The 114578-nt window shown below is 70.9% G+C and carries 99 protein-coding genes and 4 pseudogenes (2 of these 103 running past the window's edge); 41 read left to right on the top strand and 62 right to left on the bottom strand.

What is annotated here, in order from left to right:
* The 6 genes and pseudogenes from CP976_RS41620 to CP976_RS44755 all read left to right on the top strand — a co-directional run.
* On the top strand, positions 1-183 hold the 3' end of the coding sequence (locus CP976_RS41620) for an oxidoreductase (protein ID WP_150485011.1). 633 nt of this gene lie to the left of the window's left edge; 183 of the gene's 816 nt are visible here — the last part of the coding sequence; its start codon lies beyond the left edge, outside the window; the stop codon is at positions 181-183.
* A gap of 58 nt (positions 184-241) precedes the next feature.
* Positions 242-436 carry a Rossmann-fold NAD(P)-binding domain-containing protein gene (locus CP976_RS41615; RefSeq protein ID WP_229875971.1) on the top strand — a complete coding sequence of 65 codons (195 nt, stop codon included), beginning with the start codon at positions 242-244 and terminating at the stop codon, positions 434-436.
* Positions 437-587: 151 nt separating this feature from the next.
* Positions 588-1670 (top strand): SMP-30/gluconolactonase/LRE family protein, encoded by a 1083-nt coding sequence (locus CP976_RS41610; protein WP_150485010.1) that lies wholly within the window; start codon positions 588-590, stop codon positions 1668-1670.
* A 52-nt stretch (positions 1671-1722) separates the two neighbouring features.
* Positions 1723-2313, top strand: coding sequence for a TetR/AcrR family transcriptional regulator (locus tag CP976_RS41605; RefSeq protein ID WP_150485734.1), 591 nt, complete (start codon positions 1723-1725; stop codon positions 2311-2313).
* Between the two features lie 634 nt (positions 2314-2947).
* Positions 2948-3730 (top strand): annotated as a pseudogene (locus CP976_RS41600) (alpha/beta hydrolase fold domain-containing protein); the annotation flags it as partial.
* 17 nt (positions 3731-3747) lie between these two features.
* Positions 3748-3992 (top strand): annotated as a pseudogene (locus CP976_RS44755) (IS5/IS1182 family transposase); the annotation flags it as partial.
* A gap of 11 nt (positions 3993-4003) precedes the next feature.
* On the opposite strand, the gene CP976_RS41590 reads toward CP976_RS44755, so the two are convergent.
* Both CP976_RS41590 and CP976_RS41585 read right to left on the bottom strand, forming a co-directional pair.
* On the bottom strand, positions 4004-4531 hold the full coding sequence (locus CP976_RS41590) for a hypothetical protein (RefSeq protein WP_190146965.1): 528 nt from the start codon (positions 4529-4531) through the stop codon (positions 4004-4006).
* Between the two features lie 540 nt (positions 4532-5071).
* Positions 5072-5917, bottom strand: coding sequence for an NmrA family NAD(P)-binding protein (locus CP976_RS41585; RefSeq protein WP_150485007.1), 846 nt, complete (start codon positions 5915-5917; stop codon positions 5072-5074).
* Positions 5918-5982: 65 nt separating this feature from the next.
* On the opposite strand from CP976_RS41585, the gene CP976_RS41580 reads away from it, so the two are divergent.
* A complete protein-coding gene (locus tag CP976_RS41580; protein ID WP_150485006.1) occupies positions 5983-6318 on the top strand; it encodes a winged helix-turn-helix transcriptional regulator in 336 nt (111 codons plus the stop codon).
* Positions 6319-6349: 31 nt separating this feature from the next.
* Here the strand turns inward: CP976_RS41580 and CP976_RS41575 are convergent, their stop codons facing one another.
* Positions 6350-7231 (bottom strand): SPL family radical SAM protein, encoded by an 882-nt coding sequence (locus CP976_RS41575; RefSeq protein WP_150485005.1) that lies wholly within the window; start codon positions 7229-7231, stop codon positions 6350-6352.
* A 290-nt stretch (positions 7232-7521) separates the two neighbouring features.
* On the opposite strand from CP976_RS41575, the gene CP976_RS41570 reads away from it, so the two are divergent.
* The 4 genes from CP976_RS41570 (at position 7522) to CP976_RS41555 (ending at position 9661) form a co-directional block, all read left to right on the top strand.
* Positions 7522-7902, top strand: coding sequence for a VOC family protein (locus CP976_RS41570; protein WP_150485004.1), 381 nt, complete (start codon positions 7522-7524; stop codon positions 7900-7902).
* Positions 7903-7950: 48 nt separating this feature from the next.
* Complete coding sequence (locus tag CP976_RS41565; RefSeq protein ID WP_150485003.1) at positions 7951-8733, top strand: MBL fold metallo-hydrolase; 783 nt, start codon at positions 7951-7953, stop codon at positions 8731-8733.
* Between the two features lie 35 nt (positions 8734-8768).
* Positions 8769-9161 (top strand): nuclear transport factor 2 family protein, encoded by a 393-nt coding sequence (locus CP976_RS41560; RefSeq protein WP_150485002.1) that lies wholly within the window; start codon positions 8769-8771, stop codon positions 9159-9161.
* 74 nt (positions 9162-9235) lie between these two features.
* The gene (locus tag CP976_RS41555) at positions 9236-9661 is read left to right on the top strand and encodes a PPOX class F420-dependent oxidoreductase (RefSeq protein ID WP_150485001.1); all 426 of its coding nucleotides are present in this window, start codon (positions 9236-9238) and stop codon (positions 9659-9661) included.
* A gap of 94 nt (positions 9662-9755) precedes the next feature.
* Here the strand turns inward: CP976_RS41555 and CP976_RS41550 are convergent, their stop codons facing one another.
* Positions 9756-10265, bottom strand: a complete 510-nt coding sequence (locus CP976_RS41550; protein ID WP_150485000.1) for a MarR family winged helix-turn-helix transcriptional regulator — start codon at positions 10263-10265, stop codon at positions 9756-9758.
* Between the two features lie 225 nt (positions 10266-10490).
* Here CP976_RS41550 and CP976_RS41545 point away from each other — a divergent pair, with 225 nt between their 5' ends.
* Both CP976_RS41545 and CP976_RS43335 read left to right on the top strand, forming a co-directional pair.
* Positions 10491-10865: a hypothetical protein gene (locus tag CP976_RS41545; RefSeq protein WP_150484999.1), complete on the top strand. Its 375-nt coding sequence runs from the start codon at positions 10491-10493 to the stop codon at positions 10863-10865.
* A 405-nt stretch (positions 10866-11270) separates the two neighbouring features.
* Complete coding sequence (locus CP976_RS43335; protein WP_229875969.1) at positions 11271-12068, top strand: ATP-binding protein; 798 nt, start codon at positions 11271-11273, stop codon at positions 12066-12068.
* A 308-nt stretch (positions 12069-12376) separates the two neighbouring features.
* On the opposite strand, the gene CP976_RS41535 is transcribed toward CP976_RS43335, so the two are convergent.
* Positions 12377-12817 carry a VOC family protein gene (locus CP976_RS41535; RefSeq protein ID WP_150484997.1) on the bottom strand — a complete coding sequence of 147 codons (441 nt, stop codon included), beginning with the start codon at positions 12815-12817 and terminating at the stop codon, positions 12377-12379.
* 245 nt (positions 12818-13062) lie between these two features.
* Between CP976_RS41535 and CP976_RS44750 the strand changes: the two genes are divergently transcribed.
* On the top strand, positions 13063-14013 hold the full coding sequence (locus CP976_RS44750; RefSeq protein ID WP_150484996.1) for an ATP-dependent DNA ligase: 951 nt from the start codon (positions 13063-13065) through the stop codon (positions 14011-14013).
* Positions 14014-14402: 389 nt separating this feature from the next.
* Here CP976_RS44750 and CP976_RS41525 read toward each other — a convergent pair whose 3' ends face one another.
* The 4 genes from CP976_RS41525 to CP976_RS41510 all read right to left on the bottom strand — a co-directional run bounded on the left by CP976_RS41525 (position 14403) and on the right by CP976_RS41510 (position 17862).
* On the bottom strand, positions 14403-14900 hold the full coding sequence (locus CP976_RS41525; RefSeq protein ID WP_150484995.1) for a VOC family protein: 498 nt from the start codon (positions 14898-14900) through the stop codon (positions 14403-14405).
* Between the two features lie 577 nt (positions 14901-15477).
* Positions 15478-16212: an alpha/beta hydrolase gene (locus tag CP976_RS41520; protein ID WP_150484994.1), complete on the bottom strand. Its 735-nt coding sequence runs from the start codon at positions 16210-16212 to the stop codon at positions 15478-15480.
* Positions 16213-16388: 176 nt separating this feature from the next.
* Positions 16389-17009: a LysE family transporter gene (locus tag CP976_RS41515; RefSeq protein ID WP_150484993.1), complete on the bottom strand. Its 621-nt coding sequence runs from the start codon at positions 17007-17009 to the stop codon at positions 16389-16391.
* 37 nt (positions 17010-17046) lie between these two features.
* Positions 17047-17862 carry an AraC family transcriptional regulator gene (locus tag CP976_RS41510; RefSeq protein ID WP_150484992.1) on the bottom strand — a complete coding sequence of 272 codons (816 nt, stop codon included), beginning with the start codon at positions 17860-17862 and terminating at the stop codon, positions 17047-17049.
* Positions 17863-18602: 740 nt separating this feature from the next.
* Here CP976_RS41510 and CP976_RS41505 point away from each other — a divergent pair.
* The 3 genes and pseudogenes from CP976_RS41505 to CP976_RS41495 all read left to right on the top strand — a co-directional run.
* The gene (locus CP976_RS41505; RefSeq protein ID WP_150484991.1) at positions 18603-19403 is read left to right on the top strand and encodes an inositol monophosphatase family protein; all 801 of its coding nucleotides are present in this window, start codon (positions 18603-18605) and stop codon (positions 19401-19403) included.
* A 292-nt stretch (positions 19404-19695) separates the two neighbouring features.
* The gene (locus tag CP976_RS41500; RefSeq protein ID WP_150484990.1) at positions 19696-21300 is read left to right on the top strand and encodes an SDR family oxidoreductase; all 1605 of its coding nucleotides are present in this window, start codon (positions 19696-19698) and stop codon (positions 21298-21300) included.
* A pseudogene (locus tag CP976_RS41495) lies at positions 21278-21508 on the top strand (deoxyribodipyrimidine photo-lyase); the annotation flags it as partial. The gene CP976_RS41500 and the pseudogene CP976_RS41495, both read left to right, overlap by 23 nt.
* Positions 21509-21686: 178 nt before the next feature.
* Here the strand turns inward: CP976_RS41495 and CP976_RS41490 are convergent.
* Positions 21687-22709, bottom strand: a complete 1023-nt coding sequence (locus tag CP976_RS41490; RefSeq protein ID WP_150484989.1) for a MerR family transcriptional regulator — start codon at positions 22707-22709, stop codon at positions 21687-21689.
* Between the two features lie 160 nt (positions 22710-22869).
* Here CP976_RS41490 and CP976_RS41485 point away from each other — a divergent pair, with 160 nt between their 5' ends.
* The 4 genes from CP976_RS41485 (at position 22870) to CP976_RS41470 (ending at position 25427) form a co-directional block, all read left to right on the top strand.
* A complete protein-coding gene (locus CP976_RS41485) occupies positions 22870-23478 on the top strand; it encodes an RNA polymerase sigma factor (protein ID WP_150484988.1) in 609 nt (202 codons plus the stop codon).
* 107 nt (positions 23479-23585) lie between these two features.
* Positions 23586-24413: a DUF4397 domain-containing protein gene (locus CP976_RS41480; protein ID WP_150484987.1), complete on the top strand. Its 828-nt coding sequence runs from the start codon at positions 23586-23588 to the stop codon at positions 24411-24413.
* On the top strand, positions 24406-25056 hold the full coding sequence (locus CP976_RS44140) for a class F sortase (protein ID WP_229875967.1): 651 nt from the start codon (positions 24406-24408) through the stop codon (positions 25054-25056). The genes CP976_RS41480 and CP976_RS44140 overlap by 8 nt, the downstream gene beginning before the upstream one ends.
* Positions 25056-25427: a hypothetical protein gene (locus tag CP976_RS41470; RefSeq protein ID WP_150484986.1), complete on the top strand. Its 372-nt coding sequence runs from the start codon at positions 25056-25058 to the stop codon at positions 25425-25427. Before CP976_RS44140 ends, CP976_RS41470 begins: the two co-directional genes overlap by 1 nt.
* Before the next feature lie 204 nt (positions 25428-25631).
* Here CP976_RS41470 and CP976_RS41465 read toward each other — a convergent pair whose 3' ends face one another.
* The 4 genes from CP976_RS41465 to CP976_RS41450 all read right to left on the bottom strand — a co-directional run bounded on the left by CP976_RS41465 (position 25632) and on the right by CP976_RS41450 (position 30435).
* Positions 25632-26975 (bottom strand): MFS transporter, encoded by a 1344-nt coding sequence (locus tag CP976_RS41465; RefSeq protein WP_150484985.1) that lies wholly within the window; start codon positions 26973-26975, stop codon positions 25632-25634.
* A 637-nt stretch (positions 26976-27612) separates the two neighbouring features.
* Entirely contained in the window at positions 27613-28413 is an 801-nt protein-coding gene (locus CP976_RS41460; RefSeq protein WP_150484984.1) for a GntR family transcriptional regulator, read from the bottom strand.
* A 114-nt stretch (positions 28414-28527) separates the two neighbouring features.
* Complete coding sequence (locus CP976_RS41455; protein WP_150484983.1) at positions 28528-29412, bottom strand: ABC transporter substrate-binding protein; 885 nt, start codon at positions 29410-29412, stop codon at positions 28528-28530.
* Positions 29413-29514: 102 nt separating this feature from the next.
* A complete protein-coding gene (locus CP976_RS41450) occupies positions 29515-30435 on the bottom strand; it encodes a VOC family protein (protein WP_150484982.1) in 921 nt (306 codons plus the stop codon).
* A gap of 205 nt (positions 30436-30640) precedes the next feature.
* Between CP976_RS41450 and CP976_RS41445 the strand changes: the two genes are divergently transcribed.
* A complete protein-coding gene (locus tag CP976_RS41445) occupies positions 30641-31537 on the top strand; it encodes a fumarylacetoacetate hydrolase family protein (protein ID WP_150484981.1) in 897 nt (298 codons plus the stop codon).
* Entirely contained in the window at positions 31534-32211 is a 678-nt protein-coding gene (locus tag CP976_RS41440; RefSeq protein WP_208838957.1) for an alcohol dehydrogenase catalytic domain-containing protein, read from the top strand. Before CP976_RS41445 ends, CP976_RS41440 begins: the two co-directional genes overlap by 4 nt.
* A 184-nt stretch (positions 32212-32395) precedes the next feature.
* Here CP976_RS41440 and CP976_RS41435 read toward each other — a convergent pair whose 3' ends face one another.
* Positions 32396-33175, bottom strand: coding sequence for an FAD-dependent monooxygenase (locus CP976_RS41435; protein WP_229875964.1), 780 nt, complete (start codon positions 33173-33175; stop codon positions 32396-32398).
* Positions 33176-33550: 375 nt separating this feature from the next.
* Between CP976_RS41435 and CP976_RS41430 the strand changes: the two genes are divergently transcribed.
* Positions 33551-34936, top strand: coding sequence for an MFS transporter (locus CP976_RS41430; RefSeq protein ID WP_150484979.1), 1386 nt, complete (start codon positions 33551-33553; stop codon positions 34934-34936).
* 345 nt (positions 34937-35281) lie between these two features.
* Here CP976_RS41430 and CP976_RS41425 read toward each other — a convergent pair whose 3' ends face one another.
* Positions 35282-35485 carry a cold-shock protein gene (locus CP976_RS41425; protein WP_007379522.1) on the bottom strand — a complete coding sequence of 68 codons (204 nt, stop codon included), beginning with the start codon at positions 35483-35485 and terminating at the stop codon, positions 35282-35284.
* A 441-nt stretch (positions 35486-35926) separates the two neighbouring features.
* On the opposite strand from CP976_RS41425, the gene CP976_RS41420 reads away from it, so the two are divergent.
* Both CP976_RS41420 and CP976_RS44135 read left to right on the top strand, forming a co-directional pair.
* A complete protein-coding gene (locus tag CP976_RS41420) occupies positions 35927-36370 on the top strand; it encodes an MFS transporter (protein WP_244403675.1) in 444 nt (147 codons plus the stop codon).
* Positions 36361-36504 (top strand): hypothetical protein, encoded by a 144-nt coding sequence (locus tag CP976_RS44135; RefSeq protein WP_190146970.1) that lies wholly within the window; start codon positions 36361-36363, stop codon positions 36502-36504. The genes CP976_RS41420 and CP976_RS44135 overlap by 10 nt, the downstream gene beginning before the upstream one ends.
* Before the next feature lie 174 nt (positions 36505-36678).
* Here the strand turns inward: CP976_RS44135 and CP976_RS41410 are convergent, their stop codons facing one another.
* Complete coding sequence (locus CP976_RS41410; RefSeq protein WP_150484977.1) at positions 36679-37554, bottom strand: PaaX family transcriptional regulator C-terminal domain-containing protein; 876 nt, start codon at positions 37552-37554, stop codon at positions 36679-36681.
* Positions 37551-38195, bottom strand: a complete 645-nt coding sequence (locus CP976_RS41405; RefSeq protein ID WP_150484976.1) for a GNAT family N-acetyltransferase — start codon at positions 38193-38195, stop codon at positions 37551-37553. Before CP976_RS41405 ends, CP976_RS41410 begins: the two co-directional genes overlap by 4 nt.
* A 125-nt stretch (positions 38196-38320) precedes the next feature.
* Between CP976_RS41405 and CP976_RS41400 the strand changes: the two genes are divergently transcribed.
* Positions 38321-39364 (top strand): alpha/beta hydrolase family protein, encoded by a 1044-nt coding sequence (locus tag CP976_RS41400; RefSeq protein ID WP_150484975.1) that lies wholly within the window; start codon positions 38321-38323, stop codon positions 39362-39364.
* Positions 39365-39381: 17 nt separating this feature from the next.
* On the opposite strand, the gene CP976_RS41395 is transcribed toward CP976_RS41400, so the two are convergent.
* Positions 39382-40242, bottom strand: a complete 861-nt coding sequence (locus CP976_RS41395; RefSeq protein ID WP_150484974.1) for a helix-turn-helix transcriptional regulator — start codon at positions 40240-40242, stop codon at positions 39382-39384.
* 126 nt (positions 40243-40368) lie between these two features.
* Here CP976_RS41395 and CP976_RS41390 point away from each other — a divergent pair, with 126 nt between their 5' ends.
* Positions 40369-41364 carry an aldo/keto reductase gene (locus CP976_RS41390; protein ID WP_150484973.1) on the top strand — a complete coding sequence of 332 codons (996 nt, stop codon included), beginning with the start codon at positions 40369-40371 and terminating at the stop codon, positions 41362-41364.
* Positions 41365-41391: 27 nt separating this feature from the next.
* Here CP976_RS41390 and CP976_RS41385 read toward each other — a convergent pair whose 3' ends face one another.
* From CP976_RS41385 to CP976_RS41365, 5 genes are all read right to left on the bottom strand, one after another.
* Positions 41392-42297: an immunity 49 family protein gene (locus CP976_RS41385; protein ID WP_229875959.1), complete on the bottom strand. Its 906-nt coding sequence runs from the start codon at positions 42295-42297 to the stop codon at positions 41392-41394.
* Positions 42298-42343: 46 nt separating this feature from the next.
* On the bottom strand, positions 42344-43198 hold the full coding sequence (locus tag CP976_RS41380) for a carbohydrate ABC transporter permease (protein WP_229875957.1): 855 nt from the start codon (positions 43196-43198) through the stop codon (positions 42344-42346).
* A 2-nt stretch (positions 43199-43200) separates the two neighbouring features.
* Positions 43201-44199 (bottom strand): carbohydrate ABC transporter permease, encoded by a 999-nt coding sequence (locus CP976_RS41375; protein WP_150484972.1) that lies wholly within the window; start codon positions 44197-44199, stop codon positions 43201-43203.
* 62 nt (positions 44200-44261) lie between these two features.
* On the bottom strand, positions 44262-45605 hold the full coding sequence (locus CP976_RS41370) for an ABC transporter substrate-binding protein (protein ID WP_150484971.1): 1344 nt from the start codon (positions 45603-45605) through the stop codon (positions 44262-44264).
* 85 nt (positions 45606-45690) lie between these two features.
* Positions 45691-46713 (bottom strand): LacI family DNA-binding transcriptional regulator, encoded by a 1023-nt coding sequence (locus CP976_RS41365; RefSeq protein ID WP_150484970.1) that lies wholly within the window; start codon positions 46711-46713, stop codon positions 45691-45693.
* Positions 46714-46892: 179 nt separating this feature from the next.
* Between CP976_RS41365 and CP976_RS41360 the strand changes: the two genes are divergently transcribed.
* Both CP976_RS41360 and CP976_RS41355 read left to right on the top strand, forming a co-directional pair.
* A complete protein-coding gene (locus CP976_RS41360) occupies positions 46893-48302 on the top strand; it encodes a glycoside hydrolase family protein (RefSeq protein WP_150484969.1) in 1410 nt (469 codons plus the stop codon).
* Positions 48299-49501: a glycoside hydrolase family 1 protein gene (locus CP976_RS41355; RefSeq protein ID WP_150484968.1), complete on the top strand. Its 1203-nt coding sequence runs from the start codon at positions 48299-48301 to the stop codon at positions 49499-49501. Before CP976_RS41360 ends, CP976_RS41355 begins: the two co-directional genes overlap by 4 nt.
* Positions 49502-49529: 28 nt before the next feature.
* Here CP976_RS41355 and CP976_RS44410 read toward each other — a convergent pair whose 3' ends face one another.
* On the bottom strand, positions 49530-49661 hold the full coding sequence (locus CP976_RS44410; protein ID WP_268250149.1) for a hypothetical protein: 132 nt from the start codon (positions 49659-49661) through the stop codon (positions 49530-49532).
* Between the two features lie 301 nt (positions 49662-49962).
* Between CP976_RS44410 and CP976_RS41345 the strand changes: the two genes are divergently transcribed.
* Positions 49963-51150: a serine hydrolase domain-containing protein gene (locus tag CP976_RS41345; RefSeq protein ID WP_150484967.1), complete on the top strand. Its 1188-nt coding sequence runs from the start codon at positions 49963-49965 to the stop codon at positions 51148-51150.
* Between the two features lie 77 nt (positions 51151-51227).
* Here the strand turns inward: CP976_RS41345 and CP976_RS41340 are convergent, their stop codons facing one another.
* Positions 51228-52874 carry an alpha/beta hydrolase gene (locus CP976_RS41340; RefSeq protein WP_150484966.1) on the bottom strand — a complete coding sequence of 549 codons (1647 nt, stop codon included), beginning with the start codon at positions 52872-52874 and terminating at the stop codon, positions 51228-51230.
* A 181-nt stretch (positions 52875-53055) separates the two neighbouring features.
* Entirely contained in the window at positions 53056-53418 is a 363-nt protein-coding gene (locus CP976_RS41335; RefSeq protein WP_150485729.1) for a MerR family transcriptional regulator, read from the bottom strand.
* A gap of 73 nt (positions 53419-53491) precedes the next feature.
* On the opposite strand from CP976_RS41335, the gene CP976_RS41330 reads away from it, so the two are divergent.
* Positions 53492-54352, top strand: a complete 861-nt coding sequence (locus CP976_RS41330; RefSeq protein ID WP_359037973.1) for an NAD(P)-dependent oxidoreductase — start codon at positions 53492-53494, stop codon at positions 54350-54352.
* Positions 54353-54445: 93 nt separating this feature from the next.
* On the opposite strand, the gene CP976_RS41325 is transcribed toward CP976_RS41330, so the two are convergent.
* The 3 genes from CP976_RS41325 to CP976_RS41315 all read right to left on the bottom strand — a co-directional run bounded on the left by CP976_RS41325 (position 54446) and on the right by CP976_RS41315 (position 57510).
* Positions 54446-55759: a phytase gene (locus CP976_RS41325; RefSeq protein ID WP_150484964.1), complete on the bottom strand. Its 1314-nt coding sequence runs from the start codon at positions 55757-55759 to the stop codon at positions 54446-54448.
* Positions 55760-55905: 146 nt separating this feature from the next.
* Complete coding sequence (locus CP976_RS41320; protein WP_150484963.1) at positions 55906-56415, bottom strand: gluconokinase; 510 nt, start codon at positions 56413-56415, stop codon at positions 55906-55908.
* Between the two features lie 48 nt (positions 56416-56463).
* Positions 56464-57510, bottom strand: a complete 1047-nt coding sequence (locus tag CP976_RS41315) for a glucose 1-dehydrogenase (RefSeq protein ID WP_150484962.1) — start codon at positions 57508-57510, stop codon at positions 56464-56466.
* 146 nt (positions 57511-57656) lie between these two features.
* On the opposite strand from CP976_RS41315, the gene CP976_RS41310 reads away from it, so the two are divergent.
* Positions 57657-58556 (top strand): NAD-dependent protein deacetylase, encoded by a 900-nt coding sequence (locus CP976_RS41310; RefSeq protein ID WP_150484961.1) that lies wholly within the window; start codon positions 57657-57659, stop codon positions 58554-58556.
* 63 nt (positions 58557-58619) lie between these two features.
* On the opposite strand, the gene CP976_RS41305 is transcribed toward CP976_RS41310, so the two are convergent.
* From CP976_RS41305 to CP976_RS41275, 8 genes are all read right to left on the bottom strand, one after another.
* Entirely contained in the window at positions 58620-60572 is a 1953-nt protein-coding gene (locus tag CP976_RS41305) for a spermine/spermidine synthase domain-containing protein (RefSeq protein WP_229875955.1), read from the bottom strand.
* A gap of 47 nt (positions 60573-60619) precedes the next feature.
* On the bottom strand, positions 60620-61705 hold the full coding sequence (locus tag CP976_RS41300) for an NAD(P)/FAD-dependent oxidoreductase (protein WP_150484959.1): 1086 nt from the start codon (positions 61703-61705) through the stop codon (positions 60620-60622).
* 10 nt (positions 61706-61715) lie between these two features.
* Positions 61716-62234 carry an isoprenylcysteine carboxyl methyltransferase family protein gene (locus tag CP976_RS41295; protein ID WP_150484958.1) on the bottom strand — a complete coding sequence of 173 codons (519 nt, stop codon included), beginning with the start codon at positions 62232-62234 and terminating at the stop codon, positions 61716-61718.
* Complete coding sequence (locus CP976_RS41290; protein WP_150484957.1) at positions 62231-63322, bottom strand: type III polyketide synthase; 1092 nt, start codon at positions 63320-63322, stop codon at positions 62231-62233. Before CP976_RS41290 ends, CP976_RS41295 begins: the two co-directional genes overlap by 4 nt.
* A gap of 169 nt (positions 63323-63491) precedes the next feature.
* Positions 63492-64331: a UbiA family prenyltransferase gene (locus CP976_RS41285; protein ID WP_150484956.1), complete on the bottom strand. Its 840-nt coding sequence runs from the start codon at positions 64329-64331 to the stop codon at positions 63492-63494.
* The gene (locus CP976_RS43155) at positions 64322-64483 is read right to left on the bottom strand and encodes a hypothetical protein (protein WP_167537515.1); all 162 of its coding nucleotides are present in this window, start codon (positions 64481-64483) and stop codon (positions 64322-64324) included. Before CP976_RS43155 ends, CP976_RS41285 begins: the two co-directional genes overlap by 10 nt.
* A 401-nt stretch (positions 64484-64884) precedes the next feature.
* Complete coding sequence (locus tag CP976_RS41280) at positions 64885-65727, bottom strand: phosphotransferase (protein WP_150484955.1); 843 nt, start codon at positions 65725-65727, stop codon at positions 64885-64887.
* Between the two features lie 58 nt (positions 65728-65785).
* On the bottom strand, positions 65786-66304 hold the full coding sequence (locus CP976_RS41275) for a hypothetical protein (protein WP_150484954.1): 519 nt from the start codon (positions 66302-66304) through the stop codon (positions 65786-65788).
* 324 nt (positions 66305-66628) lie between these two features.
* On the opposite strand from CP976_RS41275, the gene CP976_RS41270 reads away from it, so the two are divergent.
* The 4 genes from CP976_RS41270 (at position 66629) to CP976_RS41255 (ending at position 69943) form a co-directional block, all read left to right on the top strand.
* Entirely contained in the window at positions 66629-67147 is a 519-nt protein-coding gene (locus CP976_RS41270; RefSeq protein WP_150484953.1) for a GNAT family N-acetyltransferase, read from the top strand.
* A gap of 215 nt (positions 67148-67362) precedes the next feature.
* Entirely contained in the window at positions 67363-67641 is a 279-nt protein-coding gene (locus CP976_RS41265; RefSeq protein WP_150484952.1) for a polyprenyl synthetase, read from the top strand.
* The gene (locus tag CP976_RS41260; RefSeq protein WP_150484951.1) at positions 67631-68686 is read left to right on the top strand and encodes a polyprenyl synthetase family protein; all 1056 of its coding nucleotides are present in this window, start codon (positions 67631-67633) and stop codon (positions 68684-68686) included. Before CP976_RS41265 ends, CP976_RS41260 begins: the two co-directional genes overlap by 11 nt.
* Before the next feature lie 96 nt (positions 68687-68782).
* Complete coding sequence (locus tag CP976_RS41255; protein WP_150484950.1) at positions 68783-69943, top strand: oxygenase MpaB family protein; 1161 nt, start codon at positions 68783-68785, stop codon at positions 69941-69943.
* A gap of 27 nt (positions 69944-69970) precedes the next feature.
* Here CP976_RS41255 and CP976_RS41250 read toward each other — a convergent pair whose 3' ends face one another.
* Complete coding sequence (locus CP976_RS41250) at positions 69971-71383, bottom strand: 3-hydroxybutyrate oligomer hydrolase family protein (RefSeq protein ID WP_150484949.1); 1413 nt, start codon at positions 71381-71383, stop codon at positions 69971-69973.
* A 344-nt stretch (positions 71384-71727) separates the two neighbouring features.
* On the opposite strand from CP976_RS41250, the gene CP976_RS41245 reads away from it, so the two are divergent.
* Positions 71728-73209 (top strand): extracellular catalytic domain type 1 short-chain-length polyhydroxyalkanoate depolymerase, encoded by a 1482-nt coding sequence (locus CP976_RS41245; protein WP_150484948.1) that lies wholly within the window; start codon positions 71728-71730, stop codon positions 73207-73209.
* Between the two features lie 25 nt (positions 73210-73234).
* Here the strand turns inward: CP976_RS41245 and CP976_RS41240 are convergent, their stop codons facing one another.
* The 3 genes from CP976_RS41240 to CP976_RS41230 all read right to left on the bottom strand — a co-directional run bounded on the left by CP976_RS41240 (position 73235) and on the right by CP976_RS41230 (position 75249).
* Entirely contained in the window at positions 73235-74158 is a 924-nt protein-coding gene (locus CP976_RS41240) for a spermidine synthase family protein (RefSeq protein ID WP_150484947.1), read from the bottom strand.
* Between the two features lie 121 nt (positions 74159-74279).
* Positions 74280-74843: a snapalysin family zinc-dependent metalloprotease gene (locus tag CP976_RS41235; RefSeq protein ID WP_150484946.1), complete on the bottom strand. Its 564-nt coding sequence runs from the start codon at positions 74841-74843 to the stop codon at positions 74280-74282.
* Positions 74844-75012: 169 nt separating this feature from the next.
* The gene (locus tag CP976_RS41230) at positions 75013-75249 is read right to left on the bottom strand and encodes a hypothetical protein (protein ID WP_230528750.1); all 237 of its coding nucleotides are present in this window, start codon (positions 75247-75249) and stop codon (positions 75013-75015) included.
* A 171-nt stretch (positions 75250-75420) separates the two neighbouring features.
* Here CP976_RS41230 and CP976_RS41225 point away from each other — a divergent pair, with 171 nt between their 5' ends.
* Together CP976_RS41225 and CP976_RS41220 are read left to right on the top strand one after the other, a co-directional pair.
* On the top strand, positions 75421-76056 hold the full coding sequence (locus tag CP976_RS41225; protein ID WP_150484944.1) for a DUF6461 domain-containing protein: 636 nt from the start codon (positions 75421-75423) through the stop codon (positions 76054-76056).
* A 257-nt stretch (positions 76057-76313) separates the two neighbouring features.
* Complete coding sequence (locus CP976_RS41220; protein ID WP_167537514.1) at positions 76314-76835, top strand: DUF4232 domain-containing protein; 522 nt, start codon at positions 76314-76316, stop codon at positions 76833-76835.
* A 201-nt stretch (positions 76836-77036) separates the two neighbouring features.
* On the opposite strand, the gene CP976_RS41215 is transcribed toward CP976_RS41220, so the two are convergent.
* The 9 genes and pseudogenes from CP976_RS41215 to CP976_RS41175 form a co-directional block, all read right to left on the bottom strand.
* On the bottom strand, positions 77037-78296 hold the full coding sequence (locus CP976_RS41215; RefSeq protein ID WP_150485728.1) for an ABC transporter substrate-binding protein: 1260 nt from the start codon (positions 78294-78296) through the stop codon (positions 77037-77039).
* Between the two features lie 35 nt (positions 78297-78331).
* Entirely contained in the window at positions 78332-79471 is a 1140-nt protein-coding gene (locus CP976_RS41210; RefSeq protein WP_150484942.1) for a branched-chain amino acid ABC transporter permease, read from the bottom strand.
* Positions 79464-80360, bottom strand: coding sequence for a branched-chain amino acid ABC transporter permease (locus CP976_RS41205; RefSeq protein ID WP_150484941.1), 897 nt, complete (start codon positions 80358-80360; stop codon positions 79464-79466). Before CP976_RS41205 ends, CP976_RS41210 begins: the two co-directional genes overlap by 8 nt.
* On the bottom strand, positions 80357-81157 hold the full coding sequence (locus tag CP976_RS41200; protein WP_150484940.1) for an ABC transporter ATP-binding protein: 801 nt from the start codon (positions 81155-81157) through the stop codon (positions 80357-80359). The genes CP976_RS41205 and CP976_RS41200 overlap by 4 nt, the downstream gene beginning before the upstream one ends.
* On the bottom strand, positions 81154-82056 hold the full coding sequence (locus CP976_RS41195) for an ABC transporter ATP-binding protein (RefSeq protein WP_229875953.1): 903 nt from the start codon (positions 82054-82056) through the stop codon (positions 81154-81156). Before CP976_RS41195 ends, CP976_RS41200 begins: the two co-directional genes overlap by 4 nt.
* 445 nt (positions 82057-82501) lie before the next feature.
* Complete coding sequence (locus tag CP976_RS41190; protein WP_150484939.1) at positions 82502-83782, bottom strand: PucR family transcriptional regulator; 1281 nt, start codon at positions 83780-83782, stop codon at positions 82502-82504.
* Between the two features lie 783 nt (positions 83783-84565).
* Positions 84566-86200 (bottom strand): annotated as a pseudogene (locus CP976_RS41185) (LuxR C-terminal-related transcriptional regulator); the annotation flags it as partial.
* Between the two features lie 327 nt (positions 86201-86527).
* On the bottom strand, positions 86528-87457 hold the full coding sequence (gene bdeA / locus CP976_RS41180; RefSeq protein ID WP_150484937.1) for a bis(hydroxyethyl) terephthalate hydrolase: 930 nt from the start codon (positions 87455-87457) through the stop codon (positions 86528-86530).
* A gap of 152 nt (positions 87458-87609) precedes the next feature.
* The gene (locus CP976_RS41175; protein WP_150484936.1) at positions 87610-88512 is read right to left on the bottom strand and encodes an endonuclease/exonuclease/phosphatase family protein; all 903 of its coding nucleotides are present in this window, start codon (positions 88510-88512) and stop codon (positions 87610-87612) included.
* Positions 88513-88846: 334 nt separating this feature from the next.
* Here CP976_RS41175 and CP976_RS41170 point away from each other — a divergent pair, with 334 nt between their 5' ends.
* The gene (locus tag CP976_RS41170; RefSeq protein WP_150484935.1) at positions 88847-89527 is read left to right on the top strand and encodes a BlaI/MecI/CopY family transcriptional regulator; all 681 of its coding nucleotides are present in this window, start codon (positions 88847-88849) and stop codon (positions 89525-89527) included.
* Positions 89528-89738: 211 nt separating this feature from the next.
* Here the strand turns inward: CP976_RS41170 and CP976_RS41165 are convergent, their stop codons facing one another.
* The 11 genes from CP976_RS41165 to CP976_RS41115 all read right to left on the bottom strand — a co-directional run.
* Complete coding sequence (locus tag CP976_RS41165) at positions 89739-90410, bottom strand: hypothetical protein (protein ID WP_150484934.1); 672 nt, start codon at positions 90408-90410, stop codon at positions 89739-89741.
* A 207-nt stretch (positions 90411-90617) separates the two neighbouring features.
* A complete protein-coding gene (locus CP976_RS41160) occupies positions 90618-91823 on the bottom strand; it encodes a glycoside hydrolase family 64 protein (RefSeq protein WP_150484933.1) in 1206 nt (401 codons plus the stop codon).
* A gap of 177 nt (positions 91824-92000) precedes the next feature.
* Complete coding sequence (locus tag CP976_RS41155; RefSeq protein ID WP_229875952.1) at positions 92001-99344, bottom strand: non-ribosomal peptide synthetase; 7344 nt, start codon at positions 99342-99344, stop codon at positions 92001-92003.
* The gene (locus CP976_RS41150; protein WP_150484932.1) at positions 99341-102685 is read right to left on the bottom strand and encodes a type I polyketide synthase; all 3345 of its coding nucleotides are present in this window, start codon (positions 102683-102685) and stop codon (positions 99341-99343) included. The genes CP976_RS41155 and CP976_RS41150 overlap by 4 nt, the downstream gene beginning before the upstream one ends.
* Positions 102685-103947 carry an MFS transporter gene (locus CP976_RS41145; RefSeq protein WP_150484931.1) on the bottom strand — a complete coding sequence of 421 codons (1263 nt, stop codon included), beginning with the start codon at positions 103945-103947 and terminating at the stop codon, positions 102685-102687. Before CP976_RS41145 ends, CP976_RS41150 begins: the two co-directional genes overlap by 1 nt.
* Positions 103948-104266: 319 nt before the next feature.
* The gene (locus CP976_RS41140) at positions 104267-106420 is read right to left on the bottom strand and encodes a glycoside hydrolase family 127 protein (protein ID WP_190146963.1); all 2154 of its coding nucleotides are present in this window, start codon (positions 106418-106420) and stop codon (positions 104267-104269) included.
* Between the two features lie 25 nt (positions 106421-106445).
* On the bottom strand, positions 106446-110684 hold the full coding sequence (locus tag CP976_RS41135) for an Ig-like domain-containing protein (protein ID WP_150484930.1): 4239 nt from the start codon (positions 110682-110684) through the stop codon (positions 106446-106448).
* Positions 110621-112615 (bottom strand): glycoside hydrolase family 127 protein, encoded by a 1995-nt coding sequence (locus CP976_RS41130; protein ID WP_150484929.1) that lies wholly within the window; start codon positions 112613-112615, stop codon positions 110621-110623. The genes CP976_RS41135 and CP976_RS41130 overlap by 64 nt, the downstream gene beginning before the upstream one ends.
* A gap of 18 nt (positions 112616-112633) precedes the next feature.
* Positions 112634-113455, bottom strand: a complete 822-nt coding sequence (locus CP976_RS41125; RefSeq protein WP_150485725.1) for a carbohydrate ABC transporter permease — start codon at positions 113453-113455, stop codon at positions 112634-112636.
* A gap of 29 nt (positions 113456-113484) precedes the next feature.
* Positions 113485-114441, bottom strand: a complete 957-nt coding sequence (locus tag CP976_RS41120; RefSeq protein WP_150484928.1) for a carbohydrate ABC transporter permease — start codon at positions 114439-114441, stop codon at positions 113485-113487.
* A gap of 45 nt (positions 114442-114486) precedes the next feature.
* Positions 114487-114578 carry the 3' portion of an ABC transporter substrate-binding protein gene (locus tag CP976_RS41115; protein ID WP_150484927.1) on the bottom strand. It continues 1225 nt past the right edge of the window, so only the last 92 of its 1317 coding nucleotides appear in the window; its start codon lies off the right edge, out of view; its stop codon occupies positions 114487-114489.

Raw genomic sequence — 114578 nt, 5'->3', positions numbered from 1 at the left:
ACCAGCGGCGGCGACGATCCCGCCGTCGTGGCCAAGGTGATCGTCGCGGCGGCCACCGACCGGAACCCGAAACTGCGGCGCACCGCCGGCTCGACGGCCGCAAGCATCAGCGTGCTCCACCGCGTCCTTCCGGCCCGGATCTTCGACCGCATCGTCCGCAGATTCAACCGGATGCCGAGCTGACGCTCACCTTTCGCGTACCCGAACCCGTCCGAAACCGACCCGCGTCTTCGACGAGGTGATGGCGGATGTGATGAAGGACGGCGACGACCCCGCCGTCGTTGCCAAGGCGATCGTCACCGCGGCCACCGACAAGAAGCCGAAGCTGCGCTGCGCCGCCGGCCCGCTGGCCTCACGCCTCACCATGGCGCGCCACCTCGTCCCCACCGGAACGTTCGACAAGCGGATCCGCAAGAACAACCGCCTGCCCGTCTGACCCCCCGGCCCGCCTCACGGGCGACGCCGATGACATCCAGGTCCGGGCCTCACGGGCGCCGATTCCAACCGCATGTCTCCCATACACCCGGCATCGCTGATGCCGCCGAAGGTCCATTGATCAGTCACTCGTTGGTTTACCGAGGAGAGTCATGCAGCAGCAACGCCAGCAATCCGCCCGGCGCAGTGCATTGAGCGCACGGCGTTTTCTGAAGAAGAACGCCGGAATCGCCGTGGCGGTCACCGCGACGGCGGCCGTCCTGGGGTCGGCGCCGTCCGCGTCGGCAGGGACGGGACATCCGTACAGCAGATCCATTGTCACCGACGTAACGACCGCGGCGACGTTCGACTACGCGGCGGGCGAGATCCCCGAGAACATCACCGTCAACCCCGACGGCTCAGTGATCCTGTCGATGCTCGGCAGTTGCGCGGTGTGCGAGCGCACTCATGGGCCGCAGCTGATGCGTATCTCCCCGTCCGGAGAACGCACGGTGCTGGTCACCGGGCATGTGGGTGAGGCGATCAGCGGCAACACCCGTGCCAGTGACGGCACCATCTACTACAGCGTGTGGGCCCCGGGCAACGCGGCCAGGAACGGCGTGTACACGCTGCTTCCGGACGGTACCCCGCAGCGCATCGCCGCTCTGCCCGCCGACTCGGGCCCCAACGGGCTGGCCATCGACCCGGCCGGACGCACCCTCTACATCGCGGACAGCCTGAAGGGCACCATCTGGTCCGTTCCCGTCTCGGGCGGATCGGCGACCCCGTGGCTGACCGACGCAGCTCTCGCCCCGGTTCCGACCGAAGCCCTGCCCATCGGCGCCAACGGCCTCAGGTTCCACAACGGCGCCCTGTGGGTCAGCAACTTCAACAAGGGAACACTGCTGCGGGTACCGGTCACCACCACCGGCACGGCCGGCCCCATCCGCCTGGTCGCGGGCGGCCTGCCCAACATCGACGACCTCAGCTTCCTGACCCCCCGCTCCGATGTGGTGTTCGCGGCGCAGAACGGCTCCTCCTCGCAGAACGGTCCGGACAGGGTTGTGGTGATCTACCCGAACGGCACCTACAAGCCCGTCCTGACCAGCGCGGACGGCCTCGCCTCACCCTCCGCCACCGCGGTCCGCGGCGACCGGCTGTACATCACCGACGGCGGGGTCCCCGAGCCCCACGACCCCAAACTGCAGACCGCCAGGATCAACTTCCCCGCTCTCCTCGCAGGCGCGGCACGCTGACCTGACCAAGGCGGCAGCCGGGGCGCAAGCCCCGGCTCCCATGGAGGAACACATCGTGCGGTACACGAAGGAACACAAGCAGGAGACGCGACAGCGGATCATCACGACGGCCGGCCGGCGGCTCAAGCGCAACGGCATCGACGGCTCCGGAATCGCCACGCTCATGAAGGACGCGGGCCTGACCAACGGCACCTTCTACGCCTACTTCCCCTCCAAGGACCAACTCGTCGCCACCGCGGTCGCCGACCAGATGTGCGCACAGCACGCGAACATCGTCGCGCAGGCGGCGCCCGGCCGTGCCGGACTCGAGCAGATCGTGCGCTGGTACTTCTCCCCCCAGCAGCGCGACAACTTCGAGGACGGCTGCCCCAACGCCGCCCTGCTCGACGAGATCGCACGCTCCACGGATCCCACCAGGCAGGCATACACCGACGGCGCGCTGGTCCTCATCGACGACTTCGCCGCCCGCCTGGCACCTCACGATCCTCTGTCGGCGCGTCTGCAAGCACTCGGCCTCCTCGGCATGCTGGCCGGGACATTGCAACTCTCCCGCGCCCTGACCGACCGGCAGCTCGCCGACCAACTCCTCGAACAGGGCATCCGCAACGCCCTCGCACTGCTGGATGCCGAGCAGCACACCTGAGACGCCAGACGAGATCGGCCGCACCGACCACCCCACTCACACCGCCTGACAGACCCTGGCGATACCGGCCCTGGCGGGCCGGTATTCCAAATGGCCCCATGGAGGTACCACATGTCTGAGCACGCTGCTGTTGAACTGAGTGGTCCCCGGCGGCCGGCACTCGTACGTCTACGGTGCCGGCCGGATTCCGGAGACCGACGCCGCCATCGCCCAGATCGGCGCCTGGGTCCGGGAGAAGACGAAGATCTGACCGAGCGGTACGGAAGCGGCAGTCGCAAGGTGCGCGCGTTTGCCGGAACGGGACGATGGACGGACGCCGGCATGGCCTGCGGTGGCGCGCAGGTCCGCGACGCCCGCGATCTCGTCCCGGTCCGGCAGGCGACAGCCGGGACGGCTGACCACGTCTGCGACTTTATCCGCCGCGCTACGGACGCCCATCGAGAAGTGGGCAACGGCTGATACCGACGTCTCACTGCCCAATCCGGTCCCCGAAAGTCTCACGCAGCTGCGCGCCGGCCGTCCCATCGTCGGAGTCGCACCGGCTTCCCAACCGTCCCCATTCTCGACGCCGGCCACCCGCCGGGTGGCCAGACGATTCCATACACCCTCGCTGAGGGGAAAGAACGAGGACCCGATGAGTACCTTCCACCCCGATCTCAAACGAGGTCGCTTCATCCCCAATGTGTCCTACGGACGTCTGTCGTCGCGCCTCGTGCGGAGCGTGAAGTGGCGCTCGACTGATCCAGGGCCGGACGTCACGGTCCAGGAGATCGTCGTCCCCGGGCCGAAAGACGCACCGCCCGTCTCGCTTCGCGTTTTCCAGCCGACCGGCTTGAAGGCAGCGGCTCCGGCGCTGCTCTGGATACACGGAGGCGGGCTGATCTTCGGCGCACCCGAGCAGGACGACCGTACGAACATCGCCTTCGCCCGCGAGCTCGGCATCACCGTCGCCGCAGTTCGTTATCGACTGGGGCCGGACCACCCCGCGCCCGCCGCGGTCGAGGACGCCTACGCCGCGCTGCGCGGACTGGCCGAGCGCGCGGACGACCTGCACATCGACATCGACCGCATCGCGATCGGCGGTGCCAGCGCAGGCGGCGGAATCGCCGCGGCCCTCGCGCTGCTCGCCCATGACCGGGCCGAGATCCGCCCGGCGTTCCAACTGCTCCTCTACCCCATGCTGGACGACCGCACGACGACGAGAACCGACCTGGACACCCTCAAGGTGCGCGTCTGGACGCCGAAGAGCAACCGGTACGGCTGGTCGTCCTACCTCGGCGACGCCGTCGCAGGACCCAACGTCTCCCCGTACGCGGCCGCCGCCCGCCGCGAGGATCTCACCGGTCTTCCCCCGGCCTGGACCGGCGTCGGCACCCTCGACCTCTTCCACGACGAGGACGTCGAGTACGCGCGCCGGCTCGGTGACAGCGGCGTCCCCTGCGACCTCGACGTCGTCCCCGGCGCTTTCCACGGCTTCGACCTCGTGTTTCCCAAGGCCGAGGTCTCGCGGGAGTTCTGGCGCAGGCAGGCACGGGCGCTGAAGGGCGCACTGTGAGACCGACATGTCCTGGCTGCCCGGTTGTCGACGCCTCCACCGCCGCTACGAGCGCGAGCCGGAACACTTCCTCGCCTTCGCCGCTATCGCAGCGACCCTCATATGCCACCGCCGGCTCACCAACCGAATGACGGCTTACAGCTGGTCCCCCATGCCAGCTGGTTCCGGAGGATGCGGCCCGCCACCGTCCTTGATGTCCTGCTCGCAGGTCCGTCCGTCGTAGGACTGGTCGTTGGGGAGCAATAGCACTCCGGCAACCTGCTCAGGGAACTCGACGGCGAGCCAGTCGTCGCCCGTGAGATCACCGTCCGGCCCGAACGCCTCGGACGAATAGACCGTCTGACACCCCAACGCCACACGCTCCTTATCGACCGCGCAGGCGTCCACTGCGGGGCCGGACATCTCGTCGGCGCCGTCGAAGCGGTAGTGGACGTGGACCTGGTCACCTTCGGAGGGCACCTGCGGGTGGGGCTCAAGGCGCCAGTCGACGACCTCGGCAGTGACGCCGAGAGGCCGCCCAGACGTGTCCTCGACCTGCACCCTGACACCCGCCTCACCGCGCTCCGCAGTCGTGTCGGTGCAGCCCCAGTGGGAAGAGCAGCCGGACAGGGCGAGAATCACCAGTGCCAACGGAGCACCGGCAACTACCCGTGCGGGGAACACTCAGGTGACCTCCGGTCAGGGTGGAGTGGAGCCGGGACCTCTACGAGGGTAAGGCACACCTGACTGCCGTAGAGATGCGCAGAGTCGAAGAGGGTCTGCACGGCGGCCCGATCGGCCCGGCGCCGACCGGCGGGTGCGCTGGGCACGCCGGAGGAGACGAGCGCCGCTCGACGGTGGCGACCGCGGCGATCCCGACCATCCAGACCAAGCCGCCCAACACACTGACGTTGCTGCCAAGGCGGGGTCGTTCCTACCTCGATCTCGGGAATCGACCGCGCGGACCCCGTCGATGGCTTCCACACCAGGGCGTGGGCGCCTCGGCCGGCCGACGGCTCGGGCCGCGCCCACTCCGGGCTCGCGTGCCCAGGGGCGATCTCGACGGTGCCCCACCGCGCGGGCCGTGTTTCAGCGCGTTGGAGCCGGGGCGGGTCCTGGCGCGGCCGGGCGGCGCTACTTGAGGGCTTGGCAGACCGCCCATCGAGTACGGCGGCTTGCCAAGCCCTGTCTGAAGAACTCGGCCGCAGCCGACGGTGGTTCGGGTCAGAGGCCGATGTCGGTCAGCCACTGACCGGTGGTGCGGGGGGTGATGCCGAGCAGTTTCTGGGCGGAGTTCTCGGGTGTGATCGAGCGGTCCGGAAGCGTGCTCATGGCCGCGTAGGCTCCGGCGACGTCGGCGGCGGGCCCCTCGCCGATCAGGGGTGCGACGGAGCGGCGGAACTGCTCGGGGGTGATCTGCTCGAAGACCACGTCCTGGACGAAGTGGGCGCCGAACGCCTCGGCCAGGTCCGGTCCGGTGATCGCCGGGAACTGTCCGACAGAGACCATGCCGGTGATGTCCGGGCGGTCGAAGAGAGCGACGACGGCGTCGGCGACGTCCAGGTGCGAGGCCCAGGAAGCGGGGAAGTCGACGCGGATCGGGTAGGGCAGCACGCCTCGCTCCCGGACCGTGTCGATGACGTAGGGCATGAGCAGGTTCTCCAGGTAGAACGTGGGCGCGATCACCGCATGGGAGACCCCGATGTCCGCCAAGGCGCTGACCAGTGCCGCGGCCGCGCCGCCGGTTTCGGGGTCGGTCGGGGCACCGCTGGTGGAGAACACCACTCGGGCCGGGCGGGCTGCGCGGACGGCGGCGACGATGTTGCGCGCGTAGGTCTGGCGGTCTTCTTCCGAGACCACCGGCAGGTGGACGAACACCCCGTCAGCGCCCCGGTATGCCTCGGTCAGTTCCGCTGTGGAGCCGTACCCGACGGCTACAACGCTCTGCGCGCCGTCCACGACGGCATCGGCGTTTCGGGTCAGAGCGGTCACGGCCTTGCCCGCGGCGGCGAGGGCAACGACGACGGGGGCACCCTGGGCGCCCGTGGCGCCATGAATCACGTAGGTCATGGCGCCATTAGTGCATGCGACGCACCAGTTACATCAACTGCACTAATGGGGGTACGGTCAAAAACGTGACTGATCCTTGTCTCCCCGAATGCGGCGTCGCCCGGTTCCTCACTCTGCTCAACGGGCCGTGGGCCACCCTGATCGTGCGCGAACTACTGCACGCCCCCCACCGCTTCAACCAACTGCGCGATGCCCTGCCCGGCATCAGCCCGCACACGCTGACCAGCCGGCTGCGGCAGTTCGAGCGGCACGGCATCGTCACCCGCACGACCTACGCGGAAATCCCGCCGCGCGTCGAGTACGCGCTGACCCCTCTCGGCGAGGGGCTGCGCGATGTCCTGGAGGCCATGGGAACCTGGGCCATGGCGGTACCGGATCCCGAGGCCGACGTCACCGCCTGATGAAGGCCCCCGCCCGGCGGCGCGGACGCGGTCACCCCGAGGACATGAGCCTCTGCCGCAGGGAGTCGTTGTCGTCGTGGTGAACGACCTCCTCGAAGCGCAGCCGCAGACCGTGTTTGTCCAGCAGTTCCGCGACGATCACGTCGAGCTGTTCGCGATGTTCCTTCGTCCGCGCCTGGAGGTACGCCTCGCGGACGTCTTCGGGCTCGCCGACGAGGACTTGGTCCATGCGCTCGCGGATGTACCGCTTGAGGTTGATGTGCTCCATGAACACCTCACTCACCCCCGCGTCGACGAGCTGGCCGAAGAGGTCGTCCAGGAGCTCGGGCTGGGTGGCGAAGTGAGGCAGGAGCGGGCCCACGAAGGCGTAGGTGGGGATGCCTGCCTCTTTGAGTTCGGCCAGGGTCCGCAGGCGGCGGGAGGCGAGTGGGGCGCGTACCTCCAGCCAGCGGCTGACCTTGTCGTCGGTGGTGGTCACGCTCATGCCGACCTCGGCGCGGGGCAGGCTGGTGAGCAGGTCGATGTCGCGGGTGACGACCGGTGACTTGGTGAGGATGCGGACCAGGCCCGGGTACTCGACCCTCTCCAGTTCGCGCAGGATGCCGCGGGTGAGCCGGTACTTCGTCTCGTGGCCCTGGTAGGGGTCGGTGACCGAGCTGAGCAGCATCGTGCCGCGGCGCTTGCCCTCCGGCATCTTCGACAGCTCCTTGCGGGCGAGCTCGACCGCGTTCTTCTTCACGTACAGGTAGTCGCCCCACTCCTTCGCCGATCGGCCGAACTGCCGTCCGGCGAAGCTGGCGAAGCAGTAGGCACAGCCCAGCACGCAGCCGGTGTAGGGGTTGATGACGTAGTCGTTCGACGGGGTCTTCGACTTCTGGATCAGGGTCTTCGCCTCGATCTCGACCGGCTCCATGACCACTTCCTTTTCTGCTGACCCGACCGTCCGTGTGGGAGACGCCGGGTTCCTCTGCTGTCCAAGGGCCGGCCGGCTGAAGATCACCGAACCCCCACCCATGGAACAATAATCTACGGAAGTTGCTTCCATGGAATGTAAATGGTTTGCTGGACTCCGGACCGGCTCAGGGGCCCTCACCCCCGCCGGTTCCTGCAAGGCGCCCCGCCGGGCGCGGTGGTCACCGCTTGGATTCCATCTGCCTCAGAGAGTCACATTCCGCCCACAGGGGGCGTAAAGGAGTGAGTGTCATGACCATTCCGGCCTTCAACTCGGTCGCCTGGTTCGAGTTCGGCACCGGCCAGCCGGAGAAGGTCAAGGAGTTCTACGGTGAGCTCTTCGACTGGAAGTACGTCCCCAACACCAACACCCCCGGCGTGACCTACCACTCGGTGATGACGCCGGGCGCCCCGCAGCCGACCGGCGGCGTGTGGGAGTCGGAGGGCGCCTTCCCCGACTACGCGGTCTTCTACGTCCTCGTCCAAGACGTCGCCGAGACCGTCGAGCGCGGGCGAGGGCTCGGCGCCAAGGTCCTCATGGAGCCGGCCTCCGACTCTGCGGGCTTCACCTTCGCCCGGCTGCGGGACACCGCCGGCAACCACTTCGGCGTGTTCTCCGTACCCGACGCCTGACGGTTTCCGCAGGTCCGCGCCTTCACTGTTCCCACCTGGAGGTTCCCGATGTCCGGCGCCAGCGCCGCCAGCGAAAAGATCCCCGTACGTGTCCACGGCGGTCCGACGACCGTGATCGAGTACGGCGGGCTGAGGTTCGTCACCGACCCGACCTTCGACCCGCCGGGCGAGTACCTCATGCCTCTCCCCGGCGACCACAAGCTCGTCAAGACCGAGCCGTCACCTGTCACCGCCGCCGACCTGGGGCGCGTCGACGCCGTCCTGCTCTCCCATGACGAGCACGACGACAACCTCGACAACGCCGGCCGCGCCTTCCTGCCGGAGGTGCCGGTCGTCTTCGCCACGGTCAGCGGTGCGGACCGTCTGGGCGGCAACGCGCAGGGGCTGGCCTTCTGGCGGAGCGCTGAGCTCAAGCGGCCCGACGGCGGCACCGTCACCGTCACCGGCCTGCCCGCCCGGCACGGCCCCGTCGGCTGCGAGCCGGTCTCCGGCGACGTCATCGGCTTCATGCTCACCTCCGACGACCTGCCCTCGGTCTACGTCAGCGGCGACAACGCCGCCCTGGAGCACGTCGAGGAGATCGCCGAGAAGTTCGCCCCGGTGGACACCGCGGTCCTCTTCCTCGGCGGTGCCCGTATGGCCTTCGCCTTCGACGGCGCCCTGCTCACCCTCGACAGCGCGCAGGGTGCCGAGGCCGCGAAGCTGCTCGGCGCCCGCCGGATCGTCCCCGCCCACTTCGACAGCTGGGCCCACTTCAAGGAAGGCCGCCACGAGATCGAGGCCGCGTTCACCGACGCCGGCCTGGCCGACCGCCTCGACTTCGCCCGATGACCACCACCCGCACCAACACCCGTGGAGCAAGCATCATGAGCAGCCCGAACATCGACATCGCCCGCACCTACTTCCAGGCCGTACAGACGGGAGACATGGCCACCCTCGGCGAACTCCTCGACGAGGCGATCGTCTGGCACCAGCCCGGCGCCAACCAGTTCTCCGGCGAGCACAAGGGCCGCGACGCCGTCTTCCAGATGCTCGGCAGCATGATGGAGACAAGCCGGGGCACCTTCGCCATCGACAAGATCCACACGCTCATGGCCAACGACGACCTGGTCGCCGCGACCATCCACTTCAGCGGCCGCCGCGACGGCGCGTCGATGAGCATGGACGGCGTCGATCTCCTGCGCATCACAGGCGGCAAGATCACCGAGATGTGGCTCTTCTCCGGCGACCCTGCCGCCGAAGACGCCTTCTGGGGCTGAGCCTCCGGGTGTCCGGGGCCGAGTCGGCCTCGGACACCCGCGAGCCGATCCGTACGAACGCGAAAGGCACCCACATGCGGAAGATGACCGAGCAGCAGTGGCGCGCGTTCGTCACGCACGGCACTCGCACCGGCAAGCTGTCGACCGTCCGCGCCGACGGCAGTCCCCACGTGACACCGGTCTGGTTCCTCCTCGACGGCGACGCCATCGTGCTCACCACCGAGAAGGACGGGGTCAAGGGCCGCAACCTCGCCCGTGACGGACGGTTCGCCCTCTGCGTCGACGAGGACCGGCCACCGTACGCGTTCGTCCTGCTCCAAGGACGCGCCGAGATCTCCGAGGCTCCCGACGACATGGTGCGCTGGGGAGGCCTCCTCGGCGCCCGTTACATGGGCGACGAACGCGCCGAGGAGTACGCCGCACGCAACGGCGGCCCCGGCAACATCCTCGTCCACGGCCACATCGACAAAGTCATCGCCTTCGGCGGCATCGCCGACTGACCTGTGGGCGGAGCGGATGGGGCGGGGCCGGGTGAAGACAGTCTCCCGGCAGCAGCGGCCCATCAGGCCACGGGCACCGCGCAGCCTTCGTGGCTCATGACGCCGGCCGGCCAGGCTGCTTCGGCGCCCGCGCGCCCGGCGCCGGCGTCTGCCCGGCGGCCTTCCGCTCCGCGTCCAGGGCCCGCCCGGCTGCCCGCAGTGTGCTGAGGACCGCCGTCACCTCGCGCACGGACCGCTCGGGAATCACCGATCCGATCCGCAGCTCCAACTCCTCCTCGAAGACCTTCAGCGCCCCGCCCACCAGCTTGCGCCCCTCAGGCGTCAACTCGACGACCGAGGAACGACGGTCGTTCGGATTGGCACGCCGCTCACACAAGCCCGCCGACTCCAGACGGTCGACCACCTTGCTCGTGCCGCCCACCGTGATCGAGAACTCCTCAGCGATGTCCTGGATCCGCGGCCCGGGCCGACGCAACAGCAGGTGCAGCACCTCGAACGAGGTCAGCGGCAGATCGTACTCGGCCCGCAACCGCCCCTCGATGCCGCTCCACAGCTCGATCTCCAGCGAGACCAGCTCCCGATACAGCCGCTTCAGGTCAGCCATCACTCATCTTCCGAAGAACTATCTTCCATAGATGATTAATTGTAGGTCATCGGCGTCGCCTGGGCTGCGCTCGGCATGAGGGCGTGGTCCACAAGGGGTGAAGCCCAACGTGAAGAGCGCGCTGAGGCCCGGCTCCATGTTGGTCGTGGTGACTGCTGGTCACAGTCGGGTCGCTATACGGTCCCGGACGATGCCGAACACGCCATTCCGTGGTGCAGTCTGGTCATGGCCTCACCGCCCGCGGACGACCAGGACACCCAGACGCCCCCTCAATCCCGCGAACGCCCCTCCCGGCTGATCGACATCGCGGTAGCTCTGCTGTTCCTGGTCGCGGACGCGGTCATCGTCGTAGTCGCCGCGATGCTGTTCGTCATGGTCGGCATGGGCAGCGCGAAGTCGTCGAACCCCTCCGCAACCGTGCACTCCCGCGACGTCCCCGTCCTGATGTGGCTCGTCGTCTGGGGCGTTCCGGCCCTGGCGGTGACCGGCGCCGTGGTGCACGCCCGCCTGAGAATGCCGGTCACCGCCGTCGTGCAGAGCCTGTTCGCGCTCGCCTGCACCTTCCTGGCCGTCATATGGACGCGAATGCTGCTGTCGTGAGGCCTGTCGTCCCGGCGCCGGAACTCCGGTCCGCACGCGGTAAGAGCTCGACTCCGGATGCCGATCCGGGCGTGCCAGCGCGGGTGCGCGGCCAGCCACGCCTTGGTGTGCTTGGCGGTGTGGGAGGCCGTGACGCCCGTACGAACTCCCGCCGGGCTGGTTCACCGGGGCGTGCGGGACGACCGGAATGGCGGCGTGAACGGGCGGCGACCGCGGTCTTCTCGTCGATGGAGAGCACCACCGCCACCGCTGGCCCTGCCCGTCGCCCACTCTCCACTGCCAACGATCATGGCGGGCCGCCGCCGCACCCGGCAGGATGGGCCCGTGCCGAAGAACCCACCGGAATCGATGCAGCACCACTTGCGCCAGCGTCTTAACCGCCACGCCCGCGAATGCTGGCCCCAAGTGGAAGCCATCACCGTCCGCTTCCGCACAGGATTCGCCTACGTGGCAGCGGAGTTGCCCGGCGAGGAGAGCCTGCCGCTGTGCCGACTGCGCTTCACAGGCGTGCCGCACACCTGGGGCTTCGCCCTCTACCTGGCCGGCAACGACAGCTACCGGGACAACGTCCTGCCCAGCGGACTGCCCGCCGGTTCCCCGGAGGAAGCCCTCGACTGCGCGGGCGGCCTCTACCTCAACGCTCTCGCGCCCGTCATCCGAGTGCCGACGGGACTCGTCGTCCTCGTCGGCCCACCGGCCTCGGGCAAGACCAGCTTCGTTCGGGCGCTGGTCGCGCGCCGGCAGATCGACCCGGAGGCCGTCGTGTCCAGCGACGAGATCCGCGCGGAACTTTTCGGCACCTCAACCGCGGAAGCGGAATCCGACGCGGCGGACGCACGGATCTTCGAGGAACGTGACCGCAGGATCGTCGCCAGGCTCGCAACCGGACAGAGCGCAGTCGCCGAGTCGACGAACGTCACGCCGCAGGCACGCGCACGGCTCATCGCCATCGCCAGGCGCTTCGACGCCCCCGTGACCATGCTGCGATTCAACCCGGACGTCACCGACCTCCTCCAGCAGTACACCCAGAGAGGCCGCACGGACCTCGCCGCCGCGGACGTCCGTGCCTACGCCGCCACCATGACCCGGGACGCCGGTGCCGATCAGCTCCGCTCCGAGGGCGCGACCACCGTCCACGATGTCCCCGGACGCCGCCAAGCAACCACGCCCGCCGAAGCCGCCGCGCACTTCTCCTTCTCCTGACAGAACCGACCCTTCTGGCCGCCGGCGTCCTCGCCACGGGCGCCGCTCACAGCCGCCCACCGCACACGACGTGGACGCTGTCGGAGCCGATGCTGAGCTCCCCCGTATCCGATCCCGATCTGCGACCCGGTGAGCAGCGGAGCCGAAGTGGGACGGTTCTCCAGACACTCAGATGTTTTTCACCTACTGGTGCCGTGGTTTCAGGAGGCTGTACGCGGCGGGTCACGTCACGGCCCGCGGCTCCTGGCAGATCGGGCGCTTCAGAGCCTCGATGATCTCGTTCGGCTGCACTGTTCGGTTCCTCCTTCTCAGCGCAGTTGCTCGGCCAGTCCGACGATGATGCCCTCCGGGCCGCGGAGGTAGCAGAGCAGATAGCTGTCCTCGAACCGGGCGATCTCGCCGACGAGTTCGGCGCCGTGAGGGCGCAGGCGGGCAACCGTGTCCTCTAGGTCATCAACGGCGAACATGACGCGGTGCGTGCCCAGGATGTTGTGCGGCCGGTTGCGCGGCCCGGCGCTGATCGCCGCGGGGCTGCGGTACTTCGCCAGCTCGAGCCGGCTGTGGCCGTCCGGGGTCCTCACCATCGCGATGTCACAGCGGACGCCGTCCAGTCCGGTGCACTGGTCGGCGACGAGGCCCTCGACCTCCGCCCTGCCCTCCAGCTCCATACCGAGTTCCACGAAGAACGCGATGGCGGCATCCATGTCCTCGACGACGATGCCGACGTTGTCCATCCTCTGAATCGCCATGCTGGATTCTCCTTCTTCCTCGTGCGGCCGGTGGTGGCCGCTGATGTCCCTGGGACGGAGCCGGTGGCACGTTCTCGACATCCTCAGACCGCCGAACTCCAAAAAATCTGGATCGCGCCTGAGCACCGCTACAGCAGACCCGCGAGCCAGGCGCCGCCACCGAGGGTGAGTGCGGCGCGGATGGCCGCTCCCATGAAGACGATCAGCCGCAGCGTGCCGTCCCCGCCCGACATCCGTGGACGGAAATGCAGATCAGCGCTGATGGGACTCGGGGATCAAGCTCCAGTACGTCACCGTCCGGCCGAACCTCGTCGACGAGGTACGCGCTGACACGGCCGGTCCACTTCGTCGCCTTCGACCTGCTCCGGCTGTCCGAGACGGACACGACCCTCTGGCGGTACCGGCGGCGCCGGGCCGCACTGGAGTCGCTGTTCGCCGCGCGAAGGTTGTCGGCGCCGTGGGCGCTGTGTCCATCGACCGCCGACCCGGACACCTTGCGCGACTGGCTGACATGGGCGGCGGTCGGCATGGAAGGCGTGGTCTGCAAGCGGCTGGACAGCCGTTACGAGCCGTCCGTGCGCGGGTGGCGGAATACAACTCCCTGGCCTCGCCGCGCAGTCTGCTGCTTGGCAGATACGACGGCCGTGGGCGACTTCGGTACACCGGCCGCACCACAAGCCTCACCAGACGGCCAGCAGCACACTCACCGGTCTTCTCGCTCGGGCTCGTCCCGGGCGCCCGAGGACGGGGCTGATCATATGCTGCCCGATGGGCGCACCAGGGAGACGCTGAACGTCACGCTCGTGCGTCTCGAGCTCGTGGTCGAGGTCGGCGTCGCGCCCGCGATGCCGCCAGCCGGTGGCGACACCGGCACGCCTGCACCGCCCCCGCACCGACCTCTCCCCCACCGACGTCCCCCTCCTGGCACCGCTGTCGCCGTGACGGCGGCGCAGCGGCGGCGGCCCCGGTCGGCGCGCAACACCGGCGAGCGCCCCGATCCCGGCCGCGCCTTCGCCCCCCCATCCCGCCCCTCTTTCTCCCCTCAACTCCAGCCAGGAACATGGAAGGCGGCCGCCAGGGGGATGTCAGCATCCCGACCACGCCCGTGCCCGGGATGCGCGGACGGGTCACGGCGCGACTTCTATCGCGGTGTATGCCAACGCTGCATCGGCGCCCGTCTGGTCAGCATCGAATAGCACGTCTTCGGAGCGCGCTCTGCGAATGGAGGCCGGCTGTCCCGCACCCCACCGTCGCTCGATCACTGTCGGGGAATCGTCGTCCTGTCGTCCTGCGCGCCACGAACCCGGGCGAGCAGCCGGTCGAGGGCGGGGCGAAGGGGCGCCGGTTGCGCGGTGGACGCCCAGGTCTCGATGCCGACAGGCTGGCCGCCGTCCCGCTGGATACCGTCGGCCAGGCTTCAAGATCCTCCTGGTGAAGCTGTCCATTGACAGGCCGGCGTCGGGGTGGTGTTCTACCTGCTCACCGTCGGACCGTGCGGCCTCGACGGCATCGCGGACTGGTTATCAAAGATCGTGAGCTCCACGGCGCGCTCCCTGCTTGCAGTCGTCACACCGGTGCGGGTGAGTCATCCCCCGAAGCCGGAGGTCCCCGGGAAGAAGTCGGCACCCTGGACGTATTCCATCGCCTCGGTCCACTTCGGGTCGCCCAGACGGCGTTCCATCTCCTCCGGGCTGACGTCCTCCACCCGCGTCTGGAGCCACCACAGATTGCCCAGCGGATCGCGTACCCGTCCGATCCGGTCACCGAAGAAGAGGTGTGTCACTTCGGTCACGGACGTACCGCCCGCCGCGACGGCCCTGCGGTGCGCGGCGTCGGCGTCCTCGACGTACAGGCGCAGGAAGGCGGGCGTCGGCGGCCAGTGTGGTGGCGCGTCGAACGGCATGACGATCGAGTCGCCGATCCGTACCTCCGCATGCCCGATCCGGCCGTCGTCCCCGACGACCCGGGCGATCTCCTCTGCGTCGAACGCCTCCTTCAGGTAGTCGATGAGGCCAGCTGTGTCGCGCGAGATGATCCACGGCGTGACGGTGTGGTAGCCGCTCGGGATCGGTTTTACGGTCATTCGCTGCCCTCCTGAGTGCGTGCTGCTCGTTCTGACGCTACGTGGCCTCTAGGCCAGATTCCGACCTAGAAGCCACTGAATGGAGACGATGCTCAGCCCCAAGAGGGCACCACCCACACGCTTGCACCCCATGACACAAGGAATACGGCTGATGATTACGTGGGACAGCGGTGACGTGGTACGTCCCACGCGACCTGACCCGCGCGACGCGATCGAGGCGCGACGGACGAGACAGAGTCAGCACTCGACCGGCGGGTCAGGCAAATATGGGACTTGGCCGTCCAGGAGAATCCCGACGTCTCGGGACCAGCACTCCCCCGCCTCCGCACACCCTGCTGGCGGATGACGGCGAAGTGGGTTCTGGTCTTCAGGGCCCTGTACCTGCTGGACGGCGGATTGCTTCGGTCGTGGGGCGACGCTCTGGTCTGGCCGGTGATCGGGATCCTGCACTGCGGGTTGGGCGCAAGCGGCTGCCGATGGAGAAGGTGAGCCTGCTGCACGTGCGCGGCTGTGGCTGGAGGTGCGGCATGCCGACCGACACTCAGCTCCCGTCTGCTGCCGGTCTGGCGGCCCGGCCTCACTTCAGATGTCGGGTGAAGAACTGGGCCGCGGCGTCTCCCGCGAACTCCGGGACGCCGGTGTGCCCGCCCATATTGGCGTACAGGGACTTCTCCTTGGAGCCGAAGGCGTCGAACAGGTCCAGGGCCGCCTGCCGGTCGTTCCCTTCGTCGTCCCACTGCAGCAGGACGTGCAGTGGAATAGTGACCTGGCGGGCCTCCTCGAACATGGCGCGAGGCACGAAACTGCCGGCGAAGAAACCGGCGGCCACGATGCGCGGCTCGACCACCGCAAGCCGGATGCCGATGGAGATCACTCCCCCCGAGTACCCGACCGGGCCGCCTATCTCGGGCAGCGGAAGGAGGGCGTCCAGGGTGGCCTGCCATTCCGGGACTGCCTTTTCGACCAACGGGAGGATGAGGGCGTCGACGATCTCGTCGCTGACCGGCTCGCCGGCCTCCATCGCCCGGCGCAGGTCGGCGCGGGCCTGCTCGGCGGCAGGCCAACGGGGCCGGTCTCCGCTTCCCGGGAGCTCGATCGTGGCCGATGCGAAACCCTGCGCCGCGGAGTGCTGGGCCCGTGCCACCAGTCGGGGGTACATCTTGCGCAGCCCGAGGGGAGGGTGGCCGAGCAGGATCAGCGGTACCGGTGCGGATGCGGATGCGGGTGTCCACAAGATGCCGGGGATCTCACCGAGGGTGAATTCGCGTTCGAGGACGCCGTCGTCGAGGTGCTGCTCTGAAGTGAAATGCATGGTCGTGCCTTTCGGGAGTGCATTGGAACGGCGCTCCCGGACGACCTGTCTATCGCCCGACCGTGACCCCGGAGGGAAGCACCCATGTCGATACTGCGTTCACGGGTACCACCTCCTCGATCTCTCGCACGGCCTCCCGGAATGTAGCAGTGGTCCCCCCTCGTCCGCCAAACGGTTTATATGAGCCGGCTCAGCTGGAGAAACGCGAAGGCCAGGAGCGAGACTCCGCAGCAGGCTTCAAGTGCGCGTACGGCCAGTGGTGGCAGCGCCCTGCGCAGTACCACGATCAGTCCCGCCGCGATCAGGCACCACAGCATCGAGGAGGCCATGAACCCGGCAAAGAAGACGCCCAGCTCCGCCGCCCCGCCCGGGCCCAGCACGGCGCCCACCCCGCCGGCCGCGCCCGACCAATAGACAACGTTCCATGGGTTCGCCAGGGACATGCCCGCCCCCACAGCCATGGCCTTGCGGTCCTTTTTGGCGTACGGCTCTGCGGTCCGATCGGACACCTTCCGCGCGAGCGCGTCGCGCAGGCCCGCCACCCCCAACCAGGCCAGCAACAAGCACCCGGCCACGGTGAGCGGCACGCGCAAGGCCGGCACCGCGAACAGCGCCCCTGCCCCCGCCAGGCCGAGCACCGCCCAAACGGCGTCGCCCACCAGCGAGCCGACCTGGACCGCGAAGGCAGGGCCGAACCCGCCCCGGATTCCGCGCCGAAGGGACTCGCTGAACACCGCGCCCGGCGCCGCGTTGAACACCAGCCCCAACCACAGAGCCACCATGAAGATCTCAGTCATGCCGGCCACTGTGGCGGGGCGGGGCCGTGCGGTCTTGTCAGATGTTGATCTGAGACAGCCGACGGTACCGGCCCGGTGTGATGGCGTAGGCCGCGGCGAAGTGGCGGTGGAAATGCGCCTGGTCGGCGAAACCGAGCACGTGCGCGACATCGGCGACGGGCTCACCCTTTCGCAGCCGTCGCCGTGCCTCGGCCAACCGGGCCGACAGGTGCCAGGCGTAGGGCGGGGTGCCGGTGGCGCGGGTGAACGTCCGGATCAGATGCTCCCGGGACATCCCTGCCTCGTCGGCCAGCTCGGCCAGCCGCGGCGCGCCGGACAAGTCGCTGCGGAGCCGGTCGAGCAGCGTGGCGATCCGGGCGTCAGCGGGTTCCGGAGCACGCATCCGCCGCCCTGCGGCCAGGTCAAGCAGCTGCGACAGCACGAGCACGAGCCGCTCCTGGATCAGAACAGCGGATCCAGCAGGCCGAGGGTGTCCCTCCGGTGCCAGCTCGCGGAATGCCCTGGCCACAGCGAGGAACTCGTCGCGTAGGTGTGGGGAGCGGACGACGGGCCGTTCGAAGTCGACGGGAGCGTCGCCCGTCAGTGATTCCACCACCGTTGGCGGGACATACCAGCTCACGGCAGCGAAGGACGCGTCGGGTGGGACCTGGGTGGTGCACGACTGGACCTGGCCGGGGTTGTAGACGGTGAACTCGTCCGGGTTCACGTCGAACGAGGCGCTATCCAGCCGGACTCGCTCCAGGCCGCAGAGGTTGACGCTGATCACGTACTCGTCGTGGCTGTGCCGCGGGAAGCCGCCCGACCGGGGACGCACTACCGTCAGCTGACCTCCGCCCCAGTCCGTGACATGCATGCGCAGAGAGTACGGCAGGCGACCTGCGCGTCATCGGCGCCTACGCCGTCACCTCCGCCTGCGCCTCCCGCCGCAAGATCCTCACCCGCAAACTCGCCCTGGTCGCCCCCGGACACGGAGACCCCTTCCTCCTCGACGAGAACACCCCCACCTGACCCGCAGAGGTCAACCCCGAGACCGGCTTCGGCAGGCCGTCGCCGTCCGGTGCTTGCTCGCGGTGCGCCTGCTGGACCTGACCCCCGTAACGGACGATCACCCCAGCCCCGGCGGCGCCGGATGTGCGCTGTCGACGGTCCTCGACTGCGTCGGCAGGACCCGGACGACACCAGCACGTCGGCCAGTTCAACATCGGCCTTCAACTGGGCAATCTCCTCGGCCTCGGCGCCCCGCGCCTCTTTCAGTCAACGGAGCTGCCGGCGCAGCCGTTCGAGCGACCGGGCATGCCGCCCAGGATGCGCTCCATCGCCGCGCGGACGCGACCGCGCTCATCGACGCCGTCGCGCTCCTGGCCGCCGAAGGAGATTGAGTTCGGCCAGGGTGGGAGGCGGCGGGAGGCGAGTGGGTCGCGGCCGGAGTCCGGAGTGCGGTCCCACCTGCTCGGTCCAGCCGAGCAGCACTTCGGCTTCGTCCTGGTCGTGCCCCAACCGGTTCACGCACGTGATCTCCGGCTCCGCCTTGGCTGGTGTTCTGACCGGGAAATTTCGCTGGGGCGGTAGCTGCGCCTCAGTAGTCTGCACGACGTGATCAACTCATACACGGGTTCCGACGATGCTGACGTCGCGATAGCCGGGGCGCGCGCCGGCGCGGACGTGGTCCGCAGCATGTACGGCCAGTGGCTCCCACGCATCGACAAAGCTGCCGGGGACTTCGCCACCGCCGCCGATGTGGCGGCCGAGGAGTCGATCCTCGACGTCATCCGTGCCGCCCGGCCCCATGACGCGGTGCTCGGCGAGGAAGGCGGGCAACAGGGCGCCGCCGACGCTGTGCGCCAGTGGCTGGTGGACCCCTTGTGCGGCACGCTGAACTACGCCGTCGGCAACATGCTGGTGGCCGTCAACGTGGCGCTGCGCGACGGGGCAGCAGCCGTGGCCGATCCGTTCAACGGCGAGGTTTTCTTCACCGACGGGGAGACCGCCTGGGTACGGCATGACGGGGCGGACGACGCACTCCTGACGCCCACGCCGGCCAGCCGATTGGTGGACGTCAACCTGGATCCGCCGTTCCCGAGTGCGCCGGGATTCCGGGCCGTGGATCTACTGGCCCACCTCGAGTTCGTCGAGCGTTTCCGGCCGCGGGTCGTGTCGACGACCCTGGCGCTGGCCTGGGTCGCTGCCGGCAAGCGCGCCGCGTATGTCACCGATGGCGGTGACCTCTCCAGGAGCGTGCACTTCGCCGCCGGCATCGCCTTGTGCCGGGCTGCCGGATGCGTTGTCACCGGGATCGACGGCGCGCCGATCGGTGAGACAGGCCGCGGGCTCGTGGTCGCCGCCGACGACGATACCCACGGGCTGCTCATGTCGATGATCCGCAGCCGAAGTTAGTGCTGTGACCGCACGAGTATCGCCGGGTTGGGTCGGGCTGCGCCATGCAAGGGCCTGCCGACCCAGCGGATGCCCTTCTCGCTGCTGTTCGGGCACCTGGGTACCCGGCATGACCCGCCGCGTGCCTGGCGCCTCCTCGGAGAGCCGGTGCCGATGCTCCACCCGGCTGAACGGCCGGCGGTGCCCGGTGTCGTGCATCCGCCGGGGCGGTCGAGGGGGAAGTCTTCGTGCCGGGGCCGGCCGCGACCCCGCGGCATGACGACGACGGCGGCGGACGACGGGAGGCACGACCATGGCGGCGGACGGACAGCCGGCCGGGCAGCAGCTGCACTGCCTGGTCACCGGGGCGTCCGGGTACATCGGCGGGCGCCTGGTGCCTGAGCTGCTGGAGGCCGGTCATCGCGTCCGGTGCCTCGCCCGCTCCCCCGGCAAACTCCGCGACCACCCCTGGGCGGCGGAGGCCGAGACCGTCCGGGGCGACGTCACGGATCCGGAGTCGCTCGCCGCCGCGATGTGCGGGATCGACGTCGCCTACTACCTGGTGCACGCCCTCGGAACCGGCTCCCGGTTCGAGGACACCGACCGTGCCGCCGCGCGGATCTTCGCCGAACAGGCGCGTGCCGCCGGCGTACGGCGGATCGTCTACCTCGGCGGGCTCACACCACGCGGCGTCCCGGAGGACTCGCTCTCCCCGCATCTGCGTTCCCGGGCCGAGGTGGGAGAGATCTTCCTCGCCTCCCCCGTGCCCGCCACGGTGCTGCGGGCCGCCGTCGTGATCGGCTCGGGGTCGGCGTCCTTCGAGATGCTGCGCTACCTCACCGAACGCCTGCCCGTCATGGTCACGCCCAGCTGGGTGCACACCCGCACCCAGCCGATCGGGGTCCGGGACGTGCTGCGCTACCTCGTCGGGTCGGCCACCATGCCGGACCACGTCGACCGGGCCTTCGACATCGGCGGGCCGGACGTCCTCACCTACCGGGACATGATGGCCCGGTACGCCTCCGTCGCCGGGCTGCCCCGGCGGTTCATCGTGCCGGTCCCGGTCCTCACGCCCCGGCTGTCCAGCCACTGGGTGGGCCTCGTCACCCCGGTCCCCGCTTCCCTCGCCCGGCCGCTGACCGAGTCGCTGCGGCACGAGGTCGTCTGCCACGAGCACGACATCGCCCAGTACGTGCCGGACGCTCCGGGCCGGCCGCTGCCGTTCGACGAGGCCCTGTCCCTGGCGCTGCGCAGGGTGCGGGAGGCGCAGGTCTCCACGCGCTGGTCCTCCGCCTCGGTGCCCGGAGCCCCCAGCGATCCGCTGCCCACGGACCCGGACTGGGCCGGCGGCAGCCTCTACGAGGACGAGCGGCACAGGCCGGTCGACGCGTCGCGGGAGGCACTGTGGAAGGTGGTGGAGGGCATCGGGGGCGAGAACGGGTGGTACTCCTCTCCCCTGGCCTGGGCGGTCCGGGGCTGGCTGGACCGGTTCGCCGGCGGGGTCGGACTGCGCCGGGGACGGCGTGACACCGAGCGCCTGAGGGTGGGCGACTCGCTGGACTTCTGGCGGGTCGAGGAGATCGAGCCGGGTCATCTGCTGCGGCTGCGCGCCGAGATGCGGCTGCCCGGCCTCGCCTGGCTGGAGATGTACGCCGAGACCGACGACGAGGGCCGCACCCGGTACCGGCAGCGCGCCCTGTTCCATCCGCGCGGCCTGCTGGGGCACGCCTACTGGTGGAGCGTCGCCCCGTTCCACGCCGTCGTGTTCGGTGGCATGGCGCGCAACATCGCCCGGGCGGCGGCGGGCGGCCCGGGCGGGCGCCGGAGCGCCGCGCGCGCCACCCGCATCCGACGGGTCCGCGCCGGGCGAAGGAAGAGGCAGCATCCCGCGTCCCCTGCCTCACCGCACCAGGAGTGACGCCACGACCGTCGCGGTCGTCCTGTTCACCTCGGACCTGCGTCTGTACGACCATCCGCCTTCGCACGCCGCGCTGAACGCGGCCGACCAGGTGGTTCCCCTGTTCGTCCGCGACCCCGCCGTCCGTGCGAACGGCTTCGACGTGCCCAACCGCAATGCCTTCCTCACCGATTGCCTGGCCGACCTCGGCTCCTCACTGCGTCGGCGCCGGATCGACGGTGAGCGCGCCGCCGTCGGGGGTCGTGCACCCGCAGCAGGTGCCAGGTGGCGGCGACCGCTTCGTCGAAGTCGCCGCACCAGCCGGCGGCACCGGTCCGTTCCCTCACCGCCTCGGGCCGTCGGCCGTGTCCGAATACAGCCGATCAGGGCCTGTGTACGCAAGCCGATCAGGACTTGTGCGACACGACCGACTCCAGGAGCGTGACGGCCTCTGCCAGCCCGGCCGGGCGCGGCAGGCCGGCCGAGGTCCGGCCGGCCCAGCCGGGACCGATCGTCAGGACGACCGGTTTGCGGCGGGCCCCGCGCACCCCCCACTCCATCGCGGCGACGTGCTGCGCCAGCGGCCGGCTGGCGGTGGTACGGGACTGCGCCCACAGCCCGACCGCGGCCGGACCGGTCCGGCGTACGGCCGTGACGAGCGACTCCACGGGCAGGGCACCGCCGAACATCCGTACCGGCAGGCCGCGTTCGGCCAGCGCGGCGGCCAGCGCCTCCAACGGCAGCGTGTGGTTTTCTCCCGGTACGCAGGCGAGCACCGTGGTGGCGCCCGGGCGGTCGGCGACGGCGGAGGGGGTGCTGCGCCGCAGCGCGCCGGAGACGTGCCAGGACAGGAAGTGCTCGACCTCGACGTACTTCTCGCCCGAGCTCTCCCACTTGCGGCCGACCGCCTGGAGCGTCGGCATGATCACCTCGGTCCAGGCGGTGACCAGCCCGTGCTCGTCGATCGTGGCTTCGAGCAGCTCGTCCAGCGCGGCGGCGTCGAGGCGCAGGGCAGCACGGGCGATGCCCTTGCATTCCTGACGCACGTCCCCCAGGCGCAGCCCGCTGCCCGCCCGGCTGCGAGCCCGCACGGCGGGGCGTGGCGCCGCGTAGGCGGCGGGGCGCGGTGCCGCCTCGGGTGCCGGCCGGGCCGGGACCGCTTCGGGCGGGGCATCGCCCCGCACCATGCGCGCCGCCTCGGCGGGCGCTATGCCGGTCGCGGTCAGTGCGCACATCCGCTCCAGCCGTGCCATGTCCCCGGCCGTCCAGCGCCGGTGCCGGCCGCCGGTGTGCGCGGCGGGACCGAGGCCGTAGCGGCGGTCCCAGGTGCGGACCGTGGTGGGTGCCACTCCCAGCCGCCGGGCCACCTCGCCGGTGGTCAGCCCGGCGCCCACCGGCACGCCTTCGTCATCCCGTTCGTGTACGGCCATGTCTCCACTGTACGACGCACAACCGACGCATGTTGTGCTGCGTCGTTTGTGCGCCGAACACTGGTTCTCGAGCGCATGGTCGCCGCCCGCACAGCGCGACCGGTGTGGTTCGGCAGACGGTCTTCCGTCCCGCACGGCGCCCGGCAGGAGGAACCAGGCCATGATCACGAACACGCTGTCCACGACCCTCTCCCCGCCCGTGGAGGAGACGCGCTACGAGGAGGAGCTGGCCCGTGGCCTTGCGGCGGCCGATGAGGAGGCGTTCGCCGCGATCTACCGGCGCTGGAGCTCACTCGTCCACACCATGGCCACCCGGCTGCTCGGTGACGCCCACGAGGCGGAGGACGTGACCCAGCAGGTCTTTCTCGGCGCCTGGCACGGGCGGTCCGGCTTCCGCCCGGAACGGGGACCGCTCGGCGCCTGGCTGGTCGGCATCACCCGCCGGAAGACCGTCGACGCGCTGGCGGCCAGGACGAGACGACTGACGCTCATCGACTCGGCCGCCCACGACACCGCCGCCGGCGCGGAGCAGGTTGAGGCGGCGCCGGACCGCGTCCTGGACCGGGTACTGCTCGTGGACGCCCTGTCCCGGCTGCCGCAGCAGCAGCGCGAAGTGCTCTGCATGGCCTTCTACGAGGACCTGACCCAGGCGCAGATCGCGGAACGCACCGGCATGCCCCTGGGAACCGTCAAGAGCCACGCCCGTCGCGGCCTGCACCGTTTGCGCCTGGTGATCGAACAGTCCGCCGCTCCCGGCACGGGCATGTGACCGCGTCGGAGAAGCACCGCCGGCCGCGCATCCGAGGCGGCCCCCACACCTGAAACGGGACTGAGACTCCGCACCGTACGGAGACTCCTTCTGAAGGGAAGATCCCCATGAGCTCCCGAATCCACCTCGCCGTCGCAGCCTCGGCCGGCGCCTGCGCCCTGGCTCTCGGCATGGCCGCACCCGCCATGGCCCAAGAACAGGACAAGGCCATGGTGTCCGTCTTCCACGGCATCCCGGGGATGACCGTGGACGTGTACGCCAACGGCGACGAACTGCTCAGCGACTTCAAGCCCGGCACGGTGACGGCCCCGCAGTCCCTCGACGCCGGGACCTACGACATCCAGATCTTCGAAGCGGGCATGGGACCCCAGGGCACTCCCGCCCTGGAGAAGAAGGTCGAGGTGCCCGAGGGCGCGAACGCCACGGTCGCCGCCCATCTCTCCGCCGACGGCAAGCCCCAGCTGACGGCCTTCGTCAACGACGTCTCGCAGGTCGGCGCCGGCAAGGCGCGTCTGACGGTCCGCCATGTCGCGGCCGCTCCCGCCGTCGACGTCCGGGCCGGCGGACAGCCCGTCTTCAGCAACCTCAGCCACCCGAAGGAGGACACCGCCGAGGTCGACGCGGGCACGGTCAACGCCGACGTGGTGCTCGCCGGTACGGACACCGTGGCCATAGGCCCGGCCGACCTGAGCCTCGAGGAAGGCACCAGCAACGTCGTCTACGCATGGGGCAGCGCCGGCGACAAGAACCTGGCCCTGAAGACCCAGTCCTTCAGCGGCATGGCATCGGCGCCCAAGGGCGTCGACGCGGGCGGCAGCGGTGCCGCCGTCACCACGAACTCCTCCGACACGTGGCCGGCCTGGGCCGCCGCGGCCGGAGTGGTCACGGTGACGGGCGTCCTGACGGCCCGCAGGGTCGCCGGCCGGCGTGGCTGACAGCGCGCGACGGCTGACCGGACTGACCGTGGCGGCTGCCGCTCTGGCAGCCGTCCTCGGTTTTCCGGACGGGCCGACGCACCCGGCCGCGCCCCCGCCCGCAGTCGTGGCCGCGACCTCCGGACGTACGGACGGGGCGGCCGCTGAGGCGGACCCCGGCACGGCCCAGGATCCGCCGCCCCGGCGCGTCCTGGTGCGCGGCGTGGGCCTCGACGCCCGGGTGGGCCCGGTGGGCGTGACGAACCGGGGAGACATGACCGTCCCCGACGAGCCCTCCGTGGCCGGCTGGTACCGCTACGGTCCGGCACCGGGCAGTGAGCGGGGGTCGGCCGTGCTCGTCGGGCACGTCGACAGCGAGACCGGTGAGATCGGTGAATTCGCCGCGCTGTACGACGTGCGGCGCGGGGATCGTGTCGAGGTGCGGCGGGCGGGGGCGGAATCGGTGCACTACCGCGTCGTCTCGCGCGTCACCGTGCCGAAGGACGAACTGCCCTCCTCGGTGTTCCGCCGGTCCGGTGCCCCCGTCCTGACGCTCATCACCTGCGCGCCGCCGTTCGTCCCCGAGAGGGGCGGCTATCTGTCCAACCTCGTCGTCACGGCGGAGCCCGCCGAGTCGCGGGGTCCGGCGAACGGGAGGGCGTAATGGCCCACGTAGAGCCCGCGCACCTGGTGGAACTGGCGCTGCGGAACACCCCGCCGACCGACGACGACGTTGAGGCCCTGCGGCACGTCGAGCGGTGCGACCGCTGCCGCGACGAGCTGCGGATGATGACCCGCGTGGTGACCGCCGCCCGCAGCGCGGAGCTGGTGGACCTGCCGACCGCACCCCCGGAGCGGGTCTGGCAGCGCATCACACAGGGCCTGTCACGCGAGTCCGCCCCACCCCGACCGCCCCCGAGGCCCCTCGGCCGCAGCGCAAAACGGAAGCTCCTCGTAGCACTCGCCCTCGCCGTGGTCGCCGGCTCCGTGGTCGCCGGCGGCGTCGCCCGCCACATGGTGAAGCGGAATGTCTGATGCAGTCCGCCAAGTGCGGAAAAGCATCCGGCAGATGAGCCCGTCCAGGGGCACTGCTGGCGACAGCGGGAGTCGTGGAAGGGCGGCCAGGAGTTGGCGCGGCTGGCCACGTTTCCCGCGCGTACCGTGGGCTCGTTCGCGTGGACCTGTTGCTTCCAGGGCCGCGCCCGGCCGGACCGCCGGACGGGCGCAGCCCTGCCCAGATCACCTGCGGGTCTCCTCCTTCGCCGCGGCGGGCAGGGAGATGCGCCAGGCGACGAACCCGGCCGCGGCGAGCCCGGCGATGGCCAGGAAGCTGCTGGCGAGGAACGGGTCGGTACCGTCCAGGGCGGGAGCGAACCCGATGCCGACGTAGATCGTGATGCCGATGGAACCTCCCAGCTGGTCGGCGGCTCGCTGGACGCCGGAGGCGATGCCGGCGTCGTCTTCGGTCACCCCGGTCACCGCGACGTACTGCAGTCCGACGAGCCCGAACCCCATCCCGGCAGCGATGAGCATCATCGCCGGAACCATCGCCAGACCGGTGGCCCCGAGGGAGGAGACCAGGGCGATGGCTGCCATCGCCAGCATGGTGAAGCCGATGCCGGCCAGGACACAGGCCCGGGCGCCCCACCGTCCGAGCAGCCGGGGAACCAGTACCGAGGCCACAATCAGGGACACCGCCAGGGGCAGCATCGTCAAACCGGCCTGGAGCGGGCCGGCGCCCAGCCGGTCCTGCAGGTAGTAGGTGAACAGCAGGAACGAGGTGGACAGCGCCGCGCTCAGCAGCGCGGTGGCAAGGTTGGCCAGGACGCGTGGCCGATTGCGGAAGAACCTCAGCGGCACGAGCGGCTTGCGCGAACGGCGCTCGGCCCCGACGAACAGGGCCCCGGCCACTACCGCGCCGACCAGCGCCACTGGCGGCAGCCAGGGCAGCGTGCCGTCCGCCTCTCCTGCCTCGACGACGCCGAGGGTGAACAGCAGCGGAGCCGCGATCAGCAAGAGCGAACCGGGAAGGTCCAGCGGTGCGGGCTCGGCAGGCCGTTCGTTCGGCACGAGGAAGATCACTGCGGCGAGCACGACCAGGATGAACGGCACGGACACCAGGAAGGTCCAGCGCCAGCCGAGCAGTTCGGTGATGATCCCGGAGCCCACGAATCCCAGGACGAGGCCACAGCTCGCGACGGCCGCCCACACGCTCAGCGCCCGGGACCTGCGCGGCCCCTCGGGAAACATGAGCACGATCACCGCCATCGCCGCCGGAAGCGCGATCGCCTCCCCGGCACCCTGCAACAGCCGGGCTGCCACCAGCACGGCGAAGGATGGCGCGAGCCCGGCCAGCAAAGACGCGGCACCGAAGAGCATGGTGCCGAACAGGAGGATGCGGCGCCTGCCGAGCACGTCGCCCAGCCTGCCGCCGAGCATCAGCAGCCCGCCGCCGGTGATCGTGTACCCGACCACGACCCAGGTCAGGGCGTGACCGTCGACTCCGAAGTCGGCGCCGATCGAAGGCAGGGCGACATTGACCACGGTCACGTCGACCGCGATGAAGAACTGCAGCATGGCCATGCAGCACAGCACCAGCCACGCACGCACCGGGGACGATCCGTCCCGGAGCGAAAAGGAAATGCCTGAGAACACCGAGTACTCCGTTGCCCAGAAGAAGTTCCGAGCAGCACGAACGTGCCGCTCCGGTCCCACCACGGAGCGACGACACGTTCAACAGAAGTGAGAGGAACGCCCCGCCGCTAGCGGAGCGTCCTCGTCACCGCGGCGCAAGCCGCGCACGAAGCACCAGACATGGCACCGATGCTACCGGAGCCGACGGCACGTGATCCCTAGGGATCACTCCGCCACAATTCTGTGAACTGCCCCGACGCCGCGCCCAGTTCCTGGCCGGCCCCGGCCGACCGGCGCCGTCGGACCAGATGCTGCCTCCTTACTTCCTCCCCTTCGCCCGACCTCTTACCGAGGGGCGACGGCCCGGGCTTGGGTGATGGCGAGGCGGCAGGATTCGGTGCCGGTCTGGATGAGGTTGCCTCCGAGGGGGTGAGCCGGTCGACGATGGCCACGTAGAGCCGGGAGTCGGTGAAGGTCGTGGTCAGCGGCCTTCTCGTCCGCCGACTCGACCGGCTTGACCCACTCGCAGGTCGCTCAGGCCGGGGTGAGGCGGCCGTGCAGGGAGCCCGTCAGAACTCCCCCGGCGTCAGGACTGACCGTTGCCCGCGATCCCCAGGGCCGTCCGGGTGGCCGTGGGTTCGTACTCGGGGGCGATGTCCGCCAGCACGCTCAGCGCGGTGCGCGCCAGATGACGGGCGACCACTCGGGCGGCTTCGGCCGGGTCGTTCAGGCGCAGTGCCTCCAGGAGCGCTTCGTGCTCGGCGTATGCCTTGCCCCATGAAGCGGGGGCGCCCAGTTGAGCCAGGCGGATGTAGCGCTCGCTGTGTTCGCCGAGCGACGCGAGCATGCGCTGCAGGTGGGGCCCGACCGCCTGGGTGGCGATGCCGTGGAACTCGTGGTGCGCCGCGTGCCATTCGTCCGGATGTTCGTCGACAGCCACCCTCTGCATCCGCTCCAGGGCGTCGCTCATGCGCTCGATGTCCTCGGCCGTGAACGACTTGGCCGTCATGCTGACGGCGAGCGTTTCGAGCATGATGCGGGCCCCGTAGACACCGTCCAGGTCCTCGGGGTCCACCGCCCGCACCCGGGCTCGCTGGTCGGGTCGCGCGTCGATGAGCCCCTCCTCCTGGAGCAGCCGGAACGCCTCGCGCATGGGTGTGCGGCTGACGCCCAGCTTCCGGGCCATTTCGGCCTGGAGCAGCACGGAACCCGGCGGCAGCTCGCCACTGAGGATCATGGTTCGCAGCCGCCCGTGGACGTCGAGAGCCAGGCGGCGCCCGCCCGCGGCGGCTGTGGGGCTTTCGTCCGGCGGGACGGACCGGGCAGCCTGCCCCTCGTCGTCGGCCGGCCACTGTTCCACGGGGGACTCGCTCCTCTTCCTGCTCACGCCGGGAGTCTACCCAGTGTGTATGCAGCCGACAGGCGAGCCCCTCTCAACTCCGGGACAACCGCTCACCCACCTCTCCTCAGCTGGATCCGGGCAGCCTGTAACTGTATTCACCTACGGGCCGATCAGGGACGTCAGCGGGCAGGCGGGCTGCCAGTCCGGCGTGAAGCGGCGGCGCAGGCCGGCCACCGCTTCCATGCCGCGCAGGGTCACCTCGGGGGGAGTCGACAGGCCGGCCGGCCCGAGGAGACCGGGGACAGCGGCCCGGACGGCGGCCTCGGGCAGACCGTGCCGTAGCAGGGCCGCCTCGATGCCCGGTGCGCCAGCGGCCAGCAGGTCCTCGGTGCTCACACGGCAGACCTCGGCATAGGCCCGGGTGTGCCACGCGGTGGCGGTCTCACGAGGGGTGACCACCACGTTGGTGATGAGGTCGGGTGCGACCTGGAGGTGGCCGCCAACGCGTGGGAATCCCTGCTCGGCGGCGAGGACGTCGAACGGCGGGTGGAGTGTGGTCCCGTCCACCGCCTCCGTCGGCAGGGCCTGGAACCGCTGCAAGGTGCCCCCCACCGGGACGAGCTGGTCGTCGGTCACCGGCGAGCCGGCGACGTCGGCGAGTACGGCGCGCAGCACGAACGCGAAGGCGCTCCGCGCGTTGTCGACCGCCCACCGGTCCGTCGGCACAGGCGCTCCGGAGCGCCTGTGCACGGCCAGCTCGCCCATGCCCTCGGCCCGGACGGCCACCGGATCCCGCTTCAGCAGCCCGCGCAGCAGGTGGTCGGGAGAGGTGTGCATGATGTCGTACTCGTCATCGTTCCAGCCGGCCATCTGCTGGTCGGAGGAGACGACCTGCACGAGGTTCACCTCCAGCCCGGCCTGCTGGAAGTACCCGGAGTCGATGGCGTGGTGGAGATGCACGGTGCCGGCGCCGGGGAAGATGCCCGCCGTCAGCCGTCGGGTGGGCTCGCCGGGCGGGCGGAGCGCGTTCAGCGCGTCGAGCATGACGAAGTTCCTTGCATCGGATGGTTCCTTCGAGTGCGGAAGGCGGGGCTGGGACGTCGCAGGCCGTCGGCTGCGAGTGTCCGGGCGGTCGCGTGACGCCGGTCAGGCGGGCTTCGCTTCCTGGTTGGTGATGAAGTCGGCCGGCGGTTCCCCGGGGCTCCAGATGGCCGCCGGGAGGTCCTCCCAGTCGGTCGGCTGCCAGTTCTCGGTGATGCAGTCCATGTCGCTGGAGTACTCGATCCAGCTGCCCCAGGGGTCCTGGAGGTAGTGGAAGAGGTTCGAGCCGAGGGTGTGGCGGCCCAGGCCCCAGCCCTTCGTATAGCCCACGGAGGCCATGTTCTGCGCGCCCCTGGCGATCTGGTCGATGTCGGACACCATCCAGCTGGAGTGGTGCAGGCCGGGGTGCTCCGCCGGGACGAAGCCGAAGACGTGATGGTCGCCGGGCCCCGAGTTCATGAACACGGGCCCGCCCACGATGCGGTCCGACAAGCGCAGTCCGAGCGTGCGGGTGTAGAACGCCTCCGAGGCGCTCACATCGGAGCTGAAGATCAGCATGTGGCCGAGACGCTGGGGGCGAGTCTGCTCGGTCGTGGTCAGCCAGCGCGCCCGGTCGATCCGGCGGACACGGTCGCCGACGTTGGCGTCCTGCCCGTCCGTGGTCCCGAATTCGCGCCAGGGAGCGATCCGCTCGTCACGGAGGTTGACCAGGTTGCCCTCATGATCGCGGAACCACAGCCCGCCGGGCACCTCCTTCGGCTCGTCCAGCAGTTTCAGGCCCAGGCCCTCCAGATGGCGTTGCCACTCGGGCAGCGAGTCCGGGTCCACCGCGAACGCCACGTGGTGCAGCCGCTTGACCGGCCCCTCCGTCAGCACGGTCTGGTCCTGCTCCCGGCCGTCACAGCGGATCACGACCGCGTTGCCGCGCTCCGCCGTCTCCAGTCCGAACGCGCTGTAGAAATCCGCACCCTTGTCGAGCGACGGCACCTGGAGTCCGTAGTGCAGGAGACCTTTGACACGCAACATGTGCACTCCTCACGGTTCTGGTGAATCCGCATTCCGCACGGGCACCGAGCTAAGTGTGTACACCTTCAAGGCTTGACGTCCAGGTTCCTGGTGCAGTCTTTTCCATGTCAGCGCGCCTGGGGTGCACCTCGAAGCAACCCCTTCCTCCGCCAATGTGTATGCACTATGGTTCTGCTGCTTCAGAGAGCCGCTTGCCGGAGGAAACATGACACCGCCTGAATGGTCGCTGGTGCAGTACCGGGTCGATGACTCGGAGAACGTCGTCGTCGGTGCGTACACCGACGACACTGTGGTCCAGGGGCCGCCCGGGACCGAGGGCCTCACACTGATGGAGGTCCTGGCCCGGTGGCAGTCGCTCGCGCCGCTCTTCCGCGACTGGACGCCGGCAGCGTCCGACGCCGTCGCGGGCGCCCGCCTCGCTCCGCCGCTGACGTATCCCAGCAAGGTGCTCTGCGCGGGCGCCAACTACTGGGACCACATCGCGGAGATGGGCTGCGAACGCCCTGGTGAGCTGGGCGACCCGTTCTTCTTCCTCAAACCGCCGACGACGACCGTGACCGGACCGGGCGACCCGGTGCCGCTGCCCGCCTACCCGGGCGCACGCGTCGACTGGGAGGCCGAACTGGCCGTCGTCATCGGCCGTGGCGGCCGCGACCTCGCGCCCGAGCAGGCCATGGACCATGTGGCCGGTTACCTGGCGGCGAACGACATCTCGGCCCGGGACCGGATCAAGTCCGACAAGCCGGTCGCCGAGCCGTTCACCTTCGACTGGGTGAGCCACAAGGGCCAGGACGGCTTCTGCCCACTCGGCCCGGGCCTGGTGCCAGCCTGGCAGATCACCGACCCCCAGAACCTGCGGATCCAGCTCAGCGTCAACGGAGTGGTGAAGCAGGACTCCTCCACCGCACAGATGATGGTGAAGATCCCCGAGGTGATCGCGGCGGCCAGCCGCATCACCCGGCTGGAACCCGGCGACGTCATCCTCACCGGCACACCGGCCGGCTGCGGAGTACCGCGCGGGGAGTTCCTGGCCGCCGGGGATGAGATAGTCATCGAGATAGAGCGGATCGGCCGCCTGGAGAACACGGTGGTGGCGTCATGAGCGACACTTTCACCGTCTCTGAGCTCGGCTGGTCGGGAGCGCTGCCGGTTCCCGCAACCATGAAGGCCATGCTGTTCCGCCGGTTCGGACCGCCCGACGTCCTGGAGCAAGCCACCGTCGGCACACCGCGCCCCGGTCCCGGAGAGGTCCTCGTCCGGGTCGCCGCGGTCGGCATCGGCCGACTGCTCGATCTCACGGCCCGCGCGGGCAACCACCCCTACGCCACGATCGAACCGCCCCACATCCTGGGCGCCGACCACGCCGGCACCGTCGCCGCACTGGGCGAGGGCGTGGACTCCGTACAGGTCGGCGACCGGGTGGCCGTCCTGCCCGGTGTCGCCTGCGGCACCTGCACCTACTGTGCGGAAGGCCGCGAGGAAGTCTGCGACAGCCTGACCGTGATAGGCACCCACCACCCCGGCGCCTACGCCCAGTACTGTGCGGTGCCGGCGCGCAACGTCCACAAGGTTCCGGACGGCATCCCGGCCGCGATGGCCGCCTCACTCGCACTCCTCGGCGCGGTCGCCGCCAACCAGATGACCCAGGCAGGGCTCCGCTCCGGACACTGGGTACTCGTCCAGGGCGCCTCCTCCGCGCTCGGCTCCACCACGGCCGCCTACGCCCCCGGCCGACTCCCGGTGGCTCAACCGATCACACACGACCAGGGCACCTGAACCGGACTCATGCCAGGCAGGTGCCCTGAGGCAGGTCAGTGAGGATCGCCCGGAGTGCTCGAGCCGTCCAGCTCGTAGATCGGCTGCCGGCGCACGATCTTCCACACGCCTTCGTGGCGCGCGCCGATGCTGACGCCGTTGTCGAAGCCGCCCGAGCGGGTAGGCCGCCGACGTCTCCATCGGCTCAGCCGGCCGCGCGTGCTTCCCGCACGGACAGTTCGGCGTCGTGCCAGTAGATCCACCCGTTGTGGGCGAAGGGGTCCACGCTCGAGAACGAGACGTCCCTGGCCTGCTGGGCGGCGCCGTCGGGCAAGTGGTTGCTCTGTGCCCTGCCCCGGCTCATCTGCTGCACGCGGGTGGCGCGCGGGCGGCGTATGTCCTCGTAGCGGCGGAGCGCGGCCGAGGGTGCTTGCCACTGGTCGGCCAGGCAGCCCGCCAGGACGGCGGCGTCCTCCATCGCTTGAGCCGCTCCCTGGGCGAAGAACGGGAACATCGGGTGCGCCGCATCACCCAGCAACGCGACGGGCCCGTTCGTCCAGCGGGGCAGCGGGTCCCGGTCGAGCAAAGCCCACCGCCCGGTACACTCCGCCGCCGCCAGCAGCACCCGCAGATCGTCGGCCCAGTCGGCGAACTCGGCGCGCAGGTCCTCGATCCGTCCCTCGGCCGACCACGATTCCGTCGTCCAGTCGTACGCGGGCCCGAACGCGACGATGTTGATCTGCGTGCCCGCGGAGATCGGATAATGGACAAGGTGACGGTCGGGGCCGAGCCACAACGTCTGCACCGGGCGGCGCGCGAACTCCGGCGCGCTGTCGGCCGGTACGAGGCATCGCCAGGCGCAGATCCCCGAGAACCGCGGTGAGCCCGCCTCGGTCACATGCTGTCCCACGGTGGTGTGGACGCCGTCGGCGCCGATGACCACGTCGGCGACCTCCCGTGTTCCGTCGGTGAACGTGAGCTCCACTCCCCCTCGCCCGGTCGGCGAAGGCCGGCGAGACGCTCCCCGAGCCGCAGCGATGGCTCGGGGCCCCTGCTGTCGTGCTGGCAGGCCGCGGCATCTCCCGGGGCCTCGGCGCCGACGCCGTTCTTTGAGCTGTCCACCTTCAAGGTGCATACACATTGAGCCTTCGAGTCGCGCTTTCCTGTACGCCACTCTTTACAGCCCCGTCATAGTGTGCACACTTAGCGGTGCAAGGTGAGCCACCGGCGAGCAGTCAGGCCATCGCCTCAACGAGCCTCGCCGATCAAGCTGCGTGCCCGCAGCCCTCCCGCATCCATGCCCTGACATGGCGCCGGTCGGCCTGCACACCACCGACAAAGCCCAGTGAGAGGAATTGTCATGCACGAAGAGAGCCGCGGAGGAAGTGGCGGCAAAGTCACCTGGCCTCCGGTGACCCTGCTGGTGCTCGCGATCTGTGGAGTCGCCATCGTTGCCGACGGGTACGACGTGGTCATCTACGGCGCTGTCATCCCGTCCCTGCTGCACGACCACGGGTGGGGTCTGACTCCGGCCGGTGCCGGTCTGATCGGTTCCTTCGCTCTGATCGGGATGCTCATAGGAGCCACGACCGTCGGCACACTCACCGACATACTGGGCCGACGCAAGATGCTGATCTGCTGTCTGACCTGGTTCTCGGTGATGACGGGACTGTGCGCGATCGCGACCTCCCCGGAGGTGTTCGGCATCTTCCGGTTCCTCGCCGGCCTCGGCCTCGGCGGCGTACTGCCGACCGCCTCCGCTCTCAGCGGTGAATACTCACACCCCAAGGCACGCAACCTGGTCTTCGCGATCATCTTCAGCGGCTTTCCCGTGGGTGGCATCCTCGCCGCCTTCACCGGGATGTTCGTGATTCCCCGGTTCGGCTGGCAGGCGATGTTCCTCCTCGGTCTCCTCCCGCTAGCCCTGATCGTGCCTGTGGCCCTGAAGTTCCTGCCGGAGTCGATCGCTTTCCTCCGGGCGAAGGGCAGGCACGCCGAGGCGGAGCGGACAGCTCGGCGCTGGAACATCACCCTCGAAGACACACACGAAGAAGCACCCACGACGACGCGGCCGTCGGCCGAAACCGACCCGAACAGCATGTCGCCGGTGAAAGCGCTGCTCTCGCGCGACTACATCGTGGCGACTCTGTGCTTCCTGGTCATGTCGTGCCTGTGCCTGTTCATGATCTACGGGTACAACACCTGGCTCCCGGAGATCATGCGCCAGGCCGGCTACTCATCCGGTTCCGCGCTCGGCTTCCTCCTGATGTTCAACCTCGGGGCTGTCGTCGGCCAACTCCTCATCTCCCTGGCCGCCGACCGGCTCGGCTCGAAGCCGATCATCGTCACGACGTACCTCCTGGCCGCCGTGGCCGTGATCCTCCTCAGCCTGCGGCTGCCCACGGCAGTGCTGTACGCGGCCGTCGCCCTGGGAGGTGTCGGAGCGATGGGAACGCAGACGTTCGTCCTCGCCTACGTCTCCAAGTACTACCCGGTGCGGATGGGCGCCACAGCGATGGGCTGGGCGCTGGGCTTCGGTCGCCTCGGCTCGATGCTCGCCCCGCCACTGCTCGGACTCATCATCGGGGCGGGGCTGGCGTTCCAGTGGAACTTCTACGCCCTCGCGGTGCCCGGCGTCATCGGTGCCGCACTGATCGGACTGGTTCCCCGTGCTCCTGGACAGGAAGCCCCGGTAGGACACGCGAGGGCGGACGGGCCCGTGCGCTCCCTGCCGGAGCCGACCTGATCATGCTCCTCCGGGACTCCCCCGCTCTGAACGCGCCACATTCCGCGATAAAGAGAACACGGCGCCGTGCGCCGGGATCACGCCGCAGCCGCCGACGTCACGACGGTGGACGTGGGGGGGTGGCCGGTGGTCAGCCTGTCGCGCGGCGGCCTGCTCGCGGGTGCGGGGTTGGGGGCGGGGCGGGCAGGCGACGGGGGAACGCCTGCCCGCCCCGGAAGCAACGACCCGCACAACGGGGGACGCGGGCCTTGCGGAGCCGCATGCACGGCTCACCGGTGACAGCGCACCGGTGACCGGGAGTGTGTCACACCCCCAGCGGCGATGGGTCCGTGCGCGGCACTGTGGTCACGCCGGCCGGATGTTCTCCGCCTGCGGTCCCTTCTGGCCCTGCGTGACGTCGAACTCGACCTTCTGCCCCTCCTGCAGCTCACGGAAGCCCTGAGCGGCAATGTTGGAGTAGTGGGCGAAGACGTCAGGTCCGCCGCCCTCCTGCTCGATGAAGCCGAATCCCTTTTCGCTGTTGAACCACTTCACGGTGCCCTTGGCCATGACTGCTCCTTCGAGGAAACCCAGGCTCGCACCCTGCGGGCCCGGGAGGTGATCGCCCTGGTCCGGAGAGGCGCTGAACAGCAAGAACGCCCATGATCGTGATCACGGGCGAACGGGACTTCGGAACCACGACTGCTGAATATCGACGCTACACCGCCCGGTCGCCAGCCGCTAACGACGCGGCCGGGCTGCCTCGCAGACCGCCAGCCGTCCCCCGTGCCTGCGCCCTTGACGGTCGGGGGTCGATTTTCGGCTCCGTGCGCGGCCCGGCCGGACGACGACGTCCCGCGTCCCAGGGCGATCCGCACATCCGGTGCCCCACCCATGTCACGGTTCCGCGCCCGGCTGCGTCGGTCCTGTGGAAGCGCCCCAACGACCACGACCGAAAGGCGACGGGATGGGCACGGACGCACCGGAAGCGCGGCTGCGAAACCCTGGCTGGTGCTGGCGGTACTCTGCGCGAGCTTCTTCATGACGCTGCTGGACACGACGATCGTCACGATCGCCATCCCCGAGATGGCTGCGGCGCTCGACGCGTCGCTGGACGACATCCTCTGGTTCGCCAACGCGTACATGCTGGTCTTCGCGGCGCTGCTGCTGCTCTCCGGACGGCTCGGCGACCGGTTCGGCGCACAGCGCACGTTCACCGCCGGGCTCGCGGTCTTCACGGTGGCCTCGGCGGTGTGCGGGTTCGTGGACACCCCGGGGCAGATGATCGCGGCCCGGGCGGTCCAGGGACTCGGCGCCGCAGTGATGATGCCGCAGACCCTGGCTCTGATCAGCGCCGTCTTCCCGGCGGAGCGCCGCGGGGCGGCCTTCGGGGTGTGGTCCGCAGTCGCGGGCCTCGCCACCGTCGCGGGGCCTCGCTGCTTGGCGTGTCGCTGAGCATGGCGGTCCTGGTGATGATGGAGACGCTGTCGCCTCTGGAGCGCGCAGTGTTCGTGCTGCACGAAGGCGCCGTGCGCAACCCCGAGAAACTGGGGCGGGTGCCGGCGGGGCCCGCTGAGCGGGTGAGGTGAGGACGCCGGTGAAGGAGCTGTCCTCCCAGGGCAGTGCGACCGCCCAGCGTTCGTCCTGGCGCCCGGGGCGTTCCATCGTGAGTCGGTAAGCCGGCACAGCGGCGCCGCCGACACGGTGCTCCACAGACAGACCTCTTCACCCAACCGGCATGACCTGCGCCGACCGTTGCGTCTTCAGCGAGTGGCGCGGTCTGCTGCTTCTCGGGTGATGTCGGCGTAGAGGCGGAAGAGGGTCGGCCGGGCTTCGCCGTGGTCGTGTTCGGGCAGGGCCGCCCAGCACCGGGCGATGAGTTCCCGGGCCTGGGTGCCGGGCCAGGGCTGGGGCAGGAGCTGAGGCGGCAGCAGGGGGTCGGGCTCCATGGCACGGGTGAGTTCGGCCGCCAGCTCGACAGCGATGGTGAGCAGTTCGGACGGGGAGAGTCCGGCAGAGCCGGTGAGCCGGTCGAGGCGGGGCTGGGCGATGCGGCTCAGGTGGTGGTAGCGGTTGGCGATTTCCTGCAAAGGCCATAGGTGGCGGGCGAGTTCGGCAGGCTCTCGGGTGTCGCCCCTGCGCAGGTCCGTCGTGCTGAGGAGGGTGAGCGCACTGTGGGCGCCGAGGCGGTGTGCCGCGTCTTCGACGTACGGTTCCCAGGCGTTGGCGCAGACGTACAGTCCGCCCTGGAGCGGGGCGCCGCCGAGGTGGACGAGTGTCTCGCGCAGGGCGTCCCGGGCCGTGCGCGCCGATTCGGGCACGGCGAAGGCGGCCAGGTGCCAGACGTCGTCCCAGGGGGCGAGCCCGGCGTCCTGGCGGAATGCGTGCCGCAGGAAGTCCGCGTTGGGGGCCAGGGATCGTATGGTGGCTTCCGTGGCGTGCAGCACTGCTTTGCGACCGCGGCCTTCGTGGGTGAACCGGCTCTCGGCCACGAGGCGTTTGACGCACAGCCGCACCTGCTGGTCGCTCATGCCGAGGGTCGCGGCGACGGTGTAGAGCTCGTCCGCGCTGACCGTGCCGTCCTCCCGGATCAGCGCGTGGACGAGCATGCGGGTGGGGATCTCGACGTGGTCGGTCACGGTGTGCGCGGTCCTCTCGGCCCGGCCGCCTCGACTGGGCGGTGCATGGTGGTCACCGCGCCGAACCCCAGCAACCTGCGGAGGTAGGGCGTGCGTTCGGTGCGGACGGCCGTGAAGCCGCGCCGCTCGTACAGGGCCCGGGCGCGCGGATTGGTGTCGATCACGTCCAGCCTGATCTCCCGGCAGTCCTGCTCCGCCGCGACGGCGGCCACTTCCTCGATGAGCAGGCTTCCGACGCCGCGGCCGCGCACGTCCGGGGCGACGGCGATGCCGTCCATGACGAGCTGTCCGTGCGCCGGCCGGCGTTCGAACAGGGCGAGGATCGGGAGTCGGCGCAGTCCTCCCAGGCGTCCGTACGCGCGCAGCACGGCGGAGGCCGATCCCCCGGTGAGGGCCCGCCCGCCGAGCTGGTAGCCGGCGAGGCCGACGAGCTGCCCGTCGAGGAGCGCGCAGACAGCGCGATCGGCGTTCAGGTGGGCGGCGATGAAGGGCACCGCCTTGCCCGGCGGGTTCAGTGCGGGACCGAGTTTGCGGCCGAAGGCGTCCCAGTAGAGCTCGGCCGCCCGCCGCTCGGCTCCCACCGGAACGCCTCGCTGGACCGTCACCGGTCCGGTTCCGGGGCTTGTCGCGTCGATGGCCATGCCGTACCCCCCATCTCGCTGCAACTCCTCGCTGCAACCTGGACTCAAATCTATCAGAATCCCAACGACCGTTCTTGCACTGATAGTTTGGGTGTCTGTCCAACCCGAACAGAGGCGGTCATCCCATGTGTGCAAAGACCCAGCCCCGACGGCGCGGGCTCCGCACCGTCGTGTGGTCACTCGTCATGGTCCTGGTCGTGGCCGCCGGTCTCGTCGGTGTGGTGCTGTGGCAGCACTCCTACGACATGGACGAGCAGCGGGTCTCGATCCGCCACGGCGGCCACACCCTCAACGGCGTACTGGCCACTCCCAAGGAAGGCCGCAAGCAGCACGGTCTGGTCGTGTACGTCCACGGCGACGGTCCCGTCGACGCCACCCACGACGACGGTTACAAGCCCATGTGGGAAGCGAACGCCAGGGCCGGGTACGCCTCGCTGTCCTGGGACAAGCCCGGCGTCGCAGGCGCACCCGGCAACTGGCTGGACCAGTCCATGGACGACCGGGCCGAGGAGGCAGCCGCCGCCATCGCCTGGGCGCGCGCCCGCCCGGACATCGACGGCGACCGGATCGGGCTCTGGGGCGCCAGCCAGGCGGGCTGGGTCCTGCCGAAGATCGCAGCGAAGACCCCGGTGAAGTTCGTCATCGCCGTCTCGCCCGCGATCAACTGGCTCCGGCAGGGCCGCTACAACCTCCTCGCCGAGCTGCGCGCCGACGGCGCATCGGCAGCCCGTACCAAGGCCGCGATCGCGAAGAGCGACACCACCCGCCGTCTGCTGGAACGCCATGCGACCTTCGAGGAGTACGTCAAGGCCACGCGTGGTGACACGGGCGGCATGACCGCCGACCGCTGGAGCTTCATCTCCAAGAACTACGCCGCGGACGCCACGCAGGACCTGCGCGCCCTGCGCGGCATACCGGTGCTGCTGGCCCTCGCAGGCCATGACATCAACGTGGACACCGCCGACACGGAGCGCGTCTACCGCGAAGTGCTGGACGCAGGCGGTGCGTTGACGGTCGAACGCTACCCGCACGCGACCCATTCACTGCTCAGGCAGTCCATCGAGCAGTCGGACGTCAAGACCACGCTCACCGCGCTCTTCTCCCCCCGCTCGCTCTTCGCGAACGGGTTCCTGGACGACCAGCGACAGTTCCTGAAGGATCCCGGCTGAGGCACGTTCGCGCCGCTTCACTGTGTCGTCGGGTCCGTTGCCCCCGTGGGGAATTCCTCGACACCGATGACCCGCAGCAGCTCCAGCCGCTCACGGGTCTCGGCATCCGCAGGGGTGAGCACCAGCAGTTGCTGGCCCTGGTCGGGAGTGACCAGGGTCTCGCAGTCCAGCAGCAGGTGGCCGACACGCGGATGCAGCAGGGTCTTGCGGTCGGCACGCCGGACCGCCACCTGGTGCTCGGCCCAGATCCGGCGGAAGTCGGCGCTCGCGGCCTGCAACCGGTCGACGAGTCCGGCGACCATGGAGTCGCCGGTCCGGCGGCCGGCGGCCGCACGCAGGTCGGCCACGAGCTGGCGGGCGTAGCGTTCTTGTTCCTCGGGCGGGGTGACGGCGCGGGCCGTGGGGTCGGTGAACCAGCGGTATACGGCGTAGCGGCGGTCGCCGGAGAAGCCCGTGTGATCACCCGCGAGCAGGAGGGCGGCCCGGTTCTGGGCGAGGACCTCGCCCAGGTCGGACAGGACCAGGGCCGGGGTGTCGCCGAGCAGGTCGAGCATGCGGATCAGGCCGGCGCGGGCCAGGCGGGCCACTCCGTCGGCGGGTGGGGGCTGGTGGCCGGCCAGGTGGAAGAGGTGGTCGCGCTCGTCGTCGGAGAGGCGCAGCGCCCGGGCCAGCGCGCCGAGCAACTGGACCGAGGGCCGGCTGCTGCGGCCCTGCTCGAGGCGTACGACGTAGTCCACCGACATGCCGGCGAGCGTGGCCACCTCTTCCCGGCGCAGGCCGGAGGTGCGGCGCCGCGGTCCGTCGGCGATGCCGACCTCGGCCGGACGCATCGCCTCGCGGCGGCGGCGCAGAAAGTCGGCGAGCTGGTCACGTTGCATGTCCCCATGGTCCTCGCAGCGGGCGAGCGGATCCAGGGAGCGTCTCTCCCAGGACGAACGCTCCGCTCCCGTACGTCGCGGCGCGGGCGCAGGGTGGGTGGCAGATCGACGACGAAGGAGAACGCGATGCAGACACGAACCCTGGGCACCACCGGCCCGGCCGTTTCCGCGCTGGGTCTGGGCGCGATGGGCATGTCGGGCGCCTACGGCGAGGCCGACCGCGCGGAGAGTATCGCCACCGTCCACGCCGCGCTGGAGAGCGGCGTCACGCTGATCGACACCGGCGATTTCTACGCCATGGGCCACAACGAGCTGCTGATCGCCGAGTCGCTGCGTGGCCGGGACCGGGACAGTTACCAGTTGAGCGTCAAGTTCGGCATGCTGCGAGGGCCGGGCCCGGTGTTCGGCGGGGTGGACGGCCGTCCCGAGGCGGTGAAGAACTTCCTGGCCTACTCGCTGACCCGCCTCGGCACCGATCACATCGACATCTACCGCCCCGCCCGGCTGGATCCGGCGGTGCCGATCGAGGAGACGGTGGGCGCGGTCAAGGAGATGATCGACGCCGGGTACGTCCGGCACCTCGGCCTCTCGGAGGTCGGCGCGGCGACGATCCGCCGGGCGCATGCCGTGCACCCGGTCGCCGACCTGCAGATCGAGTACTCGCTGATCTCCCGCGCGGTGGAGGCGGACATTCTGCCTACGCTGAGGGAGCTCGGCATCGGCCTGACCGCGTACGGAGTCCTCAGCCGCGGCCTCATCTCCGGGCACTGGTCCGCCGGCCACACCGCCGGCCCCGGCGACAACCGCGGCTTCAGCCCGCGATTCTCGAGCGGGAACGTGGAACACAATCTCGCCCTCGTGGAAGCACTGCGCCGGGTCGCCGTCGCGAAGGGGTGCACGGTCGCTCAACTGGCCATCGCCTGGGTGGCCGCACAGGGTGACGACATCGTGCCGCTGGTCGGCGCTCGCACCCGCGAGCGGCTGGCCGAGGCGCTGCCCGCGATGGAGCTGGTCCTCACCGCGGACGACCTCGCCGAGATCGAGAAGGCGGTGCCGCCGGGCGCGGCGCGCGGCGACCGATACCCGCCCGCGTTCATGTCCAGCCTCGGCGTCGGCAACTGAGTCCGCCGGTCACCGTACTCGCCCAGGTCACCCTTCAGGGGCGCTCAGCAAGGCCTGGGGCAGGTAGGCGGACTGGACGCGCAACGCCCAGCCGTGCACCTGGACCGCCAGTGCGGCCAGGGCGACGGTCTTCTGCGGGAGCAGGCTGCGGGGCGCCGCATCGGGAGGTGCGCTCTCCCGGTACTGGACAAGGCGATGCGACAAAGCCTGCTCGAAGGCCGACTGGTCATCCTCCAGCAGCACGCGCAACAGCTGCTGATCCGGCGTCAGGGCGCCCAGAGCATTCAGACGCAGCGCCCCGTCGAGACGCTCGTCGACCTCCGGCATGCACAACGTCACCGAGGGCCAGTCCCGAGGCAGGTGCCCACGCGCCTTGGTCAGATAGCAAGCAAGAGTGTCCATCTCCGCCAGTTCCCCCGGATCCGACTTCGAGTCCAGCTTCGAATACGGCACCCCGTCGTGGATGGCGGATGCGTGGTCACGCAGCAGCAGCCCGATGACGCGGTCCCGTTCCCGGACCATGCCGCTGATCACACCCAGCGCGAAGGTGTCCAGCCAGTCCCTCGCGGTGGATGCGTGCTCCACCACGGCCTCGAAGTCGGTGTCCTCGCTGCTGATGCTCTCGTCGATGAGGGGGAAGAGGATCTTCTGGTCGCCGTTGGGATAGCAGCCGAGGTCCAGGAATCCCAGGGCGCACTCCGCCGCGGTGCGCAGGACGATGCGTGACGGAGCGGTGCCGAGCCGGGGATCCGTCAGCGTGCGGGCGGCGAGGTGATCGAGGAGGTCGTCGCGCATCGCCTGCAGTTCCTCATCGGAGTAACAGTCGTATCGCATCGTGTGCCAGCGGCGACGGGTCCGCCCTTCTATGTCCTCCAGGGCTTGCTCGATCCGCTGCCGGCTCACGTCGTGTCGGGCCACATCCTTGATCGTCATGCACTCATCCTGACAGCCACCACTGACATCAAAGAGGCGTGCGGGCTCAGCCCTTGACGGCGGAGCTGGCGACGCCCTGGACGAACCACCGCTGGAAGAAGGCGAAGACCACCAGGACGGGCAGGACCAGGAGGACGCCGAAGGCGAGGATCTGGCCCCAGTCCGGGGGCAGTTGGGCCTGGAAGACGCTCATCTCCAGCGGCAGCGGGCGTACCGCCGGATCGGAGACCATCAGGACCGGCCAGAGGAACGAGCCCCACTGGATGAGGAAGGTCAGGATCGCAACGGAGGCGAAGGCCGGCTTCGACATCGGGACGATGATGGCGAAGAAGGTGCGCCAGGGGCCCGCGCCGTCGATGCGGGCGGCTTCCTCGATGCTCGGCGGAATCGTGCGGAAGAACGTGTGGAACTGGTAGACCGAGAAGGCGTTGGCGATGAACGGGAGCGCCAGGATGAGGAGGGTGTTGCGCTGGTCGTTGAACATGTAGAAGAGCGGGACCGCCACCGACTCGAACGGGATCAGCATCAGCAGCAGGACGAGGGTGAAGACGGCGTTCTGGCCGCGCCACTTCAGCCGTGAAAGTCCGTACGCAGCCATGGAGTTGACGAAGAGACCGCCCGTCACCACCACGAAGGCCAGCAGCAGCGAGATACCCATGAAGCGCCAGAAGTAGCCGGTGCTCTCGGAGTTGAGGCTGCCGAGGACGGCCGTGTAGTTGTCGAACGACAGGTTGGTGGGCAGGAAGCCGGACAGGCCGTTCAGGACTTCGTCGGACGGCTTGAGGCTGCCGATGAGCAGATAGATGGCGGGCAGCGCGAAGACGAAAGCCAGGACGGACAGGACGGCGTAGTCGAGGACGCGGCGCAGGGGATTGCGGGTGAGACCCGTGTTCATGCTCATGGTCAGTCCTCGTTGTCGGGCCGGACGACGCGGCGCTGGATGAGGGTCAGGACGACGACGATCAGGAAGAAGACGACGGTGATCGCGGACGCCTGACCGATGTTGTTCTGGTCGAAGGCGGTGGTGACCGCCTGGTACATCACGGTGCGGGCCGCGTCCTCATTGAGTCCGCCGCCTTTGACGAGAACGTAGACCTGGTCGAAGACGCGGAAGGAGAGCACCGAGGTGAGCATGGCGACGAACACGAGGGTGCCGCGGATGCCGGGCAGGGTGACATTCCGGAACTGCTGCCAGCGGGAGGCGCGGTCGAGCTCGGCGGCCTCGTAGAGCTCACCCGGGATCTGCTGGAGCCCGGCGAGCAGGATGACCATCTGGAAGCCGACGCCCTGCCAGACGGAGAGGATGATGATCGAGACCATCGCGGTGGCGGAGTCGCCGAGCCAGTCGAAGGCGCCCCAGTTGCCGAAACTCACCGCGTCCAGCGCGGAGTTGAGCATGCCCTGATCGCTGCGGGCGAGGATGAGCCGCCAGATCACGGCGACCAGCGCCATCGGGAAGACGACCGGCATGAAGAACAGGGACCGGAACAGGCCGATCGCCTTGAGCTTGCGGTTGAGCAGGATCGCAAGGCCGAGCGCCAGACCGGTCTGCACGGGTACGACGACCGCGGCGAAGGTCAGGTTGTTGAGCAGGGACCTGAGGAACGGGCCGGACAGATCGGGGTCGGTGAACAGCCGCCGGTAGTGCTCGATCCCGAACCAGGTCGGTTCCAGCGGGGAGCCGAGGCGGACGTTGTAGAAGGAGAGGACGACGGCGTAGCCGAACGGGATCCCGACGAAGGCGATGAGTCCGACGACGGCGGGCGTGGACATGAGCAGTCCGTGCAACCAGTCGCGGTTCTTGCGCACAGCGCGCGCCGGGCGCGCGGGTTCGACGGAGGTCACGGGTGGGGCCTGCTCCCGGGCATGGGGCGCGGCGTGCGCGGATTCGACGGATTTCACGGGGGGTCCTGTTCCCGGCGGGGGCGGGCGCGGTGTGCGCGGCCCGCCCCGGCCGATGGGTCCTACGGGATCTCGTAGCCGGCGTTGTCGGAGAAGTCCTGGTCGATGGCGCTGGCGGCCTTGGACAAGGCGTCCTTCGGGTCGGCGCCGCCGTAGACCGAGTTGAGGGCCTCGGCGAACTTCGCGGTGACCGTGGGGTATCCGGCGGTCAGCGGGCGGGTCACGGCGACGCAGGACTTGGTGATGTCGGTGTCGCCGCACGGCTTGGCGAGCTGGTCGGAGAACAGCTGGAGCGGGCCGCCCTGCTTGTAGAGGTCGCTCGCGGCGAGCGCGGACTTGGTGGCGGGCGGAGCGCCGTTGGCCGTGGTCATCGCGGCGACGTTCTCGTCGTTCAGGAGAGTGTCCAGGAACGTACCGGCGGCCTTGGCGTTCTTGGAGTCGGCCCCGATGCCCCAGGCCCAGGAGCCCTGGCCGGTCTTGGGGCCGTGGCCGAAGTCGGGCAGCGGCAGGACGACGAGGTCGTCACCGAGTGCCTCGCTGTAGACGGGGTACATCCAGTGGCCGACCCAGCTGAGCGGGACGCGGCCCTTGGCGAAGGCGTTGCCGTCGGTGTTGGGGTCGACATCCGACTTCCAGGACTGGAAGGTCTTCAGCGCCGACACGGTTTCCGGCGAGTCGATCGCGCCTTTCGCCTTGCCGTCCTTGAGGAGCGAACCACCGGCCGACCAGACGATGGGGGAGAAGCCGTAGGTGCCCCACTCGGTGGTGAACCCGTTGTTCTCCTGAACGTCGAGGACCTTGCCGTCGGAGTCCTTGGCCTTCAGCGCCTTGAGCGCGGCGGTGAACTCGTCCGCCGTCCAGGCGTCGTCCACACTCGTCGGGTACTTCACGCCGGCCGCGTCCAGCAGCTTCTTGTTGCCGTAGATGCCCAGGCCCGAGTCGTACTGGCCAAGGCCGTAGTGCTTGCCGTCGATCTCGCCCTGCGCCTTGTTGGCCTCGGTGGCGTTGTCCAGGGTCTTGGCGGAGACGTGGTCGTCGATCGGGGCGAGCTTCTGGTTGAAGACGAAGTTCGCCATGGTCGGGCCGTCGAACTCCATCACGTCCGGCAGCTCGGAGGCGTCGGTCGTCGTGATGGTCTTGGTGTAGTCGTTGCCGGGGATCAGCTTCAGCTCGACCTTGATGTCGCTCTGCGAGGAGTTGAAGGACTTCACCGCGTTCTGTATCGCGGTGTCCTCGCTCTTCTGGCCCTGGTGGGCCCAGACGCTGATGGTGCCCTTGCCGCTGCCCGCCTCGGCGGAGGTGTCGGTGGTACCACCCCCGCCACAGGCGGCCAGCGCCGCCAGGGGCAGGACGAGAGCCAGGCCCGTACTGGCTGTGCGGCGGGCATTTCTGCTGGTCGGACTCATGGCTGTGCCTTCCGTGCTGTGGCGAGGGTTTGCATGGCTGACGTGCTGTCTGGGCGTGGGGGAAGCAGGGCTCGAGGGGTGCGGGTTACTGCGGTCCGCGGGGTCGGGGCGGGGCGGTCGTCTCGCGCAGGACGAGGCGGATGGGCATCCGAACCTGCTCGGCGGGGGGTTCGGCGTCCGGTTCGTCCAACTGCCGCAGCAGCAGCCGGGCGGCCTCCGCGCCCTGTTCGGCGACCGGCTGGGCGACGGTGGTCAGGCCGACCACGTCGGCCAGTTCGTGGTCGTCGAAACCGACGACGGAGACGTCGTCCGGCACCTTCAGCCGGTGGCGGCGCAGGGCACGCAGGGCGCCCATCGCCATCTCGTCGGACTGCGCGAACACAGCCGTCGGCGGCCGGGAGACGGCCAGCAGCTCGGTCATGGCCCGTTCGCCGCCCTCGACGGTGTAGTCGCCGTCCGCCTCCAGGGCCGCGTCGTGTTCGATACCGGCGTCGGTCAGCACGTCCAGGTAGGCGTTGCGCCGCTCGACGGGAGTGGTCCAGTGCTGCGGACCGCTGGACCCGCTGATCATGCCGATCCGGCGGTGGCCGAGGTTGACCAGATGCCGTACGGCGCTCTCGGTGCCGGCCCGGTCGTCGATGCCGACGACGGTGAAGCCGGGCCGGGTGCCGCCGACCGTGGTGGCCAACGGTACCCCCAGCGAGCGCAGTGCGGCCGACTCCTCCTCGTCAGGGATGAGCAGCGACAGCACCGCGTCCACCCGCTTGCGGACCGGGAGCCTGGTGAAGAAACGCTTGCGTGTCTCCGGCGAACCGAGGTTGTACAGCAGCACGTCGTACCCGGCGGCGCTGAACACCTGCTCCGCGGAGTCCAGCACGGTGCCGAAGAACCAGCGGCCGACATACGGGACCACGACCCCGATGGTGAAGGTGCGTCCGCTGGCCAGGCTCGCCGCGGAACGTGAGGCTGTGTAACCGAGTTGCGCGGCGACGGCCGTGATCTGCGCCCGCACCTCCTCCGACACCCCCGGCCGGCCGCGCAGCGCGCGGGACACGGTGGATGCCGAGACTCCGGCGGCGCGGGCGACATCGGTGATGCTGGCCGTCACGGCTTGCTCCTCCGTTGATTTCACGTCGGTGTGATCTGTGGGTGACGTGACCGTAAACCCGCCCCCGTTGTTGCGCAAGCGTTTGCGTTCATATTTACTTGGGCCGATCCTCAAGAGATCCTTTTGTTATCAAGCGTCAGCGCACGCGTTTGGGCGCTGCGGAGCGACAGGAACTGTGCATGCGATACGCCCCGCCCGGCCTCTGCGTGAACGACTTCGCCCTGCTGCGGGACGGGGACGGCACGTACGCGGTGCTGCATCTGCAGGGGCCCTGGACAGCGGAGTTCGACCATCTGCGGATGGAGACCTCCTACGGCCGGGCGACCTCCGCCGACCTGGTCCGCTGGGAGCCGCAGGGCACCGCCTTCGGCAACGGGCTGCCCGGCCGGTTCGACCAGCAGGCGGTGTGGACCATGCACCCCCTCCGGCACGGCGACGGAATGGCGATGTTCTACACGGGCGTCTCCGGGCTCACGCCGGGCGGCTGGCCGGTCCAGTCGGTCGGGCTGGCGTACTCCGACCGCACCGACGGCACGGCCTGGCGGCGCCACGGGACCGGGCCGGTAGCCGAGGCGGACCCGCGGTGGTACCGCACCGGTGAACGCATGGGCTGGCGTGACCCGTTCGTCGTACGCGACGACGAGTCGGACGGCTGGGTCATGGCCGTCTGCGCCAGCGACGCCTCCCTCCCGGTCGAGGTCAGCGGCTGCGTCGCCTGGGCCACCTCCGACGACCTGGAGCACTGGACCGTCCACCCGCCGCTCATCTCCCCCGGCGACGTCGACGAACTGGAGTGCCCCGTTCTGGAACGCCTCGACGACGGCACCTGGCTGCTGCTCGGCTCCATCGGCGCCACCCGCGGCTTCGAGGCGTGGACCGCGCCCCGCCTGCGCGGGCCCTGGACCCGCCGGGGCCCCCTCGGGCCGACCGGCGCCTACGCTCCGCGCGTCATCGCCGCGCCCGACGGCTCCCGCGTCGTGCTGCACACCACACCCCGCCGCGTCGGCCTCAGCGACACCGGTGACCGCTGCCGCGGCATGCTCACCCAGCCGAAACTCCTGGTCACAGCCGAGGATGCGCCGCCCCGCCTGGAATGGTGGCCCGGCCTGGACGCCTGGCTCGGCGAGGAGACGGACCGGCCCGCCCTGCACGCGGTCGGCGACATCGGCATGACGGGGCCCGTCGAGATCACCCTGCGTACCGCCGGTCCGGACGGCGAGGGTCCCGCCCTCGCGGTGGGCTGCGACGGCAAGAGCCTCTGGGTCACCGGCCCCGACGGGAGCCGGCTCGGCGAGACCATCCTGACCGAACCCGCCACCGCCTTGCGCATCCTCACCATCGGCGAGTACGTCGAGGTCTACGCAGACGGTGTGTTCGTCCTGACCACCTTGTGCTACTCCGGTCACCCCGCCCCGTGGAAGGCCGTCGCCGACGGACGCGAACGCACCATTCCCGTGCGCCCGATCCGGCTGCCCGACCCGCACCGCGACGACGCCTCGGCCATCTGGCCCGGCCCTTCAACTCCCAGACGGCGAGAGCCGCGTCCGCTGACCGACACCCGGCACGACCCAGGAAAGGCCCAGCCATGAACGTCACCGCCGACGGTCTCCGCTTCCCCGACGGCTTCCTGTGGGGCGCCTCCACCGCCGCCCACCAGATCGAGGGCAACAACGTCAACAGCGACTGGTGGCACATGGAACACAGCGGCGGCTCCATCGCCGAGCCCAGCGGCGACGCGGCCGACAGCTACCACCGGTGGCGCGAGGACATGGATCTGCTCGCCGAACTCGGCTTCACCGACTACCGCTTCAGTATCGAATGGGCCCGCATCGAACCGGCACCCGGCCACTTCTCCCGGGCCGAGATCGCCCATTATCGACGCATGGTCGACGGCGCCCTCGAACGCGGCCTCCGTCCGATGGTCACGCTGCACCACTTCACCGTCCCGCGCTGGTTCGCCGAACGCGGAGGCTGGACCGCGGACGGCGCCGCCGACCTGTTCGAGCGGTACGTGCGGGCGACCGCGCCGATCATCGGTACCGGCGTACGGCACGTGTGCACCATCAACGAACCCAACATGATCGCGGTCGCGGGCGCCATCCGGGAACTGGGCACCGAAGCGCCTCCCACGGCGGGACTCGTGCTGCCCGACAAGGCCACCACCGACGCCCTGATCCAGGCACACCACCGCGCGACTGCCGCCGTCAAGGCGATCTCCGCCGACATCCAGGCCGGCTGGTCCATCGCCAACCAGGTCTACCAGGCCATGCCCGGCGCCGAAGCCGCCACCGCCGCCTACAGCCACCCCCGCGAAGACGTCTTCATCGAAGCCGCTCGCGACGACGACTGGATCGGTGTCCAGTCCTACACCCGCACGAGGATCGGCACCGACGGCCCCCTCCCGGCGCCCGACGACGCCGAACGCACCCTCACCGGCTGGGAGTACTACCCGCGAGCCATCGGACACGCCCTGCGCCATACCGCCGAGATCGTCGGTGACGTCCCCCTGATCGTCACCGAGAACGGCATCGCCACCGACGACGACACACGCCGCATCGCCTACACCACCGGAGCACTCCAGGAAGTCTCCGCCGCCCTGGAGGACGGTCTCGACGTACAGGGCTACCTCCACTGGAGCGCACTCGACAACTACGAATGGGGCTCCTACAAACCCACCTTCGGCCTCATCTCCGTCGACCCGGAAACCTTCGCCCGCACCCCCAAGCCCTCCGCAGCCTGGCTCGGCGGCCTCGCCCGCACCGGCACACTGCCACGGGCCACCTCCTGACAGACCCCTGCGTACAGTGGGGGTGTACTCAGCCGCGCTCGCAGGCACTGAGGGCGCCCGAGGACAGCAGACCCGCGATGACAGCGGACATCGACTTCACGGCGTTCTTCGACACCTGACGGCCACCGGGCGGACCAGGGACGATCTGGTCGGGAGGCACTTCTTCGACGCCCTGCCCGAGAATCCCGGCGCCCCCGACGACGTGGATCGGAGTCCGAAGGCGTCACTTCTCCGCGTCCTGGACACCGGGGTACCGGACACCCTGGTACTGCAGCCCTGACCGGCTGGCCGACGCGCTGCTGACCCGCCTCGCCGTCGCCGGCGGCGGCCCGGACGACATCGCCCTCGTCATCATCCGCCTGTGACTGCATACAGGTGCGGGACGGGTCAGGGTGTGATCGGGGATCGCTCCGGGACGTACCCCGATGCTCGGGTGCGTGCCCGCTGACAGTGTGAGGGGCATGACCTCACCGCGCATGTCACGACGGGCCTTTGCGGGCGCCGCCCTGTTGGGGACGGCAGCGCCGGCCGCCATCGCAGCACTGCCCGCGCACCGCGCCAACGCCTCGTCGGCGCTGCTCCCGCCGCTGGATCCCATTGCCCTGCGGGCGGCGATCGACGACCTGGAGCACCCGCCGTCGACCGCGGCCCAGCTACGAGTGGGCGGCACGGCCGGCCGCTGGTGCGGCACCTCGGGCGTGGCCGACATCAGCACGCGGCGGCCGGTGACGGTACGTGACAAGGTCCGGATCGGAAGCATCACCAAGGTCTTCGTCGCCACGGTGGTGCTCCAGCTGGTGGCGGAGGGCCGGTTCGGCCTGGACGCCCCGGTGCGGCGCGTCCTGCCGGGGCTGCTGCCCGCCCGCTTCGCGGCTGTCACCGTGGCGCACCTGCTGAACCACACCAGCGGACTGCCCGACCACGTCGGCATCCCGGAGCCGGACACCGCGGAGGAGGTCTTCCGCCACCGCTTCGACCACTGGACGCCGCAGGAGTGGGTGGCGACGGCGACGCACGGGCCGCTGAAGTTCGCCCCGGGCACCCGGCAGGAGTATCGCGGCATCAACTACGTCCTGGCCGCACTGATCATCGACGAGGTGACCGGCCGCCCGTACGGGGAGGCCGTCACGGCCCGGATCCTGCGCCCGCTTGGTCTGGCGCGCACCGTCGTGCCGGGCGACGACCCGCGCATCCACGGCCGGCACGTACACGGCTACCTGCGGATGGCCGACGGCACCCTGCGGGACATCACCACCTACGACGCGTCTTCCTCCCGCGGCGAAGGCGACATGATCTCCACCACGAGCGACGTCGACCGGATGCTCGCCGCGCTGTTCTCCGGCGAGTTGCTCCCGCCTGAGCTGCTTCGGCTGATGTTCACCCTGCCGCCGAACGACGTGCGCATGCTGGACGGCTCCCCGGCCCGCTACAGCACCGGCCTGCAACAGGCCAGCGTCAACGGCGTGACGCTCTGGGGCAAGACCGGCGAGACGTACGGCTACAAGAACGCCGCGTTCTCCACTCGTGACCAGCGGCGCCGCTTCGTGCTCGCGTACCACCCGACGACCGCCCGCAACGGCGAGGAGAGCCAGATGATCGTCCGGGTCGCCGACCTGCTCACCCGCGGCCCGAGCGCACAGGCCCGGTAGGACTCGGGGCGGGACCCCGCCAGGAGGTCCCGCCCCGTCTTCGATGGGTCATGGAGAAATGGGCCGTCCGACCGGGGTCAGAAACGGTCCGGGGCACGCTCCGGGAGCGGAGAGCCGGGGAGCACGTCCTGCTTCTGGTTCTTCCGTGCCTCCGCGTTCGAGTCGGCCGTCGCCTTGCAGGTCACGTCCTTGGCCGGGAGCTTGCCGGTGAGCAGGTAGCGGGTGACTGTACCGTCCGTGCACGCGTTGCCGCTCGGGTAGACGCCATGGCCCTCGCCGCCGAGGACGGTGACCATCTTCGAGCCCTTCAGGTCGGCGTGCAGGGCCTGAGCGCTGGGCAGCGGGGTCTGCGAGTCCCACTCGTTCTGGACGACCAGGGAGCCGACCTTGTTCTTCACCTTGGTCGCCGGTTCCAGGGACTTGGTCCAGAACGCACAGGGCTTGATGCTGGACGCGAAGTCACCGAAGAGCGGGTACCGGCCCTTGTCCTGGATGGCGTCCCGCCGGTAGCTCTCGGGGTCGCGGGACCACGGGGCCGAATTGTCGCCGCACACCACGGCCCAGAAGCTGGCCGTCATGTTGTCGGCCGGCACCTCGGCGGCATCGGCGGCGGCGTCTGCTGTTCCGGTCCGCTCGGATCCGGTGAGCGCCGCTGCCTTCTTCGCGGAGGCGGGCTCGCCGGCCGCGGCCTTCTTCAGCTCCACGAACGCCTCGGTGGCGTACTGCGGGCTGAAGAAGGCCCCGCGCATGCCGCTGCGGATGTCATCGCCGGTGACCGGCTGCCCCTCTACGTCGATGGGCTTCTCGTCGGCCTGCGCGACCAGGTCCCAGAAGGTCCGGTCGACCTTCTTCGGGGTGTCACCGAGGCCGTACTTCTCCGAACGCTCGGCGGCCCACTCGGTCCACCGGTCGAACGCGGGCTCGGCGCCCTCCGCCCACCACTGGATCATCCCTCGCCAGGCGCGCGCCGGATCAACCGCGCTGTCCAGCACGAACCGGTCGGCCCGGCGCGGGAAGAGCTGGGTGTAGACGGCGCCCAGATAGGTGCCGTACGAGTAACCCAGGTACGAGATCTTCTTCTCACCGAGGATCGCCCGGAGCAGGTCCATGTCGCGCGCGGTGTTGCGCGTGGTGATGTGCGCGAGCGTCTTGCCCGCTTTCTCCTTGCACTTGTTCGCGACCTCGCGTGCCCAGGCGACGTCCTTGTCGAACGTCGCCTCCTTGTACGGCCGCAGCCAGAGCTCCTCCTCCGGCTCCAGGTCGCAGGAGACGGGGCTGCTCCGTCCCACACCGCGCGGGTCGAAGCCGATGAGGTCGTACTTCCGCTGCGCGGACTCGGGGAGGCCCTCCCGCATTTCCAGCGGCATGTAGAGGCCCGGTCCCCCGGGGCCGCCGGGGTTGGAGAACAGGACACCGTGCCGCTTGCCGGGCGCGGTGCTCTTGATCCGGGATATGGCCAAGTCGATCCGCTTGCCTTGTGGAGCCCGGTAGTCCAGCGGGACCTTGATCGTGGCGCACTGGAACTCCGCCGGAGAGTCGGCCTCACACCGCTTCCACCGCGGCTTCTGCTTCACATAGCGTTCCAGCCCGCCCTTGGCGGCGGACGAGGAGGCGGTCGACGGGGTGGCGGCCGGAGCGGCGGTGGCCGTCGAGGTGGCGAGCGCGGGAGCCAGCGTTGCCGTGACACTCACGGCTAACAGGGGCGCGAGACGTCGTCTGCGCACGATATCGATCCTTCCGGTCGCGTGTTCGGACGGGAAAGATCTTTCAGGAATCGGTCACTCGTGCGGATCCCTCGCCGGGCTGGACTCGCCCTCCACCCTGGGGATGACACAACAGGTGCCTGTGGTACCAGAGTTGTAGGAAACGGCCGCCCCCGGCCGACGGGTGGATCACGGCCCGTGTCTAGCCGGCCAACCGCTGCTCCGTGGCCGTGAGGTACTCCCGGAGTGTCTGGCGGGACTGGACGAGCGTGTCGATCTGCTCGTCCAGTCCGGCGATGCGCGCCCGTAGCAGGTCCAGGGTCTCCGGACAGGGCGTCAGATCGGGGGCCGCACCGCTGACGCACGGTTGGAGATACCCGATCTCCTGGGTCGACAGCCCGGCATCGAGCAGTTTCCTGATCTGGGCGACGGTCAGCACCGCGTCGTCGCCGTACTCGCGGTAGCCGTTGTCACCGCGGTCGGGCACCAGCAGGCCCTGCGCCTCGTAGTACCGCAGTTGGTGCGGGTTCACCCCGGTGCGCCGACTCAACTCCCCGATCAGCATGCGCATTCCCCCTTGACCTTCATACCGGTGTGAACGTTGACGATTGTGCCACCGAGCAGAGAAGGAGCACATGATGCGGACCAGCACACCCGTCACGGTTCTGGGCCTCGGGCTGATGGGAAGCGCCCTCGCCGGGGCGTTCTTGCGCGCGGGGCATCCGACGACCGTGTGGAACCGCACGACGGCCAAGGCCGACGACCTCGTGGCTCGCGGCGCGACGCTCGCCGAGTCTCCGGCGGCCGCGCTTGCGGCCGCCCCGCTCGTGGTGGTCTGCGTCTCGGACTACGACGCCGTGGCGGACGTCCTCGACGGGCCGCTCGACGGCCGGGTCGTGGTGAACCTGACCTCGGGCACGCCCTCGCGTGCGCGAGCGCTCGCCGAGGAGGTGGCGCGCCGTGGCGGCGACTACCTCGACGGCGGGATCATGGCCGTCCCGGAGGCCGTCGGCACGACCGACGCCGTGCTCGCCTACAGCGGGCCCCGACCGCTGTACGAGGCGCACGAGTCCACGCTGGCCAGTCTCGGCACGGGCCTCCACCTCGGCGACGACCCCGGGCTCTCGGCCACGCACGAGATGGCGACGCTCGTCCTCATGTGGGGGATGCTCGACGGTTTCCTCAACGGCGCCGCGATCCTCGGCACGGCCGGTGTGTCCGCCACGGCGTACCTCCCCCTCGCGCAGACGGCTGTCGACACGGTGGCCGGCTGGCTGCCGGGCTACGCGCGGCAGGCCGACCACGGCACCTACCCGGCCGACGACGGCACGATCGACACCCACCTGGCGGCGATGGCGCACGTGGTCGAGGAGAGCGAGTCGCTCGGCGTCAACGCCGAACTGCCGAAGCTCGTCAAGGCACTGGCCGAGCGCGCGGCGGCCGCCGGTCACGGCGCCGGCGGATACGCCGCGCTGGTGGAGCAGTTCCGCAAGCCGTGAGTCGCGCGGTGGCGCCCGGGTGGCCGAGGGTCGCGGTGTCGTAACAGCGGGGCCGTCCTGTTCAAGCGGCCGGGCGCCGGGCAGGTGCGCCGCTCACAGGTCTGCGGCGTCCACCACGTCGCCCAGGTCGACGAACTTGAAGCCGGTCGCGGTGCGCGTGCCGCCCTCGCCGTCGGGGACCTCGGGGGTCTCGTGACCGTCCTGGACGACCAGCAGGCCGTTCGGATAGCGGCTGCCGAGCGGGGAGTTCAGGACGGCGGCGCCGTCGCACTCCTGCGCCCCGTCCAGGGTCGTCGAGGCCGCGCCGACGCGGAAGCCGCCTTGGTACTCGTTGTCCTCGCTCACCTCGCGGTCGTACACGGCGAAGGTGTCGTCGCCCTGGCTGGAGGCGAGCAGGTAGCCGTCCCCGTCGGACTCCTGGTACAGGGTCAGACCCTCGACATCGGCGGACAGCCGGTCACCGCCGTAGCCGGGGTCGGCGCCCGCCGCGCACTCCTCGGTCTCCTCGTCGTAGACGCCGGGGACGCCGAACTCGCGGACCTTGTCCACCAGGACCGGCTTGCCGGTGAGGTCGGCGCGGATCCGCCAGATGCCGATGTCCTCCTGGCCGGCGTAGAGCGTGCCGGTGGCGGGGTCCACCACCATGCCCTCGACTTGCGGGAGTTCGCCGGGCTCCGCGCACGGGGACCAGGTGGTGCCGTCGGGGAGGCGGAAGGAGGCGGGCAGGTCGAGTGTGCGGACGTTCTGGTAAGTGACCGTTCCGCTCGCGGTCGGCTTCAGTTCGACCAGCGCGAGGCGGGTCCGCTCCCGCCGGCTGACCAGGGCGTAGGTACGCCCGGTGGACTTGTCCCGCCAGGTGGCGAGGCCGTAAGCGGTGCGCTGTTCGTTGATCTCGGCCTGGTCGGTGGAGAAGACCGGCGCGGTGGCCGGGTCGGTGATGTCGGTCAGCGGGCCGCCGGGCTTCGACGGGTCGATGCGGTAGATCCGCAACCGGTCGTTGCCGCGGTCGCTGACCACGGCCACGTCGGCCCGGCCGGTGGAGGTGCGCAGACCGGTGACGAGGTCGACGTTGTTGTACCGGCCCGGGGCGTCGTCCTCGGCCGGCGGGCGGGGCGCGGGCACCGACTGCACCAAGCGGGCGTCCAGGTCGTACACCCGCAGGCCGCCCTCCTTGGCGGTCGCGATGACGAGGCTGCGGTCGGGGTCGGCCGCATTGCGCCAGATCGCCGGATCGTCCGCGTCGGAGTTGCCGCCCGCCTCGTCGTCGTAGAGGGCGGGGGTCTCGCTGACGGGCGCGACCGTCGGCAGGCCGCCGTCGGCCCCGGCCTGGGCGGGGATCAGGAGGGCGAGGACGGCGGCGCCCAGGGCGAGGGCGGCGGTTCTGCACGGAATGCGGTGGGTTCTCACAAGCACTTCCTTGGTCGAGGTCGAGGACATGTCGATCGTGCGGGGAGAACTTTGCGCGCAGGAGACTGCGATCTGTACACGTGATCACAGAAGAGGCGATTGCCTGCCAACTGCCGTTCAGGAAAGAACAGTAGGGCCAGGACGGCTCAGGGGGAGGTGACGGCGGCATGCGCGAGGGCAGCGGTCTGCTCCGGTGTGCCGTCGATCGGGACGGCCGCGCCCGCTTCGTCCTCGCCCATCGGTTCGAGGTCGGCGAACTGGGTGCGGAGCAGCTCGGGTGGCATGAAGTGACCCCGCCTGGCGGTGATGCGTGCGGCGATCAGTTCGGGCGAGCCGTCGAGGTGGAGGAAGAAGACGTGCGGCGCGGCGGAGGCCAGCCGGTCACGGTAGCGCCGCTTCAGCGCCGAGCATGCCACCACGCCTCCGCTGTCCGCGTGACCGGTCAGCCATCGTGCGATCTCGTCCAGCCAGGGGCGGCGGTCCTCGTCATCCAGGGGGTGACCGGCCCGCATCTTCGCCACGTTGGATGCGGGGTGGAAGTCGTCCCCCTCGGCGTAAGGAACACCGAGACGCTGTGCCAGCAACCGGCCCACAGTGGTCTTCCCCGAGCCGGACACGCCCATGACCACCACCAAGCGAGCAGTGTGGTGAGACATCCAGAACCTTCCCTTCGCGTCCTGTCGCCTGGAGCTCGATGAATGCCTTCAGAGCTCGATGACTACCTTGACGTCGTCCGGTCGCGGCGTGAACGCCTCCGTCGCGCGCTCCAGCGGCACCCGCCGGGTGATCACGCGCTCGAGCCACGACAGGTCGGCCGCGGCCAGCGCGTCGGCAGCCTGACGGTAGTGACGCAGGTTGGCGTTGACCGAGCCCACCACCGCGTCGTTCTGCAGCACCATCTCCCTGTTGATGGCACCCGCGTCCACGGTCATCCTGCGGCCGACGGGCGACACACCGGTCAGGCACACCACTCCGTAGGGCGCGGTGCCGGTCAGCGAGGCGAACACGGCCTCGTTCGCGCCGGTCGCTTCGAGGACGATGTCCGGGCACACGGCGGAGATGACGTGCTCGATGTCCTTCGCGTGGTAGGCGGCGCCCAGATCCCGCACCAGGGTGGGCTTCGGCCCCTCGGTCACCCGGTCGAGCACATGCACGTCCAGTCCGCGCTGTGTGCCCAGGAGGGCGGCCAGCAGACCGATGGGCCCCGCACCGGTCACCAGGACGCGCTGAGGCTCGAACCACGAACGGGCACCGACACGCTCCACCTGCTCCCATGCCTTCGCCACCACGGTGGCCGGCTCCATGAGCACACCGGCGCGGTCCAGACGCGGCTCCAGCTTCACCGCGTAGTCGGCCTCCACGCACCACGTCTGCGCGCCGTAACCGTCGATCTCCTTGATGCCGCGTTCGGTGTAGCGGCCGTTGCGGCACATGTCGAACTCACCGCGTGCGCAGGCCCCGCACGGCTCGGGGTCCGGGCGGCGCACCACCCCGGCGACCAGGTCACCGGCCGAGAAGCCGCCGGCGGGCGGCGCCTGCCGCACCCGGCCGAGGGACTCATGCCCCAGGACCAGCCGCTCACGGCCCGGTGGGGCCCAGCCGTACTCACCGCGGGCGATCTCCCTGTCCGTTCCGCACACCCCCACCGCCAGGCCCTCCACCAACAGCTCCCCCGCAGCCGGGGCGGGGTCGGGCACATCCGTCACCTCCAGGGAGTCCTTGGCGCCGGGCCGCACAGTCAACGCTCGCATCGCCCACCTCGTCCCTCTCGCCGGGCGGCGCGCGACAGCTGCACGCCGCTGCCTGACCGTGTGTCCCGTTCAGAGGCTTTCAGCACCGGCCGGCCGACATGAAGGGACACGACCGGGCCAGTGCCGCTGTTCCGTACCCTGACGGCATGCGCATGCGCCCCACCTTGAGCTGGACGCCTCCCGAGGACCTGCCGCCTGGTACCGCGGATCCGGAGCCGGTCGCCGACGCGCTGAGCACCGGCGGTGTGCTGGTGCTCAGCGGAGCGGGCATCTCCACGGAGTCGGGCATTCCCGACTACCGCGGCGAGGGCGGGAGCCTCAGCCGGCACACACCGATGACCTACCAGGACTTCACCGGCAGTGCCCAGGCCCGGCGCCGGTACTGGGCGCGCAGCCATCTCGGCTGGCGCACCTTCGGCCGCGCCCGCCCCAACGCCGGGCACCGGGCGGTGGCCGCCTTCGGGCGGCACGACCTGCTGTCGGGGGTCATCACCCAGAACGTCGACGGCCTGCACCAGGCCGCCGGCAGCGAGGACGTGGTGGAACTCCACGGGAGCCTGGCCCGGGTCGTCTGCCTCGCCTGCGGCGCCTTCAGCCCGCGCGGCGAACTCGCCCGGCGGCTGGAGGAGGCCAATCCGGGCTTCGATCCCGTGGCCGCCGGAATCAACCCGGACGGTGACGCCGACCTCACCGACGCACAGGTCGGAGACTTCCGCGTGGTGCCCTGCACGAGCTGCGGCGGCATCCTCAAACCGGACGTGGTGTTCTTCGGCGAGGCCGTTCCGCCACGCCGGGTCGAGCACTGCCGCGAGCTGGTCCGTGAGTCGGCGTCGCTGCTGGTCCTCGGCTCCTCACTGACGGTGATGTCCGGGCTCCGCTTCGTCCGCCAGGCGGCCGAGGCCGGGAAGCCGGTGCTGATCGTCAATCTGGAGCCGACCAGGGGCGACCGGCACGCCGTCACCCGGGTTGCGCTCCCGCTGGGAGTGGTACTCACGACCGTGGCAGAGCGGCTGGGTGTTGCCGTCGACGGTCAGGCGGCGGTGTGACGGTGACCGTGGTGGGGCGTCGTCGGGGCACATGCCGGTGCGTGGGCTGAGGGCCGCTCCTTGTCAGGTCACCGCCGCGCGCCCCGCGGAGCGCATGGCGGCGAACGCCCCGAGGTACAGGGCTGCGACGACCAGGAGCAGTGCCTGATAGCCCGTCACCAGGGCGAGGTACTCGATCGCGCCCCCGGTCATCGCGCCCAGCAGGTTCGCGCCGAACGCCGAGGTCGGGTCCGGGGCGAGGGCGAGGCGGTCCGAGAAGATGAGGTTGGCGCAGAAGATCGGGGTGAAGGCCAGGGCGATGGCGGCGGCGAGCCGGGCGGCGAAGGGCAGGGACAGCACCGCGCCCGCGGGGACGAGCCAGACCACCGCGAGGGAGCCGAAGAGCAGCAGTTGCAGCAGCAGTTGGTTGACCCTCCGCAGCCTGCGCCGGACCTCCACCGCCGCGAGGACGGCGACCAGGACTCCGAAGAAGACGAGTGCGTTGACCAGCCAGGTCGTGCCGAAGTAGAGGGCGAAGCCGATCACGTTCTTCGTTTCGAGCAGCATGAAGGCCGCACCCAGCAGGAACATGTCGGTGTAGCGGAGCGTGCCGCGGATGCGGACCCCGGTCAGGCGCACCGACAGGAGCGTCACCAGCAGGATCGTGCCCAGGGCGCCCAGGTAGAGCGTGGGGATGCTCCGGTGCAGCAGGTACGGGAAGGGATGGTCGTCGCTCGCGGCCGCCGGGACCGCGCCGCTGGGCCGCCAGGTCTGCGCGCAGGACTGGTCGGCGGGCGTCATCCCGGCCACCAGCACGGCCGCGTTCCTCTTGAACGTCGTCATGCAGGGGGCGTGACCGTAGACGTCGTCGAGGCTCCCCGCGAAGCGGTCCACCAGCCAGCTCTCGCGGTAGTAGTTGTACATGGCGAACGCGCCGTTCGGCGCCAGGTGGTCGCGTGCGGCCTCGAAGGCCTGCCGGGTGAACAGGTAGCTCTCCAGGCGCAGGTTGCTCGCACCGGCGACCAGCGTCAGCGAGTCCGGCAGGGCCAGGACGATCAGGTCGTACTTGGTCTTCGTCCGCTCCAGGAAGGCGCGCCCGTCGTCGATGTGCGCGCGCACCCTCGGGTCGTCGTAAGGCCTCGCGGGGTGCAGTTGTGAGCCGATCTCCTGGAGCCGGGGATCGATCTCGACCGCGTCCACGTGCTCCGCTCCGTAGGCGAGTGCGACCGCGACGTCGTTGCCGTTGCCGGCGCCGATGATCAGCACGCGCTTGTGGGGGTTGCGGGGCGTCTGGTCGTACGCCTGGCGGTAGGGCGAGTCCTCCCGCATCAGCACGGCTTGCGGGGCGGTGCTCTGGTGGGGGACGCCGTTGGCCGAGATGTACCAGGTCCGGGTGGTGGTCGGCGAGGGTTTGAGTTCGATCTTGTAGTAGGGCGACCAGGAGATGCCGCTCGTCGTCGTCTCCAGGAAGAGCGCGGCGACCATCGCCGTGAGGGGAATGCCGTACCGCAGGGAGTTGCGCCGTCCGCCGAGGACCAGCAGGGCCGCGGTGGCGAGTACGCCCCAGACGACCGAGGGAGCGCGCAGCCAGGACAGCACGGCGAAGGACAGCGAGCCGGTGATGCTGCCGATCAGGTCGTAGCGGTAGGCGTCGAGCGAGGGGAGCTGGCGGAAGAGATCCGCGGTGATCTTTCCGATCCCCGCCATGATCACCGCGGTCAGCAGGAAGATGGCCGGCAGCGTCACCCACTCGGGAAGGCCGGTGGTCTTCACGGCGGTGAAGTACAGGACCTCGCTGCTGCTCTGGCGCACCTGCACCGGGTACTCGCGCACCAGAATGACCAGCAGCGCGAGCGGAACGGGTGTCCAGCGCTTGAGCCACTGTCCGCGCTCGGCGGGGATCAGGAACCCGACGCCGATGCCGAGGAACGATCCCAGCAGGATGAAGTTCGAGAAGTAACTCAGGTGGACGACGTTGGCGCCCGCCCATCTGATCAGCGCCAGCTCGACGAAGAGCATGGTGGTGCTGGCCAGCACGAGCCTCCAGCGCACCGATCTTACTGATTGCCCCGATTCAGTCCCCTTCATGGCGCTTTACGGTGCCATTCTCGCTGCGGTGAGTCGAGGTGCCGTGCCGTGGCCCGCTCGTCCGCCGGACGCGCCAGCATGGCGACGGTCGCGGAGAACAGCCACGGCAGCCGTTGTGCGACGGGCAGCAGCGCTGCGCGGGCCGGGGGCTTGCGCGTCGCGCCGAGGAGCGCGTGCGTCAGCCAGCGGTAGCGCCGGGTGAGCCGCCGCCACTCCCCCTCGTAGGCCGCCGGGTCACCGCTGATGATGGCCCGCACCGCGGCGGGCGCCTGCGCGAGCGCCAGCGCGATGCCCTCACCGGTCAGGGCATCGACGTAACCGGCGGCGTCGCCCACGAGCAGTACCCGGCCGGCCGTGCGCGCGCTCGCGACCTGACGGAGCGGGCCTGCTCCCCGTACCGGTCCGGCGAGGCCGGCCCCGGCCAGCCGCTCCCGCAGCTCGGGGAAGGCGGCGAGGTGGTCGTCGAACGACCGGCGGGCGGTGGTGAGCACCGCGACGCCCACGAGGTCGTCGGCCACCGGCGTCACGTAGGCCTCCGCCTCGCGGGCCCAGTGCACCTCGACGTGGTCGCTCCAGGGGGCGAGCGTGTAGTGGCGCCGCAGCCCGTGCCGCAGGGGGGACCGGCGCGGTCGGTTCAGCCCGAGGGCGCGGCGGATCGGCGAGTGCAGGCCGTCGGCCGCTACGAGGTGGCCGGCGCGGGTGCCGTCGACCACCACCCCGTCCCGGTCCTGCTTGACGTGACGCGCGGTGCGCTGGTCGACGCGTACGCCCGCTGCCAGCACCGCCTCGCGCAACAGCGCGTGCAATGTCGTACGACGCACCCCGCGCCCCGGGCCCGCCCTGAAGTCCGCGTCGACGCGGCGGGGCCCGGCGACGTAGCGAATGCCCCGCAGGGAGTGCCCCGGCGGGTGCACGCCCAGTGCGGCCAACGCTGCGACGGCGCCCGGCATCAGGCCCTCGCCGCACGCCTTGTCGACGACGCCGGCGCGCTGCTCCCAGACGGTGACGTCGAGCCCCGCGCGGGCCGCGTGCAGGGCCGTGGCCAGGCCCGCGGGTCCCCCGCCGACGACGAGCAGATCCATGCGTGCCTCCTCAGGCCAGCCGTGTCAGGGCAGCGGCCTCGGCGCGGACGCGGGTGGCGAGCAGGAGCCCGTTGAGCGCGGTGAAGACGACCGCCGTGATCCAGGCCGCCTGCACGAGGGGAAGCGCGAGCCCCTCGATGACGACGGCGACGTAGTTCGGGTGCGGGATCCAGCGGTAGGGTCCGCCGGTCACTCGCGCGGCGCCGGGTACGACGATCACCCGGGTGTTCCACTGCCGGCCCAGCGTGGCGATGCACCACCAGCGCAGCCCTTGCGCGAGCACGACGAGGGCGAGCATCGACCAGGCCAGGACCGGTACGACGTCCGGGCGGCGCAGCCACACCTCCGCGAGCGCGCCGACGAGGAGGCCGGTGTGCAGCACCACCATGAACGGGTAGTGCCCCCGCCCGGACTCCACGCCGCCCCGCGCGAGGCTCCAGGCGGCGTTGCGGTGGGAGACGGCCAGCTCGGCGATCCGCTCCAGTCCCACGGCCAGCACCAGCACGGTGAACCAGGCTTCGCTGCTCACTGTCCACCACCACCCGGGGCGCGGAGGAGTACGAGTTCGGAGCAGAATCCCGGGCCCATGGCGAGCATGAGCCCGTAGGAGCCGGGCGGGGGCGGGTGGTCGGCGAGCGTGTCCGCCAGGACATGCAGCACCGAGGCGGAGGACAGATTGCCGATCCGGCGCAGCGAGTCCCAGGTCACGCCCAGCGCTTCCCGCTCGACGCCGAGGGCGTCCTGCAACGCCTCGAGGACCTTGGGGCCGCCGGGGTGCGCGACGTACCAGTCGAGGTCGCGGCTGGTCAGTCCGTGATCGGCGAGGAAGCCGCGGACGTCGTCGCCGACGTACCGGCGCACCAGGTCGGGGACCGCGGAGTCGAGAACGACTCTGAAGCCGCCGGAGCCGACGTCCCAGCCCATCATGCGTTCGGAGTCGGGGTAGAGGCGGCTGCGTGAGGCCAGCACTACAGGAGCGGCGGGGTCGTCGTTCTGTGCGAGGGGGTGCTCGCCCCCGACGGCCACCACGGCGGCAGCACCGTCGCCGAACAGGCCGCTCGCCACGGCGTTGGCGACCGAGGTGTCGTCGCGCTGGAGCGTGAGCGAACACAACTCGACAGACATCAGCACCGCCACGGCGTCGGGGCGGCCGCGCAGCAGGTCGTTCAGGCGGGCGATGCCGGCCGCGCCGGCGACGCAGCCGAGGCCGACGAGGGGCAGGCGCACCACGTCGGGGCGCAGTCCGATCTCCGCCGCGACCCGGGCCTCCAGGGAGGGCACGGCCAGGCCGGTCACCGTGCAGGAGACGATGTAGTCGACATCGGCCGGTGTGAGGCCGACGCTCTTGAGCGCGTCGACGACCGCGCGGCCGCCGAGTTCGACGCCGGCCCGGATGAAGACGTCGTTCGACTGGCCGAAGTCCTCGATCCGGCCGTACTCCTCCAGCGGCAGCACGGTGTGCCGGGTCTCGACGCACACGTTGCGGTGGAGCCGCTCGACGACACGGCGATCGACCGTTTTCCCGACCAGCGTGGTGGTGAAGGACTCGGTGATCTCCTCCTGTCGGTGGCGGTGCTCGGGCAGGGTGCCGCGGACGCTGAGGACGCGCATGGTCATGCTGGCTCCTGGGACGGGGCGGTGGGGCACGGGGAGCACCCGGCCGAGGCCGAGCGCGAGGTCGACCGTGACGGTGAGCGCGGGACTTGGGGCGGGACTGCCGGGGCGGTCGTGGCGGTCGTGGCGCGAGACGGGCCGGCGCCGCCCGGAGCGGTGTCTGCCGGTGCCATCAGGCGACCGTCAGCAGCACGACGTCGAGCAGGGCGATGGTCACCGCGGCACGGAAGGGAGCGCGCCCGCGGCCGAACCAGGTGAGCACCGCGAGGACGGTGACCAGTGCCAGGGCCGTCCAGGCCCACGCCGGAGGGGACCCGGCGGGACCGGCCACGGCGAGCGCCGAGGCGGCGGTGAGCAGAGCGGCGGCCAGGGCGCGCGAGGGACGTTCACCGATCCGGTGCGGCAGGCCGCGGACTCCGGTGGCTTCGTCGTCGGCGAGGTCGGGCAGCACGTTGAGCAGATGCGCTCCGACGCCGAGCGCGGCGCCGGCGGCGGTCATCCACCAGGGCGCCCAGTGAGGGGGCGAGGCAGCGAGGGTGACGACCGAGGGCAGCATCCCGAAGCCGCACGTGTACGGCACCCATGACCAGGGGGTCGCCTTGAGCCCGACGTTGTAGGCGTGGCCCGCGCCGGTGGCGAGGACGACGTTGACCAGGGCGCTGCGCCAGCCGGCGAGCGCGGACAGCACGAGGGAGGCGAGAGCGGCCACGACGAGGGCGCGTGCCACCCAGCCGACCGGGAGGGTACCGACGGCCAACGGCTTGTCGGTGCGGCCCACGGCGCGATCGCGCGCGAGGTCGAGCAGGTCGTTGCCCCAGCCGATCGTGAGCTGGCCGGCGAACACCGCCGCGGTGACGGCGGCGGCGGCCGGCGGGCGCAGGCCGCCGCGGAGCGTCAGCAGGCCCGTGACGGCGGTGACGGCCAGAGCGGGCCCGCCGTGGGCGGCGGCGAGCAGCGCGAGTGCACGCGGTGGTCCGGGGCGCGCCGTGGCCGTGTCGGCAGTCACGGGCATCGCCTCTCCGCGTCCAGCGCCGGGCAGTTCGCGTCACCGAGGGCGCGGGACACCGTGCGGGGGTGCCGCACGGTGTCTGTGCCGCACCCCTCCACTCCGTCTCCGGTCGCCCAGGACCACGGCCCGTCGTCACCGGTGATCACGTTGCGCATGCAGCATCGGTCCCACGTTGCCCGCCCGCTCACACGGGGTGGTCCGGCATCCGGTGGAATGGGCATGTCGCCGACGGCCGGTGAGCAGCAGGAGCAGGGCCGCGACTCCTGGGGGTAGCCGTTCAGTGGGTACGCCTGCGGCGGTGGACCACGAGGACGACGGCGCCCAGCAGAGCGGCTGCGGTGGCGATGAGCGTACGGCCCGCGCCCGTGGCGGCCGGAGTGTCGCCGGACGGTGCGGCCGCGGTCGGTGTGGCCGGCGTGTCGGCAGGGGGGACGGTGACGACGGCGTCACAGAGGCGTCGTCGCCTCCGGTGATCGCACTGGGTGCCAGGGCGAGCACCACGACGGCCGGCGATGCCCCGAACACCGTGCGATGAGGATTCATGCCCGTTGGGGGATCACTCCAGGCCGTTGCGATCGACTGCCGCTCTGATCCGGCCGAGCCACTCCGTGCCCAGCCGGCGCCCGTTCGGGAACTGGTCGTCTCGATCCCAGCGCCACGTCGTGATCATCGCCAGCACGAGGAGCCGGCACTCGCGCAGCACGTCCTGATCGACTCCCGGATAGTGCTCGCTGACTTCCTCGGGCGCATGGGCGAGGTCGAATTCGACGGGCCCACGGCAACACGTCTCAAGGTCTATGAACAGCAGCCCGTTCTCGGTGGTGAGCACGTTGCCCGGGTGCGGCTCGCCGTGCAGCAGCTGCTCGGCGCCGCCGCGCTCGCCGATCACTCGTCTCAGGCTCCCCAACGTGCCGCCGAGCAGCTCCCGGTCCGCGTCGGCGAGCGCCGGAGTGCGGTCGTGGTTCGCCACGAGTTGTTGAGCCTGCTCGACTCGATCCGTGAAGTGCGGTGTCGGGACGTCGAGCTTGCGCATGCCGGCGTGCAGCAGCTCGAGTGCATGGGCGTAGTCGGCTGGTGAGGCCTCGCGAGATGTCACGGGTTCGTAGTAGGTCCACAGCGTGACCACGAAGCCGTCACGCTCATGGACGCGTGGCTCCACTCGGGGATCGAGAGCAGCCACAGGGCACCCGGATTCGGCGAGCCGCTGAGCAAGCTCCACTTCGAACCGCGCGACCTGATCCGCTACGGGTGCCACCCGGGCCAGGACGTCACAAGGCAGCAGCCGCAGAGTGAGCTTGTTCGAGTCATGCAGAACCATCGCGTCGTCGGCTGTCAGGCCAAGTGACGAGGCGGTCGACATGGCCGCGGCCACGGCACGCGGGACTTCCGACGCCTGCATCGTCGCCTGGCCCCTCTCCCCTGAGCGCTGCGCTGCCCTGACCCTACAAGCGGTGAACTTACCAAGTGTCGGCGATCTGCCCCCTTAGGGCGGCTGGAACGTGGGGGTGGGCTGCGAGGCGGCGGGCTTCGGCCGTGACCTCGGCATCGACCTGGTCCACAGTCGCGTTGTCGTATTCGAGGACGTCGTACTCGTCATCGAGTTCGGCGAGCCGCTCAGTGAGGGGCAGTTCATGTCCGAAGCGCTGGTGAATACGGAAGGTGAGCTCCCGGGGTGTCAGCTCGCCGGCGAGCATGCGGCGTGCGAGCGCTCGGGCGGCGTCTTCTCGGCCGGCATCGCCGGTGGCCGGGTAGAAGGTGAGGCCCAGTTCGTCGAGTGCTACCGGGAGCAACTCGTGGACGTCGTAGTCCGCTTCGGCGCGCGTGCAGGCGGCGAGAACGCGAAGGCCGGGGGTGTCGAGTCCGGCGACGAGCGCATCACAGGCGGCATGGACGACATCGCTCGCGCGGATCTCTCCCACGCTCCAGAGGGCGGCATGGTCCTGTAGAGCGATTGCTGCTGCTTCGGTCGACGTCACTCGCCCATGATCCCTCCACGGTGCGTCCCGGTCGACCGGGTTTCACCCCGGCCCTCCGAGAGAGGGCCGGGGTGCCGGGGCCGAGCCCCGAACGTCCTTGATCGCACGACTCCCGAGTCGGGTCAGGCGGTTTGTACGCTGTACCCCCACCTCGTGCCCCTGGCGACCCGGGGAATGCGGAAGCACGTCAGATGGACGGGCCCCTTCTGGTCCTCGCGACTTCCCCACCGAGCATTGGATTCCATTGCGCGCCACGAACCCCATCCAGCGGTGGCGGGCCATGAATGCGCCCCACCTCGCCGAACTCCCCGAGGCGGTCGTGGCGTGAGCACGATCGCGGCCCAGGCCATCAGCACTCGGCGACTGGACCTGCTGCCGCTTCGCGTCGAGCACGCCGAGGAGATGGCTGGGGTGCTGTCCGATCCGGCGCTGCACGCCTTCATCGGCGGCGCCCCGGACACCCCCCAAGCTCTGCGCTCGCGCTACCAGCGCATGACCGCGGGCTCTCCCGATCCGGCCGTCTCCTGGCTGAACTGGGTGATCCGCCTCCGTGATGAGGCCTGTCTGACGGGCACGGTCCAGGCGACGATCAGACACTCCGGCCACAGCTCTCTCGCCGAGATCGCCTGGGTGACGGGAACTCCGTGGCAGGGAAGAGGCATCGCCACCGAAGCCGCCCGAGGACTCGTCGGCTGGCTCAGCCGGCAGCCGGTGCGGAGCGTCATCGCCCACATCCACCCCGACCATCAGGCATCCGCCGCCGTCGCCACCGCCGCCGGGCTCACGCCCACCGACCAGTGGCACGAAGGCGAGATTCGATGGCACCGGAGCATCAGGCGATAACCGCACCGCACCACGGGTCTTGACTGTCACTGCCCCAGGTGGCCGGGGCGTCGAAGACGGAGTTCGCGGCTTGGGGCCACAGCAACAGCGATCCGCACAGTCGTGCGACGTGATCACTCGATGGTGAGTTGTCGCGCTCTCGTGCCCGGTTCGCCCCGATGCTCGGAAGGACGGCGCGTGACCGGCGCCGCCCGGATGTGTGTGGGTGGGGGAGCATGACGCGAGAAGCGGGACGTCGGGACGGGTTGGACCAGCAGGCGGTGTTGCTGGTGGCGGGGCTCGCCGATCTGGCGGTGAGCACGCTGGGTTCTGCCGTGGGGTCGGTGCGGGGGCTGTTGCGTCGCTCGGACACCGCGGAGCTGGCGGCGGAGGCCGAGAGCGAGCTGATGGCGCGTGGGCGCTTGGTGCTGGACCGGTACGCGGCCGTGCCCCCGGCCCATCTGGAGATCCTCGCCCGGCACGCCCTGGACCGGAAGGCCACCGATGGGGTCTGACCGGTGGGAGCCGGCCGCGTTCAAGACCCGCGTCGACGAGGTGCTGCACCGGTTCGTCGCGCAGGAGGCCGACCAGTTCGCGGCGATCGATCCGCTCCTGGGCCCGGTGGCCGAGCAGCTGGAGATGGCCGTCGCGGACGGTAAGCGGCTGCGGGCCGCGTTCTGCTACTGGGGCTGGCGCGCGGTAGGGCAGCCGGACAGCGACGCGCTGGTGCGGGCGGCGGCCTCGATGGAACTGGTGCACGCCGCCGCGGTCGTGCACGACGACCTCATCGACGAGAGCTCCTTGCGGCACGGGCGGGCCACGGTCCACGTCGCCCTGCGTGGTGCCGTACGGCGGCGTCCGCGCGCCGACGCCGCCGCGAGGTCGTTGGCGATGCTGGTGGGCGACCTGCTGATGGCGCTGGCCGGGCAGTTGTTCACCACCAGTGGTCTGCCGGCCGCATACCTGTCCCGGGCTCGCCCGTTGTGGTCGGTGATGGCCCGCGAGCTCGTCGCCGGGGAGTGCCTGGACATTCTGAGCACCGGAGCCGGTCCGGACACGACAGCGTCGCTGAAGGTGGTCCGCTACAAGACCGCCAAGTACACCGTCGAGCAGCCCTTGTTGATCGGCGGCGCCCTGGCGGGCGCCGACGGGCGGCTGCGCGAGGGCTACTCCGCGTACGGGCTGCCGCTGGGCGAGGCCTTCCAGCTGCGCGACGACCTGCTCGGCCTGTTCGGAGATCCGGAACGCACCGGCAAGGCCAACGCCGACGACGTGTGCGGCAACCGGCCCACGGCCCTGCTGGCGGAGACCTGGCGCCTCGCTGACGACGCCGACCGCGAACGGCTGCGCGCCCTGCTCGGCCGGCGCCGCCTGGACGCGCAGGAGCTGAACTCGGTGCGCGAGGTGATGCGCGGGCTGAAGGCACCCGACCGCATCGAGGGCATGATCAGCGCACGCGTGGAGCAGGCGCTCGGTGCCCTGCACGAGCTGGACGCACCGGCACCTGCCACCAGCGCCCTGACCGCACTGGCGCAGTCCGCGGCGAACCGCCCGTTCTGAGCCTTCGCACCCCCGAGTGGCTGCGGACCCGCGCCGTGTCCGGCCGCCGGCCCGCCCGCCGGCCGTCCATGGTCCGTCAAGACAAGGAGCCCCGCCGTGATTTACACCGAGTCGTCGATGGACGCCCTGCGGCACGCTGGTGACGAGCTCGCCGACGCCACCGTCGCCGCCCTCTTCGAGCGCGGCCAGGTGGGCACGTTCAACACCCTGATGCGCTACGTCTCCACCGCCGGCGCTCCCCTGCCGGACGGGCTGCCCGACGTCGCCCGCGAGTACCTGGAGGCCACGGCTGTTCCGCCCTCCTGGGTCGACTGGGCGGAGATGGAGAAGGCGCGGCTGTTCTTCATCGACAACAACGTGCACATCTCCACCGCGCTGTCGTTCGCCTCCATGCCCGCCTGCTACGTCGTCCCGCATGTGGCGAAGCTGTTGTCGGCCACCCACGGGCTGGAGTACCCGTCCAAACGGATGGCGGAGACGGGTCAGTTCACCGTCTACCTGATGCAGCCCGACGCCTTCGAGGCCGGCAGCCGCTTCATCCCCGCCGTCCAGAAGGTGCGCCTCCTGCACGCCTCCATCCGCCACCACCTCGAGCGGGAGAACCGGTGGGACACCACCGCGCTGGGCACGCCGATCTGCCAGGAGGACATGATCGGCGGGCAGATGTTCTTCTCCCTGCTCGTCCTGGACAGCCTGCACCGCCTCGGCATCCACATGTCGCAGGAAGGCGCCGAGGCCTACTACTACGCCTGGCGGGTGGTCGGTGCCATGCTCGGCGTCGACCAGGACGCCGTCCCCGAGACCCTGGAAGAGGCCCGTACCTTCCTCGACCTGTACATGATCCGGCACATGGGGCCCTCCGAGGAGGGCGCGCACCTGACCCGGCAGCTCATCGACCTCTACGAGGACGTGGTGCCCGGTACCTTCTTCGACCCGATCGTCTCCGCTCTCATCCGCCACCTCGTCGGCGACACCTGCGCCGACTGGCTCGACGTGCCGCAGACCCGGTGGGACACCGCCGTCAAGGCCGTACCCCACCTCCTCGGCATTCTCGAAACCATCGAAGACCGCTCCCCGTTCGGTGCCTGGGCCCTGGATCGCCTCGGCCACCTCACCACCGTCCTGGAGCTGTCCTCCCTGACCCGGGGACGCGTCATGCACTACGCCATCCCCGAGCAGCTCAGGAAGGACTACGGCATCTCCAGCACGGCACCCCGAAGCCACCGATGGACACCTCCGGCCGCCACGGTCTCCTGATCGCCGCTCCGCCGCTGCCCCCCCCGCCTACAGAGAGCAGCTGTTCGCGAGGGTCACGGGGTTCGTCCCGGCGGGCAGGGCGACCGTGCGGGAGGCGGGCGGCCGTTGGCCGGACTCGAGCCAGGCCTCCAATGCCGTGAAGGCCGTGCGGTGGCACGGCGTCAGCGGACGGAGCCGGTCCGGGTACGTGTCGGCCAGGGCGTCGGTGTGGGTGCCGCCCTCGATGCGGTAGTAGCGGTGCAGGGGGCCGCGGCCGGTCCGGCGCACCATCCGGGCGTAGACGTCGGAGTCCTGGCTGATCGGCAGCAGCACGTCCACGGTGCCGTGCAGGGTGATCAGCGGCTTGCCGATCCGCCCGGTCAGTCCGATCTTCTTCACGGCCCTTCTGACCTCGGCGGGACGGGACGCGTAGTCGTAGTCGGCGTCACAGGCCGGCGTGCCCGTCGCGCAGAACGGCGTGCCCGCCTCGGTCGGCCCGTCGAAGCCGGGGTCCAGTTCCTCGCGGTAGACGCGCTGGGTCAGATCCCAGTAGACCTTGTGGTGGTACTCCCAGAGAAACTCGGACCCGGCCGGGAATCCGGCGGCGTGCAGGGCTTGGCGCGCCTTGCCGGCTCCCACGCCCCCGGCTGCGTACACGGGGTAGGTGCGCAGCGCCTCGGGCAGGAAGTCCAGCAGGGTGGGGCCGTCGGAGCGCCACAGGGTGCCCTCCCAGTCGACTCCCCCGTCGTAGAGCTCGGGGTGGTTCTCGAGCTGCCAGCGCACCAGGTATCCGCCGTTGGACACGCCGGTCACCAGCGTGTGTGACGGAGGACGGTCGTAGCGCCGGGCGACCGTCGCCCGGGCGGCTCGGGTGAGCTGGGTGAGCCGGTCGTTCCACTCGGCGACGGCGTCTCCCGGCGTCGTGCCGTCCCGGTAGAAGGCGAGGCCGGTGTTGCCCTTGTCGGTGGCGGCGTAGGCGTAGCCGCGGGACAGCACCCAGTCGGCGACGGCCCGGTCGTTGGCGTACTGCTCGCGGTTGCCCGGGGTGCCCGCGACCACCAGACCGCCGTTCCACCGGTCGGGCAGGCGGACGACGAACTGGGCGTCGTGCCCCCAGCCGTGGTTGGTGTTGGTGGTGGACGTGTCGGGGAAGTAGCCGTCGATCTGGATGCCGGGGACCCCGCTGGGGACGGCCAGGTTCTTCGGCGTCAGCCCTGCCCAGTCGGCCGGGTCGGTGTGTCCCGAGGCGATCGTGCCGGCCGTGGTCAACTCGTCCAGGCAGGCGGCCTGCTGGTGCCGGGCTCCCGGTACGCGCACCTGGGCCAGGCGTGCGCAGTGGCCGCCCGGGTTTGCCGGTGCCGACATGGCGGGCGCTTGGATGAGCGTGAGGGCGGCCAGGGCGAGGGCCGCTGGAGCGCTTCGCCGCCAGGAGCGCGGCAGGGGACGGACGGTGGGACGCATGGTGTGCCTCCGCGACGGCGTACAAGGACGCGCCGGAGGCTATGACGCCGGTTCGCGGCGAGATATGGGCCCGGGGACCACCATCCGCCGCCTGGCGGTGGCTGCCGGCACCACCCGGTCGGCTGGGCCGGGAGAGGCCTCGTCCGGTGAACTCCGGCCTTACCCGACCCATCACGCACGGTGCCATGTAGCGCCGTCACACAGCTCGTCGCCAAGCGTGGCCGCCCCACCCATGCCTACGCCGGCGAGCGCACCCCGATGATGCTCGCCACGCCGGTCACCGGATCCCCCGTCCGGCAACGGCGACACGAAGCATTCCTCCCCCACACCAGGAGGCATTCGTCATGGGACAGTCGCACCCTCCGTTCCCCTCCACGAGAAGCCGCCGCCGCCTCGGAGGCATCCGCCGCTGGGTCACCGCCGCCGCGGGGGCTCTGGCCCTCACCGGTGGCCTGATCGCCGCGAGCCCCCCGGCATCCGCCGCGGGTCTGACCCAGGTCACCGGCTTCGGCACCAACCCCGGCAACCTGTCCATGTACGCCTACGCGCCCGAAGCGCTGCCGGCCGACGCCCCGCTCGTGATCGCCCTGCACGGTTGCACGCAGAGCGCGAGTGACTACTACGCGCACTCCGGCTGGCCGAAGTTCGCCGACACTTACGGTTTCGCCCTGGTCTTCCCCCAGACGAGCAGCGCCAACAACGCCAACTCCTGCTTCAACTGGTTCGAACCGGGCGACAGTGCGCGCGGTCAGGGCGAGGCGCTGTCGATCAAGCAGATGGTCGACAAAGCCGTCTCCCTGTACGGCAGCGACACCCGGCGGGTCCACATCACCGGTCTGTCCGCCGGCGGCGCCATGACCGCGAACATGCTCGCCGCCTACCCGGACGTCTTCGCGGGCGGCGCCATCGCCTCCGGACTGCCCGCGCGGTGCGCGAACAGCGTGGCCGCGGCGTACACCTGTATGTACAGCCCGCCGGACAGGAGCCCCGCCCAATGGGGGGACCTGGTGCGCTCCGCCGCTCCGGCCGGCACGACCTCCTGGCCGCGCGTCGCGATCTGGCAGGGCACCGCCGACACGACCGTCAAGCCCGCCAACGCCACGGAGTTGCGCGACCAGTGGACGAACGTCCTCGGCATCGGCCAGACGCCCTCCCGGACCGAGAGCCTCGGCGCGGGCACCACGCGGAGCGTCTACGACGACGCCTCCGGCAGGCCCGCCGTCGAGGTCTACTCCGTCTCCGGGATGGGGCACGGGCTGGCCGTCGACCCGGGCAGCGGCCCCGAACAGTGCGGCAGTACGGGCACCTACTACCTCGACACCGTCTGCGCCGGCTACCACACCGCCCGCTTCTGGGGGCTCGACGTCAACGGCGCCGGCTCCCTGCCCGCACCCACGGGGCTGACGGTCACCGGGACCACCGACACCACCGTCTCCTTGAGCTGGAAGGCGGTCGACGGCGCGGCCTCCTACGTCGTCCACCGCGACGGCACGAAGGTGGGCACGACGACGTCGACCTCGTACACCGATACCGGCCTGGCGACGGGCACGACGTACACCTACACCGCGGCGGCCGTGGACACAGCGGGCGCGGCAGGCGTCGTCTCCTCGCCCGCGACCGCGACCACGACCGGGTTCACACCCACGTGCCACACGGCCGGCAACTACGACCACACGGTCGCCGGACGTGCCTACCAGAGCGGCGGTCACACCTACGCGAAGGGCTCCGGTCAGGCGATGGGGCTGTGGAACACGTTCACCATCCGCACCCTCAAGCAGACCGCGCCGGCCTACTACGTTGTCGCCGACTCCGGCTGCCCGGCCTGAGCCCGCCTGACTCGAACTCGTCGACTCAGAAACTGCGGTAGAGCTTCTTCTCCCGCAGCAGTTTCTCCAGCTCCTCGTCCGAGAGCGGGTGAAGGGTGTTCAGGAGACGACGCAGCCCGGGTTCACCGAGGGTCTGGCTGGTCACCTCGACCTCCGCCTTCCGGTGACGGCGGACGAGGGTGACGGCGTGATCGCCACTGGGGAGGTCGCGGATCATGCGCATCTCACCGCGCGCGTCCACCGCGCAGGTCACGCCCTTCTCCCGGAGGTCGGGACACCGGGGCGCCGGTGTGAGCGGCGAGCGCACCGTGAGCGCCACGTAGGAGAACACGTCCTCCCGGACACCGCGGTAGTCGACGCTGAAGGAGGCGGGGCCGGCCTCGGCACGAGACAGTTGCATCCCGGGCGGCGCAGCGCCCAGGTACAGCAGTTCCGCGTGCTCCCGGTACCGCGCGACCTCCGCTTCGTGCCGACGCTGCTCCGCCTGCGCCGGCCCGACGAAACCCCCGTAGACCACCCCGGCCGCCAGCACGGTCACCGCCCCCAGCCGCACCCAGCGGTTCGGCACGAAGAATGCCGCGGCCACGGCGTACGGAGCCCCCGTCAGCGCGATACGGGTCCTGGCGCCGCCCAGGTCGACGTCCCCACCGTAGGCGGCCACACCCGCCAGGACGCCCAGCGTGCCGAGGACGAAGACCGACACCGCCCAGCCGAGCCGCTGCGGCACGGAGCCGCACAGCGGCACCACGGTCCGCACCGGTGTGGCCGTTGCGGCCAGCAGACCCACCGTCAGCGGCACGCCCAGCAGGAGCACCGGCGCCGTAGCCCCTTCCCCGCCGCCCCAGGCCGCCATCACCAGCCCGAAGCCGAGCACCGGCACCATGGCCGCCATCATCGCCCAGACCAGGAGGAGGTGCAGGGCCGTCAGCGCCCGTCTGCCACTCGTCATGCCGGGGATCTTGTCAGCCGGGGCCCGGGCGCACATGAGTACTTGTACTCAGTCCCGGACCGAGCGGCCGGGCCGCTCGGTCCGGGACTGTTTCGAGGGCACCCAGGTGGTGCCGCACGCGTCAGTCCACGATCACCTCGGCACGCGCCGCCGGGTCCCGCCCGGCCCGTACGTCGCCGAAGTTCCCCTCGACCTCCGCCTTTTCCGCCGCGTTCGGATACGGGTTCGTGCACGCGGTGCCCGCGCTGGAACCGGACATCAGGCTCGAGCACGGTCCAGGCTTGCGGTCGGGCAGACCCAGGATGTGGCCGAGCTCGTGGGCGGAGATACGCACCGTGTTGTAGCCCTGGTCAACGGCCTGACGACCGATGTAGACGGTTCCGTTGCCCAGGGTCGTGGGCAGGGCGCGCGGCCAGCCGTTGTCCGCCAGGACCCGTATGTTCGCGCGTTGCCCGGCCGCGGCCGGCCGCAGCTCGACGGCGTCGACACTCTCGTTCCAGATCGCCGCGCCCCGGTCGACGGCGCTTCTGAACTCCGCGGAGCCGCCGGCGTCGTAGGTGAGGACACGGGGGGCCAGGGGGGCGGCCGGCGTGTGCCGGGCGGCAGCCGCGGCCTGGCCGCCCGTCAGGGACAAGGACACCAGACAGGCAGCGGCCAGGCCGCCGCTCAGCATGCGGACGTGCATGATCGACCTCCTTGTGGGGGAAGGACAGTCGTGCAGTCGTGCTCATGACATTCTCTGGAGCCCTTGCCCCACCACGGAGGAAATGAATCCGTCATTCCTCAGGCGTTCCGAGGGACTCCGGACTGAACGCGGGGGCCATACCTGCCTGTTGCGGTTTCCCGGTGTCCAGTCAAGCGCTGGCGTGGCCACGCCAGGCCGTCCTCCGCGGAGCGGCATGGTGCACGGGCTCACCCGAACGGGCGGCCTGCTGACGCCACAGCCACAGGGACGTCATGGACAGCAGGGCGGCGAAGACCACCAGGAGGACGACCGATACCCACATCTGCCGGCTTCCAGGGTCGTCCCATCCCGCCGATGCGGCCACCACACCCCACAAGACCGACCCCCCGGCGTAGAAGGTGCGCATCCTGCGCAGCTGCCGCAGGGCTCGGACGGACTCAGCGTGATCGTTTTCCGGTGCCATGCCGACGCAGGTACCCCGATACGCGCACTCCATCACCGGGGCCCCCAGCCGGGGATGTGGATGGTCGAGAATCCAGGTCAGATCGCAGGGCGTCTTAACAGAAGAGGCAGCTTGATGAAGCGAGGACGTACCGAGAACGGACTGCGCTGGATAGCCGACGCCTACGGCACCAGCTTCACGCTCACCCTCAGCGAGGGGCTCTCGCCGTACGAGCTGCTGCGCGGCATCGGCGCCGAGGAGCACCACCTCGTCCCGCTTTCCCGCTCCGCGGCGTACGAGCTGCTCCTCCGGAGCGAGGATGACCACATCAGTGACCTGGACTTTCTGGACTGGGAGGACGAAGCGGCGGTCACCCGGCTGACGCGCGCGGGCTTTCTGCCAGCTCCGCCGGACGTCATCGTCAGGGCCGGCTCGGTCGCGGGCTGGGCGTACGCGCTGGAGGAATTCAGCTCCTACACGGGGAACCACCTTGCCGCGCTGTCCCAGCGGGGACGGGCCTTTTGCGTGCATCGCAACGCGAAGGGCTTCAGCAGCGTCGGCTATGCGGTCCACGGCGAAACGGTGACGACCTTCGAGCCTGGTCTGCCGCATCTCACGAGCGGGATACCGGCCGAAGAGGCGCTCGGCTTTGTTCCTGGCGACGACGAGGTGGCTGATGTGGCGTTCCTTCAATTCCTGGAGCGCGAGCTCGACATCTGCCTCCCTTGGGAGGAGACCGAGGCGGAGCTACCCGCAGCCGCATTCGCCTGACGCCGTTCGCGATCAGCGCTGTGTCCCGGCGGAACCGCTTGCGCTGCCGCGCTGACGCGTGCGTGGACGGTCAGTCCGGCGACCGCATCCCAGCAAGCCGTTCCAGGACGCCGATATCCCTGCTGGTCAGCGTCCGTTCCAGCATTCCGGCGTCCCATAATGGGCGCCATCTGTGGCAGGCGGGACGGATCGGCGAACAAGCTGTGGTCGTCCAAGCAGTCCGCTGGGCAACCCACTTCCGCACCATGGAGATCTTGATGCGTTCGCGTTTTGCCGCCCGCCCCGCCCGCCTCGCCCTCGCCGCAGTCGCGGCGGTGGCCCTCACTGCCACAGCGACCGCCACCGCCGCTGCCGACAGCCGGAGTGACACCGCGCGGGCTTGTGCAACCAACGACCTGGACTTCAGGGTCGGTTCCGAGACGCAGGCCGGTGGATACCTTCTCGTCACCGCCAAGGCGAAGTCCGGCGTCACCTGCTCCCTGAAGGGCGTCTTCCCCTCCGCCTCCTTCGGCTCCTCCATCGACACCGAGGTGTCGCCGGCCGAGCAGGGCGTCAGCGAGAGCATCACCCTGTCCGGCTCCACCGCCGCCTACGCCGGCATCAGCCCCAAGACCACCGACGGCAACCAGGGCAGGCAGTTCGACCAGCTCCACCTCTCCGTCGCAGGCGACGAAGCCAACTCCGTCACCCTCGACCTCCCCGAGGCCGTCACGGTCGACAAGCCCGTCGCCACCAACTGGCACGCCGATCCGGCCGACGCGGTGCCCTTCGCCGGATGACATCCGTGCCCATCGTCTCCACCGGGACCGGCGACAGCGGCGTCACCTGCCCGCCGGCCCGCGCTCTCCGCCCCCTGTCCCGGTGACAGGGCGGCAGCAACCGCCCCCGGCCGACGGACACACCGTCGGCCGGGGGCACACGCACACTTCGACGTCTCGATGCTCCGGGAACCGAGCGGGACGACCGGACGCTGATCCCTCCTACGAGGTCCGCGAGGCGAGGTACTCCTTGACGCCCGGCGCGGTGTGCGCGTCCTCCACGTTCACCGCGGCGCCGACCGCCTTGGCGTCCGGCTTGTGGACGTAGGTCGAGGTGTTGGCCGGCTGTGCCTTGTCGGAGAAGTTCTGCGCGGTGCCGAGGCCGACGTCGACGTTGGACTGGGAGCGGTGGGCCTTGACGACGTCCTCACGAGCGAGGCTGCCGTTCTCGCAGGCCCGCTTCAGGTCGGTGCCCATCAACTGGGCGGCGTTGTAGCCGGAGAGGACACCGGAGTCGATCAGGGACCCCGGGTACTTCTTCTTGTAGGAGGCGACCATCTTGCGCACCCCGGCCAGGTCGGAGCTGACGGCGGGCGCGGCGCTGACCACGTTCAGCAGGGCGGCGAGGGCGGGTGCGGCCGGCGTCTTCATCAGCTGCGGGGCATAGCCCGGGGCGCTGCTGACGACGGGTACCTTCAGGCCGCGGGAGGCCGCGACCCCGACCAGGGAGGCGGTCTGGGCCGGTCCGGCGCTGATCAGGATCGCCTTGACGCCCTCCTTGCGCAGCGCCGAGACCTGCGCGGACAGGTCGGTGTCGGTGGCCTTGATCTTCTGTCCGGCGACCTTCAGGCCCGCCTTCTTCGCGGCCCACTTCGAGCCCTCGAGCGCGTTCGCGCCGTAGTCGCCCTCGAAGTAGACGTGGCCGATCGTGTCACCCTTGTCCAACCCCTTGGTGCGGGTGAGGAAGTCGACCGCGGCGATCATGTCGATGTCGTAGGTGGTGCCGAGGACCTGCACGGAGTCCCGGTCGAGCAGGGAGGCGGCCCAGGCCTGCGGGAAGGTCAGCACCTTGTCCCGCTCGATGTCGTCGAGCAGCGCGGCCATCACGGGCGAGCCGATGACCTGGGGCAGCGCCACGACGTCCGAGGAGATGTCGGCGTAGGCGGTGACGGCCTTCTGGACGTCGTAGCCGTGGTCCTTGACGACGATCTCGACGCGCCGGTCGCAGATGCCGCCGCGGGCGTTGACCTCGTCCGCCCACATCTGCTGGGCCTGCACGATGCTCTTGCCCAGGGTCGCGTAGGGGCCGGTCAGGTCGGTGAGGGCGCCGAGCTTGATGGTCTTGTCGGTCACTCCGGGCCCGGTCTTGACGCCGTCGGCTCCCTCACCGGCGCTCCCGGAGGAGTCCGCCTTGGAGCTGCAGCCGGTGCCCGCGAGCAACAGGGCCGCGACGGCCGCGGCCAGGAGTGATGTGGTGCGCATGGCACGGGGCGTGTGGTGCGTGTGGTGCGAGGACTTCACGGGGTGGGCTCCTTGGCTCGTACGGCTGACGCGGGTGGCTGGGACGGGGAGGCGGCATCGGCGGGCGGTGGGGCGGTCCGACGGCTGCGCAGGCGGGCGCGCAGGCGCCGGACCAGACCGTGCAGCCCGTCGGGGGCGAACAGCAGGATCAGGACGATCGCCGCTCCGTAGAGGTAGCGGGCCGCCTCGGTGGGACCGACCGCGCCGTCGGTGGTGCCGGGGGCGGCCACCAGCGGCAGTTGGTCGGCGTAGCGGGTCATCAGCAGGGGCAGCGCGGTGACGAAGACGGCACCGGCGGTGGCTCCGGCCACCGACCCCAGCCCGCCGATGACGATCATTGCGAGGTAGTCGACCGACAGGACGAGGCCGAAGTAGTCGGGCACGACGCGGCGGAAGGCGAGGGCGAGCATCACCCCGGCGAGGCCTGCGTACATCGACGAGACCACGAAGGCCGCAGAGCGGTAGCGGGAGACGTCGACGCCCATCACCGCGGCCGCCGTCTCGCTGTCGCGCAGGGCCACCAGGGCGCGTCCGGGACGGCCGCGGAGCAGTCCGCGTGCGGTGAACCAGGTGATCGCGAACAGCGCGAGTCCCAGGTACCACAGCCGTTCCTCGGCGCCGAACGGCACGCCGAGCAGGGACAGTTCGGAGTCGGCGGAGAAGGAGAAGCCGCCCACTTCCAAGGGTGGCACCGAGCGGCCGTTGAAGCCGCCCGTGACGGAGTCCGCCGTGAGCAGGACGTGGTGCCCCAGGAAGACCAGTGCCAGGGTGGCGACGCCGAGGTAGACACCGCGCACCCGGCCGGCGACAGGGCTGAACAGCCCGCCCGCCACCCCGGCCAGCAGCACCGCGAGCACGGCCGCGAGGGCGGTCGGCAGCCCCGGGCCGGGCTCACCGGCCAGCCATACGTAGCCGTAGGCACCCACGGCCAGGAAAAAGGCGTGACCGAGGGAGAGTTGGCCGGCGGTGCCGGACAGCAGGCCCAGGCCCACCGCGCCGACGGCCGCCGCCATCGAGAACAGTCCGATGCGCAGCCAGAACGCGTCGAGGTAGAAGGGCAGGGCGCACAGCACGACGACGGCCGCGAAGGTCCAGCCGAGACGGACGGCGCGGGCGCGGGAGAGTCGCTCAGACACGGACCGCCGCCTTTCCGCCGAACAGCCCGGTGGGCCGCACGAGCAGCACCAGCACCATCACCGCGTAGGGAGCGACGTCGCCGAACCCCTCCCCCAGGATGTGCAGGTCGGACTGGTAGCCCGCGACGAGCGCCTCGGTCAGGCCGATCAGCAGGCTGCCCGCGAGGGCGCCGGGCGGCGAGGCCATCCCGCCGAGGATCGCCGCCGGGAACGCCTTCAGGGCGATCTGCCCCGTGGTGCGCTCCAGGCCGGGTGCGGGGAACGCGGCGAGGAACACCGCCGCCAGGGCCGCCAGCGCCCCGGCCAGGCACCAGGCGAGGGTGCGGATGCGCACCAGCCGTACGCCCATCAGGGCGGCCGCCTCGACGTCCTCGGCCGAGGCGCGCAGCGACAGGCCCCAGGACGTGTAGCGGAACAGGGCGAAGACACCGGCGATGACCACGGTGGAGACGACGATCGCGGCGATCCGGCTGTCGGCGACGGTCACCGGCCCCAGTCCGCTGACCGAGTCGCCCCAGGGGTCGCCGAGCGAGAGCAGGTCGCCGCCGATGCGCCGCGAGAGGTCGGTGAGGATGACGATGTCGACGCCGATGGTGACGATGGTCTGCACGTGGGCGGTGTGCGGGTCGGTCCCGCCTGCGTGGAGCAGGAAGCGGTCCATGGCGCCGGCCACGGCCGCGGTCACCAGGACGGCCACGGCGAGGGCTCCGGCGAAGCCGAGGTCGTCGTGGAATACGGCCGTGAGGTAGCCACCGAGCAGCAGCAGCGAGCCGTGGGCGAAGTTCATCACGCCGGACGCCTTGAAGATGATGACGAAGCCGAGGGCGACGAGGGCGTAGACCGCGCCCAGGGCGAGGCCGTTGAAGATGTTGTCCAGGAAGGTGGTCATGCGGCGTCCTCCGCTTCGGCCCCGGTGCCCAGGTAGGCGCGCAGCACCTCCGGGTCGCGGCGGACCTCGTCCGGGGTGCCGTGCGCGATGACACGGCCGAAGTCGAGGACGGTGACCTCGTCGGCCAGGCGCATCACCAGACCCATGTCGTGCTCCACCAGCACCACGGACAGGCCGAGTTCCGCGCGTACGGCGTGCACGACCTCGACCGTGCGGACGCGTTCGGCCGCGTTCATCCCGGCGACCGGTTCGTCCAGGAGCAGGACGCTGGGCTCCAGGCACAGGGCGCGGGCGAACTCCACGCGCTTGCGGTCACCGTAGGAGAGCAGGGCGACGGGGCTGTCGAAGTGCGGTCCCAGACCGGTGAGTTCGGCCGCCTCACGGGCCCGGGCGAGTTGTTCGCGCTGTTCGCGCCGCGCGTGCGGCAGGCGCAGTGCGCTGGCGGTGAAGCCGGACCGGGACAGGGCGTGGCGGCCGAGCAGCAGGTTGTCGGCGACCGTGCCCTGGGTGGTGACGATGTTCTGGAAGGTGCGGGCGACGCCGAGGGCGGCTATGCGGTGGGGGGCGAGCCGGGTGAGGTCGGCGTCGCCGAGCCGTACGGTGCCCGTGGCCGGGCGGCACAGCCCCGACAGGACGTTGAAGCAGGTGGACTTTCCCGCTCCGTTGGGTCCGATGAGCGCGTGGACGGAGCCCGGGGTGACGGTGAAGGACACCGCGTCCAGGGCGGTGAGTCCGGCGAACCGGACGGTCACATCCGTCACGGTGAGCGCGGGTGGTGCGGTGGTGCGGGTGGTCACGCGGCTCCCTGCCCCTCGGTGGTTCCGGCGGCTCTGGTGATGTCGCCGGCGTCCGTGGTTTCTGTGGTCGTCTCTGTGGTGTCTGGGGTGTCTGGGGTGTCTGGGGTGTCTGTGGTGTCTGTGGTGTCTGTGGTCTCTGTTGTCTCGCCCAGGTACAGGCGCCGTACGGCGTCCGTGCGGGCCAGTTCGTCGGCGGGCCCGGACAGCCGGACCTCGCCGACCTCCAGGACGTGGGCGGTGTCGGCGAGGGACAGCGCCATACCCGCGTTCTGCTCGACGAGCAGGACGGCGGTGCCCTGGGCGTTGATCTCGCGGACGACCTCGGCGATCCGGTAGACCATCTGCGGGGCGAGGCCGAGGGAGGGTTCGTCGAGCAGGAGCAGGCGGGGCGCGGCCATCAGGGCCCGGCCGATGGCGAGCATCTGCTGCTCACCGCCGGAGAGGAGCCCGGCGGCCTGCCGGGTGCGTTCGGCCAGGCGCGGGAAGAGCGTGAAGACCCGGTCCCGGGCCTCGGCGACCTGGGCCGGGCGGCGCCGTCCGAGGCCGAGGCCGCCGGAGCGCAGGTTCTCGTCGACGGTGAGCCCGGCGAAGACCCGGCGGCCCTCGGGGACCTGGACGACTCCGGCGCGCACCGCGGCGACCGGGTCGCGCCCGTCGAGCTCTGTGGTGCCGTAGCGGATACGGCCGGCCGTGACCGCGCCGCGGTGCAGGCGCAGGGTGCCCGACACCGCCCGCAGCAGGGTCGTCTTGCCCGCGCCGTTGGCGCCGAGCAGCGCGACGACCGTGCCGTGCGGGACGGTCAGGGACACGGAACGAAGGGCGGACAGGGCGCGGCCGTAGGTCACGTCGAGGCCCTCCACGCGCAGGGCACGCTCCTCGTCCGGTGGTGCTTCGGGCATCACGGCTCCTCGGGTCCGTGCCTGGGGCACGGGGGCTTCGGGGGAAGGGCAGCCCACGACAGCACGGGCGCGGGCGCGAGGTACAGGTGTTCGGGCGGGGTGGCTGCGTGGTCCCAACGCGGGTCGGCGGGGATTGTGCGGCTGCCCAGGGGGAGCGGCCGGCGCAGCGCCGGGGACGGACTGCCGGCCTGTGGGTGGCGGCGCTGGGCCCCGCTATGAAGGGGGTGGGCGCCGCCGTGCGGAAGGCGTGTGCGTCGCCATGCGGAGAGGTGAGCGCCACCATGCGGAGTGGGCGCCGCCACGCGGAGGGGTGTGCGCGGGCCGGTTGCTCCGGGAGCGCTGTGAGGCGGCACGGGGACCGTACGAGGCATGCGCCGTGGCCCCGGGCGGGGCGCGGAAGCCGGGAGACGCCGCGGTCCGCGCGGCAGCGGCGGCGGGACGCCGGTCAGCCGCGCGGCAGCCGGTGCGCCGTCAGGGCGAGGCTGATCTCCACCACGTCCAGCGGGCGGGCCAGGGAGCGGCCGATGAGCTGCTCGCAGCGGCGCAGCCGGTTCAGAACGGTGTTGCGGTGGCAGTAGAGCCGTTCGCCGGCACGCTGGGCCGACCCCTCGGACGCGAACCAGACGACCAGGGTGTCCAGCAGTACGTCCCGGTCGGCCGGTTCCAGCCGCAGCAAGGGGCCGAGCACCTGCTCGGTGAGGGACGCCCCGAGCTCCGGGCAGGAGGCGACCAGCGCCTCGGGCAGGTGCTCGGTGAGCCGGACCGTGCCGCCCTCGGGCGGGCAGATGCTCAGGGCCAGGTCGGCCAGGCGCCGGGCGTCGCCGACGGCGGCGAGCCCCGTCACGGCGCTGCCGACGCCGATCCGGTACCCGGCCGCAGCATCGGCGGGCAGGGCCAGCGCTGCCACGGCGTCTCGGTCGTCCTCGTCGCCGACCAGGACGATGCCGTAGTCCACTTCCGCTCCTGAGTGCCAGTACGCGCTCGTGCCGGGTAGGACGGCGGTGGCCAGGACGCCTGCGGATTCCTCCGGCCGGCTGCCGGCGACCGCGACGACGATGTACCGGCCGTGTTTCGGCAGGCCGAGCCCCTCGGCGGTCTCCGGCAGGTCGGCGATCCGGCTCGTGCCGTCCAGGAGGGCCGCCGCGAGCAGCCGCACCCGGTTCTCGCGCCGCCACGCCAGCTGCCGCTCGGCCTGCCGGTAGGCGTCCGCGACGAGGGTGCAGTGCTCGTCGACGAAGTTCCACACGTCGGTGGCCACGTGGACCAGGAGCCGGACGTCCTCGGGCTCCGAGCGGGAGGTCTCCTCGACCAGCCGCTGCCACACCAGGGACCCGCCCAGCCGGAACGCGTGCAGCAGGGCATCCAGCGGCAGGCCCTGCTCGGCCCGGGCGACGCCGATCCGCCAGGTGCAGCGGTGGGCGGCCTCGCGGGTGCCGCGCGGGTCGAGCAGCGAGGTCACGCTGTGCCGCAACGAGCGGTACACCTCCTGCCAGGTGCCCGCGTGGTCGTTCTCCAGCACGCTCCGGTACGCCGGCTCCTGCTCGCGCAGCACCGCCAGGAGCCGGTCGGTCAGCTCCGGCAGGTCGTCGAGCAGGACGCGGGCCGCCCGGTGCAGGACGCGCAGCGCGTCGGCGTCGATCAGCGACCGGATGCGTCGTGTCCGCGGCTGCGGAACGGGCATCGGCCCGGTGCGGAACGTCGCGCGTGTGCGTGCGGCAGGATGCATCGCGGTCCTTCCCCAACTCGGCTTCCCGGTTGTGCTCCGACGCCGAGTGGCCTCGGTGGCGTCCGGCGGGTGCGCTGCCTGTGCGGCCCTCGCCACCCGAATCGTCCTGCATCGAAGAATGACATACCGTCCGGTCGGTCCCCAGAGTCGTGCGGCGGTCTTTTCCGTGCGGACCGCCGGGAACGCCTCGGGGCAGACCGCCGGGGCTCCCTCCGGCGGACCGCCAAGATCCCCGCTTGGCGGACCGCAGGGAACGTCTCCGGGCGGACCGCCGACCCCCTGCCGGACAGACCACTGAGGTCCCTTCGCGGGCAGACCGCCGGCCCCCTCCGGGCAGGCCACCGGAAACGCTTCCAGACCGCCGAGGTCCCGCCGAGCGGGCCGCCGGGATTCCCCCAGGGCGGACCGCCGGGACCCCCTCAGCACAGGCCTCTGGGCCCCTCCGGGCGGACCCCACCAGGGCCCCGCCAGGCAGACCACTGAGGTCCCCCAGGCAGACCACCGGGATTCCCCGGGCGGGCCGCCAGGACCTCCTCAGCGCGGACCCGCAAGACCCCCGCCCGGCAGACCACCCAGGTCCCCTCCGCGCAGACCACGGGCCCTCTCCGGGCAGGCCACCGGAAACGCCCGCAGGCAGATCGCCGAGGTCCCCGCCGAGTAGACCACCGCATACGCAGCCAGGCGCATCGCCGAGATTCCCGCCGGGCGGGCCACTGGGAATCCCCCGGGCGGGCAGCCGGGCCTTGTCTGCGCGGGCGCTGGGGTCTCCCTCCTGGGGAGGCCTCAGCGGCTCTCCTGGTCGACCATGCGGGCCAGTTCCATGCGGGAGCGTACGCCGAGGGCGGCGAAGACATTGCGCAGGTGGTAGTCGACCGTGCGGGTGCTGACGGCCAGCCGCTGGGCCACCTCCCGGTTGGTGGCTCCCTCGGCCACGTAGCGTGCGATACGCAGCTGCTGGGGCGTCAGCCGCGACAGCCCTCCCGCCGCCTCCGTCACGGACGCGGCTCCGTTGGCGCGCAGCTCGCCCCGCGTCTGGTCGGCCCAGGCGCCGGCGCCGCAGCGCTCGAAGCCGACCAGGGCGGCTCCGAGCCGGCTCCGGGCCTCCCGCAAGCGGCGGCGGCGCCGCAGCCACCGGCCGTGGAGGAGCTCGGTGCGGGCACGTTCGAAGTCGCCGCCCCTCTCGTCGTGCAGGGCCAGCGCCCGCAGGTAGAGGTCGTCGGCGCGGTCATCGGGGGCGAGCAGGGCGCGGCAGCGGGCGAGCTGGGCCGGCGCGTGCGGGTCGACGCCGAAGGCCGCCCACCGGGCGAGATCGGCGAGGACCGTACTCGCGTCCTGGGGGTGTCCGGCCAGCACCGCGGCCTCCACGTAGCAGGGCAGGGCCAGCATCCACACGGCGAAGTGGCCGCGCCGGGGCCCGGGCCCGACGAGCGGGCCGAGTCGGTCGTAGGCGTCCAGGGGACGGCCGCGGGCCAGGTCGGCTCGGGCGGTGGCCCACTCCGCGAGGGTCGCCGTCTGGGCCAGGCCGTGACGGCGGGCGGTGGTAAGGGCCACCGAGGCATGGCGCGCGACCGTGGCCGTGTCCCCCTCGATGGAGGCCGCCAGGGCGAGCATGGCGTGGTGGCTGGCGGCCGTGTTGCGGTACCCGGCCGCAAGCGCGGCCCGGACACCCTCCTCCGCATGGGTGCGTGCCTGCGCGTGGCAGCCGGCGCGCAGTTCGCCGTAGGCCAGGTATTCGAGGGCCCGGGCCTCGGCCGCGGGGCAGTCCGCGTCGCGGGCGGCCGCGAGGGCGCGGGCCCCGGCGGCGCGGGCCGCGCGGACGTCCCCGAGCAGCAGGGCAGCCGCCGCGGCGCGCAGCAGGCGGTCCGTCCGGCCGTCGGTGCGCGCCTGGTCCAGCACGCGCCGCAGCGGTCCGGCGGCGCGGTCGGGGGTCCGGGCGAGCAGGGCTCGCATGCCGTCGCGGTAGTCCCGCACGAATGCGTCGCGTGCCCACCCCGGCCCCGGCCCGCCGGACGACTCGGGCGGGCCGCTCTCAGCCGGAGGAACAGTGACGTCCGTGGGGTCGGGCGAGGCCGGTCGGTCGGCGTCTAGTCCGGTCGTCGGGGCACCGTCCTGGTCGGCGGCGACCTTGTCGGTGGCGACCTTGTCGGTGGCGACCTTGTCGGTGGCGGCGGCGGTGACCAGTCCCGCATAACCGCCTGCGCGCCCTGCCGTGTCCGTGCCGTCGAGAGTAGTCAGACAGAGCGTGACGTCACCCGTCGCCCAGGCGGCGTCCGCGGCGGCGAGGCGTGCGGCCTCGGCCCTGTCCGGGGCGTCGGCGGCCAGCAGGGACGCGGCCAGCAGCAGGGACGCGCGGGCGTCGCCCACCGGCCCGTCGAACAGCTGCCGCCTCCCGCGCGCGAGTGCGGCACGGCCGCGGTCCGCGGCGGCCGGCCCGGCGCTGTCTCCTCCGTTCCGGCCCCCGATGGGGAGAGCCGTCCGCACACGGCTTCCGTCTCCGTTCATTCCCGGGAGGTTACTTGCGCGTAGTGAAGACCGGAAGGCTGACGTCCGCGCATCCTCGCGCGCACATCCGCGGGTTCACCTGCACGTTGACCGGGCACGGCCGGTGGACGGATTGTGCCGGCGCCCAACGGCCGGTCGTCTCGGCCGTGCCCCGGCACGACACCGACACCGGCGGCGGACGCGTCGCACGCGCCCGCCGCCGGTCCCCTCGTTGCCGCGGCCGCGCAACCCGGGGCGCGGGTGTCAGGACCCGTGCGGGCAGTTGCCGCGGTACTCCTCGATGGTCAGGCTCGGCCGGGGCAGCGGGCACAGGAACTGCTCGTAGCGGGTGTCGTTGTCGATGAACCGCTTGAGCCAGGAAATGCTGTACTTCGCGATCGTCGTGTTCGACGAGTTGGGCGTGAAGTGCGTCGCCGAGTTCAGCTCCAGATAGCCCCGGTCGAGCGAGGAGGACAGGCTCGAGTAGAAGGGTTCGGCGTGGGACGAGACGGGAGCGATGGAGTCTCCGTCGGCTCCGAAGATCAGGGTCGGTGTGGTGAGCTCGGGCCAGGTCTTGTCGAGGTTCCACGGGGTCAGCGGGATCGCCGCCTGGAGGCCGGGACGCGACTTGGCGGCCTCCAGGCTGCCGCCGCCGCCCATCGAGTGGCCCATCACGCCGAGGCGGGAGGCGTCGACGCGGCCGCGCACCGAGCTGCGCTCGGTGAGGTGGTCCAGGGCGGCCAGGAGCTGACGTCCGCGGGAGTCGGGCTGGTCGGCCGTGGTGAGCGTGTCGATGGTGAACACCACGAAGCCCTGCGAAGCCAGACGCGGTCCCAGCCAGGCGATCGACGACTCGTAGGCGGTGTAGCCGGGCGAGATGGCCACCGCGCCGAACGTGCCGTCGCTGGTGCTCGTCGGGTAGTAGATGGTGCCGCCGCCGAATCCCGTGACGGACAGCGAGGAGACGGACGTCTGCGACACGGCGTACGGGCCGCGCGGCGCCTCGATGCTGGACGTGGTGGGGGCGGGGCCGCGCTCGTAGGGGTTGTCTGCGGCGTGGGCTCCCGGGCCGGCCAGGGGCCCCAGGCCGGCGAGGACGGCGAGCGCCGCGGCGGTGCCGGCCAGTCGCCCGGTCCGGTGCCGGAGGGAGCCGGAGGGATGGGTGGGTGAGTCGGTGTGGGGGTGGAGTCGCACGACGAGTCGTCCTCTCTGTCATGGCGGCGACTCGTGTCACGGGCACGCGGGACCTGGGGAGTCCGCAACGTGCCCGCGGAGGGCACCGCCATCGGGCTGGCCGTGCCACTGTCGAGGACCGGCACCCGCGCGCGGACCGGCAATGTCACCGGTCACCTCGGGCTGCGGGACGTCGCTCCGCTGCCCGGCGTGATCGCGAGGGATCCGGAAACGCGCTGACTCAAGGCCACATCGGTGTGCAGCATATGGTGGTCCGAGTACGCGCTGGGTCGCACGCGGTGCCTGAGCGGGGCCATGCCTCGCAGGAAGACGTAGTCGAACTTGAGGTGCCAGTCGGTGGTCACCTCACAGGTGCCGGCGGGCGAGGGACGACACTGAGGGTCCGCATCCGTGGCCAGTGCCCACATCCGGGCGAGCTCGGGAGCATCCGGTACGGCGTTGAAATCGCCGAGCACGATCGCGCGGTCGTGCCGGGCGACCTCGGTTGCCAGTACCGCCGTCTGGTCTGCCCGGACTTCTTCCTGACGTCGTTGGGCGAGGTGTGTGTTGAAGACGCGGACCCGCTGGCCGCCCACCGTGGTCGTGACTGCCATGTACCCACGGTCCTCGGATCCGCCGTCGGGGTATTCCACGTGGACGCGGTCCGTCATCGGTGCCGCCGAGAGAACCGCCTGGCCGAAGGACCCCGGACTCCACGGCAGTCCCCCGCAGCGGCCCCAGTTCTGAAGAACCATCCCGTACTCGACGTGGTAGACCAGCCCGTGAAGGCTCTCCAGATAGTCCCGGATCCTCTCGACGTCACGCACGCACGCTTCCTGAAGACCGATGACCTGCGGCGCGTACGCGGCGATCTCCGCCGCCCGGTCGACGTTGCTCACCTCGCAGGGATTGCAGATGTTCCACGTCATGACCCGGTTCGGCACGGCATCCCTGACGGCAGCGATGGGCAGTGACCTGCCGAAGACGGGACCGCCTGGTGCGCTGGGGCCGAGGAGCATCATGCAGACCACGGTCATGGCGCCCGCGAACAACCGCGTGGCCCTTCCGAACACCATCGCCTCCCCAGTGTCCCTGCACATGGCATCTGACGTCCCCCAGGCACGAGGTTATGGGACGGGAGGGACAGCAGTACATGCTTCACCCACTTCAGGCCGCAGGCACGAACTCATATCCGCTTACTGCCGCGTTGGCACGCTGACACCAACACATCGAGGACCACGACGGGCGCCTGACACAACTCGGTGCGAACAACCGGCTCCGCATGTCCGTACTATCTCTACACGAAGGCACCCTGCGGCACGCGCGATGTCCTGCCAGGCCGGCCGAGACCTCGCCCCCCGGAGAAGCTTCGCCCGCCGCACGGCCACACGCCGAGGAAAGGTCAGCACCATGCCCGAGACAACAACTCCCGCCACCGAACTGGCATCGCAGTACATCGCCCAGGTGACCGGCGACCTGGAGACCAACCTCAAGGAGCAGGAACGGATCAGTGCGGAGATCGCCTCACTGCAGGAGCAGCTCGCCGCCCTGCAGCGTGACCACTCCGTGCTGGTGAACATGCGGCAGGCACTCGGCGTCGAAGCGGCCCCGGCCGAGCCCGCTGCCGACAAGCAGAGCGCCACAGTGCCCTCGCCACGGCGGAGGAAGGCCGGCGCCACGCCCGACGGGAAGCAGAAGGCACGCAAGGCCACCACCACCCGTCCGCGGAAGAAGGCAGCCGGAAAGACCGAAGCCAAGGCCGCGGGTGCCACGAAGGCAGCCGGAAAGACCGAAGGCAAGACCGCGGGTGCCACGAAGGCGGCCCAGCCCACCCTGGTCGAGCTCATTCGCCACCACCTCGCCGCGCAGAAGGAACCGCGCTCCGCTGCTGAGGTCTCCGCGGCGCTCAGCCAGGCTCACTCCGATCGCGACATCGCGGCCAAGGTCGTGCGCGTCACGCTCGAGGCACTGGTCGCCAAGGGCCAGGCCGAGCGCACCAAGCAGGGTCGGTCCGTCTTCTACACCGCCTCCGCGTCGGAGCCGACGGCCGCGTCCGACGCCGAGGCACAGCCGGAGAACGCCGGCAACTGACGGCGCGTCATCAGTGTGGAGGCACACTGAATGACATCGCGGCGATGCCGGGAAGTCAGTGCGGCCGGCGACCCAGTCAGTCAGATGTGGTCTGCTTGCCGACGCAGGACCCGGTGGACGACCGTCGGCGCCCCAGGGTGCCGACGGCGTCGCACGACTCGCTCTCGCTCGCTGCCTGGCCGGTCGCTCGCCCTCCGCGGAGGCGCCGGGATCAGCTCCCGCGGGTGAAGAGCTTGTCCTCGGTGGAGCCGGTGGTGCACAGCTTCTTTTCCTCGCTGGTCATCTTGCGGGACTTGACCACGACCGCGCTGTGCTTGCCGTCCGTGCCGCTCGGGGCCGGGCCGGTGACCACATCGGGGACGAACCAGTAGTAGTGGCCCCACTTGGGGTCGTCGTAGTGGGTCTGCCACGTGCCGGTTATCCGCTGCATCACCTGGGCGCGGGAGATCCAGCCGACTTCTCCGGGCCGCACGTTCACGGTGAAGGAACTCGTCTCCGTGTGCGTGCTCTGCCACGTGTAGTTGTACGTCGCGGTCACACTGGCCGTGATGATCCCTTCGATGCCTCCGCCCGCCGTGACCGAGCCGCCCACCGAGTGGGAGGAGCCCACGGTGTCGGCCCAGGACATCGACTGGGAGGCGGGCGAGTCGGTGCAGTTGTAGAGCAGTTCGGAGACCTGGCGGGGCTCGCCGAGGTACGCCCGGCCGATGCCTGGGGAGTTGAATGTGCACTTGCCTTCCCCGGACGCGCAGTCGGCCATGATCTGCTGCGCGGTGGGCTGTTCCTCGGCCGCTGCGGGGACGGCCGTCGCGATCACTCCGAGCGCGGTCACCGTCAACGCCAGCGTGCGGCTGCCGTAACGCAGTGTGCGGTTGTTCGTCATGGTTGGTGCCTCTCACCCTTGCATGGGGGGACAGTGACCACACCCTCCCTGTTACAGGAGGGTGTTCAGTCACCGCCTGGTGCCCATGAGGCTCACGTAAACCGCAGTCCATCTACACCAAGGAAAAGCAAAGTTGTAATTGATTTCCACAAATGATGAAGAGTCAACAGAGCGGTCAGAGCCTGGAGTTGGGGAGCGGGGCGCGGGTCAGTTGAGGGGGTCGAGGGTGAGGTAGGCCTGGCGCGGGTTGCCGTCGTGCACGAGGGACTCGTGGTGGCCCACGTCGTCGAAGGCGAAGGCGTACGCCTTGCCGTCGGCCATCTGGGCGTGGATCTTGCGGGCGTAGTGGTTGGTGACGTTGTCCTTGTAGAAGGCGTCGGCGCTCGAGTCGGGCTGGTTGGGGTTGGTGAGCAGGGTGGAGCGGTTGAAGCCGGCGCACAGGGTGCGTGAGATCGGGCCGCGGACCTGGTCGTTCGGCGCGTCGAGCTTTCTGTGGCAGCCGAAGACCGAGGAGGCGTCCGGCTTTTCGAAGCTGGTGACGGTGGTACCGGCGCCGTCGGTGAAGCGCATGACGTTTCCGGAGACGCGGCCGTAGTACCTCGTGCCCGGCCGGTCGGCGAACGGGGTGACCGTCAGGGTCGAGGTGGAGTACTTCTGCCAGACGCGGTTGACGTAGTCGTCCATGACGGTGGCCGGCAGTGCGCCGGTCTCCAGGCCGTACAGCGGGGACAAAGCGCGCAGTACGGTGCCGTCGGGCCGGGTCTGGATCAGGTTGGCCCAGCCTCCGGGCTGTCCCCTGAGGGCGTTGAAGAAGCCCTGGTAGCCGCCGGGCTTGAGGCGGCCGGTGGACGCGGTGGTTCCGTCGGCTCGCTGCACTCCCACCGCGTACGGTGCGGAGAACATGTCGACCTGTGTGCTGTTGATCCACAGGCCCGCGTCGTTGAGGGTGTACTCCGACCAGTTGAACAGGATGTTCCTGTTGGGGTCGGCCGGGTTCTGCACGGCGGGCTGGACCAGGCCGCCGGTGGTGAGTCTGAACACCAGTTTCTGGCCGTAGGAGAAGTACACGCGGCCGGAGAATTTCGGCATGCGGATCGTTGTCGACTGGCCCGCTGCCGGGCCGGGGATCGACGCGTCGGGTGCGGGAGTCGGCGGGTTGCCGCCTGCCGGCCAGGGGTGGAACGTGCCGTTCGCGTCGGCCCAGCCCTGCCGTCCGGTCGACAGTTCGGTGCCGAGGTTGTAGATGTACACCTGCTCACCGCGGGCCGAGTTGTTCGTGATCTTCAGGGGGATCGTCGCCGGGACGGCGGCGTGGGCCGGTGTACTCGCTCCGGTCGCGAGAAGTGAGCCGGTCAGGGCCGTCGTCAAGGACAGCCCGACAGCCGTGAGGCTGCGTCTGAGAGTGCGTAACATGCTCTGTCTCCGTTCGACAGGTGGCCGATCCGGGAAGGGGTGAGAGCGCTCTCAAGAGCGTGGCGCGTTGGTCCGGACCTGTCAATGAGCCGGGACAGATGCGCAGTTGTGCGTCCCATGGTCCGGCGTGGCCGTCCGTGACGCCGACCGCCTGGGGGCGGCGTCACGGACAGGGGGTCAGTGCCCGAGTGCCCGGTCGGTCTCCTCGCGGAGGAGGTCGACGTAGTCGCGGGTCCAGGCCTCGATCGTGGTGCGGTCCCACAGGTCGGCCGAGTACTCGACGAAGCCCTTCAGTTCGTCGCCGGCCGGGACGAGGCCGAAGGTGAGCAGCGTGCGGGACGCGGCGGGGGCCAGGTCCTCCACCGCCGTGGTCAGGCCGGGCAGTTCCACCTCGGCGTCCAGGGAGCTCTGGTACGCGAAGCCGACGTCCAGCCGGTCCGGTACGTCGACGCCCGTGCGCTCCTGCAACGCGGGGGCGATCCGGCGCACCGGCATGGCCTGGTCCATGCACTCCACCGCCGTACGGGCGACGCGGTCCGTCAGGGCGGCGAAGGCACCGGCCGCGCCGCCCCGCACCGGCAGCGCGAAGCCGGAGATCGTGCAGGCCAGCAGGGATTCGAACGCGCGGCGCTCACGGTTGGCGTAGGAGATGTTGAACACCACGTCGGACTGCCCGGACTTCTGCGCGAGCAGCCGGCCCAGGGCTGCCGCGGTGACCACGAACGGCGTCGTGCCCCGCTGTCGCGCGAGGCGTTCGACGGCAGAGCGCACCTCGGCGGGGACCGTGAACATCACGGCGCCGCCCCGGCCGCTCGGCTCCTCGGGCCGGGGCCGGTCCAGGGGCAGGCCGACCGTGAACGGCACGCCGTCGAGCTCGCGCAGCCAGAAGTCCAGCTTGCGTTCGTCGGTGGCCCCGTCGGCCTGTTCCCGCTGCCAACGGGCGTACTGGGCGGGCTGGCACTGCACGGGCGGCAGGGTGTGGGGCTCTCCCCGGAGGGCGGAGCCGTAGAGCGCGGCCAGTTCCTTCAGCAGCAGGCTGACGGACCATCCGTCGCACGCGGAGTGGTGCAGGACGAGGAGCAGCACCCAGGTGTGCTCGCCGGTGCGCAGCAGGCGCAGGGACATCGGCGTGCCGCGGGTGGGGTCGACGGGTGTTTCGGCGGCCCGGGTGCTCGCCTGGTCCAGGGCCCGTTGCCGCTCGTGCTCGGGGCGTGCGGCGAGGTCCTCGATCGGCAGCTGGACCGGGCCGGGCCGCAGTACCTGTTGTTCCCAGCCGTTCCCGCTGGCGGACAGGCGGGTCCGCAGTCCCTCGTGCCGTTCGACGAGCTGGGTGAGCGCGGCGCGCAGGGCCGCGACGTCCAGGTCTCCGGAGAGGGTGATCCGCAGGGCGACGTTGAAGACCTGCGGGAGGGGGTGTTCGGCGTGCACCGTGGCGAAGCGGGTCTGCTGGGCGGTGGCGGGTGCGCTGTGCTCCACCGTGCCGGGGGCGTCTGCGGTCTCGGCGGCAGGGCCCGGGGTCATCTCCGTGAGCGTTCCGGCCAGGTGGGTCGTCATGGCCCGCAGGGTCGGCTCACGGTAGAAGCTCAGCATCGGGTACTCGGTGCCGAACTCCTCCCGGACCTGGTTGACCAGCCGCATCGCGGTGATCGAGTGGCCGCCCAGGTCGAAGAAGGAGGTGTCGGCCGTGACGGTGTCGGCGTCGATGCCGAACTCGGCTGCCCACAGGCGTCGTAGGCGCCGTTCGATGTCCGTGCGCCGGCCGGACGCCGGGTCCCCGCCGGTGCCGCTCCGCCCGCGGCCCGGTGCCGTGGTGACGAGGTCGGGCACCGGCAGCGCGGTGCGGTCCAGCTTGCCGTTGCCCGTCAGGGGCAGGGCGACCGGGATCCGCCAGGCGCGCGGCACCAGGTACTCCGGGAGCCGGACGGCCAGTTCCTCGGCCAAGAGGTCGGCGAACGCCTGCCGGTCGTCGGCCGAGGCGCCGACCGGGTCGGCGGGGACGGCGTAGGCCGCCAGATACGCCTCTCCCCGGTCGTTGCGGCGGGCCAGCACGGCCGCCTCGCGCACGCCGTCCAGGGCGTTGAGCACGCGGGAGACCTCCTCCGGCTCGACCCGGAAGCCACGGATCTTGACCTGGTCGTCGGCCCGGCCGCGGAACTCCAGCTTTCCGTCGCCCCTCCAGCGGACCAGGTCGCCGGTGCGGTACCTGCGGGCGTCCGGGCCGCCGTCGGGGTCCGGCAGGAAACGCTCCTCGGTGAGTTCGGGGCGGTGCAGATAGCCGCGTGCGACGCCGGGGCCGCCGACGTACAACTCCCCCGTCGTACCCACCGGCACCGGGCTGCCGGCGGCGTCGAGCACGCTCAGTGTCACGTTGTCGACGGGGCGCCCCAGCGCGATGGGACGGGCGGGGTCCTGCTCCCGCGGGGACACGGTCTCGGTGGTGCACAGGACGGTGACCTCGGTCGGCCCGTACACGTTCACCGTCTCGTACGGCGCCTCGGGCCGCGGGCGGGTGCGCAGGACGTCGCCGCCGAGCAGCAGGTGACGCAGGGGCGGCTGGTCGGTCGGGGGCAGGCGGAGTACTTGTTCGCCCAGGGCGGTGGGGAGGATGGAGAAGGTGACGCCCTGCTCGGCGTACCACCGGGCCAGGGCGAGCGGATCCCTGCGCGGTTCCTCGCCGGCGATCGTGACCGACGCTCCGGCGGTCAGCGCCGGCCAGATCTCCAGCAGCGAGGCGTCGAAGCTCTGGCTGCACACCACGGCACTGCGGTCGGCCGGGGTGAAGGCGAAGCGCCGGTGCTGCCACTCGCACAGGTCGACCACGCCGCGGTGCGTCAGCACGACGCCCTTGGGGGCGCCGGTGCTGCCGGAGGTGTACAGGACGCAGCACGCGGACCGGGTGTCGGAGGCGGGCATGGTGGCAGGCGGGGCGGTGCGGCCGGGCGCGTCGGGTGGCACGACGGCCACGTGCCCGGGCAGGTTCAGCGCGGCGGCCGCCTCCTGCGTGGACACCACGGTCCGGGCCCCGCACTCGGCGATGACCTGCTCGGCGCGTGCCCGCCCCAGGGACGGGTCGAGCGGCACATAGGCGCGGCCGGCCTTGAGCGCGGCGAGCATGGCGACGACGAGGTCGGCGGAGCGTGGCAGCCACAGCGCCACCACGTCGGCGTCGCCGTCGGCTGGGCTGTGCTGCCCGCGCAGGACCGCCGCCAACTGCTCGCCGCGCTCCTCCAGTTCGCCGTAGGTGAGGCGACTGTCGCCGCTGATCACTGCCGTACTGTCCGGTCGCGCGGCTGCCTGCCGGGCGACGAGAGCGTGGACGGTGGTGTCCGCGGGCGGGCGGGCCGGGCCGCGTTGCCAGGACCGCGGTACGGGCTCACCCGCGGCGGCGGTCTCGACGGCGGCCGGGGCGAGCCGCGACAGGGGTGCCTCGGGAGTGTCGACCGCGGAGGTGAGCAGGTCCCGGAAGGTGGCGAAGAACCCCTCGACGGTGTGCTGGTCGAACAGGTCGGTGTTGTACTCCAGATGGCAGCGGATGCCCTGCGGCTGGTCGGTGAAGTAGACGGTGAGGTCCGTCAGCGCCTTGTCGGGACCCACGTCCAGCGGTGTGGCCTCGATGCCGGGCAGCTCGAAACGGAACGGCTCGGCACGCTGGAACTCGGCGAACGTCTGGAACACCGGCGTCCGGTCGACCGCCCTGGCCGGGGCGAGTTCCCGCACGACCTTCTCGAACGGCACGCGCGCGTGGTCGTACGCGTCGAGGGCGACCGAGCGCACCCGGTCCAGCAGCGCGGTGAACGCGGGGTCGCCGGACAGGTCGAAGCGCAGCGCGAGGGTGTTCACGAAGAACCCGAGCACGTGCTCGGCCCGCTCGGTCCGGTCCGAGAACGGGGTGCCGACGACGATGTCCGTCTGCCCGGTGATCCTGTGCAGCGTCGCCGCGTATCCGGCGAGCAGCGTCATGAACAGGGTGGTGCGGCGGCCCCGGCTCAACTCGCGTACCTTGCGGGAGAGTTCGGGGTCGAGTGTGTGGAAGGCCGCCCGGCCGTTGGAGGTCATCGGCGACGGGCGCGGCCGGTCGGTGGGCAGGGTGAGGACGGGCAGGTCGCCGCCGAGAGTGCGGCGCCAGTGTGCCAGGTCCGCTTCGGCCTCGGGGCTGTTCGCCGACGCCGCCTGTTCCCTCGCGTGCTGGGCACAGCTCCAGGTGAGGGCCGGAAGACTGGGGGTGGTGCCGTCGCGTTCCGCCCGGTAGAGGGCGGACAGGTCGCGGGCGAGGACAGTGGCCGAGGCCGCGTCGACCACGATGTGGTGCAGGGACAGGACGAGGACGTGCTCCGCCTCGGCGAGCCTGACGAGCCGGGTGACGAACAACGGGCCTTCCGCCAGGTCGAAGCGGCGAGCGCTCTCGGCCGCCAGGACGTCCTGGAGCGTGGTCCGGGGGCTGCCGGTGCCGTCCACGACCTCGAAGTCGGGCTCGGCGGATGCCCGTACCTGCTGACGCGGCTCACCGCCGTTCTCCCGGAAAACGGTGCGCAGGCCCTCGTGCCGGGCCACGAGCCCGCGGAGTGCCGCGTGCAGGGCGGGTACGTCGAGGGGGCCGTCGAGACGCACCGCCTTGACCTCGTTGTAGGCGGTACGCCCCGGGAGCAGGCGCTCCAGGAACCAGATCCGCTCCTGGCCGGACGACAAGGGGGCGTCGGTCGGGGCAGGTTCGGCAGTGGACGGCCGGCGGTGGTCGCGGCGCAGTGCGTCCAGGCGGGGCAGGCCCGAGCGCAGCTCGTCGGGTCCGACACCGAAGTCGACGAGTGCCACGATCTCGTCGGCACCCGCCGCGGTCACCGCGTCCACGACCGGGCGGACCGTGTCCACCGTGCCGATCAGGGCGCGCTGGTCGCAGTAGCGGCCGTAGGCCCGGTGGAAGACGGCCTCCAGATCGTCCTCGCTGAGCGCGGCCAGATCGACGCTGTGCCCGAGGCTGTTGGTGACGCCGCTGAACAGGGACAGGGACGCGCGCATGTAGCGGGACAGCGGTTCGTACGCCTCCGTCCTCGCGGTGTCGTGGTCCTCCGCGAGGTAGGTGTGCAGCAGGACGGCCACCCGCCCGGCGTCCGGGTCCAGGCCGTGCCGGGCCCGTGCGCTCCGGTAGCGGGCGATGTTCTCCGTGAGCTGTTCGACGCTCTGGGTCATCAGGTTGGTGACGATGCCCAGGCCGTGACGGGCGGCCAGTTCGTAGGAGGCGGGGTTGCCGACCACCGCGGTGTACATGGGCGGATCGTCCTGCACCGGCCGTGGGAAGAGCCGCAGGTCGGCGGCCTCGCCGTCACCGGTGGTACGGCGTACCGCCTCTCCGCGCCAGAACCTGCGCACCTCCTCGAGCTGTTCGAACATCAGCTCCTTGTGCCGGCCGAAACGGTCCGGGAAGAAGGCGAAGTCCTTGGAGCTCCAGCCGCTGGCGACACCGATACCGACGCGCCCGCCGGAGAGGTTGTCGACCATCGACCACTCCTCCGCGACCCGGATCGGGTCGTGGAGGGGCAGGACGACGGACCCGGCGTTGAGACGGATGCGCTCGGTCTCACGGGACAGCGCGGCCGCGAGCACCGCCGGGTTGGGGAACAGGCCGCCGAAGGAGTGGAAGTGGCGCTCGGGCATCCACAGCGCGTGGAAACCGTGCCGGTCGGCGAACCGGGCGACCTCCATCAGGAGCTCGTACTGGCCGTGTCGGGGCACCGAGGCGTCCTGCGGGTAGTCGCCGAAGAAGTAGACGCTGAAGTCGGCGGTACGCGGGGCGGTTTCGGCCGCACGTGGGGCGGCCTCGGCCACGCGTGCCGTGCGGGGTCCGGTGACCGCCGCGGTGTTCCAGGCCATGGACGCGACGGGAGCGGCGGATGTCTGCGCCGGCGCGGTGGTGGGTGCGGGAGCCGGTGCCGGGTCCGGAGAGGAAGCCGGTGCCGGAGCCGGAGGCGTGGCCTTCAGCACCACGGGCCGCCCGCCCGGGAAGAACCCCGCCGACCTCAGCTCGCGCAGCGAGTCCCGTACCGCGTCGGCCACGAACTCGATGTCACCGTCCGAGTGGGCCGTGGACAGGAAGAAGTTGCGCCACTCCCAGACGTGCACGCCCCGCAGCATCAGGTGGTGGTAGAGGAGCTCCATGTCGGCCCGGTGCTCGAAGCGGAACTGGGAGCCGAAGTGGGTCATCCGCAGCGGGTACTCCTCCGCCTCGAAGAAGCCGTTGAGCGTCGCAGCCAGTTCCGCGGTACGCGTGTTCAGGCGCTCCTGGAGGTGCGGACTGTGCTCCTTGAGGTGCGTGAGGACGGCGCGGGCGGCGACCATCGACACCGGGTGCTGGATGTACGTACCGCCGAAGAACGTCGTGTCGGCGGGCGGGTAACTGTCGTCGCCGTACGACCAGTAGCCGCCGTCGACACCGTCCATGATGTCGGCGCGGCCCGCGATGGCACCGATGGGAAAGCCGCCGCCGAGGAGCTTGCCGTAGGTGGCGAGGTCCGGGGTCACGCCGTACAGCTCCTGCGCGCCGCGCGGGGCGGGGCGGAAACCGGTCAGCATCTCGTCGAAGAGCAGCACGATGCCGTGGCGGCGGGTCAGCTCCCGCAACTTGCGCACGAACTCGGCCGGTCGGAGCGAGGGGTGCCTGCTCTGCACCGGCTCCACGACGACCGCTGCGATGTCGTCGGCGTGCCGGGTGATGGCCTCCAGGGCGGCGTCGCTGCCGTAGTCGAGGACCAGCAGATCCGAGACGGAGGCCTGCGGGATGCCCCGGGAGACGGGCACGGTGATCTGGTCGGCGCCGCTGCCCGAGGCGCGGCCGAGGACGTTGTCGGCGTGGCCGTGGTACGCGCCCAGGAACGTGACGATCTTGTCGCGGCCGGTGGCGGCGCGGGCCAGGCGGATGGCCGCCGAGTTCGCCTCCGTGCCGGAGTTGGCGAAGGCCACGCGCTCCAGTCCGGTGAGTTCGGCGAGGAGTTCGGCCGCCTCGCCGGTCTCGATGGTGCGGGGGCCGAGCTGGATCCCGCGGGACAGGTGCTCGCCCACGGCCTCGGTGACGAAGTCCGGCTCGTGGCCGAAGAGGAGGACGCCGAAGCCCATGGTGATGTCGACGTACTCGTTGCCGTCGACGTCCTCCAGCCGCGCCCCGCTCGCCCGGCGGCCCGCGATCGGGTACAGCATCTCCTTCGTGCCGCTGCGGAAGCCGACGACGGCACGGCTGTCGGCCAGGACGCGGCGGTAGCGCTGGGCGATCTGCTTGGAGGTGGGCGTCCTGGCGGTGTAGCGGCGGACGAGGTCGTCCAGGTGCTTCTGCTGGGTGTGCGGGGAGGCGTCCCGCACCATGCCGGAGTTCCTCGCGACCGACACCCGGGGGCCGTGGACGCGCGCGGGTTCCGGGGATCGCTGCTCCGGGTCGGGGGTTCCGTCGCCGATCTGCCGGGCGATCCGCTGGGAGAGCTCCTCCATCGCGGCCAGGTCACGGTCCAGTGCGGCGGATATGCCGTTCAGCCCGCTCACTTGGCCACCCTGCCGTTGAGCCGATCCGTCACCGAGGCCGTCTGGAGCGCGAGCAGTTGGGAGAGCTGGGACATCATCTGGAGCTGTATCCGGGACATCTGCTGGATCTTGTCGGCCAGGTCCTCCAGCTCCTCACGGGTCGCGTATGCCGGAGCCGGGGCACCGGCGGCCGGGGCGGGAGCGGGAGGCGCGGCGGGAGCAGGCGCGGGAGGCGGGGCGGGAGCAGGAGGCGCGACGGGAGATGGCGCCGGCGCCGGCGGGGCAACCGCGGGCTCGGGGTCGGCAGCGGCGCGTGGTTGCGGTGCGCCCACCCCGGTGGGGCCCGCCCCCGTGGCGCCCTCCCCCGCGGCACCCACCGCCGCGATGCCCGCGTCCGGCATACGGGCCACGATGAACTCCGCGAGCCGCCGCGGCGTGCCCGTCTCCTCCAGCAGCTGCCGCATGGTCACCTTGACCTGGTGCTCCTGTTCCAGTTCCCGCAGCACACTGATCATCTGCAAGGAGTCGGCGCCGAGGTCGAAGAAGTTCGCGTCACCGACGATCGCCGACGGATCCCCGCCGAGATGCCGGGCGGTCGCCTCGACGATGCTGTGCAGTACTCGTGCGACCGCTGCCTCTTGCTGAACCACTTCGGCTCCCTTGCTCGCTGATGTTCCCGTGCTGAGGGCCGTCGGCGCCGGCCCCGTCCAGTGGTCCTGGTGCTGGAATCGGTATCCGGGCAGCGGGATGCGTCTGCCGCCGCTGCCGGCCAGGAGCGTCTCCCAGGCGACGTCCGCTCCCGCGCAGTGCAGCCCCGCGGCCGCACCCCAGAGGGCGCCGAGCCCGGTGCCGCGCCGCAGGGACGGCAGGGCACGTACGCCGGGCAGAGCCCGGCGCGCCAGACCGCTGAGGGTGGTGTGCGGCCCGATCTCCAGCAGTACCTCGGGCTGCTCGGCGCCGATTCCGCGCAACGCCTCGTCGAAGCGGACGGGCTCGCGCGTGTGCCGGAGAAGGTGGTCCGTGCCGGGGATCCAGCCGGGCGGGCGGGTCACACCGTCCAGGGCGCTGACGAACGGGACCCGAACGGGCCGGAAGTCCACATCGTCGAGGCCTTTCCGGAACTCCTCCAGCATCGGTTCCATCAAGGCGGTGTGGAAGGCGCGGGTCACCGGCAGCCGCTGCCCCGGTGTACCGCGCTCGTCCAGCAGTTCGCACGCCCGGTCGACGGCGGCCAAGGGACCGGCGAGGACCTGGGCACGGTCCCCGTTGGACACGGCCGCCTCCAGTCCGGGAACCTCCGCGGCCAGGGCGAGGGCGCTCGCCCGGTCGAGCGGCGCGGCCACCATCGCGCCGGGCGCGCAGCGCTGCCGCATCAGCCGGCCGCGTTCGGTGGTCAGGCGCAGACCGTCCTCGAGCGACAGAGCCCCGGCCGCGTACAGCGCGGCGTACTCCCCGACACTGTGCCCGGTCACGGCGTACGGTTCGACGCCGCAGTCGCGCCACAGTTGGACGAGGGCGCATTGCAGGGCGAACAGCGCGGGCTGAGCGGTGTCCGTTCCCACGAGTGGCGCCTCCCCCGATCCCTTCCCGCACAGCGCCGGGAGCAGGGAGTCGCCGGTGAGGTCGCGGTAGTGCTGTTCGCAGGTGTCGAGCACTTCGCGCGCGGCGGGGAAACGCGCGTAGAGGGCGGCGGCCATGCCGGGGTAGTGGCTGCCCTGGCCGGTGAACTGGAACGCCACGCGCGGGACGCCCTCAGCAGGGGGCGTCCCCGTGGTCACCGCTGCTCCGGGGGTTCCGGCGAGCCAGGCGTCGAGGGCGTCGGCGAGGGCTGCCGGGGTGGAGCCGCGGGCCGCGAGGCGGTGGCGGCCGTGGGCGCGGCCGAGGGCGGCGGTCGTGACCAGGTCCGGCAGGTGCGGTGCGGGGGGCTGCCGTAACCGGTCGCGGAAGGCCCGGGCGTTGTCCGCGAGGGCCTGCGGGCTGCTTCCGGAGACGAGCAGCACGTCGGGAGGCGCGGCCCAGCCGGTCCTGGGCGCGGGTTCCGGGGCCTGTTCCAGGATCAGATGGACGTTGGTGCCGCCGACGCCGAGTGAGGTGAGGCCCGCGCGGCGGGGTGTGTCGCTCGCGGGCCAGGGCCGGGCGGTCCGGGGGATGTAGAAGGGGCTGCGGTCGAGGTCGATGAGAGGGTTGGGCTCGCTGAAGTTCGCCATCGGCGGGATCACGCCGTGCCGCAGGACCAGCAGGACCTTGACGAGGCCGGCCAGTCCGGAGGCGGCGTCGAGGTGGCCGATGTTGGCCTTGGCCGAGCCGAGGGCGCAGTAGCCGTCGCGGTCGGTGTCCTCGCGGTAGGCACCGGCCGCGCCTTCGAACTCGATCGGGTCGCCCTTGAGCGTGCCGGTGCCGTGCGTCTCCAGGTAGCCGATGGTGTCCGCGCCGACGTCCGCGCGTCGCAGCGCCTGGCGGATGGCGGCGTGCTGGCCCTGGGCGCTCGGCGCGGTGAACGCCGACTTGCCCGCGCCGTCGTTGCTTATGCCCCAGCCGCGGATGACGCCGTGGATCGTGTCACCGTCGGCGACGGCCCGGGCCAGCCGCTTCAGTACGACGGCCAGGACACCGGTGCCTCCCACGGTGCCGTCGGCGCCGGCGTCGAAGGCCCGCAGGCGGCCGGACCTGGACAGGATCGAGCCCTTGACGTGGCGGTAGCCCAGGACCTGCGGCACGTGCACGGCGGTGGCGCCGACGAGGGCGATGTCGCAGTCGCCCATGAGCAGCGACTGGGCGGCCGCCTGCACGCCGACCAGCGAACTGGAGCACCCCGTCTGGAGGTTGACGGCGGGGCCGGTCAGGCCCAGCCGGTAGGCGACGCGGGTGGCGGCGAAGTCGGCGTAGTTGCCGACGGTGATCTGCATGTTCGCCGCCCAGTCGGACGTGGGATGGCTGGGCAGGACGTTGTTCAGCAGGTAGTTCTGGAAGGTGTACAGGTGGTATCCGGTGCTGGCGTAGACGCCGACGCGGGTGCCGCCGCGTTCGTCCGGGTAGCCGGCGTTCTCCAGGGCGTGCTGGGCGCACTCCAGGAACATGCGTTGCTGCGGGTCGGTGACCCGGGCCTCGCGGGGGCTCATCCCGAAGTGCTGGGCGTCGAAGCCGGCGATGTCCTCCAGCAGGCCGGAGGCGCCGACGAAGTCCTCCGCCTCGTACTCCTCGGCGGGGACACCGGCGGCGGCTAGTTCCTCGTCGGTGAAGCGGGTGATGCGGTCGGTGCCGTCGCGGATGATGCGCCAGAAGTCCTCGGGCGTGTCGGCGCCGGGCAGCCGGAAGGCCATGCCGATGACGGCCATCCGCGGGTCCGGGTCGCTGGCGTTCATCAGCCGCGTTCCTCCGTCATGGTCGGTGTGTCGCGCCCGGCGGGTTCTGCCGCGGGCGGGGCGGGTGTCGTCCTGCCCCGGCTGACCAGCCACAGGAGCAGTGCCGCGCACAGGGCGATCGCGAGTCCGTGGAAGGCGGCCACCACCTGGAGCGGCGAGAAGGTCTCCAGGAGCGCGCCGCTGACCAGCATGCCCAGTCCGAAGCCGGTGTTCTCGGCGGAGGCGGTGAGCCCGAAGAGGCGGCCGCGCTGGTCGTCGGGGGCGGTCTGGAGCCTCGACACGTAGACGATCTCGGTGAATCCGTCGGCGGCTCCGGCGACGAGCGCGGCGATGACGGCCGGCACGGTCGGCAGTCCGCTGAAGACCACGATGAACCCGGCGGACATCACACAGGCGCCGAGCGCGAACGCCCGCTCCCCCGGTGTCCGCCCGGTCTTCTTGGTGACCCGGCCGATCACCTGCTGGGCGACGATGTTGCCGATGGCCCAGGTGGCCCAGAACTGGCTGATGAACGTGGCCGGATGGTCGGGGTCGAGGCTGCTGGAGTAGATGGGGAGGGCGACGTTGTGGGAGGACGAGCCCAGCCCGTCGACCGCCCGGATGGCGATCATCGCCATCAGCAGCGGAGCCGTGCCCAGCAGCATCCGGGCCGTCCAGCGCGCGGCGCCGGAGTCCTTCGCGGAGTTGCCGCCCGCGGCGTCGGTGGCCGCCCTGGTGCGGACCGGAAGCAGGGACAGCACGGTCGCGGAGACCAGGAAGGTCCCGGCGTCCAGCGCGAACGCCGCCGAGTAGCCGAGCTCCGCGACCACCACGCCCGAGGAGGCGAACCCGGCGATCATGGCGAGTGAACGCCCAGTCACCAGCAGTCCGTTGGCCCGTACCCGGTGCTCGGCTCCGACGATCTCGGGGATGCTGCTGCGCAGGGCGACCTGGGAGAGCGTCGAGCAGCCGCCCGTGACCACGGCCAGGACGTACAGCAGCCCCGGGCGCGTGCCGTCGGGGGCGAGCAGCAGCGACAGCAGGGCCACGGCCTGGCACAGGTCGGCGCCGACCATCAGGCGCTTGCGGTCGTGGACGGAGACGAGCCGCCCGCTCACCCAGCCGGACACGACACTGGTCGCCAGGCGTACGGCCATGAAGAGGCCGGCGGCCAGCGCGCTGCCGGTGGCGTCGTAGACGAAGACGTTCAGCGCCACCATGTTCAGGTAACTGCCGTACGCCGAGATGCCGTTGCCCAGGACGAGCAGACGGAAGTACCTCATGCACCTTCCCCTGGTCCGCATGCAGGGTGTGACTGGAGTGAGACCGCGATCGCCCTGCCCGCCTGCTCAGCGGCGATACGGGATCCAGGCGGACGGCGGTCGCGGGCCTGGTCGCCCGTCGCGTCCGCCGGTCATGCCCCCTCGCAGGCCCAGCACAGAAACCATTCCCCCCAAGAGGCCGCCGGACGGCGGCCATCGGTCCGCAACCCAAGCAGATCCGGACTGACGCGATCAAGACTCGACGACTGGTCTAGACGACTTTCGGTCCGGATTTGGCGATTTCGGAACGCTCGGGAGCGGACCTGGCCCCACCTGGCGTTCAGCGGCGCAGGTCCGCCTCGTTCGCCGCCGCGATGACGCGGTCGTGTTCGGTGCGGGTGAACAGGTTCTCGGACAGCCAGCGGCCCGCGAGGGTGCGTACGGCGCGTACGAAGTGGGCGGCGGTCGGGAAGGGGGCCTGCTGCCACAGGAGGTCGAGGAAGGTCCGGCCGTCGGCGCGGGCGTGGTTCGGCACGCCCGCGTCGGACCCGCCGAACACGATCGCGGGTTCGGAGCGTCTGAAGTAGGCGTGGTAGGGGGCGTCGTCGCCGATGTGGAAGGGGGCGAGGGTCAGGTCGTGCGTGGTGAAGTGCAGGGGGCGGGTCGTCGGCTTGATCGCGTCGGCCAGGTCGCCGCGGAGGGTGAAGTCCTTGTAGAAGGAGAAGGTGCGGAACTGCTGTTCCGGGCTCCGGGCCGTCAGGAGGAGCGGGCCGTAGAAGAGTGACTGGACGGTCGGATCGTCCAGGGCGCGTTCGATGCGCAGGTGGTAGGGCGTCGAGATGCGGACGCGGTCCCCCCGGCGCCAGTTCCTGTTCAGGGTGAGGTAGGTGCCGGGCTCGGCTTCGGCCCGGTGCGGGGCTCCGTTGACGGTGACCGTGACGCCCGCCGTGGCCCAGGAGGGGACGCGGAGTTTCAGGGCGAGCGGGCCTCCCCCCTCGCGGAAGGTCAGGGTGCGTACGCCCCCCGCCGGGTAGTCGCTCGTCTGCTCGATGACGAGGCCCCGTTCCGGCCAGCGCAGGGTGGAGGCCAGGTAGAGATTGACGTACAGGGCCCTGCCGTCGGCGGAGCGGAAGTAGACAGAGTCCTGGTACTTGGTGTGGTTCTCCATGCCGGTGCCGCCGCAGCAGGTGCCGGTGTTGCCGTACTGGCGCCGTACGCCCGGGCCCATGCCGACGAAGTAGGTGACCTCGGGGCTGTCGGTACCGGGGGCGTCCCGGCGCGAGGCGAGGATGTGATTGGTCAGGCCCCGCTCGTAGTAGTCCATGTAGGCGGGGTCGGGGTCGTGGAAGAAGAGCTGCCGGCTCAGCTTGAGCATGTTGTACGTCGCGCAGGTCTCGGCGTTCTTGTCGTCCAGGGTGGCCGCGATGGCGCCGCGGGCGCGGAACATCTCGCCCTGCCCGGTGCCGCCCAGGGCGTACGTGCGGGGGCCCGCGACCATGCCCCAGAAGTTGCGGGCCGCGGCGGCGTAGCTCTCCTCGCCGGTGTGGTCGAACAGGCGGAGGTAGCCGGTGAACTGAGGGATGTGCTGGTTGGCGTGTCTGCCCTCCAGGATGTCGCGGTTCTCCGCGCAGGCGGTCAGCAGCGCGGTGTTGTCGAAGCAGCGGGCGGCGGCGAGGTGTTCCGCCCGGCCGGTGAGGGCGTACAGGTCCGTCATGACCTCGTTCATGCCGCCGTACTCACCGGCGATGTAGATCGACCACATGCGCTCCAGTTGGGCCTTGGGGAGGTGGCCCAGCCGGCTGTGCACCCAGTCGCCCATCTTCGCGGCGATGGTCAGCGCCTGTCGGTTGCCGGCCAGGGTGTGGGCGTCCAGGAGCCCGCGCATGATCTTGTGGCAGGTGTAGTACGGCGCCCAGATGGTGGGGTACGTCGTGTAGCTCTCCAGGAGGATGAACTGGGTTTCCGGGTAGGCCGCCAGGTAGCCGGGGTGACTCGGCTTCGGGGTGCCGTGTTCGGCGAGGGCCTGCTGGCATTCGCCGAGGGCGGTGACCAGGTGGTCGAGCTTGGACTTGAGGGCGGCCTCGCGTGTGTCGGCGTATGCCTGGGCGACGAGGGTGAGGAAGTGGCCGCCGTAGTGGCCGCGCAGGTTGCCGTCGGCCGTTTCCCAGCCGCCCGGCGGGCGCGCGCCGCGGGTGTCGAGTCCCGCGTTGGCGCGGAAGACCGCCAGGATGCGGTCGGCCGGGTACGTGCGGGCGTAGTCGAGCATCAGGTCGCGCTTGGTGCGGAAGACGCCTCCGCCGAGGCTGACCTCGTGCAGGGCGAAGGGCCGCACCGGCCAGTCGGGCTGGGCGGGCAGCGCTCCCCCGGCCTTCGCCGTGGAGGTCGCCGGGGCGGCGTGGGCGGCTTCGGCCAGGGGCCCGGAGGCCAGGAGCGGGGTGGCCGCGGCACCGGCGGTCAGGCTCAGCACGCGGCGCCGGGTGGGTGGCTGGGACATGGCGCACTCCGATCGTCGTGGATCGTCAGCGGATGGAGAGGGCCCCTCCGGGGCGAGGGTCATCCGGGGGCGTCACGGTGACCGTGGCCGTGGCGCGTTGCGAGGTGCCCGGCACGGTTCCCCCGACCTCGAAGGTTCCGGGGCCGGCGTACTGGTCCGGGTCCACCGGGTCCCAGGTCACCTGTGTGCGGCTGTCCTTGGAGCCGTCGTTGTACGTGGCGACCACCGTGGCGGGGAGCGTGGGGGGCCTGCCCGGGCGGGTGGTGACGCGTTCCCCGGCGATGCTGGTGATCTCCACCGCACCGTTGAGCCGGACCCATACGGTGGCGGTGACCGGCCGCGCGGTGCGGTCGGCGAGGCCGGTGACCGTCACGCTGGTGCCGCCCTCGGCGACCTGGTCCTCGGTCAGGGCCGGCCAGGCCACCGGGGAGCGCGCCGTGGAGCCGTCGGCGTACACCAGCGTCACCTGCTCGGGCAGGTCGGGGACGGTGCCGCGGAGGGTGGGGATGTGGGTCTCGCGCACCGACTCCGGTGTCTCGGCGTAGACCTTCCACTCCTGTACGCCGAGGGCGAGGTTCGGGTGTCCGGTGAGCTTCGCCCGCAGGGCGGTGGTGGTGACCGGGGTGAAGGTGGTCCGGTTGTAGCGGTCCTCGGCGGTGCCGTAGCCGCTGGGGCCGGGGACCTCGCGCCAGGTGTCGCCGTCGCGGTACTCGATGACCCAGGACTCGGGCACGCCCACGCCGTCGGCCGCGCCGGGCTGCGCGTCGCGGAAGAAGTACAGGTCGGAGCCGGCCACGCGGACGGGGTCGTCCCACGTGTACTGGACCCACTGGGTGCCCTTCTGCGGCCAGCTCCCCCAGCGCGGGGCGTCCGAGGACGAAGCGGGTTCGCGGCCGTCGTTGACCGCGGTCACCGACTCCCAGCCGGAGGTGTAGGACGCGGTGGGGGTCGCGGACGGTGCCAGGTTCACCTGGCCGTCCCCCAGCTCCCCGACCTTCACCACGACCCGCTTCGACGACGTCGACCGGCCGTCGTCGGCGGTGAGTTCCAGGGCGTAGGTGCCCGCCTCGGTGAACCGGGCGACGGTCGTGGCGGCGCGCGGGTCGTCGAAGATGACGGTGCCGCCGTCCGGGCCGTCGGCCGCCTTCCAGGAGGCGGACAGTGCGCCCTGCGGCAGTCCGTCGTCCTCGACGATGCCCGTGAGCCTGACCTGGCCCGGGCGGGTGTACGTCGTGTCCCGCCAGGCCTCGACGTAGGGCGGCCGGTTGCGGGCCGCCGGCGGGCGCGCGCCGGTGTCGTGGGCCTGGATCTCCTTCAGGCCGCTGGTGTGGCCGTCGCGGTGGCGCAGCAGCACCCGCAGCTTGGCCGTGCTCACCTCCTTGAAGCGGACCTGGTTGAGGTTGGCCCGCGGGTAGGGCGGTGACTTGGCAGGTCCTGGGACGGCCTGCCACTCGCCGTTCCCGTCCTGGTACTGCACGGTGTAGAGGGCGGGTTCGGCGTATCCGCCGGGCCGTTTGTCGCTGTAGAAGTGGAGCCGGACGTCGTCGACCGTGCGTTGGCGGCCGAAGTCGAGCTCGTACCAGTCCTCGGTGTTGCCCGAGCCGCGGGCGCCCCAGTAGGGCTCGTTGACGGTGAAGCCGTCGACGGCACCGGCCACACCGTGTCCGTCGGCCTGGTGGGAGGCGCGGGCGGTGGCGCCGGCGGCGAGGTTGTCCCCGGCCCTGCCGGTGAGGTCCCGGCCGGCCTTGGCGAACAGGTCGGTGACGCGGTCCTTCCGGCCGTAGGTGACGTCCTGCGGGCTCGCGACCGCCGTACGCAGGCCGGTGGTCTTCGCCTTGGCCCCTCCCCCGTCGGGGAAGGTGACCTTGCGGGTGGCGGGGTCGTAGACGAGGTGGGCGAGGCGGTCGGCGGTGAGGGCGAGCTTCCCGTCGAGGTAGACGGAGTACCCCTCGGGGACCTGGCGGCCGTACGGCCGTTTCCCGTCGCCCGGTTCGTCCCACACGACGGCGACGTCCGTGCCGCGGTAGTTGATGTCGGTGACCGCGAAGTGCGGCCAGTCGACGTCGATCGGCTCCAGCTCGATCTTCCGGTCCGTGCGCGGCCGGAAGCCCATCGCGTCCTCGATGACCGTCCAGTTGGTGGTGCCGAGGATGGTGTGGTGGATCCAGGAGCGGTAGCCGATCTTCTGCGGTTCGGCGGTGCCGTCGGCCCAGAACTCGTTCTGGTCGGGCCACCGGTTGTCGCCGTCGATGTAGTGGGCCCAGGCGTTCCAGGACAGCAGTTTCTTGTACCACGTGCTGTCGATGTACTTGTTCGGGTACATCCGCAGCACCGAGGACAGGAAACGGAAGGTGACGGTGGAGTTGATGACGGAGAAGTTGTTGCTCCCCGGGTGCCCCTGTTCCGCCGCCTCCGCCTTGTCCGCCTGGTTGGCGGTGAAGAACGGGAAGACGGGGTACTGCTTCACGTCCGCCCACAGGCGCAGCGCTTCGAGGTACTGCGGGTCCTCGTCCGGGGTGGGCATCAGGCCCACGCTGTACGGGTAGTAGTTGTTGATCTCCTTCCAGGGCACCAGGGTGTCGCTCGCGACGTGCCGGTGCTTGAGCAGCTTGTCCTTCGGGTCCCAGAGGTGTTCGAGGACGGCCTTCCGCACGCGGTTCGCCGTCGCGCGCATCTCGTCGGCCTTCGCGCTCTCGCCGAGCAGGTCGTAGGCGCGGGCCGCCGCTGTCGCGTTGCTGTAGACGTAGGCGGATTCGGCGCGGTCCAGGTTCCCGGGCTTCCAGTCGAAGGACACCGCGTCGGCGTCGTTGCCGGTCATGGCGCCCCAGTCGTATTCGATCAGGCCGTTGCCGTCCTCGTCGTAGTTCTCCAACTGGCCGCGGACGTCCTTCTCCGCGTAGCGGGCGAGGTTGCGCACGATGCCGTCGGGGCCGCCGTGCACCTGGTAGGAGCGCCAGGCCGCCTCGGAGATGTACTGGGTGTAGCTGTTGGACCAGTTCTCCGGGTCGCCGGGGTTGTCGGTGTACTTGCCGTTCTTCGAGACCTCTCCGGCGGACACCCACGGGCCGTAGGAGTAGGCCGGGTCGCGCAGGTACTTGAGGTCGTCGACGAACATGCCGACCGTCAGAGCGATCGCGTTGTTGTAACCGAGCACGCCCTCCATGGAGGTGGGGAACTGGTAGTCGTTGCCCGGGATGTCGGCGTCGAGGTAGTTGTAACGCAGCAGCCACCAGCGGTAGTACAGCGTCTTCTCGATGTTGTCGTCGGGGATGTCGAGGTAGGGCAGGTTCTCGGCCCACCAGCGGTTGTACGTCTGCACGTGCCGGCGGAAGGCCGTGGCCGGGGAGGCGGTGCGCACGGAGTCGTACTGAGGCCGGGAGTCGGTGATCTCCTCGGTGACGAAACCGAGTTGGACCTTGGTGGTGAGAGTGCGGCCCGCGGGCAGGGTGAGCGTGCGCGTCAGGGAGTCGTCCTCGGGGGTGAAGCCGTCACCGCTGAGGCGGGGGAAGACGGTCGTGAGGTCGTTTTTCGCGGGCACCGCGCCGGTGAGCTCCCGGCCCTCGGCGGTCGTCGCGTACGGGGACGTGGCGCGCAGCCGGACTTCGCGGCGCTCAGACCCTGCATTGGTGAGGGCCAGGTTCGTGACGGCGACGTTGGCCTCGGTGATGAACTTGGTCTGTGTCACCTTCAGGCCGGTGGCCTCGTGCGTGAACTCGCTGCGCCAGTAGCTGGGCGTCTGTGTGCGGGCGCCGGTGTCCTCCCGGAGGGTGAGGTTCTCACCGTCGGCGTTCAGGGTGAGCGTGTAGGCGGAGCGGTTGTCGATGCTCTCCCAGTAGGCGACCTTGCCGGCGAACCCCAGCCTCGCGGGCTCGTGTTCCTTCATGAACACGGCGCGCCCCCGGGTGAACAGCCAGTCGCCTGCCGGGTCCTGGCCCTTGCGGGCCAGCATCCGGTCCATCCAGAAGTCGGTGCCGTCCCCCGCCCTCCGGTCGGCCTCGTACTGGGCGCGCAGGGTGCGGTGGACGGTGAAGCCGGCCGGGAGGGCGGGGACGGGGTCGTCCGTTCCGGAGTAGACCGGGTAGCCGATCGCCGAGTTGTCCGCCGCGGCCGGGGTGGTCGCGGTGAGCGGGACGAGGAGGCCCAGGGCCAGCGCTGCGGCCAGGGTGCCGCGGCGGTGCCGTCTTCGCGGTGCGGGCACGACTACCTCCGGGTGGGCGTCGTCGGGGGCGGGGGTGTGGTCGGGGACTGGGTGGTCGGCAGCCACACGCGCATGGTCGAGGGGCCGCGGTTCGCCCAGGAGTGGTACGGGACGAGCGTGATCCCCGTGCGGTCGGCCGCCGGTTCGGTGGCCCGGTCGAGCGGGCTGTACGGCCATGCGGTGTCGTGCGGGTCGGCGGGGGCGGCGAGTTCGCCGGGGGCGACGACCGTGCCGTCGGGCCCGTCCTCCGGTTCGGCGGACGGGTCCACGCGGAGCGCGCCGACGTCGTGTCCGTCGGGCAGGTCGGTGGACTCGGCGCAGTAGACGAGGGGGCCGCGCTGGACGGCCACCGTGCCGCGAGTCGCGTCGATGCGCGGGTCGGAACCGATCCAGTGCGGCGCGACGGGCAGTTCGAGGCGTATCTCGTCGCCGGGCCGGAAGACCCGCGTGAGCCGCGCCGTGCCCGGGGCGACCGTACGGCGTTGCCCGTCCGGGTCGACCAGCCGGGCGGTCGCGCCCGCCGCCCACGCGGGGACGCGCAGGGACAGGGTCCAGGGGCGGGCCGGAGAGCGGCTGATCCGCACGGCGACGGTCCCGCCGGACGGGTAGTCGGTGCGGACCCGCAGCGCCACGCCCTGCCCGTCGGCGAGGGACGTGGCGAGCTCCGCGTCGGCGTACTGGTGCAGTTGAACACCGCTGTCGTCCGTGGTCGCCAGATACGCGGGCAGTTGGGCGAGGGTGCGCGCCACGTTGGTCGGGCAGCACGACACGGCGAACCAGGGGGCGCGCAGGCCCGAGTCGGCGCGGGCGCTGGCGCGGTCCCCGGGAGGCACGGTGCCGCGGTGGCGGCGGTGCAGGGTGTTGGCGTAGAAGAAGGCCCGCCCGTCCTCGGACGGGGACGTGGCGATCACGTTGAACAGGGTCCGCTCGGCCAGGTCGGCGAAGCGCGGTTCGCCGGTGGCGAGCAGCAGCCGCCAGGCGAGCAGCACGGAGGCGACACCGGCGCAGGTCTCCGAGTAGGCGCGGTCCGGGGGCAGGACGAAGTCGTCGCCGAAGGACTCGTCGCGGTGGTGCGAGCCCATCCCGCCGGTCAGATAGGTCCGCCGGGCGACCGTGGCCTCCCACTGCCGTACGACGGCGGCGAGCAGGGCGTCGTCGCCGGTCTCCACGGCCACGTCGACGGCGCCGGCCGCGAGGTAGAGGGCGCGGACGGCGTGGCCGCGCAGTACTCCGGCCCGGCGGACGGGCAGGTCGTCCTGGAAGTAGGCGCGGCCGAACTCGATGTCGGCGAGGGTGCCGTGGCCGCGCCGGTCGACGAACAGCGCGGCCTGGTCGAGATAGCGCTGCTCCCCTGTCAGCCGGGCGAGTTCCACGAGGGCCGTCTCGATCTGCGGGTGTCCGCAGATGCCCGGGTTGCCTCCCGGGCCGAAGGAGGCGCAGACGTGGTCGGCGGCCCGGCGGGCGATCTTCACCAGCTCGCCCTCGCCCCGGGCGCGGGCCTGGGCGACTCCCGCCTGGATGAGGTGGCCATGACAGTAGAGTTCGTGTCCCCATTCGAGGTCGCTGTAGCGGGACTGCTGACCGGGGCGGCCGAAGGCGGTGTTCAGATAGCCGTCCGGGGCTTGGGCGGGGGCGATCACGTCGGTGAGTGCGGTGATCTCCGCATCGTGGGACCCGCCCTCCCACGCCATGGCTTCGAGCAGCTTGTACGTCTCGGAGTCGGCGAACTCCCGGCCGCGCCGGTCGCGGTGGATCCGGCCCTCGGCGGCGGCCCGGAAGTTGCCGGTCCAACCCTCGCGTTCCATCCAGTCGCGGCAGTGTCCGAGCGTCGCGGTCGCGTTGGTGTGGCGGCGCCGGGCCCAGAAGCCCCCGGTGATCCTCACCTCGTCGAGGCCGAGCGGGCGCAGCCGGCCGCGGGTCGGCGCCACCGGCAGGGCGGATGACCGCGCTGTGTTCTCCCTCACCAGTTCATGCCTTCGGTTCGTCCCTTCGGTCATGGTCGGCTTCCGTGCGCCTCAGCCCTTGAGCGCGCCGGACATGAAGCCCCTGATGTAGTGCCGTTGCAGGAGCAGGAACAGCAGCAGGCAGGGCACGGCGAGGACCACCACGCCCGCCTCGGTCGCGCCGTAGTCGACGGCTCCCATGCTCTGCTGCCGCAGGTTGGCGACGGCCAGGGGCAGGGGTGCCTTCTCGCTGTCGGAGATGAGGATCAGCGGTGCGATGAAGTCGTTCCAGGCCGCGAGGAACGCGAAGAGCCCCACGGTGATCAGCCCCGGCCGCACCGCCGGGAGCAGGACCCGGCGCAGCGCGCCCGCCGTGCCGCAGCCGTCGACGAGGGCCGACTCCTCCAGTTCGCGCGGTACGGCCTCGAAGGAGATCCGCATCATGAAGGTGGCGAACGGCAGTTGGAACATCGCGAGGACCAGGCTCAGCCCGATCAGCGAGTTCTCCAGGTGGAGCCGGCCCAGCAGGACGTAGAGGGGGATGAGGAGCGTCGCGTACGGGACCATGAGGATGGCCAGGGTGACCAGGAACAGCAGGTTCTTGCCGGGGAAGTCGAAGCGGGCGAAGGCGTAGCCGCCGAGCAGGGACACGCCGAGGGTCAGGGCGACGGTCAGGACCGACACGATGGTGCTGTTGAGGAGGTACCGCCACAGGCCCGCGTCGTAGTCGAGCAGGGTCCGGTAGTTGCCGAGGCCGTAGCCGGACTGCTGGGCGGTGCCGGGCTGGCCGCTGACCGACGCCCAGGCGTTCCACAGCAGGGGGAAGAGGAAGATGACGGCGAGGCTCGCGGCGACGACGTAGTAGGGCGTGCGGCCGAGGGCGCGGGTGAGCACCGTGGTGTCCCTTCTGGGCGCGGCGGGGTTCATGAGTCGTCGGCGTTGCGCAGGCCGCGGAACTGGATGGCGTTCAGCAGGAGCAGCACGGCCAGGACGACGATCGACAGGGCGGCCGCGGTGCCGAGGTTCAGCCGCTGGAAGGCCTCCCGGTAGATCAACTGGACGATGGTGACTGTGCTGTTGTCCGGCCCGCCCTTGGTGAGGATGAAGAACTGGTCGAAGGCGAGCAGGGAGCCGGTCACGCACAGCAGCAGGCACAGGGCGAGGGAGGGCCGCAGCAGCGGCAGGGTGATGGAGCGGAAGATCTGGCCGCGGCTGGCGCCGTCCATCCGGGCCGCCTCGTACACCTCGTGCGGGATGCGCTGGAGGCCGACGAGCAGGATCAGCATGTAGAAGCCGGCGAACTTCCAGACGATGAGGAAGACCGTCGACAGCAGGGCCGAGTTCGGGGTGCCGAGGAAGGACACCGGGTCGTCGACCAGGCCGAGCTTCGCCGGCAGGCGGCTGAGGGGGCCGGTGGTGGGGCTGTAAAGGCCCCAGAACAGCAGGGAGGCGGAGGCCAGCCCGAGGGCGCTGGGCAGGAAGTAGACCGTACGGAAGAAGCCGGCTCCGGGGCGGGATTCCTGCACGAGCAGGGCGAGGCCCAGCGCCAGGGCGAGGAGTACGGCCGTGACGATGACGGTGTAGAGAAGGGTGAAGCGGATCGCGGGCCAGAACAGGGTGCTGCCGGTGATGTCGCTGTAGTTCTCGGGGGCGTTGACGCCGCGGTCTCCCGCCAGCAGCGGCCAGTCGCTGAGCGACATCTGCCCCACCAGCAGCAGCGGCAGCAGGAAGAAGACCGCGACGAAGACGGCCGTGGGGGCCGCATAGGCCAGGCCCTTGGCCCTGCGGGACCGCCACCAGCGCGGGGCGGCGGCCGGGGACGGGCGTCGGGGTGGCACTCGGGGTTCGGCGGCCGTTCGGTCGGGCGCCTTGACCTGCATGGCTCTCCTCTGCCGGACGACGTGGAAGGGGGCGGGGCCAGGCGCTCAGTCGGCCAGGGAGGCGGTGACCGCCTCGTTGTCCTTCCCGACGGACGTCCCGTCGCCGAAGACCGCGCCTCGCATCAGGGTCAGCCAGG

Origin of the sequence: Streptomyces coeruleorubidus, from assembly GCF_008705135.1 — a bacterium.
In the GTDB taxonomy this organism is placed as follows: domain Bacteria; phylum Actinomycetota; class Actinomycetes; order Streptomycetales; family Streptomycetaceae; genus Streptomyces; species Streptomyces coeruleofuscus.
Note: the sequence above shows the minus strand (reverse complement) of the source record. Positions and strands in the feature narration are given on the sequence as shown.

Bases quoted from the DNA above. Each gene is read 5' to 3' on its own strand.
- CP976_RS41370 (WP_150484971.1), bottom strand. From the start codon at position 45,605: ATGAGTCCGACCAGCAGAAATGCCCGCCGCACAGCCAGTACGGGCCTG.
- CP976_RS41510 (WP_150484992.1), bottom strand. From the start codon at position 17,862: ATGCATGTCACGGACTGGGGCGGAGGTCAGCTGACGGTAGTGCGTCCC.
- CP976_RS41450 (WP_150484982.1), bottom strand. From the start codon at position 30,435: ATGTTGCGTGTCAAAGGTCTCCTGCACTACGGACTCCAGGTGCCGTCG.
- CP976_RS41145 (WP_150484931.1), bottom strand. From the start codon at position 103,947: ATGAGGTACTTCCGTCTGCTCGTCCTGGGCAACGGCATCTCGGCGTAC.
- CP976_RS41130 (WP_150484929.1), bottom strand. From the start codon at position 112,615: ATGACCGAAGGGACGAACCGAAGGCATGAACTGGTGAGGGAGAACACA.
- CP976_RS41140 (WP_190146963.1), bottom strand. From the start codon at position 106,420: ATGTCCCAGCCACCCACCCGGCGCCGCGTGCTGAGCCTGACCGCCGGT.
- CP976_RS41310 (WP_150484961.1), top strand. From the start codon at position 57,657: ATGCGCATGCGCCCCACCTTGAGCTGGACGCCTCCCGAGGACCTGCCG.
- CP976_RS41520 (WP_150484994.1), bottom strand. From the start codon at position 16,212: ATGCATTTCACTTCAGAGCAGCACCTCGACGACGGCGTCCTCGAACGC.
- CP976_RS41565 (WP_150485003.1), top strand. From the start codon at position 7,951: ATGTCCGGCGCCAGCGCCGCCAGCGAAAAGATCCCCGTACGTGTCCAC.
- CP976_RS41265 (WP_150484952.1), top strand. From the start codon at position 67,363: ATGACGCGAGAAGCGGGACGTCGGGACGGGTTGGACCAGCAGGCGGTG.
- CP976_RS41545 (WP_150484999.1), top strand. From the start codon at position 10,491: ATGGCCTCACCGCCCGCGGACGACCAGGACACCCAGACGCCCCCTCAA.
- CP976_RS41260 (WP_150484951.1), top strand. From the start codon at position 67,631: ATGGGGTCTGACCGGTGGGAGCCGGCCGCGTTCAAGACCCGCGTCGAC.
- CP976_RS41280 (WP_150484955.1), bottom strand. From the start codon at position 65,727: ATGCAGGCGTCGGAAGTCCCGCGTGCCGTGGCCGCGGCCATGTCGACC.
- CP976_RS41380 (WP_229875957.1), bottom strand. From the start codon at position 43,198: ATGAGCATGAACACGGGTCTCACCCGCAATCCCCTGCGCCGCGTCCTC.
- CP976_RS41425 (WP_007379522.1), bottom strand. From the start codon at position 35,485: ATGGCCAAGGGCACCGTGAAGTGGTTCAACAGCGAAAAGGGATTCGGC.
- CP976_RS41345 (WP_150484967.1), top strand. From the start codon at position 49,963: ATGACCTCACCGCGCATGTCACGACGGGCCTTTGCGGGCGCCGCCCTG.
- CP976_RS41165 (WP_150484934.1), bottom strand. From the start codon at position 90,410: ATGACGAACAACCGCACACTGCGTTACGGCAGCCGCACGCTGGCGTTG.
- CP976_RS41610 (WP_150485010.1), top strand. From the start codon at position 588: ATGCAGCAGCAACGCCAGCAATCCGCCCGGCGCAGTGCATTGAGCGCA.
- CP976_RS41430 (WP_150484979.1), top strand. From the start codon at position 33,551: ATGCACGAAGAGAGCCGCGGAGGAAGTGGCGGCAAAGTCACCTGGCCT.
- CP976_RS41150 (WP_150484932.1), bottom strand. From the start codon at position 102,685: ATGAACGCCAGCGACCCGGACCCGCGGATGGCCGTCATCGGCATGGCC.
- CP976_RS41445 (WP_150484981.1), top strand. From the start codon at position 30,641: ATGACACCGCCTGAATGGTCGCTGGTGCAGTACCGGGTCGATGACTCG.
- CP976_RS41405 (WP_150484976.1), bottom strand. From the start codon at position 38,195: ATGGCCATCGACGCGACAAGCCCCGGAACCGGACCGGTGACGGTCCAG.
- CP976_RS41300 (WP_150484959.1), bottom strand. From the start codon at position 61,705: ATGGATCTGCTCGTCGTCGGCGGGGGACCCGCGGGCCTGGCCACGGCC.
- CP976_RS41160 (WP_150484933.1), bottom strand. From the start codon at position 91,823: ATGTTACGCACTCTCAGACGCAGCCTCACGGCTGTCGGGCTGTCCTTG.
- CP976_RS41170 (WP_150484935.1), top strand. From the start codon at position 88,847: ATGCCCGAGACAACAACTCCCGCCACCGAACTGGCATCGCAGTACATC.
- CP976_RS43155 (WP_167537515.1), bottom strand. From the start codon at position 64,483: ATGCGCAACGTGATCACCGGTGACGACGGGCCGTGGTCCTGGGCGACC.
- CP976_RS41395 (WP_150484974.1), bottom strand. From the start codon at position 40,242: ATGCAACGTGACCAGCTCGCCGACTTTCTGCGCCGCCGCCGCGAGGCG.
- CP976_RS41555 (WP_150485001.1), top strand. From the start codon at position 9,236: ATGCGGAAGATGACCGAGCAGCAGTGGCGCGCGTTCGTCACGCACGGC.
- CP976_RS41615 (WP_229875971.1), top strand. From the start codon at position 242: ATGGCGGATGTGATGAAGGACGGCGACGACCCCGCCGTCGTTGCCAAG.
- CP976_RS41570 (WP_150485004.1), top strand. From the start codon at position 7,522: ATGACCATTCCGGCCTTCAACTCGGTCGCCTGGTTCGAGTTCGGCACC.
- CP976_RS41220 (WP_167537514.1), top strand. From the start codon at position 76,314: ATGCGTTCGCGTTTTGCCGCCCGCCCCGCCCGCCTCGCCCTCGCCGCA.
- CP976_RS41480 (WP_150484987.1), top strand. From the start codon at position 23,586: ATGAGCTCCCGAATCCACCTCGCCGTCGCAGCCTCGGCCGGCGCCTGC.
- CP976_RS41230 (WP_230528750.1), bottom strand. From the start codon at position 75,249: ATGCGCACCTTCTACGCCGGGGGGTCGGTCTTGTGGGGTGTGGTGGCC.
- CP976_RS41215 (WP_150485728.1), bottom strand. From the start codon at position 78,296: ATGCGCACCACATCACTCCTGGCCGCGGCCGTCGCGGCCCTGTTGCTC.
- CP976_RS41400 (WP_150484975.1), top strand. From the start codon at position 38,321: ATGTGTGCAAAGACCCAGCCCCGACGGCGCGGGCTCCGCACCGTCGTG.
- CP976_RS41190 (WP_150484939.1), bottom strand. From the start codon at position 83,782: ATGCATCCTGCCGCACGCACACGCGCGACGTTCCGCACCGGGCCGATG.
- CP976_RS41550 (WP_150485000.1), bottom strand. From the start codon at position 10,265: ATGGCTGACCTGAAGCGGCTGTATCGGGAGCTGGTCTCGCTGGAGATC.
- CP976_RS41560 (WP_150485002.1), top strand. From the start codon at position 8,769: ATGAGCAGCCCGAACATCGACATCGCCCGCACCTACTTCCAGGCCGTA.
- CP976_RS41455 (WP_150484983.1), bottom strand. From the start codon at position 29,412: ATGCTCGACGCGCTGAACGCGCTCCGCCCGCCCGGCGAGCCCACCCGA.
- CP976_RS41470 (WP_150484986.1), top strand. From the start codon at position 25,056: ATGGCCCACGTAGAGCCCGCGCACCTGGTGGAACTGGCGCTGCGGAAC.
- CP976_RS41515 (WP_150484993.1), bottom strand. From the start codon at position 17,009: ATGACTGAGATCTTCATGGTGGCTCTGTGGTTGGGGCTGGTGTTCAAC.
- CP976_RS41500 (WP_150484990.1), top strand. From the start codon at position 19,696: ATGGCGGCGGACGGACAGCCGGCCGGGCAGCAGCTGCACTGCCTGGTC.
- CP976_RS41440 (WP_208838957.1), top strand. From the start codon at position 31,534: ATGAGCGACACTTTCACCGTCTCTGAGCTCGGCTGGTCGGGAGCGCTG.
- CP976_RS41240 (WP_150484947.1), bottom strand. From the start codon at position 74,158: ATGACGAGTGGCAGACGGGCGCTGACGGCCCTGCACCTCCTCCTGGTC.
- CP976_RS41585 (WP_150485007.1), bottom strand. From the start codon at position 5,917: ATGACCTACGTGATTCATGGCGCCACGGGCGCCCAGGGTGCCCCCGTC.
- CP976_RS41315 (WP_150484962.1), bottom strand. From the start codon at position 57,510: ATGCGAGCGTTGACTGTGCGGCCCGGCGCCAAGGACTCCCTGGAGGTG.
- CP976_RS41525 (WP_150484995.1), bottom strand. From the start codon at position 14,900: ATGACCGTAAAACCGATCCCGAGCGGCTACCACACCGTCACGCCGTGG.
- CP976_RS41290 (WP_150484957.1), bottom strand. From the start codon at position 63,322: ATGACCATGCGCGTCCTCAGCGTCCGCGGCACCCTGCCCGAGCACCGC.
- CP976_RS41285 (WP_150484956.1), bottom strand. From the start codon at position 64,331: ATGCCCGTGACTGCCGACACGGCCACGGCGCGCCCCGGACCACCGCGT.
- CP976_RS41465 (WP_150484985.1), bottom strand. From the start codon at position 26,975: ATGGCCATGCTGCAGTTCTTCATCGCGGTCGACGTGACCGTGGTCAAT.
- CP976_RS41205 (WP_150484941.1), bottom strand. From the start codon at position 80,360: ATGACCACCTTCCTGGACAACATCTTCAACGGCCTCGCCCTGGGCGCG.
- CP976_RS44750 (WP_150484996.1), top strand. From the start codon at position 13,063: ATGCAGATCAGCGCTGATGGGACTCGGGGATCAAGCTCCAGTACGTCA.
- CP976_RS41250 (WP_150484949.1), bottom strand. From the start codon at position 71,383: ATGCGTCCCACCGTCCGTCCCCTGCCGCGCTCCTGGCGGCGAAGCGCT.
- CP976_RS41120 (WP_150484928.1), bottom strand. From the start codon at position 114,441: ATGCAGGTCAAGGCGCCCGACCGAACGGCCGCCGAACCCCGAGTGCCA.
- CP976_RS41335 (WP_150485729.1), bottom strand. From the start codon at position 53,418: ATGCTGATCGGGGAGTTGAGTCGGCGCACCGGGGTGAACCCGCACCAA.
- CP976_RS41175 (WP_150484936.1), bottom strand. From the start codon at position 88,512: ATGGTGTTCGGAAGGGCCACGCGGTTGTTCGCGGGCGCCATGACCGTG.
- CP976_RS41485 (WP_150484988.1), top strand. From the start codon at position 22,870: ATGATCACGAACACGCTGTCCACGACCCTCTCCCCGCCCGTGGAGGAG.
- CP976_RS41360 (WP_150484969.1), top strand. From the start codon at position 46,893: ATGCGATACGCCCCGCCCGGCCTCTGCGTGAACGACTTCGCCCTGCTG.
- CP976_RS41575 (WP_150485005.1), bottom strand. From the start codon at position 7,231: ATGGAGCCGGTCGAGATCGAGGCGAAGACCCTGATCCAGAAGTCGAAG.
- CP976_RS41355 (WP_150484968.1), top strand. From the start codon at position 48,299: ATGAACGTCACCGCCGACGGTCTCCGCTTCCCCGACGGCTTCCTGTGG.
- CP976_RS41385 (WP_229875959.1), bottom strand. From the start codon at position 42,297: ATGACGATCAAGGATGTGGCCCGACACGACGTGAGCCGGCAGCGGATC.
- CP976_RS41195 (WP_229875953.1), bottom strand. From the start codon at position 82,056: ATGCCCGAAGCACCACCGGACGAGGAGCGTGCCCTGCGCGTGGAGGGC.
- CP976_RS41245 (WP_150484948.1), top strand. From the start codon at position 71,728: ATGGGACAGTCGCACCCTCCGTTCCCCTCCACGAGAAGCCGCCGCCGC.
- CP976_RS41320 (WP_150484963.1), bottom strand. From the start codon at position 56,415: ATGTCTCACCACACTGCTCGCTTGGTGGTGGTCATGGGCGTGTCCGGC.
- CP976_RS41390 (WP_150484973.1), top strand. From the start codon at position 40,369: ATGCAGACACGAACCCTGGGCACCACCGGCCCGGCCGTTTCCGCGCTG.
- CP976_RS41330 (WP_359037973.1), top strand. From the start codon at position 53,492: ATGCGGACCAGCACACCCGTCACGGTTCTGGGCCTCGGGCTGATGGGA.
- CP976_RS41490 (WP_150484989.1), bottom strand. From the start codon at position 22,709: ATGGCCGTACACGAACGGGATGACGAAGGCGTGCCGGTGGGCGCCGGG.
- CP976_RS41235 (WP_150484946.1), bottom strand. From the start codon at position 74,843: ATGCACGTCCGCATGCTGAGCGGCGGCCTGGCCGCTGCCTGTCTGGTG.
- CP976_RS41535 (WP_150484997.1), bottom strand. From the start codon at position 12,817: ATGGCGATTCAGAGGATGGACAACGTCGGCATCGTCGTCGAGGACATG.
- CP976_RS41225 (WP_150484944.1), top strand. From the start codon at position 75,421: ATGAAGCGAGGACGTACCGAGAACGGACTGCGCTGGATAGCCGACGCC.